77 protein-coding genes and 1 pseudogene are annotated in these 82,045 nt (G+C 40.6%); 44 read left to right on the top strand and 34 right to left on the bottom strand.

From position 1 onward, the window contains the following. Positions 1-136: 136 nt before the first annotated feature. Complete coding sequence (locus G3O08_RS21870) at positions 137-340, top strand: DUF559 domain-containing protein (RefSeq protein WP_163285498.1); 204 nt, start codon at positions 137-139, stop codon at positions 338-340. A 646-nt stretch (positions 341-986) separates the two neighbouring features. On the opposite strand, the gene rlmH is transcribed toward G3O08_RS21870, so the two are convergent. Further along, positions 987-1,460: a 23S rRNA (pseudouridine(1915)-N(3))-methyltransferase RlmH gene (rlmH, locus tag G3O08_RS11375; protein ID WP_163285495.1), complete on the bottom strand. Its 474-nt coding sequence runs from the start codon at positions 1,458-1,460 to the stop codon at positions 987-989. A gap of 99 nt (positions 1,461-1,559) precedes the next feature. Between rlmH and G3O08_RS11370 the strand changes: the two genes are divergently transcribed. Further along, on the top strand, positions 1,560-1,949 hold the full coding sequence (locus G3O08_RS11370; RefSeq protein ID WP_163285494.1) for a DUF4783 domain-containing protein: 390 nt from the start codon (positions 1,560-1,562) through the stop codon (positions 1,947-1,949). Positions 1,950-2,205: 256 nt separating this feature from the next. On the opposite strand, the gene G3O08_RS11365 is transcribed toward G3O08_RS11370, so the two are convergent. The 5 genes from G3O08_RS11365 to G3O08_RS11345 form a co-directional block, all read right to left on the bottom strand. Then, positions 2,206-3,357, bottom strand: a complete 1,152-nt coding sequence (locus G3O08_RS11365) for a glycosyltransferase (protein WP_163285493.1) — start codon at positions 3,355-3,357, stop codon at positions 2,206-2,208. A 149-nt stretch (positions 3,358-3,506) separates the two neighbouring features. Then, positions 3,507-3,641 (bottom strand): type II toxin-antitoxin system HicA family toxin, encoded by a 135-nt coding sequence (locus G3O08_RS11360; protein WP_163285492.1) that lies wholly within the window; start codon positions 3,639-3,641, stop codon positions 3,507-3,509. An 85-nt stretch (positions 3,642-3,726) separates the two neighbouring features. Next, the gene (locus G3O08_RS11355; protein ID WP_163285491.1) at positions 3,727-3,963 is read right to left on the bottom strand and encodes a type II toxin-antitoxin system HicB family antitoxin; all 237 of its coding nucleotides are present in this window, start codon (positions 3,961-3,963) and stop codon (positions 3,727-3,729) included. Positions 3,964-4,120: 157 nt separating this feature from the next. Then, positions 4,121-5,263: a glucosaminidase domain-containing protein gene (locus tag G3O08_RS11350; RefSeq protein WP_163285490.1), complete on the bottom strand. Its 1,143-nt coding sequence runs from the start codon at positions 5,261-5,263 to the stop codon at positions 4,121-4,123. Continuing rightward, positions 5,188-6,129, bottom strand: a complete 942-nt coding sequence (locus G3O08_RS11345) for a 1-aminocyclopropane-1-carboxylate deaminase/D-cysteine desulfhydrase (RefSeq protein ID WP_204336853.1) — start codon at positions 6,127-6,129, stop codon at positions 5,188-5,190. The genes G3O08_RS11350 and G3O08_RS11345 overlap by 76 nt, the downstream gene beginning before the upstream one ends. Before the next feature lie 98 nt (positions 6,130-6,227). Here G3O08_RS11345 and G3O08_RS11340 point away from each other — a divergent pair, with 98 nt between their 5' ends. Further along, complete coding sequence (locus G3O08_RS11340; RefSeq protein ID WP_163285488.1) at positions 6,228-6,830, top strand: ribonuclease HII; 603 nt, start codon at positions 6,228-6,230, stop codon at positions 6,828-6,830. Between the two features lie 93 nt (positions 6,831-6,923). Further along, the gene (locus G3O08_RS11335) at positions 6,924-9,683 is read left to right on the top strand and encodes a DUF3352 domain-containing protein (RefSeq protein ID WP_163285487.1); all 2,760 of its coding nucleotides are present in this window, start codon (positions 6,924-6,926) and stop codon (positions 9,681-9,683) included. Between the two features lie 87 nt (positions 9,684-9,770). Here the strand turns inward: G3O08_RS11335 and efp are convergent, their stop codons facing one another. The 6 genes from efp to G3O08_RS11305 are packed head-to-tail and all read right to left on the bottom strand — an operon-like array spanning position 9,771 to position 15,526. Further along, positions 9,771-10,337: an elongation factor P gene (gene efp, locus G3O08_RS11330; protein WP_163285486.1), complete on the bottom strand. Its 567-nt coding sequence runs from the start codon at positions 10,335-10,337 to the stop codon at positions 9,771-9,773. Between the two features lie 30 nt (positions 10,338-10,367). Further along, positions 10,368-10,997: an ABC transporter ATP-binding protein gene (locus G3O08_RS11325; RefSeq protein WP_204336852.1), complete on the bottom strand. Its 630-nt coding sequence runs from the start codon at positions 10,995-10,997 to the stop codon at positions 10,368-10,370. Continuing rightward, on the bottom strand, positions 10,990-11,772 hold the full coding sequence (gene lpxA, locus G3O08_RS11320) for an acyl-ACP--UDP-N-acetylglucosamine O-acyltransferase (protein ID WP_163285485.1): 783 nt from the start codon (positions 11,770-11,772) through the stop codon (positions 10,990-10,992). The genes G3O08_RS11325 and lpxA overlap by 8 nt, the downstream gene beginning before the upstream one ends. After that, positions 11,772-13,175: a bifunctional UDP-3-O-[3-hydroxymyristoyl] N-acetylglucosamine deacetylase/3-hydroxyacyl-ACP dehydratase gene (locus G3O08_RS11315; RefSeq protein ID WP_163285484.1), complete on the bottom strand. Its 1,404-nt coding sequence runs from the start codon at positions 13,173-13,175 to the stop codon at positions 11,772-11,774. Before G3O08_RS11315 ends, lpxA begins: the two co-directional genes overlap by 1 nt. Further along, a complete protein-coding gene (gene lpxD / locus G3O08_RS11310; protein WP_163285483.1) occupies positions 13,172-14,221 on the bottom strand; it encodes a UDP-3-O-(3-hydroxymyristoyl)glucosamine N-acyltransferase in 1,050 nt (349 codons plus the stop codon). The genes G3O08_RS11315 and lpxD overlap by 4 nt, the downstream gene beginning before the upstream one ends. Positions 14,222-14,263: 42 nt before the next feature. Continuing rightward, the gene (locus tag G3O08_RS11305) at positions 14,264-15,526 is read right to left on the bottom strand and encodes an HD domain-containing protein (RefSeq protein ID WP_163285482.1); all 1,263 of its coding nucleotides are present in this window, start codon (positions 15,524-15,526) and stop codon (positions 14,264-14,266) included. Positions 15,527-15,623: 97 nt separating this feature from the next. Between G3O08_RS11305 and porX the strand changes: the two genes are divergently transcribed. The 6 genes from porX (at position 15,624) to G3O08_RS11275 (ending at position 22,107) form a co-directional block, all read left to right on the top strand. Next, positions 15,624-17,171, top strand: coding sequence for a T9SS response regulator signal transducer PorX (gene porX / locus G3O08_RS11300; protein ID WP_163285481.1), 1,548 nt, complete (start codon positions 15,624-15,626; stop codon positions 17,169-17,171). 6 nt (positions 17,172-17,177) lie between these two features. Beyond that, positions 17,178-17,597, top strand: a complete 420-nt coding sequence (tsaE, locus tag G3O08_RS11295; RefSeq protein WP_163285480.1) for a tRNA (adenosine(37)-N6)-threonylcarbamoyltransferase complex ATPase subunit type 1 TsaE — start codon at positions 17,178-17,180, stop codon at positions 17,595-17,597. A 43-nt stretch (positions 17,598-17,640) separates the two neighbouring features. After that, positions 17,641-18,861: an alanine dehydrogenase gene (locus G3O08_RS11290; protein WP_163285479.1), complete on the top strand. Its 1,221-nt coding sequence runs from the start codon at positions 17,641-17,643 to the stop codon at positions 18,859-18,861. Next, on the top strand, positions 18,862-19,260 hold the full coding sequence (locus G3O08_RS11285; protein ID WP_163285478.1) for a hypothetical protein: 399 nt from the start codon (positions 18,862-18,864) through the stop codon (positions 19,258-19,260). It begins immediately after the preceding gene. Positions 19,261-19,378: 118 nt separating this feature from the next. Then, the gene (locus G3O08_RS11280; protein ID WP_204336851.1) at positions 19,379-20,758 is read left to right on the top strand and encodes a M16 family metallopeptidase; all 1,380 of its coding nucleotides are present in this window, start codon (positions 19,379-19,381) and stop codon (positions 20,756-20,758) included. A 20-nt stretch (positions 20,759-20,778) separates the two neighbouring features. Then, positions 20,779-22,107 (top strand): M16 family metallopeptidase, encoded by a 1,329-nt coding sequence (locus G3O08_RS11275; RefSeq protein WP_163285477.1) that lies wholly within the window; start codon positions 20,779-20,781, stop codon positions 22,105-22,107. A 60-nt stretch (positions 22,108-22,167) separates the two neighbouring features. Here G3O08_RS11275 and G3O08_RS11270 read toward each other — a convergent pair whose 3' ends face one another. Continuing rightward, positions 22,168-22,482 (bottom strand): DUF962 domain-containing protein, encoded by a 315-nt coding sequence (locus G3O08_RS11270; protein ID WP_163285476.1) that lies wholly within the window; start codon positions 22,480-22,482, stop codon positions 22,168-22,170. 192 nt (positions 22,483-22,674) lie between these two features. Between G3O08_RS11270 and G3O08_RS11265 the strand changes: the two genes are divergently transcribed. From G3O08_RS11265 to G3O08_RS11250, 4 genes and pseudogenes are all read left to right on the top strand, one after another. Further along, positions 22,675-23,946, top strand: coding sequence for an NAD(P)/FAD-dependent oxidoreductase (locus G3O08_RS11265; protein WP_163285475.1), 1,272 nt, complete (start codon positions 22,675-22,677; stop codon positions 23,944-23,946). Positions 23,947-24,069: 123 nt separating this feature from the next. Then, entirely contained in the window at positions 24,070-24,657 is a 588-nt protein-coding gene (locus G3O08_RS11260; RefSeq protein ID WP_163285474.1) for an RNA polymerase sigma factor, read from the top strand. Then, positions 24,650-25,753 (top strand): T9SS type B sorting domain-containing protein, encoded by a 1,104-nt coding sequence (locus G3O08_RS21725; RefSeq protein ID WP_163285473.1) that lies wholly within the window; start codon positions 24,650-24,652, stop codon positions 25,751-25,753. Before G3O08_RS11260 ends, G3O08_RS21725 begins: the two co-directional genes overlap by 8 nt. 42 nt (positions 25,754-25,795) lie before the next feature. Continuing rightward, positions 25,796-26,587, top strand: a pseudogene (locus tag G3O08_RS11250) (RHS repeat-associated core domain-containing protein); the annotation flags it as partial. Between the two features lie 200 nt (positions 26,588-26,787). Here the strand turns inward: G3O08_RS11250 and G3O08_RS11245 are convergent. The 8 genes from G3O08_RS11245 to G3O08_RS11210 form a co-directional block, all read right to left on the bottom strand. Continuing rightward, positions 26,788-27,222: a hypothetical protein gene (locus tag G3O08_RS11245; protein WP_163285471.1), complete on the bottom strand. Its 435-nt coding sequence runs from the start codon at positions 27,220-27,222 to the stop codon at positions 26,788-26,790. Continuing rightward, complete coding sequence (locus tag G3O08_RS11240) at positions 27,219-27,557, bottom strand: helix-turn-helix domain-containing protein (protein ID WP_163285470.1); 339 nt, start codon at positions 27,555-27,557, stop codon at positions 27,219-27,221. The genes G3O08_RS11245 and G3O08_RS11240 overlap by 4 nt, the downstream gene beginning before the upstream one ends. A 178-nt stretch (positions 27,558-27,735) precedes the next feature. Then, the gene (locus G3O08_RS11235) at positions 27,736-28,788 is read right to left on the bottom strand and encodes a DUF3810 family protein (RefSeq protein WP_163285469.1); all 1,053 of its coding nucleotides are present in this window, start codon (positions 28,786-28,788) and stop codon (positions 27,736-27,738) included. Positions 28,789-28,793: 5 nt separating this feature from the next. Beyond that, a complete protein-coding gene (locus G3O08_RS11230) occupies positions 28,794-30,941 on the bottom strand; it encodes a prolyl oligopeptidase family serine peptidase (protein WP_163285468.1) in 2,148 nt (715 codons plus the stop codon). An 11-nt stretch (positions 30,942-30,952) separates the two neighbouring features. Then, the gene (locus G3O08_RS11225) at positions 30,953-31,333 is read right to left on the bottom strand and encodes a hypothetical protein (protein ID WP_163285467.1); all 381 of its coding nucleotides are present in this window, start codon (positions 31,331-31,333) and stop codon (positions 30,953-30,955) included. A gap of 153 nt (positions 31,334-31,486) precedes the next feature. Further along, a complete protein-coding gene (locus G3O08_RS11220) occupies positions 31,487-31,822 on the bottom strand; it encodes a tetratricopeptide repeat protein (protein WP_163285466.1) in 336 nt (111 codons plus the stop codon). 121 nt (positions 31,823-31,943) lie between these two features. Then, positions 31,944-32,885: a tRNA (adenosine(37)-N6)-dimethylallyltransferase MiaA gene (gene miaA, locus G3O08_RS11215; RefSeq protein ID WP_163285465.1), complete on the bottom strand. Its 942-nt coding sequence runs from the start codon at positions 32,883-32,885 to the stop codon at positions 31,944-31,946. Positions 32,886-32,903: 18 nt separating this feature from the next. Next, positions 32,904-33,437: an IS1096 element passenger TnpR family protein gene (locus tag G3O08_RS11210; protein ID WP_163285464.1), complete on the bottom strand. Its 534-nt coding sequence runs from the start codon at positions 33,435-33,437 to the stop codon at positions 32,904-32,906. Between the two features lie 139 nt (positions 33,438-33,576). Between G3O08_RS11210 and G3O08_RS11205 the strand changes: the two genes are divergently transcribed. The 4 genes from G3O08_RS11205 to G3O08_RS11190 are packed head-to-tail and all read left to right on the top strand — an operon-like array spanning position 33,577 to position 38,596. Continuing rightward, entirely contained in the window at positions 33,577-35,943 is a 2,367-nt protein-coding gene (locus G3O08_RS11205) for a polysaccharide biosynthesis tyrosine autokinase (RefSeq protein WP_163285463.1), read from the top strand. Further along, the gene (locus G3O08_RS11200) at positions 35,943-36,809 is read left to right on the top strand and encodes an ABC transporter permease (RefSeq protein ID WP_163285462.1); all 867 of its coding nucleotides are present in this window, start codon (positions 35,943-35,945) and stop codon (positions 36,807-36,809) included. Before G3O08_RS11205 ends, G3O08_RS11200 begins: the two co-directional genes overlap by 1 nt. Next, the gene (locus tag G3O08_RS11195) at positions 36,809-38,011 is read left to right on the top strand and encodes an ABC transporter ATP-binding protein (RefSeq protein ID WP_163285461.1); all 1,203 of its coding nucleotides are present in this window, start codon (positions 36,809-36,811) and stop codon (positions 38,009-38,011) included. Before G3O08_RS11200 ends, G3O08_RS11195 begins: the two co-directional genes overlap by 1 nt. Before the next feature lie 12 nt (positions 38,012-38,023). Beyond that, on the top strand, positions 38,024-38,596 hold the full coding sequence (locus G3O08_RS11190; RefSeq protein WP_163285460.1) for an acyltransferase: 573 nt from the start codon (positions 38,024-38,026) through the stop codon (positions 38,594-38,596). Between the two features lie 40 nt (positions 38,597-38,636). Here G3O08_RS11190 and G3O08_RS11185 read toward each other — a convergent pair whose 3' ends face one another. The 3 genes from G3O08_RS11185 to G3O08_RS11175 are packed head-to-tail and all read right to left on the bottom strand — an operon-like array spanning position 38,637 to position 41,273. Further along, complete coding sequence (locus G3O08_RS11185) at positions 38,637-39,551, bottom strand: glycosyltransferase (protein ID WP_163285459.1); 915 nt, start codon at positions 39,549-39,551, stop codon at positions 38,637-38,639. Continuing rightward, entirely contained in the window at positions 39,526-40,602 is a 1,077-nt protein-coding gene (locus tag G3O08_RS11180; protein WP_163285458.1) for a DegT/DnrJ/EryC1/StrS family aminotransferase, read from the bottom strand. The genes G3O08_RS11185 and G3O08_RS11180 overlap by 26 nt, the downstream gene beginning before the upstream one ends. Beyond that, positions 40,599-41,273 carry a sulfotransferase gene (locus tag G3O08_RS11175; protein ID WP_163285457.1) on the bottom strand — a complete coding sequence of 225 codons (675 nt, stop codon included), beginning with the start codon at positions 41,271-41,273 and terminating at the stop codon, positions 40,599-40,601. Before G3O08_RS11175 ends, G3O08_RS11180 begins: the two co-directional genes overlap by 4 nt. A gap of 16 nt (positions 41,274-41,289) precedes the next feature. Here G3O08_RS11175 and G3O08_RS11170 point away from each other — a divergent pair, with 16 nt between their 5' ends. From G3O08_RS11170 to G3O08_RS11075, 20 genes are all read left to right on the top strand, one after another. After that, on the top strand, positions 41,290-42,249 hold the full coding sequence (locus G3O08_RS11170) for a glycosyltransferase family 2 protein (protein ID WP_163285456.1): 960 nt from the start codon (positions 41,290-41,292) through the stop codon (positions 42,247-42,249). Positions 42,250-42,281: 32 nt separating this feature from the next. Continuing rightward, positions 42,282-43,340, top strand: coding sequence for a glycosyltransferase family 2 protein (locus tag G3O08_RS11165; RefSeq protein ID WP_163285455.1), 1,059 nt, complete (start codon positions 42,282-42,284; stop codon positions 43,338-43,340). Positions 43,341-43,515: 175 nt separating this feature from the next. Further along, complete coding sequence (locus G3O08_RS11160; RefSeq protein WP_163285454.1) at positions 43,516-44,508, top strand: glycosyltransferase; 993 nt, start codon at positions 43,516-43,518, stop codon at positions 44,506-44,508. Continuing rightward, positions 44,501-45,508 carry a glycosyltransferase family protein gene (locus tag G3O08_RS11155; RefSeq protein ID WP_163285453.1) on the top strand — a complete coding sequence of 336 codons (1,008 nt, stop codon included), beginning with the start codon at positions 44,501-44,503 and terminating at the stop codon, positions 45,506-45,508. The genes G3O08_RS11160 and G3O08_RS11155 overlap by 8 nt, the downstream gene beginning before the upstream one ends. A 109-nt stretch (positions 45,509-45,617) precedes the next feature. After that, entirely contained in the window at positions 45,618-46,511 is an 894-nt protein-coding gene (locus tag G3O08_RS11150; RefSeq protein ID WP_163285452.1) for a PfkB family carbohydrate kinase, read from the top strand. Continuing rightward, entirely contained in the window at positions 46,492-47,007 is a 516-nt protein-coding gene (locus tag G3O08_RS11145) for an SIS domain-containing protein (protein WP_163285451.1), read from the top strand. The genes G3O08_RS11150 and G3O08_RS11145 overlap by 20 nt, the downstream gene beginning before the upstream one ends. Continuing rightward, positions 47,004-47,921: an NAD-dependent epimerase/dehydratase family protein gene (locus G3O08_RS11140; protein ID WP_163285450.1), complete on the top strand. Its 918-nt coding sequence runs from the start codon at positions 47,004-47,006 to the stop codon at positions 47,919-47,921. The genes G3O08_RS11145 and G3O08_RS11140 overlap by 4 nt, the downstream gene beginning before the upstream one ends. Further along, positions 47,918-48,334: an adenylyltransferase/cytidyltransferase family protein gene (locus G3O08_RS11135; protein ID WP_163285449.1), complete on the top strand. Its 417-nt coding sequence runs from the start codon at positions 47,918-47,920 to the stop codon at positions 48,332-48,334. The genes G3O08_RS11140 and G3O08_RS11135 overlap by 4 nt, the downstream gene beginning before the upstream one ends. 1 nt (position 48,335) lies before the next feature. Beyond that, entirely contained in the window at positions 48,336-49,577 is a 1,242-nt protein-coding gene (locus G3O08_RS11130; RefSeq protein ID WP_163285448.1) for a glycosyltransferase family protein, read from the top strand. Further along, positions 49,567-50,679: a non-hydrolyzing UDP-N-acetylglucosamine 2-epimerase gene (gene wecB, locus G3O08_RS11125; protein ID WP_163285447.1), complete on the top strand. Its 1,113-nt coding sequence runs from the start codon at positions 49,567-49,569 to the stop codon at positions 50,677-50,679. The genes G3O08_RS11130 and wecB overlap by 11 nt, the downstream gene beginning before the upstream one ends. After that, positions 50,679-51,857, top strand: coding sequence for a glycosyltransferase family 4 protein (locus G3O08_RS11120; protein WP_163285446.1), 1,179 nt, complete (start codon positions 50,679-50,681; stop codon positions 51,855-51,857). Before wecB ends, G3O08_RS11120 begins: the two co-directional genes overlap by 1 nt. After that, a complete protein-coding gene (locus G3O08_RS11115; protein WP_163285445.1) occupies positions 51,848-53,035 on the top strand; it encodes a glycosyltransferase family 4 protein in 1,188 nt (395 codons plus the stop codon). Before G3O08_RS11120 ends, G3O08_RS11115 begins: the two co-directional genes overlap by 10 nt. 6 nt (positions 53,036-53,041) lie before the next feature. Further along, on the top strand, positions 53,042-54,379 hold the full coding sequence (locus tag G3O08_RS21500; protein WP_163285444.1) for an O-antigen ligase family protein: 1,338 nt from the start codon (positions 53,042-53,044) through the stop codon (positions 54,377-54,379). After that, entirely contained in the window at positions 54,357-55,265 is a 909-nt protein-coding gene (locus G3O08_RS11105) for an SGNH/GDSL hydrolase family protein (RefSeq protein ID WP_163285443.1), read from the top strand. The genes G3O08_RS21500 and G3O08_RS11105 overlap by 23 nt, the downstream gene beginning before the upstream one ends. Before the next feature lies 1 nt (position 55,266). Then, the gene (locus G3O08_RS11100) at positions 55,267-56,316 is read left to right on the top strand and encodes a glycosyltransferase family 4 protein (protein WP_163285442.1); all 1,050 of its coding nucleotides are present in this window, start codon (positions 55,267-55,269) and stop codon (positions 56,314-56,316) included. Further along, complete coding sequence (locus G3O08_RS11095; RefSeq protein ID WP_163285441.1) at positions 56,309-57,247, top strand: NAD-dependent epimerase/dehydratase family protein; 939 nt, start codon at positions 56,309-56,311, stop codon at positions 57,245-57,247. Before G3O08_RS11100 ends, G3O08_RS11095 begins: the two co-directional genes overlap by 8 nt. Continuing rightward, positions 57,247-59,121 carry an asparagine synthase (glutamine-hydrolyzing) gene (gene asnB / locus G3O08_RS11090; RefSeq protein WP_163285440.1) on the top strand — a complete coding sequence of 625 codons (1,875 nt, stop codon included), beginning with the start codon at positions 57,247-57,249 and terminating at the stop codon, positions 59,119-59,121. The genes G3O08_RS11095 and asnB overlap by 1 nt, the downstream gene beginning before the upstream one ends. Further along, the gene (locus G3O08_RS11085) at positions 59,108-60,253 is read left to right on the top strand and encodes a glycosyltransferase (RefSeq protein ID WP_163285439.1); all 1,146 of its coding nucleotides are present in this window, start codon (positions 59,108-59,110) and stop codon (positions 60,251-60,253) included. Before asnB ends, G3O08_RS11085 begins: the two co-directional genes overlap by 14 nt. Further along, entirely contained in the window at positions 60,250-60,798 is a 549-nt protein-coding gene (locus G3O08_RS11080; protein WP_163285438.1) for a WcaF family extracellular polysaccharide biosynthesis acetyltransferase, read from the top strand. The genes G3O08_RS11085 and G3O08_RS11080 overlap by 4 nt, the downstream gene beginning before the upstream one ends. Then, entirely contained in the window at positions 60,795-61,544 is a 750-nt protein-coding gene (locus G3O08_RS11075; protein ID WP_163285437.1) for a glycosyltransferase family 2 protein, read from the top strand. Before G3O08_RS11080 ends, G3O08_RS11075 begins: the two co-directional genes overlap by 4 nt. Here the strand turns inward: G3O08_RS11075 and G3O08_RS11070 are convergent. After that, the gene (locus tag G3O08_RS11070) at positions 61,541-62,515 is read right to left on the bottom strand and encodes a DUF6089 family protein (RefSeq protein WP_163285436.1); all 975 of its coding nucleotides are present in this window, start codon (positions 62,513-62,515) and stop codon (positions 61,541-61,543) included. The two genes, G3O08_RS11075 and G3O08_RS11070, sit on opposite strands and share 4 nt — an antisense overlap. A 127-nt stretch (positions 62,516-62,642) precedes the next feature. On the opposite strand from G3O08_RS11070, the gene G3O08_RS11065 reads away from it, so the two are divergent. The 3 genes from G3O08_RS11065 to G3O08_RS11055 are packed head-to-tail and all read left to right on the top strand — an operon-like array spanning position 62,643 to position 66,125. Further along, positions 62,643-63,590: an NAD(P)H-dependent flavin oxidoreductase gene (locus tag G3O08_RS11065; RefSeq protein WP_163285435.1), complete on the top strand. Its 948-nt coding sequence runs from the start codon at positions 62,643-62,645 to the stop codon at positions 63,588-63,590. A gap of 7 nt (positions 63,591-63,597) precedes the next feature. Further along, entirely contained in the window at positions 63,598-64,842 is a 1,245-nt protein-coding gene (locus G3O08_RS11060) for a M16 family metallopeptidase (RefSeq protein WP_163285434.1), read from the top strand. Further along, positions 64,839-66,125 carry a M16 family metallopeptidase gene (locus G3O08_RS11055; RefSeq protein ID WP_163285433.1) on the top strand — a complete coding sequence of 429 codons (1,287 nt, stop codon included), beginning with the start codon at positions 64,839-64,841 and terminating at the stop codon, positions 66,123-66,125. The genes G3O08_RS11060 and G3O08_RS11055 overlap by 4 nt, the downstream gene beginning before the upstream one ends. Before the next feature lie 131 nt (positions 66,126-66,256). On the opposite strand, the gene G3O08_RS11050 is transcribed toward G3O08_RS11055, so the two are convergent. From G3O08_RS11050 to G3O08_RS11010, 9 genes are all read right to left on the bottom strand, one after another. Next, a complete protein-coding gene (locus G3O08_RS11050; RefSeq protein ID WP_163285432.1) occupies positions 66,257-70,039 on the bottom strand; it encodes a choice-of-anchor L domain-containing protein in 3,783 nt (1,260 codons plus the stop codon). A gap of 8 nt (positions 70,040-70,047) precedes the next feature. After that, positions 70,048-70,422, bottom strand: a complete 375-nt coding sequence (locus G3O08_RS11045) for a hypothetical protein (RefSeq protein WP_163285431.1) — start codon at positions 70,420-70,422, stop codon at positions 70,048-70,050. Between the two features lie 845 nt (positions 70,423-71,267). Next, complete coding sequence (locus G3O08_RS11040; RefSeq protein ID WP_239541162.1) at positions 71,268-72,191, bottom strand: YihY/virulence factor BrkB family protein; 924 nt, start codon at positions 72,189-72,191, stop codon at positions 71,268-71,270. A gap of 142 nt (positions 72,192-72,333) precedes the next feature. Then, positions 72,334-73,167, bottom strand: a complete 834-nt coding sequence (gene nadC / locus G3O08_RS11035; RefSeq protein ID WP_163285429.1) for a carboxylating nicotinate-nucleotide diphosphorylase — start codon at positions 73,165-73,167, stop codon at positions 72,334-72,336. A gap of 564 nt (positions 73,168-73,731) precedes the next feature. After that, entirely contained in the window at positions 73,732-74,850 is a 1,119-nt protein-coding gene (gene dnaJ / locus G3O08_RS11030; RefSeq protein WP_163285428.1) for a molecular chaperone DnaJ, read from the bottom strand. A gap of 39 nt (positions 74,851-74,889) precedes the next feature. Continuing rightward, positions 74,890-75,480, bottom strand: a complete 591-nt coding sequence (locus G3O08_RS11025) for a nucleotide exchange factor GrpE (protein ID WP_163285427.1) — start codon at positions 75,478-75,480, stop codon at positions 74,890-74,892. A 142-nt stretch (positions 75,481-75,622) separates the two neighbouring features. Beyond that, complete coding sequence (locus G3O08_RS11020) at positions 75,623-76,192, bottom strand: TlpA family protein disulfide reductase (RefSeq protein WP_163285426.1); 570 nt, start codon at positions 76,190-76,192, stop codon at positions 75,623-75,625. Between the two features lie 43 nt (positions 76,193-76,235). Beyond that, the gene (gene murA, locus G3O08_RS11015; protein WP_163285425.1) at positions 76,236-77,543 is read right to left on the bottom strand and encodes a UDP-N-acetylglucosamine 1-carboxyvinyltransferase; all 1,308 of its coding nucleotides are present in this window, start codon (positions 77,541-77,543) and stop codon (positions 76,236-76,238) included. A gap of 3 nt (positions 77,544-77,546) precedes the next feature. Then, a complete protein-coding gene (locus tag G3O08_RS11010; protein ID WP_163285424.1) occupies positions 77,547-78,215 on the bottom strand; it encodes a DUF4290 domain-containing protein in 669 nt (222 codons plus the stop codon). An 885-nt stretch (positions 78,216-79,100) separates the two neighbouring features. Here G3O08_RS11010 and G3O08_RS11005 point away from each other — a divergent pair. From G3O08_RS11005 to G3O08_RS10995, 3 genes are all read left to right on the top strand, one after another. Further along, positions 79,101-79,853, top strand: coding sequence for a hypothetical protein (locus G3O08_RS11005; protein ID WP_163285423.1), 753 nt, complete (start codon positions 79,101-79,103; stop codon positions 79,851-79,853). Between the two features lie 562 nt (positions 79,854-80,415). Next, positions 80,416-81,702 carry a hypothetical protein gene (locus G3O08_RS11000; protein WP_163285422.1) on the top strand — a complete coding sequence of 429 codons (1,287 nt, stop codon included), beginning with the start codon at positions 80,416-80,418 and terminating at the stop codon, positions 81,700-81,702. 2 nt (positions 81,703-81,704) lie between these two features. Further along, positions 81,705-81,935 (top strand): hypothetical protein, encoded by a 231-nt coding sequence (locus G3O08_RS10995; protein WP_163285421.1) that lies wholly within the window; start codon positions 81,705-81,707, stop codon positions 81,933-81,935. Positions 81,936-82,045: the final 110 nt, after the last annotated feature.

Genomic DNA, 82,045 nt, shown 5'->3' with positions numbered 1-82,045 from the left:
TTGTTTTTGTTAAGTGTTTATTTTTCAACGATCTAAATATACAAAAACACTGTATTTTACCTTTCTATTTTTAGAACTATTTTTCGTTAGTTATTGACAGTCAAGTTGTTAATAATCGAACTCAGGTTATTAACAAATATGTGTTGGATTTTATTGCCATGAAAAACGATTATCTATTGATTTAGATGGAAAATATCATGGCGAACAAAATCAAAAAGATAAAGACAAAGAAAGAACAGCGTATTTAAATGGAGTTGGAATTCATGAAATTAGATTTTCCAACCATCAAGTAGTGAACGATTTCAAGGAAGTTGTATTGATAATTAAAGCTGAATTATAGTCACTCGAATTACGTATTAAGTGTGAATTATGAAATGATAATGCGGTGCATTGAGCGGAGTCGAAACGTGTGTGCGGTGGATGCTCACCTTTCGACATTTGGGAGTCCGTATGGAAGGGGCCTAATCTCTATACACATCTTGAATGAAAATTATTCAATCGAAATTTTCTCTTTACAAATAACTAACAACTTAGCGCAGCGGTCTCACAGCCGTAGGATGTAATCAACTCCCTCGCGCGCCCTTGCCCTAAAGGGTACTGCCGCACATATCTATCAAGGGATTGATTTTATACAATAAATGCAACGCAACTAAATCCTGACTTTAATAAATTAACGTCTTTCGAAGAACGGTAAGATGTGCGGTAGGCTCGCCCCTTTAGGGGTTTGGGGGTGAGCGTGGGCATTGGTAGACAATATGTTACATTATTTTAGAGATAGATGTTTTCGGAAAAATTCTAACAATCTAACTTTACGAATATATAGAATAAGACGAAAAAAGTAAGGTTGGAAAAAGATGCGCTGTATTGAGCTATGTCGAAATGTGTAAAGAGATTAGTTTAGCGGCTGGGGGTCTGCGCAGGCATTGATAATCAGGTTATAGTGTCTTGAAAAAGGCATTTTTAAACAAAATAAATACCAATACCTACTACCTATTATGATAAGGTTCATTTTTCAAAATTGTCATCCCTCTATATACCTGTTCGAGCAAAAGCGTCCGAATCATTTGATGTGAAAAAGTCATTTTTGAAAGTGAGATTTTAGCTGGAACTTCAGCATACACTTCAGTGCTGAAGCCAAAGGCACCACCAATGATAAAAACCAAACGTTTGGCACCGGTTCCCATTTCCTTTTGCAGATACTCAGCAAAATCTTCGCTGGTGTATTGCTTACCTTTTTCATCGAGAAGTACTGATCGGTCTCCCGGCAATAATTGTGAAAGGATCGCATCACCTTCGGCCTTTTTGCGTGCATCTGGCGAAAGCTTTTTCCATAGTTTTTGCTCGGGAATGATTGTGAGTTCCACAGGTAAATAATGCTTCAAACGATCGGTGTAAATATCAATAGATTCCTGAACATGAGAAACATCGGTACGTCCTACACAGCAAATGACAATTTTCATGGCTGAAAGATACAATCACAAAGTAAAATTGATGTCGTAATTTTCCTATATTTGATTTCGCTGGCTTGATATTTGCAAGCTATTCGCAAAAATTAAGAAATGAAGAAATTTTTTATCCTTGTTGTTTTTTCGCTTGTAACTCTTTTTTCTTACAGTCAAGTTTCTGAAAAACAAGGAATCACAAAGGCTATTCAAGAAGGAAATGCCAAGGCATTGGGTGGGTATTTTACCAAAACGGTAGATCTCACTGTTAAGGATGTGGAGGATGTTTACAGCAAGGAACAGGCCGAAGTGATTTTAACCCGCTTTTTTGATGAAAATAAAACCAAAACTTACACTGTAAAACACGAAGGCAAGTCTAAGCTTGATGATTACTACTACATCGGCGATTTGGTGACTTCCACAGGTACATACCGGCTTACCTTTTTCTTGAAAAAAGATGGAGAAGTCTTTCGAGTTAAGCAATTGCGCATCGAAAACGGAGAGTAGGAACGCTTCCGCACACGCTCGCGTCCCGCGAGGGTGGCTAACTCGGGCGTCTCGCCCGGATAAACGAATCCTTGTTTTAAAAAATTAAAGTTTGTAGACACCACAAACATTTTATAATGCCCGGCAAGATGCCGGAGTATGCGTCCCTCGCGAGACACGAGCGACTGCGCGTAGCACAAAGGCCAAGCTCAAATACAAAAAAATTGTATCAAGTAACTAAACCAAAAACCAATCACCAAGAACTAAAAACTAAAAACTAAACCCTCTTCCCAGTAAGCCGTTCAAAAATCTCAAATTGCTTCTCTATAAAAACCTTTCGATCAAACCGTTCCCGGCCTTCTAAAGCATTCTTAGAAAGGATCTCAATTTTCGGTTTATCGTCCTGAAGCTGCCGCATGGCTATTGCCAAAGCTTCAATACTCGTTTCGTCTATTACCACACCATCAATATTGTGGCGCACTACATCGCGGCAGCCACGGCTATTTACCGTAAGCACAGGCACACCCATGGCAAGCGATTCCATTAAGTTTACTGGAAGCCCTTCGCGTTCAGAGGGGAAAACATTTAAGTGAGATAGTTCGAGGTAGTCCTGTACATTTTCGCGCCACCCCACGCGTATAATCGACTTATCGGTTTTAAGTGCTTTTTCAAATTTTGGTTTGAGAGAAGTGGGGTGTATCCTATCTTTTTCGCCCACAAGAAGCAATTTAGATTTGGGATGTGTTTTTTTCGTTTCGAGAAAAGCTCGCACTACTTTATCAAATCCCTTAAAATTGGTTTGCCGGCCGATAAAAATATAGACGAAATCATCATCTTTGATTCCCAACTCTTTACGAATGGCTTCTACCTGACCGAGATTTACGTTTGAACGATCAAACCGTTCCAAATCACAGCCAATTCCAAATGATTCGAGCACTTTTACATTTGCACCTTTAGCACTTTTGGCAAGGTATTCCCGATCATCTTCGGTAAGCACATACACCTCATCAACGCGTGATGAACTATATTTTTCGGCTTGAGAAATGATGGCTTTTCGCCACCCACTAATCAGTGGTGACCCCAATCCGTGAATCGTTCCTGTAGAAACCGGCCATTTATCGTCTTTGCCGAGCATAGCCGTAAAAAGAGCCGCCGAAAAATGTATGTTCACAATATCGGGTTTGATTTCGTGAACCAGGCTTTGTACCTTTTTCGCGGCAGCGTAGTGCCTTAAAGGATCGAGCGCTCGTGGGAAATCTATATCATGCACTTCGCATTTTATCTCGCGCCTATATTCACTTATGCGGGCAATATGCTTGCGTGACGTGGCCAGGTGAACTTCGTGATTTCGTTTTGTAAGCGCGTCTATCAACCCTTCAAGAAAGGTGAAATAATTTGTGATTGACGGAATTACAAATAAAAGCTTCATGCCAGCTTGGATGCCAGTTTTGGTATAGAATTGACAAATATAAAATTAAATGGGTATTTAGCTTTTATAAGTGAGTGGCATTTGGTCAGCGAATTTTCTGCTTTATAAAAGACAGAGAATTAATTTTCACTTTATTTCAAAAAGAAAAGCTATTTGATAAGATTCTCAAACTCTGAAATATCCACTTTTAAGTCTTCGCGCATTATTTTTCGGAGAAGTCCTTTAGGTAAATCTTCATTTTTGTGAACGGGAATAGTTGTTATTCGCCCGTCAGAATGTTTCATTCTATAATGCGAACAAATTTTTCAAACCCGTTTTTAACTAAAGCTTTTACAAGGTCTGTTCCCGATATTAAGGGTAGTCCTGACATTATGACGCCAGAATTTGCACTTCTCTAAAGCCAACAAAATTATTTAGATTTTCAGGTCTCTCTTCCGCAAGGCACATTTCAATTACATCTTTAATATTGTCCATAGCTTCATTAACAGTTTTCGCATAACTGTGACAGCCTTTGAATACAGGGCAACTTACGATATAGACACCATCCTCATCGGTTTCTATTAAAACCGGAAGATGAAGTGTTTTCGATGTTTTCTTTGTGTCCATTATAAAATGATTTTTAGTCTAGTTTCAAACTACTTACGAAGATAAGCTTTTGTTCTGAATCTTAAATGGACAGTTTAAAATACTCTAAAACGTGGGATTAATGAAAGTGTGATCTTCAAAACTATTTAAATCAGATGTCTAAATCTGTATTCTGAAATCATCTTCTAAGTTTAAGCACCTCACCAGGCTTTACCTTATGACCTTTTGGCAAGTCAGAGAATTTTAAAATCTTCTTCTCTTTTACACCATAATGCTGCGAAATGGTATGAAGCGTTTCGCCTGTGGCCACTGTATGACTACTGTGTTGTTTGGATTTATTTCTCTTCGGCTGAATGTAGATTCGAGTGCCTTCGTCAATTTTTGAGCGTTTATCCAAATCGTTGTACCGCGAAATTTGCCATTTTCCCATATCCATTTCTTCAGCCAGCTGGGCTGGGGTTGTTGCAGATTCGGTTACGATATATTTAATCTTGTTATCGCTTACAAAAATGTTTTTCCCACGATCTATCGTGATTACAATGGCATCGCCTTCTTTGGTGGTTTTGCTCGCCGGCTTATTGGGTTTGCTGGGGTTGTAATTTTTGCTCAACCCTTGCTTGTCGTATTGGGTAAGGTTGTTCTCTTCGATAATGCGTATCAGCAAGTCGGGGTATTTTGGATTTGTAGCGTAACCTGCTTTTTTAAGACCCTTGGCCCAGGCTTCATAATCGGTTACTTTATAATCATATAAGAAAGCGTAACGGCTTCTTTTTAGAAACAGGCTGTGATCTTCAAAACTCTGGTGGGCAGTGTCGTATTTTCTAAAACATTCGTGTCGCTTGTCATCATCGTGATAAACTTTCTTCCCCGTCCAATCATGGCATTTAATCCCGAAGTGATTATTTCCTTTGCGTGCAAGTTCGCTATTTCCATCTCCACTCTCTAAAATGGCCTGAGCTAAAGTGATGCTTGCGGGGATTCCATGTTCGCGCATTTGCAAGATGGCTTCATCTTTCCAAAGGCTAATATACTCTGATCTGGATACCCGCTTTGGATCACCATTTCCCAGTGCGCTCTGAAACAGACCTGTTAGGGCAAAAAGTATAATTAATGTGGTTCTTAACATGTTATCAACAGCCTTAAAATCAGGGTGAATTGCTTCAACCCCCAAATTTATCAGTACATTCAGAGCAATAGAGGGTTTAAACGTATGTTTATTCACATTATTCTGTGAATTCAACAATTCTAATAAATAGAATGTCCCAGTTTCTCTTCCATTGCGGGTATTCCCTGTAGTCCACCACTGTGAATTAAAACCCATTTTTCGGGTTTTAGTCCGTTTAATTTTCCGGCGAGCTCGCTCATGGCAAAGGCTGTTTTTGCGGTGTAAACCGGATCGAGTTTTATACTGGTTTCTGAGGTGAAGGCACGCATGAATTCAATGAGTTCAGGTGTGATTTTTGCATATCCGCCAAAATGGTATGGCAAGAGCACGTGAATTTTCTCGCGTATAAAACGTTCTGTTTCTGCATCCTTATATACTTGCCTGATATTCTCTTCTAATTCTTTTAGCAAAAAGCCGCCTCCTTTTAATGCCGAGACGCCGTAAATTTCTGATTTGCCGCCATTGGCAATAGCCATACCGCTAAGTGTCGTTGCCGTACCGCAAGACACAAAAATGCGATCGACTTCCAGATCAATTTCTTTAATAATATCCATACAACCTTGCACCCCATAGTAATTTGCCCCTCCCTGAGGTACGAGATAAAATGAACCGTACAATTCTTTTAAACGATCTTTTGATTCCCAGTCTTGTAAGGTTTTGAAGTCGGTTCTGCTCACAAATTCCAGCTGCATCCCTTTTTCAGCGGCAAATTTCAAAGTGTGGTTATCTGGGTCGGCATCCTCGCCGCGGATTATTCCAATTGATTTTAATCCGTACAGTGCTGCCGCCGATGCTGTTGCCGCGATATGATTGCTGTGAGCCCCGCCAAACGTTAAGAGGGTATCGTGACCCTTGTGCTTGGCTTGTTCAATATTCAATTTTAATTTTCGCCATTTATTACCCGAAATTTCATCGTGAATCAAATCGTCGCGTTTAATGTAAAGCGTAATATTTCGCTTATTCAAACGTGAGTATTTAACTTCCTGTAAAGGTGACGGCGTATTAAAGTGGCTTTCTAACATGGCGCGAAGTTATAAACCTTCAGAAAAATGAAGGTGATATTATTCGAATACGTTCCTGTAATAGGGTTGTGGTTTTCCACAATTACTACCTTCGCAGCATGGCGAGGCTAAAATCGTATTTTAAACGTGGACTTTGCGAAGCGGGGTGCGACGAAGCGGGGAGGGGATGCCTCGCCGGGCCAGTAGTTGCTGCTGCCGTAATTTTGCCGAAAGGCTGGAACCACCCCTTGCTAAACGATTCAAAGCTAATTACCGAAAATAACAGGGATATTTTGCGTCAAGCTATTGAAAAGGATTTTGAACATTGGGCAGTGGGTTTTGTGAGTCAAACGGAAATAGACGAGATCAATATTCTGAATGCTGCTTTTCTGGCCATGCACCGCGCGCTCGATCAACTTGCCATAAAACCGGAGTTAATTCTCGTTGATGGAAATAGATTTAACCCTTACGGGGAAATAAAGCACGAATGTATTGTAAAAGGCGATAGTAAAATGCGCTCAATTGCCGCTGCTTCAGTGCTTGCCAAAACTTACCGCGATGCGTATATGGTAAATCTCCACACTGATTTTCCACATTACAACTGGTTGAAAAACAAGGGTTATCCTACTAAGGCTCACCGTGCGGCTATTATGGAACATGGCTCATGCAACCACCATAGAATGAGTTTTACTCTAATTAAAAAAGAAGCGCTACTTCAATAATTGCTGTACACACCCGTTTGTGTATACCGAGAGCGAATTTCTTCACAAAGCGCTACTACCATTTCTATCTTTGATCTCTAAAACTATTTTCGCTTGAAAAAAATCCTATCGGTACTTATTTTTCTAATCGTTGTGGCGGCTGCTATTTATGGGTTTTACCGAACCTTTGATCGCAGCGTGGCTGCACCATCCATCGCGCTGAAAGCAATTCCCCAAAGCGCTGCGCTGATTATTGAGACCGACGAAGCCGGAGAGCTTTGGCGCGACCTTTCCCAAACCAATATAATGTGGGAAGAGCTGAAAGAAACTGATTTTTATTTTAAACTCGATGCAGCTGCTCACGCCATTGACAGCTTGCTTACGCGTCAAAAAGATTTTAGAAAGTATATTTCGGATAAACCCATGGCCGTTTCAGTGCACGTTTCGGGAGCGAGAGATTATAATTATCTTTTGAGTATTCAGCTTGAATCGGAGACTGAAGGTGATGAAATTATTAAAGGTTTAAAAGCGCTTTTTAGAGCAAAAGATGAAATCTCTAAAAGAACATACGATGGGGTAGAAATCTATTCCATAATACCCGGAATATTTGAGTCATCGATTTCTTTTTTTGTAAAAGATGACTTGCTGGTAATGAGTATGGCGCCCATCCTGGTAGAAGAAGGCGTGCGCGCGCTCCAGCAAGATGCTTCTGTGCTTACCAACACCGGTTTTTTGAATGTGCGTAAAACACGAGGACGCGATTCGCGAGGCGAGGTTTATATTAATTACAAGCAGCTCAAAACCATTATTGGTCAATACGCGTCGGATGAAAATAAGAACAAGGCATTTTTTACTCAACCTTATGCAGACTGGTCGGCGCTCGACCTAAATCTTAAGACTAACGCTGTTTCGCTCAATGGTTTTGTAATGTCAAAAGATAGTTCTGATGCCTGGTTGGGAGCCTTTCGGAGCGGTGATGCTCCACGAATGAATGTACTGAAGTTCATGCCCTCTAATACAGCGTATTTTGCCTTTTTCGGTTTTGGAAACTTCCAGAAATTCCGTGAGAGACAATTAGATATTTACGCACGCTCAAACCGGAAATACAGTATTGAAAGCAAGCGTAAAGAATACAGCGATCTCTGCGATTGCGATATGAATAAGTTGGCATTGAGTTGGATAGGTAGTCAGGCTGCATCGTTTATTGTAGAACCTGCCTCTGAAAATTATACGCAAAACCATTTTGCAGTTTTTGAAACCGATAATCCGGACAAGGCATGGGAGTCGCTGCTCGAAATAGAGAAACAACGCTCTGAAATTCTCGACAAAGCGGCCGAGGTAGAAACTTTTGGAGATTTTGAAATTCACAAACTTGAAATAGGAACATTTTATGGAAAAGTTCTAAGCGAAGGGTTTGACGGACTGGAGGATCCTTATTTTGTGAAAATGGACAATGCTATTCTTATGGCATCATCGCTCAATGCTTTGCGCAATTTAGTGCAAAAGCTCTCTGAATCTGAAAATGGAGAGAATACCCTCGCCGCCGATAAAGGGTTTATGGATTTAGGCGATCAGATTTCGGGAAATTCTCATTTTGTGATTTACAGCTCTCTATCCCGGTCGCCGCTTATTTATCAGAATATTCTGGGTGAGAAGTACGCCAAAGATTTAGCGGGTCATACTGATCTGCTGCGCAAGTTTCAGGCCTTCGTTTATCAGGTAAGTTATTACAAGAAAGACCTTTACTACAACAATGTTTACTTTAAGTACAATCCCGAATATAAGAAAGAGACCAATTCGCTTTGGGAAAAACAGCTTAAGGCAAATGTTCGTTCAAAGCCATATTTGCTGAAAAACCACTATACCAATGCCCTCGAAATTTTTGTTCAGGATGAGAATAACCGAATTTACCTGATTGGAAATACCGGCAAGCTGCTTTGGGAAATGGAAGTGGACGGCCCGATTTTAAGCGATGTAAATCAGGTGGATGTTTATCGAAATGAAAAACTGCAGATTCTTTTCAGCACCGAAAAGACGATTTATTTATTGGATAGAAATGGAAACAATGTAGAGTCTTATCCCATAAAACTTCCATCGCCAGCCACCAATGGCATAACCATTGCAGATTACGACAATAGCCGCGATTACCGCTTTTTTATCGCTGTAGAGGGAGGGAAAATACTCTCGTATGATGTGAATGGTAAGCAGATAGAAGGGTGGGATTTTAAAGATACTGAAGGGAATATCGTTTCAGAAGTCAAGCATATTCGCATCAAATCAAAAGATTATATTTTTGCTTTCAACGACAAGGGTAAAATTCATTTGCTCAACCGACAGGGCGAAAGCCGCCACAACGTGGAGCAAAAAATGACAAAGCCGGCGAGTGGCCAATATCAATTCGATTTGAAATCAAAAATAGACGATTCCGGAGTGTATTATGTTGACAGTGATGGACATGCTTACAGACAGGGGTTTAATGATCGCTTTACGAAAGTGAAACTCACTGATCAGGTAATTCTTGATTATGATTTTGTGGACTTGAATAAAGATGGAAGCCTTGAATCCGTTATTTTAACTGCAAATGCAGTGGAAGGCTTTTCGTTAAAGGGCGATATTATTTTTAATAACAGCCTTGAAAAATCAGATAATTATAGCCTTCAGAGCTTTCTCTTTCCTGATAATGTGGTACGCTTTGGAATTACAGATCCCGCCAATGAGAAGGTTACGCTTTACGACAGTAATGGCAAGGTTTACAGCGGTTTTCCCCTGTATGGCTCACAAGAATTTGCCATTGGTGATATGAACCGCGATGGTTATTTTAACCTGATTACTGCCGGTAAGGATGGGTTTGTTTATGCGTATGCGATAGAGTAGAGACAAGGCATGCCTTGTCTCTACTGCGCTGCGCATGCCCTTGTCTCTACTGCGCATGCCTTGTCTCTACTGCGCATGCCCTTGTCTCTACTCCTTAACCCGCTCGCTATAAATCCCCGTTCTGGTATCTACTTTTATTTTATCATCGGTATCGATAAAAAGAGGAACTCTAATTTCTGCTCCGGTATCTATTGTTGCAGGTTTCATGGTATTTGTGGCGGTGTCGCCCTTCAGTCCCGGTTCAGTATAAGTAACTGTGGCTTCAATAAATGAAGGCAGCTCAACCATCAACGGAATTTCCTCATCGGCGTGATATATAATGGTGCAGATCATTTCTTCTCTCAAAAATTCGGGCTTTTCAACCAGTTTTTTATCTATGAAAATCTGCTCATACGTCTCTGTGTGCATGAAGTGATAGCCAATTCCCTCTTCATATAAATACTGGTACGGACGATGCTCAATGCGCACTATATCAATGTTGTGGCCCGCAGAGAAAGTGTTTTCGAGAACTTTTCCGGTTTCAATATTTCTCATTTTGGTTCGCACGAAAGCAGGGCCTTTGCCCGGTTTTACGTGTTGAAAATCAATTATTGTGCAGAGCATTCCATTGAATTTAATGCAGAGCCCGTTTCTGATGTCAGATGTATTAGCCATTATTGAATATTTATTGTCAAATTTAAAAAATTACCTGTGTTTGAAATCCTCAATGTTTATTTTTTGATCGCAAAAAAAGTATTCATCTGTTTGCTTGTTCGAAGCTACAATTAATAATCGATCTTTTCTTAGCTCCTGTACTACATTGCGGTACCAGTCAATTCCAAATCGATCAAGATTTGAAATAGGCTCGTCTAAAAAAACTCCTTTGGTATCGCTGTAAAGCGCTAAACCAAGCCGGAGACGTTGTTTCATACCCGATGAAAAATACTTTACCGGTTTGTTTCGCGAGGCCTCAAGATGCACGTATTCAGCAAAATGCGCTAAATCCATTTGCGGAAGCAGCGGCTTTAATGAGAAATGAAATTTAGCCATTTCGTCCAGCGTCAACTCTTCGTATAATTCAAGGTAAGGGCTGCAAAAACTAAAATGTTTGTAAACTTGATTTTGATCAATTTTCTTTCCATCAATGCGAAATAAAAGCTCACCCTCGCTTTGGGGAGCGTATCCCAGCAGCACCCGGAGGGCAGTGCTTTTTCCGGAGCCATTGCCGCCTAAAACTACGTAGGCAGATTCCGGGTTGAGCGTGGCCGACCAATTGCGAAAAATCCAGTCGCGGTTAAACCGTTTCCCAACATTTTTTAATTCAATTTCAATCATTAACGGGGCCGCGAATAATGCCTTTTTCAGACAACTTAATGAAATTTACAATTTCATCTTTTTCAGGACAATCGGGAATTTCTGATTCTACTGCCTGAAGTCCGACTGATACATTTTTGTTTGAAATATAAATCATCCGATACGTATTTTCAATCAGCGCTATGGTCTCGGTGCTCATTCCTCTTCGACGCAAGCCTATGGCGTTAACTCCGGCATAACTAAGCGGTTCGCGAGCAGCTTTTACATAAGGCGGCACATTTTTGCGCACCAGTGAGCCACCAGCTACAAAAGCATGCTTGCCGATAGATAGAAATTGCTGCACAGCAACTACTCCCTCCAATATGGCATAATCATGTATTGTAACGTGGCCAGCAATAGATGCGGCATTGGCCAAGATGCAGTGATTACCTACTATTACATCGTGTCCTAAATGAGTGTAAGCCATTAAAAGACAATTGCTTCCTACTCTGGTGGTGTGTCTGTCTATGGTGCCACGGTTAATGGTTACGCATTCGCGGATGGTGGTATTGTCACCAATTTCGGCAGTGGTAATTTCGCCCGCAAATTTCAAATCTTGCGGAATAGCAGAAATAACGGCACCCGGAAAAATCTGACAGTTCTTACCGATCCGTGCACCATCCATAATGGTAACGTTAGAATGAATAACCGTGCCTTCACCAATTTCCACATCTCCGTGAATGGTGGTAAACGGCCCGATAGTTACGTTTTTACCAATCTTTGCGTCGGGATGAATACTTACTAATTTGCCCACCATTAAGCTTTGTCCTTAACAATTTGAGCCATCAAGTCGCCTTCAGAAACTACTTGGCCATTAACATATCCTCTTCCTCTCATTTGCACAAGTCCTCGGCGAATGGGTGAAATGAGCTCCATTGTAAACACTACGGTATCGCCTGGAACAACTTTGCGTTTGAATTTTACGGCATCCATTTTCAAAAAATAAGTGCTCCACAATTCAGGGTCTTCCACATTGTGCAGCGCGAGTACGCCACCTACTTGAGCCATTGCTTCTACTTGCAAAACGCCTGGCATTACAGGGTTTCCCGGAAAGTGACCCTGAAAAAATGGCTCGTTAAACGTTACATTTTTCACACCAACAACTGAGTTTTCAGAAAGCTCAATAATTTTATCTACCATCAAAAATGGATATCTATGTGGTAAAATATTCATTATTTGATTTACATCGTAAACCGGCTCTTTGGTGAGATCAAATTTGGGAGCCGCCTTTTTCTCATCTTTAATAAGCTGCTTTATAATCTTGCCAAAAGCAGTATTGCCCGCATGACCCGGACGTGCCGCGAGTATATGCCCGCGAAAAAATTTGCCTACAAGAGCTAAATCACCAACAATATCGAGAAGTTTGTGACGCGCAGGCTCGTTTTCAAATTTCAGCTTTACGGTGTTTAGTACACCTATTCCTTCTACCTTTAAATTGCTGTAATCTTTGCCTAAAAGCTTGGCTATTTTCTGATACTCTTCCTGGCTGCGTTCTTTTTCTACAAGTACGATTGCATTGTCAAGATCGCCTCCTTTTATCAAATTATTTTTAGCCAGCTCTTCAATTTCTCGAAGAAAAACGAAAGTACGGCAGCCCGAAATCTCTTTCTTAAACTCGCTGATATCGTACATTGAGGCATGTTGCGTGCCCAGTACAGGCGAGTTGTAATCTACCATTACTGTAACACGAAATTCTTGACCAGGTGTAGGAACAGCAAGCATTTCTACATAGCCTTTGTCGTCTTCATAGTAAAGATTTTCCTTTAGCGTAAAATATTCTCGATCAGCATCTTGCTCTGTGTATCCCACATTTTCAATGGCATCTACAAAGGGTTTTGCGCTCCCGTCCATTATCGGAACTTCAGGCCCGTTTAATTTGATCAGCGCATTATCGATCTCGCAACCGTAAATAGCAGCGAGTACATGCTCCGTTGTAAAAACCTTCGCTCCATTTTCGGCTATTGTGGTACCGCGCTGGGTAGAAACCACATTATCAACGTCGGCTTTAATAGTAGGTTGCCCATCCATATCAACGCGTTGAAAAACGTATCCATGGTTTTCAGGAGCGGGATGAATGCTTATTTTAACCTTTTCTCCTGAATGAAGGCCTATACCGCTCAATTCAATAGGGGCAGCAAGGGTACGCTGTTTTATGCTCATAATTCTGTAGTTCGTTTTAAAGCGGCCAGCTCTTCCTGAAGCGTATTGATCTGCTTCATTATTTCTGGTAACTTTCTAAATCCGACATAAGCTTTTTTGTATTCTCCGATAGAAAATGCAGGAGATCCCTGAAGTATAGCTCTGTCTTTAATCGATGCGCCTATTCCGCTTTGCGCAGCAATCATGGTGCCATCGGCTATGGTAATGTGTCCTATGATTCCAACTTGGCCGCCAATCATGCAGTTTTTACCAATTTTGGTAGAGCCGGCAATGCCTGTTTGAGCAGCAATTACGGTGTTTTCGCCGATCTCTACGTTGTGAGCAATTTGAATAAGGTTATCAATTTTGGCTCCCTTGCGGATAATGGTGCTTCCAAGTGTTGCGCGGTCAATAGTGGTATTTGCGCCAATCTCTACGTGGTCTTCAATAATTACATTGCCTATCTGAGCCACCTTTTGGTAATTGTTTTCGCTATTCGGCGTAAAGCCAAAACCATCTCCGCCAATAATTACGCCGGCATGAATCACACAGTCATTCCCAATTACACAATCAGAAAGAATGCGTACACCGGGATGAATAATGGTGTTTTTGCCAACAGTAACATTCGAACCTAAATACGCCTGTGGATAAATTTTAGCATTAGCGGCTATTTTTACTCCACTGTCTATTACCGCATTTGCACCTACATACACATCTTCACCTATGGTTGCAGTTTTGTCTACAAATGCAGTTTCGGCAACGCCTTTTTTATCGTGCTTTATCTGATTATACAGGTCGAGCAGTTTTGAAAAGCTTGCATAGGGGTCGCTAACCTTAATTAAAGTGCAGGTATCGGGAATTGGTTTTTCGGGTTCAAAATCTTTTCCCACGATTACAAGCGTGGCGCCGGTAGTGTAAATATGACTGGCATACTTTGGGTTTGCAAGAAATGAAAGCGTTCCTTCCGAGCCTTCTTCAATCTTGCTCAAGCCGGATACTTCCGCTTCGGGATCACCAACAATTTCTCCTTCAAGAAGTTGTGCTATTTGGGACGCTGAAAATTTCATCGCCCAAATATATAAATTAATATGTATGGCTTTATCAAGGCTTTAAGCATTCTTTTTAACCTCTTTGGGAAAGTACAAAACATACTTTTTCACCGCTTCGGTTTGAGCGAGCAATGTACGATTGTCTGATGCTTCTGCAAGGTCAATTAAATTGCCGGTTTTAGTCAGAATATTTATACCATCTATAGCGCTGTCGTAAGCGTGATTTTCTAAAACATCTAAGTGAAAATAATATTTCACCTCTTCTGTATTGAGGTGTAGCAAATCCATCGTTTTCTGCTTTAATTTATTTATCTCACTTTCATCAAATGGGCTTTTGCTGAGAATGACGCTGGGCAGCCTTCTGTCTGTCAATTTAGTGCAGAGATCACTCAAAATTTTGTCTTCATGATTTGTCCACACTTTTATGGCTCCCATTATGTCGATATCGTCAAGCTTTACAAATGTGTCAATAACTTCGGGATCGTTTACAAAGTCTTCGCGTCCATAATCGTGATAAAGAAAATAGCATAAGGGCGGCGATCCAAAAAGCTTATCGCCACGTCGGGCACAAAATTTCGCCCGTGTCAGAATATTAATTAGCAGCCTTTCGGCAGAAACCACCGTTTTATGCAGATATACTTGCCAGTACATTAGCCGGCGAGCGACAATAAATTTTTCGATAGAATAAATGCCTTTTTCCTCTACCACCAGATTATTATCATATACATTCAGCATCTTTATAATTCGCTGATTGCTTACAACACCTTCAGATACACCGGTGTAAAAGCTGTCGCGCGACAAATAATCCAGTCTGTCCATGTCGAGCTGGCTGCTTACCAATTGGTGCAAAAAGGGTTTTGGATATTCTCCCTTAAAAATTTTAATTCCGGTAGTAAGGGCACCCTTAAACTCTTTGTTGAGTCGTTCCATTAGCAGCGCAGAAATAACCTCGTGGCTCACATTTTTTACAACAGTAAACTCAAGGCTATGCGAAAACGGCCCGTGACCAATGTCGTGTAAGAGAATGGCTACCAGTGCGCCCCGAGCTTCTTCTTCACTGATTTCAATGCCTTTTTCGCGCAGATTGGTAATAGCGGTTTGCATAAGATGGGTGGCACCCAAGGCATGGTGAAACCGGGTATGATTGGCGCCCGGATACACCAGATGCGACATGCCTACCTGCTTTATTCGCCGTAAGCGCTGAAAATAAGGGTGTTCTACCAAATCGTAAATCAATTCGTTGGGCATTGTTATAAACCCATAAACCGGATCGTTTAAAATTTTGCGTTTGTTAAATGGTTCAAATAAGTTTATTTCACCCATGATTTATGCTGACATTGCACACTAAAGCGGCGCGAATTTTGTTATAAGTGTCAAAAGTACGCCATTATTGGTGTTCTAACAAAAACCTGTAAATTATATGCCATCAAAAATACTCTGGGCCGACGATGAAATCGAACTCCTGAAACCACACGTTCTCTTTTTGCAAGAGAAAGGATTTGTTGTAAAAACGGTTAATAACGGCCACGATGCTGTTGAACTTGCCGAAGAGGAGACTTTCGATATTATCTTTCTGGATGAAAATATGCCCGGTCTATCGGGTCTTGAAACCCTGAGTAGGATTAAGGAAATAAAACCCAATGTGCCTGTGGTAATGATTACCAAAAGCGAGGAAGAGTCTATTATGGAAGACGCCATTGGTTCTAAAATCTCTGATTACCTTATAAAGCCGGTTAACCCGAATCAGATTTTACTTTCTATCAAGAAAAACCTGGAGAACAAGAAGCTCATCAATGAAAAAACGACTTCAAATTACCAGTCTGCTTTTCGCCAAATAGGCATGACGCTGAATGACAGGCTCGATGTGGAAGACTGGAAAGATCTTTATAGAAAGCTGGTTTTTTGGGAGCTTGAGCTCGAAAGTGGCAGTGATGGTGTAATGGAAGAAGTGCTCACGATGCAGAAAACCGAGGCGAACAGCTATTTTTCGAAATACCTGAGCGAAAATTATGTAGGCTGGCTTCATGAAAATAGCGATGAAGCTCCGCTTATGTCGCACAATATTTTTAAGCATAAAATTGCTCCTGAAATTAAGAAAGATCCACTTTTTTTAATCGTGATTGACAATTTGCGTTACGATCAATGGAAATTTATTGAGCCGGTATTGAATCAGTATTTTCATGTAAATGAAGAAGATATTTATTTCAGTATTCTTCCTACGGCTACACAATACGCGCGTAATTCACTTTTTGCCGGCCTTATGCCGAGCGAAATTCAAAAGCTTTACCCCAAACTTTGGATTAATGATGAAGATGAGGGCGGTAAAAATATGCACGAAGAGGAATTGCTTCAAAATCAGTTGAAGCGCCTTGGCAAGGATATAAAAATGAGCTACAATAAAATTACGAAGCTCGATGCCGGTAGAAAGCTTGCCGACAATGTTTCGAATTTAATGACCAATGAGCTTAACGTAATCGTATACAACTTTGTGGATATGCTCTCGCATGCGCGAACAGATATGGAAATGATTCGCGAGCTGGCTGATGATGATTCGGCATATAGATCGCTCACTTTGAGTTGGTTTGAGCATTCGCCACTACGCGATATTTTGCAAACTATCGCAGAGAAAAAAGGAAGGGTAATTATTACAACAGATCACGGAACAGTTCAAGTAAATGAACCCATAAAAGTAATTGGCGACAGAAATACGAGTACGAATTTGCGATACAAGCAAGGTAGAAATCTAAACTACGACAGCAAAGATGTGTTTGCGATTACAAAACCGGAAGATGGATTTTTGCCAAAAACCAATATGACCAGCTCGTATATATTTGCCAAAGAAAGACAGTACTTTGTCTATCCAAATAATTACAACCACTTTATGAGGTATTACAAGGACACCTTTCAGCACGGCGGAATTTCGCTGCAAGAGGTCTTAATTCCTATAGTGAAACTTACTGCAAAATAGAACGAAGTGGAATACAGCGCAGAATCTACGGGCGATTTACCAAAAATTGCCCGCGACATATTGAGAAAGGCCGGAGATTTCCGGCTTTTTGCCTTTTATGGAAATATGGGGGTGGGCAAAACCACTTTAATCCTCCAGTTTATTGAAATTCTGGGCGTTAAAGAGCCGGGAAGCAGTCCTACTTTTTCGATTGTGAACGAATACCGCGACGCCGAAAATAAACCCGTTTACCATTTCGATTTTTACCGAATTGAGTCGATTGATGAAGTTTACGATATTGGTTATGAAGAATATTTTTACAGCGATGCCTGGTGCTTTATGGAATGGCCAGAAAAAATTGAGGCCCTTTTGCCTGATGAAACGGTAAAGATTTTCATAAATGAAGAAGAAAATGTGCGTAAAATAAAAGTAGAATTACCTTCGTGAGCGCAAAATGTGTACTTTCAAGCGCTGAAAAAATAATTCCTCAATGGTAAGTTCCAAAGAAGCACTAAAGGCCCTGGCAAGACAGGCATCACTGCAACCCCAAGAGCAGCTAATGGCTGTAGGCGAACATTCAAAACACTTGCAAATTGGAATTCCGCGTGAAACCTCGTACCAGGAAAAGCGGGTAGGGCTTACGCCCGATGCTGTGGCTGTACTTGTAAGCAATGGTCACGAGGTGGTTGTGGAATCGGAAGCGGGAAAGAGTTCATATTTTGAAGATAAACAGTACAGCGAAGCCGGAGCAAAAATAGCCTACGATAGAAAAGAAGCTTTTCAATGCGATTTAGTTCTGAAAGTAGCTCCTCCAAGTCATGAAGAAATAAGCATGATGGGCCACAAGCAAACCTTGTTTTCGGCATTGCAGCTAAGTGTACAGCCGAGAGACACGCTTCGCAAGCTAATGGAAAAGAAAGTTTCTGCCATTGCCTGGGATTATATTCAAGACGAAGAGCAGATTTTTCCTGTTGTGCGCGCTATGGGCGAAATTGCGGGAAATACAGCCGTGGTGGTCGCTGCCGAACATTTAAGCATTGCCGGTAAAGGCCAGGGGTTGATGTTTGGCGGAATATCTGGAGTGGCACCTACCGAGGTAGTGATAATTGGCGCTGGAACGGTTGCAGAATACGCTTGCCGGGCAGCACTGGGTTTTGGAGCGTCAGTAAAAGTATTTGATTTCTCTATTTATCGCCTTCGCCGAATTCAAAATGATTTGGGACAGCGGCTTTTTACCTCTGTAATACAGCCCGAAGATTTGAAAAAAGCATTGCGTCAGGCAGATGTAGTTATTGGCGCTCTTCGCGGAAGCGATGGACGTACACCCACCGTAGTAACCGAAGAGATGGTTTCTGGAATGAAAGCAGGATCTGTCATTGTAGACATTAGCATAGATAAGGGCGGATGTTTTGAAACTTCGGAGGTTACAAATCACCAAAATCCCACTTTCGTTAAACACGGAGTTACACATTATTGTGTTCCCAATATTGCATCGCGCGTAAGCCGTACCGCATCTATTGCCCTGAGCAATATCTTTTTGCCGCTTATTCTCAATATTGGTCAAAATGGTGGTTGCTCAAACCTGATTAAGCGCGATATGGGTTTTCGACATGGTGTCTATATTTACAACGGAACCCTTACAAATGAGACTCTTGGTGAAGTTTTTAGACTTCCTTACAAGGATATTGACTTACTTTTTGCAGCTTTTTAAATGAAATTCGGACGACGGCTTAGGCTATATATTTTTGGTGTTTTGATGGGGAGCGTGCTCGTGCTTTTCTTTTTTAATGACCGCCTTCACATTCTTACAGATTGGCTTCCGGGAAACCGAGTGCTTACAGTCTTACAAAATTCAGAGCCGCTTATTACAGACAAGGCATTATGCCAGCTCGCTTGTTTTGATCTTGATACAGCTGATGTGCGCTTGGCTAAACAAAAAGGAGATGTGCGTTTTAAATTGAGTGAAACTCATGATGAGCCAAAAAAATACGTGGTTGATTCAAACCTGGATCCCGGCAAAGTGCGCATGACTTTTAGTATAGCTGATTCACTCGCTACACTTATAAATGTGGCCTTGCCCGAAAAGGCAGTTATCTGCGAATGTGATTAGGAAAATGTTTGCGAAAGCGGGATAGCTGGCGGCATTATGTGATGAGTGGTAGTGCGGTATTAAGTCTAAAATTCGTACTTTGCGTTTTCAATTAATCGCTTATAAACCTAATATGGAAATGAAAATAAATAAAATGAAAAGCATTTTGCTTGCTGCGCTATTTATATCGGGTGGCTTTGCAAATGCTCAAAAATCCCTTCCCGAAAATTTTTATTTCAGCACACTCGATAATGGAATGGAGTTGCTGGTAATAGAAGATCAAAGTGTACCGCTCGCTACAATAGAATTAGCTGTGCACAACGGTGCTTACACCGAAACACCTGAATACGACGGACTTTCTCACCTCTACGAACACATGTTTTTTAAAGCGAATAAGGATATTCCTTCGCAAGAGAAGTTTATGGAACGCGTAAATGAGCTTGGAATTTCGTTTAACGGAACGACCAGCTTCGAGCGCGTTAACTACTTTATTACGCTTAGCAGCACAAAGCTTTCTGAAGGATTAGAATTTATGAATTCTGCTATTCGGTACCCGCTTTTCCTTGAAGAGGAAATGAAAAAGGAAAATCCGGTTGTAGATGGCGAGTTTCAGCGAAGTGAATCAAACCCGGTATTTTTTCTTTTAAATGATATGAGTCGCCATCTCTGGAAAGAGAACTACAGCCGAAAAAACACTATTGGCGATCACGACATTATTCTTACCGCTACGCCTGAAAAGATGCGTACAATTCAGGAGAGATATTACTATCCTAACAACACCATTCTTGTGGTAGCCGGAGCTGTAGATCACGAAGAGGTTGAAAAGAAGGTTAAAGCACTTTACGGTGACTGGAAAAAAAGTGATTTTGATATTTTTGAAGAAAATCCGATTCCGGAAATGACGCCGCTTGAAAAATCAGAATCTTTTATTACGCTTAACGAAAACGCAAGGGTACCAATTATGATGATTGGACAGTTTGGGCCAAGCGTTTCAAAAGATCCTGCTTCAACTTATGCGGCCGATGTATTTCACACGATTTTGAATCTTGAATCAAGCAATTTTCAAAAAAACCTTGTTCAATCTGGTATGGCTTATCAAGCCGGGTCATCTTATCAAACGCTTGATCACACCGGGCCTATCCAAACCTTTTTTGTTCCTAATCCGCAAAAAATGAAAGAAGCCATTGCAGCTTTAGAAGCGGAAGTCGCCAAATGGAACGATGATGATTATTTTACTGATGAGCAAATTGAGGCGGCTAAAAATCAGCTTGCTATACAAGATATTTACTCGCGGGAGAGTACCTCAGATTTTGTTCACTCACTTACGTTTTGGTGGGCTTCCGCCGATTTAGATTACTATGTAAATTATATCGACAACCTCAAGAAAGTGACCAGGGCAGATATGAAGAAATATGTGGAAACCTATATTCAAGATCAGCCCAATGTAACCGGAATTCTGCTTTCGCCAGAAATGCAGAAAATGATGGCCATTGAGTCTATTGAACCACTAAAAATGTAATTTTTTAAAACCTTACTAAAATGATGAAATTTAAAACAGGATTCTTAACGCTTATTATGCTTATCGGCGTGATAAGCGCAAATGCGGAGTCCGAACCAAAAACAACCGAATTTGAAGTAAACGGCTTGAAAGTGATTTTGCGCGAATCGGTGAAAGGGACTGTAAGCGCACGCTTATTCGTAAAAGGCGGTACTTCGGGTTATGATAAAAGTAAAGAGGGTGTTGAATCACTTGCGCTTTCACTGGTTATGCAATCAGGGCCGACAGATATGACCAATGATGCTTTTAATTTAGCAGCAGAAGCTGTTGGAGCGCAGATGTCTGCAAATTCGGGTTACGATTACGGAACTATGTCGCTCAATTGCGTTAAAATTTACTGGGATGAATCTTGGAAACTTTTTTCAGATGCGATTGTGAATCCGGCTTGGAGACCAGAGGAATTTACTATTCTTCAAAACCAAATGGTTACTGCGAGCAAGCAGTCAAAAACCAATGCTGATGCTCACTTGAGAAACATTGCTTTTGAAAATGCATGGAGTGGAACCAATTATGCAAATATTCCGGATGGAACTCCCGGAAGTTTGGAAGCACTTACTATCGAAGACTTAAAAAAGCATTATAATAAGGTTGTTGTAAAAGACAATGTGTTTTTGGTAGTTGTGGGTGATATCAGCGTAGAAGACCTGAAAAAGAAAATTACTGAATCTCTGGCAAATTTGCCAAAGGGCAAACCGGCAGCTGTTGCACAGAACGATTCTCAAGTTAAGGAAGGCCTGTCTGTAGAAAACAGAGAGCTCGAAACCAATTATATTCTTGGAATTTTTGATGCGCCAAAGCGTGGTACAGAAGAAGCTGTTGAAAATGATCTCGCAATGAGCATTCTTGGCGATCGCTTTTTTGAAGAATTGCGCACTAAGCGCAGCTTGAGTTACGCGCCCGCGGCATCGCGAACAGGAAATATGGCTCACCCGATGAACATAGTTTATATTTCTACTACCGATCCAGAGCAGAGCTTGCAGGTAATGGTAGATGAGATTAACAAGGTGAAAAAGGACGGTTTTACCGAAAAGGAACTCGCCGGTAAAAAGCAATCTTATCTTACACGTTATTATATGGGTCAGGAAACAAATAGCTCAATCGCTATGGGGCTTGGCGTGAATGAAATGAACGGCGGCTGGGAGAAAATGGACACCTACACCAAAGAGATTCTGGAGACCGATGTGTCTGATCTAAATGCCATTATGCAGAAATATGGCGATCAAATTTACTGGACTTACCTCGGTAAAGAAGCCTTAGTAAAACCCGAATTCTTTTTGCAGCCGGTAAAGATGGAAAAATTGAAAAAGTGATAGAAGCACTTTAAATTTTTTTAATGGAATTGATAAGGCCACGTGTAATAGCGTGGTTTTTTATTTACCGGTAAATTTTTCTTTACCCGAAAGCATTTCAAAATATAATTTAAAATCGCTTTTCAACGACCACCAAGGGTACTTGAAAGTTGCAGGTTTGTTTTTCTCAATAAAAAAGTGTCCTACCCAGGCGAAGAAATAACCGCTGATGGCAGCGTAAAGAATAAACCATGGATTGAGAAAAACTGCAGCGAGAATGAGCCAACAAAAAACCAACGTGGTTCCAAAAAAATGCATTATTCGTGTGCCCTTTTTTCTATGCTCGCGCAAATAGTAAGGATAAAAAGCCTCGAACGATTTGTATTCTTCTTCCATAAAATTGCCTTGCAGGGTTTATTCTTGTAAAGCTATTATTTAATGATTGATTTGCAAGAGATGAATAATAACCGCTTTACCTTTTCAATAGACAGTCTTTTTCCTGATTTAATCACTTAATTTAACTTCATATACCACAGTTTTCCAGCCTACTCTCTTTCAAAATGTTAATTTTGTCGGAGAATTTCATCTATGAATATTTCAGATACCAGTTTGCCAAGAGTAGTAGTTGTGGGAGGAGGCTTTGCCGGACTCAAATTTTGCAAAAACCTGCGCCATGATAAGTTTCAGATTGTACTCATAGACCGGCATAACTATCACACGTTTCAGCCATTACTCTATCAAGTGGCTACGGCGGGGCTTGAGCCTGATAGCATTGCATACCCACTTCGAAAAATATTTAATAAAATTCCAAATTTCTACTTCCGCATGACGGAGGTGCTTGAGGTATTTCCTGAAAAGAAATGTCTACGTACCACAATTGGCGAGTTGGAGTACGACCATCTGGTACTCGCCACGGGCACAGTCACCAATTTTTTCGGAAACGAAGAGATTGAAAAGCGCGCCATGGGAATGAAATTCGTTCCTGAAGCACTTAACATCCGCTCCCTTATCTTGCAAAATTTTGAAGCTGCACTTTTAACCGATGATTTAAAAGAGCGCGAGAGCTTAATGAATGTGGTAATTGTAGGCGGTGGCCCTACCGGTGTTGAGCTGGCGGGTGCGATAGCTGAATTGAAAAAACATGTTCTCCCCACAGACTATCCCGATCTGGATTTCAGACGTATGAGCATCCACCTGGTGGAAGGTACAGAGCGTGTTTTGCCTCCATTTTCGGAAGAAGCTTCTAAAAAAGCGCTGCAATATTTGGAGACGCTCGGCGTAAACGTTTGGCTCAATACCATGGTAAAAGATTACGATGGTAAAACGATTGTCACTTCCGGCAAGCCCATGCTTACGCAAACACTCATTTGGGCTGCTGGTGTGAAATGCCAGCCGCTTGATGGGATTCCGGCAGCTAACCTTGTGAAGGGAAATCGCATAAAAGTAAATCACTTTAACCAGGTGGAAGCTTATGAAGGGCTTTACGTATTGGGCGATCTGGCTTATATGGAGACTAAAGATTTCCCGAAAGGGCACCCACAAGTTGCTCAACCCGCCATTCAGCAAGGAAAACTTCTTGCCAAAAATTTGAGCAGTCTGGTTCGTGGTAAAGCTATGAAGCCATTTAAGTATAAGGATCAGGGATCGCTCGCTACCATAGGCCGATCAAGAGCAGTGGCAGATTTGCCACATTATAAAACACAAGGTACCCTGGCCTGGTTTATTTGGACTTTTGTACATCTGATAGCACTTGTGGGTTTCAGAAACCGGGTAGTGGTGTTCTTTAACTGGATGATCAATTTCTTTAGTTATAATCGAGATATCAGGTTGATAATCAGGCCATATAAACGAAAGGAATAAAGTACACACGAAATCTTATTTCATTTTTTATAACGGAATATCTAATTCTGATTTACAAGCGTAAATTTAGAATTTCGAAACCGGCCGAATTGCAGACAACTTCTTTAGCTTTGTGGAGTCATAATGAAAAAAGGAACAAAAAGCGAAGTGGAAGACATGCAGTTGGCAGAAGCTTGCCTTACCGGCAATGAAAAGGCACAAGCACAACTGTTTGATCAGTACTCTGGCCAGATGATGGCACTTTGTCTGCGTTATGGCAGAGATTATGAAGAAGCCCGGGACATGTTTCAGGATGGATTTATAAAAGTGTTTCAAAAACTGGACATGTATAATGGCAAAGGGCCATTGGGAGCCTGGATCAGACGAACAATTGCCAATAATGCACTTGACCAAATTCGCAAAAATAAGCGTGAAAAAGTTCACGAAGAGTCATATCAGGTAGAATTTAAATATGAGCACGAGACGGAGTTTGAGCTTTTTAATGACGATGAGAATGAATTAACTAATGAAAAACTCACGGCTTTAATTGAAACAATGCCTACCGGATATAGAACAGTTTTTAATATGTATGTGGTTGAAGATTACAGTCATAAAGAGATTGCAGAGCAGCTCGGAATTACTGAAAGCACCTCTAAAACCCAGTATAGAAAGGCGAAAGCCTATATGAGAAATTTGATAGAAGAAGAATTAAATAAATCAGTAAGTGATTAAAGATAAATTTGAAATAGAAATAGGAAAACGACTACGTACCACTCAGGCAGAAGTGCCTGTAGGATCGTGGGATGCTATTCGGGCGGGGATTAAATCGCCAGCCGGATTGCCTGTTCAAAATGCAGCCCCGTTTTCAAATGCGGGTTTTGTGGTTGGAATTATTGTCGGGGCGGCTATGTTCATTTCTCTGGCGCTTTATAGCGGTCATGAGAATGTGCGGCGCTATTCAGTTGAACAAGGGGTCGAATTATTAAAACCAGAGACAGTTACAGAGCGCAAATCGCCGGTAACAGTTGTTCAAAAAGAAAACGAGACACCTGCAAGTGCAAGTGTTGAAGTGGTAGAAAAATCTGAATTGGTAAATGATTCACCACAAGCAGCGACAGAGAAATCTGAAGTTCAAAACAATTCAAATTCTGAAGTTGCGACTCGCGAAGTGTTAACATTTGAACCTATAAGTGCCAATACCGATGCTGAAATAGATTCGCGAAATTCAGAAAAGCAGAGCGCGCGTAAGTTAGCTTCCAGAAGTTCTGCAAAAGAAGGCAAAGCTGCAACTCAAAGCCCCAATGTGCCGGCACCAAAAGCCCAGATAATGGCTGATAGAATTTCGGGATATGCGCCGCTTACGGTACATTTTGATAACAAAGGTCAGGGAGAAAGGTACTATTGGGAATTTGGATACATGACCGAATCTTTTGATAAAGCTCCCGAAGTGATTTTTGACGAACCGGGAATTTATACAGTTTACCTTTCGGTAGAAAATGAGGAAGGTGAAATTGCAGAAGATTATGTCCAAATAACTGTAAAAGAAGGTTCTAAATTTTACATTCAGAATACCTTTACGCCAAATGGTGATGGTAAAAACGATACATATAAAATAAGTGGAGCGTTAAACATATCCGAGTTTTACATGGTCATTACTGATCAGAATGATAAAAAGGTTTTTGAATCGCGTGACATAAATCGCGAGTGGAATTTTGATCAGGCCGTGCATGGACAGGTTGGAGCGATGTACTTTGTAACTTATCGCGCGGTTGGAATAGACGGGAAAGTGTATTCCGGAAATCGCACAGCGTTGAATATACGTTATTGATAGAAAGTTACGATTAGGTAAGTAAGAAATTACTATCCATTCGGTGCGATCATGCCAGGAAGGTCTTACAACGCTGACAGCTACCGTTACGGATTTCAGAATCAAGAAATGGACAACGAAATTAAAGGCGTTGGAAATTCTGTGAATTATAAGTATCGTATGCATGATCCGCGAATTGGAAGATTCATGAGTATTGACCCTTTATTCAAGGACTATCCACATAATTCACCTTACGCATTTTCAGAAAATAGAGTTATTGACGGAGTCGAATTGGAAGGTTTGGAGTGGGAACGCTTCATAAATTATCTTGAAAATGATGGTACAACTCTAATTATCAAACAGACAGCAGAAGATTTTATGGAAGATGCTCAAATAGTTGGCTCAGCCACAATGGGAGTTGTTAAGTCATTCGCAGAAGGTATGGTAGACCCAGTAGTTTTCACAGCAACTTCGATTAGCGCGGGCGCTGGCAATACGTATTTAGGTTTGAGTAAGAGAATAGATAGAGTCGGATTCATTCCGGCACTTGATCAAGGTGGTATTGATGTTTTATCTGAAGAAGAACAATTTCATCCTTACGGCTTTTCATTTGATGAAGGTTTAGAGAAAAAACAGCCATCATTCTCAGATAAGGTACCTTTTGATGATGGGAAAAGAATCATGAAAGCTACTGTAACCGTAATAACACCTTGGGTTCCCAGTTCAGGAGTTTTGGAATGGGGAGCTAAAACTGTGATTTCATCTGGAGTTAAGGAAGCTATTGACTTGATCCCTGACGATGACTCAGCACAGCCTCAAACGAATAGCAATGATCAACTACCTGAAAATAAATAGCTTACTTAAATGAAGGGCGATTTCTACCTACTTTATCAAGCAAGTGCTTTTATCATAGCGGGATCATATTTATTGGTTAAACGAAATTCCTTTTCAGATCCGGTTGTAAATTTATGGGGTGGAATGGCCTTATTTGCGCTCGGAGTATTGCTAATATTAATATTTTTTATACAGGCCAAACGAAGAAAGAAAAAATAACCTTAATCTGATTGTGATTCCGAACTCTCCAAAGAATCCAATAAATGTTTGATTTTTTTGTAAGCTACTATTGATTTAGATTCTTGAATGTCATTCAACCATTTATCTGCCTCTGAATTGGTTATTTTGTTTTCTAATCCGAGTTTATTTATTTTTTTCAGTTCCTTTGAAACTTCTTTTTCCAATTTTAGAGAAACAACTTCAAATTGCTTTTTAATCTCACTTAAACTATCTGGTTGGTTTTCAATTCTTTTAATTATATAATGAAAAAATACTTCAGAAGAATCCAATGTGGTAAGAATATTTTGTCTTGATTGATAAACTTCTGCTTCTGTAGTATTAATGACATCTTTCTTTTCTTCAGCAGTATAGTTACATGATGTCATTATAAGAATTATTGCCATCAAAATATATATCTTAGTATAGTTGGCCTTCATGACGCATACGCTTTTTTAGCTCTATAATCTCGGATATATGTATCAATGAGATCAATCAGGACATTCTTCTTGCTTTCATCCATTTCCATAACCGCCTGCATCCGTGCAAGTGTAATTTTATCAAAAGCGGCATTTATGCCATCGCCTACGAGCGCATCGAGCGTAACGCCAAGCGTATCGGCAATCTTTTTAGCTGCTTCAATAGACGGGCTGGCCTCGTCGCGCTCGTACTTTCCAATAATGGAATGATGCGCTTCAATGAGCTTTGCGAGTTCATTTTGAGAAATACCTTTTGTATCCCAGCACTCTCTAACTTTTTTCCCGAACGACGCCATTTTCCTCAGGTTCGTTGCATCTGAGATGCTGCGGAATTACGCTTTTCGGCAAAGCCATGTCGGGTTTAGACTTTCGAGTATGGAAAAATTTAAGAACTTGATCGAATCATTCCGTAGCATTGCAAATGCGGCGGAGCGAAATGCGACCAAGCGGAATAATTAATATCCATCCCTTTTTCTAAAGGGTTTCCAGCCATCTGAAATAGAGTTGTAAGAAACCATCGTAATCGTCTGTCCCTTTTTCAATTCCCTGTATCTTGAGATAGGTATCGTTTAGGGCGTCACTAAGATTTGGAAAATAGCCTTTGTATTTATAGTAGCTTTCTAAAATAGCCTGGCGATCGTCCCATAGTTGAGGGGGAATTTGTGCAGCGAGTATTTCTATCGATTCTGGTGGGTAAGTCTTATTGATTTCGCTGGCCATTTGCCGCCACAACGAATACGCTGCCGCATATTTGCCAAGCGCATCACCACTTTTATAACAAGCCAGAAATGCTACAAAATTAGCCTCTGCTTCGCTTGTAACTCCGTATCCATGGGCTATTTCATGAGCGGTAGTGAAAATTCGCGGAAGCGAAGGCAGGGCATTGTCTAAATTTGCCTCGCCTGTAAACGGATTGTAAATACCGGCAATGTTGATTCTACGAAGCGTGCCCGATGGTTTTATATGTTGTACCCGAATAGTTGATTTTATGGGGTAACCCGATTCGTGAAGCACGTTCTTTACCCATTCGTTAATCGCAGAATCTGTGGGCAGATTTTTGATTTCCACAATATTTTGAACTGTTCCAATCTCTGGCACGGCTCTGCGGTATATCATAGCCGAATCCATAGTGCTGAGGTAGTGCTCACTAATGTCAATCAGTTTTGCTGTTTCGGGAAGTTCTATTCGCTTTGCAAATCCTTTATCGACATAATTATAACCCCAAAGAAGTAAAAAAACGGCTGCAATGCCAGAGATAAGATTGAGTAATTGCTTAAGGAACAATCTAAAATTCTTCTTTCGCGGAAAGCGCCAGATAAACCAGGCTATAAGCAGAATAAGCAAAGCGTAGTATCCCGGAAGAATCCACAGAAAGGAAAGTGCCGACTGTGTTTTCCGAATTACCGGAAAGAGACCATTAAAATAAACAGTTTCAAATATTCCTTCTGAAAATGAAAAAATGAAGCGAATAGCCAGAGCGATCAATAAAAGCAGAACGCCAATATTCTTTCGAGCTATTCGCTTCACATTCTTTAATCTTTAATCGGAGCGACGTTTATCAACGAATCAACCCCCATTTCGTACAGTGTAAAAGCCCACACATCTGCCTGCTCGTCAATGTATTTGCTCATTGGTTTTCCGGCACCGTGACCGGCATCGGTTTCAATGCGAATCAAGACCGGTTCATCGCCTGCATGGGCGGCTTGCAACCTGGAGGCAAACTTAAATGAGTGAGCCGGGACTACGCGGTCGTCATGATCGCCAGTTGTAACCATGGTAGCTGGATAACTGGTGCCATCTTTTAAATTGTGAAGCGGAGAATAAGCGTGTAGATATTCAAACTGGGTTTTGCTGCTGTCGGCAGATCCAAATTCGGGCACCCAGCCTTTTCCAACCGTAAACTTTTGATATCTAAGCATATCCATAACTCCAACCGCTGGTAGTGCAACTGCAAACAAATCGGGTCGTTGGGTCATGGCTGCACCTACCAGAAGTCCGCCGTTTGAACCACCTTTTATCGCTAATTTTTTAGAAGAAGTATATTTTTCTGCAATCAGATATTCTGCAGCTCCAATAAAATCATCAAATACATTTTGTTTTTTCTCTTTCATTCCCTGCTGATGCCATTCTTCTCCAAACTCGCCACCACCGCGAAGATTTACAAGTGCATAAACACCGCCATTTTCTAAAAAGACAATGTTTGAAGTATTGAAACTCGGGGTAAGGCTAATGTTGAATCCGCCGTAACCATAAAGCAGGGTAGGGTTGTTTTCATTCAGTTCCAGACCTTTTTTGTAAACCAAAAACATTGGGATTTTTGTTCCGTCTTTGCTGTCAAACCATACTTGTTTGCTTTCGAAATCGGATGGATTGAATTTTAAATCGGGTTGATTAAAAACTGTTGACTCTCCGCTTTCAACATCAAACTCAAAAATGGTAGTAGGATAAGTAAATGAAGTAAAGCTGTAAAATAGTGTTTTGTCATCGCGCTCGCCGCTAAATCCTCCGGCGCTTCCCGGTGCCGGAAATTCAATGTCGCGCACTTTTGTGCCATCGTATTTATACTGCGAAACTTGTGATTGGGCGTTTTTCAAATATTCGGCAAATAAGAAGCCACCGCCTGTACTCACGTTCACAAGTGTTTCTTCGGTTTCGGGAATTAAATCTTTCCATGCCGATTGGTCAAAATTTCCCGGTTTGAAAGTTACCAGGCGGTAGTTTGGTGCGCCAATATCTGTTGTAGCATAAAACTGCCCGTTGTAGAAATCTATAATATTGGTTTTGTTGTCAAAGCCACTACACACTTTAGTCAGTGGTCCATCGTTTTTCAGGTCTTTCACAAAGGTCTCAAAGCCATCTGTTCCGGCCGCGGCGTACATTATCAAATAGTCTTTATCTTCGGTAATGTTACAATAATGATACAAATTAGGCTTTGCTTCATTTTGATAAAAAAGCTTGTCTTCGCTTTGATCGGCTCCTAAATTGTGGTAGTAAATGCTATGGTTTTTATTGTCGGCAGAAAGTTCAGTTCCCGGCGCAGGTTCAGGGTAACGGCTGTAGTAAAAGCCATCTTTGTACCACGATGCCCCCGAGAATTTTACCCATTCCAGCTTGTCATCCATCGTTTTATTCGTTTCTATTTCTCTGATGTAGATATCAGACCAGTCAGAGCCGGCATTTGATTGGCTGTAAGCCATATACTTGTCATCTTTTGAAGCGCCAAGAAGTCCTATTGATACCGTGCCGTCTTTTGAAAGTGTATTAGGATCTATAAATATCCGGGGCTCACCATCTCTTCCTTTTTGATAATAAATAACTGCCTGGTTTTGAAGTCCGTCGTTTTTGTAAAAGAAAAAATACTCTCCTACTCTAAATGGAGACGAAATTCGCGGATAATCAAAAAGTTCAGTCAATCTATTTCTGATTTCTTCGCGGTAAGGAATTTTTGATAAATAGTCATTGGTAACTATATTTTGAGCTATAACCCAATTTTCAGTTTCTGCCGCAGTATCGTTTTCCAACCATCTGTATGGATCGCTCACCTCGGTTCCAAAGTAATTGTCAGTAACAGAATCTTTACGTGTTTCAGGATATGCTATTTTTTCGGTTTTTTCCATTTTTGATTCAGAAGTACAGGCCATGGCCAAAAGGCAGGCAGCAATAAGTAAATTGTTTTTCATAATGTAATAGGTTAAGATGGCTTTTTGCTATTTTGAAAACGCCAAAGATAGGTGATCAGCCCTACAAAAGGCGCGATTGCTAAAACTGAAACAAAAATGGTAAGAAAAGTTAATTTCCACCCGGGCGATGCTGTTAAAATTTGGATTGCCGAAAGCCCAAGAATTACGATTAAACCGATGGAGGCTAAAATCACCCATATTCGGCCTTTGGGTTTCTGATTCTTTAATGAGAAAAGGCCAATTGTAAAGAAAACAGAAACAAAGACTAAGACAGATCCTGCAATAAAAAAGTATTTTCCGGATATATCAGCTACATAACCAGACATAAAGATGCCAAGAATAATAAATGCTATGGCAATAAGTGACGTGGCGATAGCCGAAACGCCTATCAAAAAAGAGATTTTTGCAGAGATGGAGTGGGTATGGCTAATATTTTGGGAACCTTTGATTACAGTATGAAATATTTACAAAAGTAGATAACACTATAAATACCGTCATCCAAAACCGAAACTCAAATAATTACGTCTCGGGTGTTAACCTTTATTTTAAAAGGCTGATCCATCGCCGGCATCTAAAATCATCAGTGCTTCAGATAGCTCGCCAGTGGCTTTCACATCATTGGTTTTTTTGGCTAATTGGCGTCCGGCTTTGTAGACTTCAATCGCTTCATCTGTTTTTCCAACTTCTTCGAGCAATTTACCTAATTGATAGTAGGTGGCGAGATAATCAGGGTCCTGAGCAACTATTTTCTTAAAAATACGAATTGCATTTTTAGGCTTTTTAGCCTTTTTATGCTCCAGAGCTGCCGCATAGTTCAGAAAGGTGTCGTCAGGATTCTTTTCGAGCATTTCTGTAATCATTTCCATTCGGTTGATACTCATGGGTTACATTCTTAGGGGTTAATAAATCGCAGAGATCGTTCACGTATTAAAACCAAATTTACGGCTATTCATCGGCATCTCATAGCCGCTTTCCACAATAAGGTGTGAAGTTTTCAACGGTTTAATCCACCGTTTTATTTTTCTGCCTTCTCGTTTTGAGCTCTGATTTTATTAAATCGATAATTTTGTCTTGGTCGGCGGGTGTAAACCAGTTTATATCGTCAACTTTTCTCAGCCAGGTCATTTGACGCTTGGCGTAATGGCGGGTATTTCTTTTGATAAGTTCTACAGCACGCTTTAAATTATACTCGCCGTCAAAGTAGGCAAACAGCTCTTTGTAGCCTACAGTTTGCAAGGCCTGATTGTCTTTAAATGCTATTACATTCTTGGCTTCGGCTTCCAATCCGGCTTTCATCATTGCGTCCACACGTTTATCAATTGTCTTATAAAGTATGGGGCGGGGCTTTTCAAGACCAATAATCAAGGGCGAAAAATTCCTTCGTTTAGCACTGTCGCGCAAAAGATCTTTCATCTTAACCTTGCTAAGTTCTAATATTTCAATAGCCCTGATCAGCCTTACATGATTATGCTGGTCTATTTGGCTTAAATAAACCGGATCAACAGCTTTTAATCGGTTTTGTAGTGCTTCCAAGCCTTCACGCTCGTAAAAGTCTTCAATTTCGGTGCGCAGATTCGGGTTAGAAGGAAGGCTGTCTAAACCTTCCAATACGGCTTTGACATACAAACCAGATCCGCCTACCATAATCGGTATTTTTCCAGTTTCGAGAATCTGGTCAATCACTCTCACCGCATCATTTTCAAACTTTCCGGCAGTATAATCTTCAGAAATGCTGAGCATATCTATTAGATGGTGTGGTACTAAGGCCAATTCTTCCTTTGAAGGTTTTGCAGTTCCAATGGTTAACTCACGGTAAAATTGCCTGGAGTCGGCAGAAATTATTTCACAGTTGAATTTTTTGGCAATAGCCAGCGCCAGAGCTGTTTTTCCCACGGCAGTGGCGCCCAAAATAACAATGAGTAAAGGTTTTGTGGTGTCAGTCATATTCTAAGCGGGGATTTATTAATACTCAAAAGAATCGTCGTAATGCTCAAAACCACCATCGTCTTCGTCAAATCCGTAGTCTGAATCAATTATAGTATCGCCTTCTTCAAAGTCGGCCTCCATAGGCCCGGCTACTTTTGAGTTTTCGGCAGGTGCATTTCCTACCCAAAGCACAATCTCGGGATAGGTCACCTCATTTCTCCTTTCTACTTCGTTAATAAACTCAACGTAAAAAATCCACATGCGCATAAAGTCGTAGAGATACAGCATTTTATCGCCCGTGTCATGCATGAGTTCGTGAATTGGCGTATCAGACATTGCGCGAACCGGCTCCTGATCAGGGTCGTTCATCATATCTATTAGCGCAATCTCCTCTCCCTTGTCCCAATGTTCATTGCTTTTGTAAAAAGAAGCCATTTCCATTCCCGAAAACTTAAAAGCTTCTATTATGGTATTGTGCAAATCCAGAAAAGTAGATTTTTCTTCAATTTCGATATCGCGAAAAATATCCTGTGAACTATCTAATAAAACACGTATGTGGAAAATTCTCATTCTTGTATTAAAATGCAAAGCTACATAATAAGATTAGAAGTGAATTCTTCGTAAAAGGTTCAATCTGAAATTATCCATATTTAAAAGAGTGCAATTCGTAACGCCTAAATTTTACCTTTGTAAATCTTCAAATTTGAGAATGGCAGAAAAGAAAAGCAGCATTGTAGATGTTGATGATCTAATGATCGTTTGGAAATTTCTATCGAAGAATTGGCTTATCATTCTTCTTTTTCCAATCATTGCAGGGGTCGCAGCCTATTTGTACGTGCACCGAATGGCCGATGAATACGGGGCGAAAACCGAGATTCTTCTCGGCAGTGGTACCGGCTACGAATATCAATCGCAAATATACCGCAACCTTACGGGATACAGCGGGGGAGTAAATCAGATTACAAACCAAATTCGGGTTTTGCAATCGCACGACCTTATTTCCAAAACTCTTGATAAGCTCAATTTCCAAATTTCATATTATATAGTAGGGAGGGTCAAAACCACCGAAATAAAGCAAGTTGATGCTTTTAGCGTGGATGTGACGGTTATGGAATCGCTCGGAGAGCTGTTTGGGGTGCCGTTTGATGTAAAAATTCTCGATAAGAAATCATTCGTTCTATCGTTTGAACATGCAGGTCAAACCATACAGCGAACACATCCTTTTAATACGGCTATTGTTGAAAACGAATATTTGCTAAGACTAGACAGAAATACATTCTTGAGCGATGAAACTTTTACAAAACTGAAAGACAATAATTACCGATTTGTTGTTAACAGCAAAAATTATTTAATCAGCTCGTATAAGGCCGCACTTGAAATTGTGAATGAAGAGGGGACGAGTATTCTTGCTATCTCCGTAAAAGACAATTTGGCATCTAAAGCAAAAATGTTTTTAGATACACTTTCACATACGTATATCGATTATACCATTCAGTCGCAAGTGCATCTAAACGAAAATACGCTTAGCTATATTGATCGTCAGCTTATAGGAATAACTCATATTCTCGACTCGATAGAAACGAATCTCGAAGTTTATAAAAAAGAAAAGGATATTCTCGATTTATCGCGTGAGCAAACTGAATTTTTTCAAAAACTTCTCTCTTATGAAGGCGAAAAGCGACAGCAGAATTTAAAGCTCGAGACCCTCGAATCTCTTGAAGAATACTTGGTTACCAAAACAGATGAGCGATTATTGCCGCCTGCTCTTTATATTACCGATGATGAATTTCTAAAGTCATCGCTCACTGAGCTCTATAATATGGAAGTGCAGCGCACACAAGCTGCCTACGATGCAAAAGATGTGAGCCCCGGCTCTGAGCGCATCGCTAAAACCATTCAGCAGCTTCGCTCAAATATTATGGTTTACATCAAAAATTTGAGAAAAGCCATTGACGATAGAGTCAAAGACCTGAATAAGGAAATTTCGTATTACGAAAATCTCTTGCGAAAGCTTCCACAGTCGGAACGCGAGATTTTGAACATAGAGCGAAATCTGAGTGTAAACGAGAAAATGTATGTCTATTTGCTTGAGAAAAAAGCAAATACAATTATTGCACGTGCAGCAATTGTTCCAGAAGTTGGAATAATAGAAGTCGCCAGAAGCATTGGCGTTATCGGTCCGCAGAAAATGAAAATTGTCTATTATTTTCTGGCAGTCGGATTGTTGTTATCGCTGATTGTGGCATTTGTTAGGTCGCTCTTTTTTGACCGTATTCAAAATACACGCGAACTCAAACAAATTACAAATCTTCCCATTTTGGGCAGCGTTCCCAAATCAAACGAGGGCGGAGACGAAAGGTTGGTTGTGGCCAAGCATTCCAGATCTAATATTGCTGAATCTTTTAGGAGTATTCGTACCAATTTGCAATACTTCAGCGATCAGGAGGGCAGCCAAACAATTTTACTCACATCGCTGCATCCGGGAGAAGGAAAAACCTTTTGCAGCATCAATACTGCAGCGATTATTGCCAGCGCGGATAAAAAGGTGTTATTGCTCGATTTTGACATGCACAAGCCAAAAGTGCATCAATCGCTTGAACTGAATAACGACATTGGCCTCTCTTCTTTTATTGTTGGCAAAAGTACCCTCGAAGAGGTCATTCAGAAATCAGAACTGGCAAGTATTGATGTAATTACGGCCGGCCCTGTTCCACCAAATGCTTCTGAACTGGTACTGAGCCCTCGCGTTGATGAATTGTTGGCAAAACTCAAAGAAATCTACGATTACATCATTATAGATACGCCGCCTCTTATGCTCATTTCCGACTCTATGGTGCTTATGCGCGCCGTTGATATCGGAATGTTTGTAATGAATACCGAGAAAGCCACACGATCGGGAGTGCGACACCTCGAAGAAATTGTAGAGTCGAATAAGTTGATGCATACTGCCCTAATTCTCAATAATGTTAAGCTTCAAAAGTGGAGATATTATTACGGAAGGTACAGTTATAACTACGGTTATGGTTATGGATACGGGTATGGAAAGGGCTACGGTACATCTAATAAAACGAAGTAATGCGCACGCCGGATTCTTCTGCAAACCAAGATGAATCGTGGGATTTAATAATCGATGCCAAAAAATCATCGAACAGAAACCATTTTAAAGATTTTTTCAATAACCGCGATTTGCTTTCCCTGCTGGTTAAGCGCGACCTGGTTACAATTTATAAGCAAACCATTTTGGGCCCACTTTGGCTACTTATCCAACCTGTTTTAAAAGTAGCCATCTTTTATTTTGTTTTTGGAAAACTAGCCGGTATTTCTACCGATGGTGTTCCTGCTGTATTGTTTTACCTTACGGGATTGACCTTTTGGGAATTTTTTGCAACAATTCTAAAAAAATCAGCAGATGTATTTACCGCAAACCAACATATTTTTGGGAAGGTTTATTTTCCGCGAATGATAGCTGCTTTTGCCGCCGTGGTCTCATCTGCGGTTAAGCTGGCTATACAGTTTTCATTGTTTTTTATCGTCTGGATTTATTACCTTGTGCAGGGAGCAATAAGTCCAAATCTTTTTCTGATAGCTCTTCCTGTTTTCCTGCTGATTATTGCTTTACTCGGCTTAGGAGGTGGACTTATACTGTCTGCGCTTACAGTTAAATACCGCGATCTTCGCTTTGTCATTGACACTGGTCTTCAAGTGATTTTTTACCTTACACCGGTTATCTATCCGCTTAGCATTGCCCAAGGAAGTTTTTTTAATGCCTTGCTGTTCAATCCACTCGCTCCAATAATCGAAGCAGTTCGCTATTCGTTTCTGGGGCAGGGCGTTTTTGATAGTATGTTTTTGGCGTACAGTGCATTATTTGCCATTTTATTGTTTTGGATAGGACTGAAATTATTTGAAAAAACTGAGCGAAACTTTATTGATACAATTTAATGAGCAAGGTTCTTCAAATAGAAAATTTGGGTAAGTCGTATCAAATTGGTGAGTATGGCGGCATTGGTGTGCAAAACCAAAACGAGAATATTGATGCACTTCAAAATGTGAGTTTTGAAGTAAACCGTGGTGAGGTAGTTGGAATAATAGGAAAAAATGGAGCCGGTAAATCTACTTTGCTAAAGTTGCTTTCGCAGATCACCATGCCTACTGCTGGAATTATTCGAGCCAAAGGTAAAATTGCAAGCTTGCTGGAAGTGGGTACCGGAATGCATCCCGATTTAACCGGTCGGGAAAATGTCTTTCTCAATGGAGCAATTTTGGGAATGAGTAAAGCCGAAATAAAATCTAAGTTTGATGAAATAGTGCGTTTCTCGGGATGTGAAGCGTTTATTGATACGCCCATAAAGCGTTATTCTTCGGGAATGAAAGTGCGGCTGGGGTTTTCAGTTGCAGCCTTTTTAGATTCCGAAATTATTATAATAGATGAAGTTTTGGCAGTTGGCGATGCTGAATTTCAATCAAAAGCCATTCAAAAAATTTTAGAAATCACTGCAGATGGTGCTAAGACCATTCTCTTTGTAAGTCACAATATGGCTTCTGTAAAAAGTCTTTGCAACCGCTGTTTATTGCTTGAAAAAGGCAAGCTTATTTATGACGGTGATATAGATAAAGCCATTTCCAGGTACATGGGCTACGACACTCAAATGTCTGATAGAAATAAAGTGTGGATCACGGGATCTGCTCCCGGAAATGCCGATTATAAATTGCGGGCAGCCAGAATTGTTGCTAAAGGAAAAACCTTTGAAGAGCCACTTTCCACTTCAGATTCAATTGCAATAGAAGTAGAAATAGAATCAGTGCAAAAAGCAGAAAGGCTTGACATTACGTTTCAATTGATGAGCGAAGCCGGTGATTTTCTCGCAGCTACATCTACTTTTCAAATTTCGGATTCAGAACTCAAAGCAAATAAAGAAGGAAATATGACATTGTTTTCGTGTTTGATTCCTGCAAATATTTTTAACCAAAGTACTTATCGCATCAATTGTTTGCTATTAGAAAACAGGAAGACCGTGGTGCATCGCTTTGATGATTTATTTAAACTCGGATTTACCGCTGCCGGGCGCAATCCTGAATCGTGGATGGGACAAGCGAAAAGTCATTTTTTGCCACATTTAAACTGGAACATTACAGTAAAATAAAAGAATCTTGAAATGGGATATTTAGATAAGGATCAGCTGAATGCAATGGGATTTAAAAAGTTAGGAACCGACGTGAAAATTTCTGACAAAGCTTCTATTTACAATTCATCCCAAATCTCTATTGGTAGTCATGTACGCATTGACGATTTCGCCATTCTTTCGGCAGGGAATGATGGAATTATTCTTGGTGATTATGTTCATGTTGCTTGTTTTTGTGGGTTGATGGGAGCTGCGGAAATCAAAATGGATGATTTTTCAGGTTTGTCATCTCGTGTCTTTATCTATTCATCTTCAGATGATTATAGCGGTGCTACCCTTACTAACCCCACTGTTCCCGAAAAATATAAGAATGTGGCTTCTGCACCTGTGCATCTTCATAAGCACGTTATAGTAGGTACCTGTGCTACTATTTTGCCAGGCGTTTCGGTAGGAGTGGGTTCTGCAATTGGCGCTTACGCACTCGTAGGAATGGATATTCCAGAAAAAGTAATTGCTACCGGCCAACCATGTCGAGTGGTAAAAGAGCGAAAAGCTGATCTCTTTAAATTGGAAGAAGACCTGCGAAAATCTAACGACGCGGACTAACCACTTGCCGATTCCCACTTACAAATTACTCTTCTAATAATTATTTGCCTCTCGTTCTTGCGCGGTAGTAATTGCGTCTCAAACCAAAGATTACTCGTCTTCCCAAAGGTAAAAGCTTTACGTATTTTGCAAACAACCGTTTATCACCATTTCGATTAGTCCGTGCCAGTGACTCTTCAAATTTCGTAATTGCAGTTTGGTAAAATGAGCGGTAAGAAAGTGGCATTGTGCCAAAAAATTCCATCCGGGTAGCGTAGCGCAGCAAGTTTTTTTCCGTTCTGGTTTTCGAAGCATAAATCCCACTTTCGTGGATGCGGTACATCGAGAGTGTTTCGGGAATGTACGCTCCCCGACCCTTTGTAAGCGCCCACCCGATAATGAAAACATCCGGATTTTCAACCTGAAAAAAAGCTGAAGGAAATTTCGCAGGAAAAATTTCTCTTCGCACCACCATGCTGTGTATAGTGGGGCCGTGGCCATCGATAAAATCATGGAGCCCAAAGGAGTTTTTGAGCGGATTTAGAACCGATGCTTCAATCAGTTTACCGCTTTCTTCTACTTTGCCATAATTGGCATAAACCAATGTGGCCGACGAGTCATTCTTTAAAATTTCGATTTGCTTCGCCAGCTTTTTTGGGTCACACCAATAGTCATCTCCTTCGCAAAATGCGATGTACTCACCGCGACATTTCGCGAAAGCTGACTCAAAATTTCGGGCTGCACCCAGGTTTTTTTCGGTTTCGTGCGAATGTAGCAGGCTAACAATCTGACTTATTTTGTTGATCTTAGCAGAAGTGCTATCTGTTGAAGAATCATCACTCACGATTATTTCAAAATCAAAATCAGATTCCTGATCTAAAATTGAACTGAGGCATTGCTCAATAAATGCCGCATGATTATAAGTGAGTACGATTACCGATACAAGCGGATTAGCCATGGAACTTTTTAATTTCATTTAAAATTTTGTCCTGTTCGAGTTGGCTAAGATCGTGGTATAATGGTAGGCAAATTATCCTTGCAGAAATATCTTCTGCAACAGGACATGAAGATTGATTCAGAAACTTAAGCGTATTCAAAGCAGGGTTGAAATACCTTCTTAGTTCTATTCCTGCTTCATTTGCCAGGGCAATCAGATCTTCAGATTTTTGTTTCGACCTGCAAATTAACGGAAAATAAGAGCCGTTTGTTTCGCCTTCATTTTTTATTTGAATCAATTCGAAATTGCTGTCTATTAGATTTTTAAAATAATACGCAGATTGTTTTTTTCTCTTCTCCAACAGCATTTCTGCATCTTCCAGAATAGCGAGACCCATTGCGGCGTGAAACTCGCTGTTTTTTCCATTTATTCCAATTTCTTCAAAATTATTCAAGCCGTTGTGGCCAAAATTCCGCATCAGGTCAATTTTCGTTTTCTGGGCTGCATTTTGAGATACAACTACTCCGCCATTTACTGTGTGAAAAATCTTTGTGGCGTGCGTGCTTAGCGCCGCCATATCGCCGTAATTTAAGAGAGATTTGCCAATGTATTTACTCCCAAAACAATGTGCTCCGTCATAAAAAACAGGAATGTTAAATTCTTTGCCGATAGACTCTAAATCTTCAATTTCGCAGGCATTTCCGTAAATATGAGTTGCGAGAATGGCACGAGTATCCGAAGTGATTTTCTCGCGTACCTTCTGCGGATCAATGGTCAGTTTTCCGGGCAAGATATCAGCAAAAACAGGTGTGTGTCCTTGCCAGGAAATTGCATTTGCAGTAGCTACATAAGAAAATGGGGAGGTGATGACTTCACCATTTTCAGGTAGCGTTTTTAGCATAAGCTCCAAGGCCATGGTGCCGCTACTTACAAAAGAAACATGTTCTAAATCAAGATGGTCTGATAACTTTTTTTCAAATTCTCGTACCAGCGGGCCATGATTTGTAATCCAGTTGCGCTCCCAGATTCCATTCAGAAGGGCATCGTATTTTTCCCTTTCGGGCAAATATGGTTTTGTAGCCGGAATCATTTTTTCGCTTCAGATGTTTTGTTTAGCCAGGGCATTGTGTTTAAATTCGATTTGATACCTAAAAAATCGTTCAGGTGCTGTACCGCATCACGTTTACCGATATCAATGATAAGCAAATTCTGCTTTCCTTTAAAAAGCTGATTTACGTTGTGGATGTGATCTTCGTAAGCTTTGATTAAAGTGACTTTTTGATATGGTTCCTTTTCGGGAGAATCATAGAGCGCCCGATTGGCATCCCATGCAAAGCCTTTGTAGCGGTATAGCGCCCGGTTTAAATCTGCTTTAGTCGGTAAGTTTCCTGCTTTGCCAAACTTGATTTTATGAAATTCAGTAATTGATTTATACCAGACTTCAGCGCTTTCGCGAATGGTAAGAATGTACTTGGCATCCGGGAATTTTTTAAGTAAAACTTCCGCTGTTTTAGGCGCACTAAACGGTAAATCTTGAAAAAATTCTGCCGAGTTGCAAAATGAAACTATCTCGTCCCATCGCTTATCGGTGTAAGCATTAATAAGCAATTCTCCTTCAGCCTGATCTCCGCATTTAAAACCATTTTCTCGCATAAATTGCTCCAGAGAAGTAGTTCCTGTTTTATTAAGACCAATGCAAAAAACTTTCTGATTAAAAGCTTTATTTTGGGGAGTTGTCAATGCGTTTATCTTTGTTGCCAAATTCTGCTCAAATATCTTGAAAGTTTCTGTAATAATCCCAGTTTATAACGCTTCTGCATTTATTGCTGCGGCTTTGCAATCTGTATTAATCCAGAAGGAAGTGGTGGAATGTATTGTCGTTGACGACGGTTGTACCGACAAATCGCTCCATATTATCGAAGAATTTGCCTCACAGGACAAGCGTATTATTGTGTTGCACCATCCCAAACGTGCAAATCTCGGTCCCGGGCCGGCGCGAAATCTTGGGTTGAAAACAGCGACTCAAGAGTATGTCGCCTTTTTAGATGCAGATGATTACTGGAAAGAGAATCGATTTGCGGAAACGCAGAGGCTATTCTCAAAACATGCAGATGCCGATGGTGTGTATGAGGCGAGGGCAACGGAAGACTGGAATGGAGAAATAGACAATTCCGGTCTGACCATGATCCGAACTAATCCTATACCGGATAAAGTTTTTTTTAGCTATAGTCCTTTTGGGAATGACGGATTTTTTGCCTTGATAGGTTTAACGGTAAAGCGAAAAGTCATTGATGAAATAGGGTATTTCTCAAACACGCTTTGGCTTACGCAAGATACAGAGTGGATGACGAAGCTCTCCTTAAAATGCAAGTTATTCGGCGGAATTATACATCAACCCGTAGCGATAAGACGGTTTCACCGCGACAATAGCAGTAGAGATATTGAACGTCTCAAAAGGTCGAGGGTAAATTTATGTATTGCCTTGTTGCACTGGGCTGTGAGAGAAAATAGGGGTGAGGATGTGAAAGAGATACTCACCAAAGTTTTACTTAAATACCATTATGAACTCAATAACTTGAGCGATAAAGATATGCTTACAAAAAAGCGTTCGGATATTTCTCTTTTAATAAAACTTTGGCGAATAGACCCTGCACTACTAAAAGATCCCAGAGTAAAGTACTTCAGAAACTTGATTTTCCACTTAACTGTTAAACAGAGTTTTGATTTTTATGAATAGCTTTGCAACCTCATAAAAAATGCTATCTGGATTTGAATCCAAAACTTACTGTTATTACTCCCAATTATAATAAAGGCGATGCCGTAATTCAATGCGTACAGTCGGTTTTGAATCAGTCATTTGAGGATTGGGAATTTATTTTTATAGATGATGGATCTACAGACGGCAGTTTTGAAAAAGCAATTGAATCGGCTGATGGCGACGAGCGGTGTTTGTTTCTAAAAAATACAACAGGAATAAAAGGTGGCAATGCATCACGTAATCTGGGAATTGAACAGTCAAAATCAGAGCTGATCATTTTTCTCGACAGTGATGATTTGATGATGGAAAACTGTTTGATGGATCGTAACCGCGATTTTGAAGCCAATCCGGATTTAGATTTTATCGTTTATCCAATGGGTATTTTTAATGATACAATTGGTGATTCTGATTTTATTTCAAATATCCCTACATCAACACCAGATTTACATCGTTTTCTTGATCGCGATGTGGTTTGGCTTATTTCAGGCCCCATCTGGAGGAAGTCAACCCTAGAGTCATTGGGGTGTTTTGATTTGAGCTTGCATAGCCAGCAAGATTATGATTTGCATGTAAGAGCTTTAATAGTAGGCTTTAAGTATCGATATATACACAAGAGCCCTGATATTTTTTATCGGCAAAACACTGAAAGTTTGCCGCGAAAATCTTCCCAATCGGTAGACCATTTTCGCCAGCGATTTCAAATGATACTGCGACACGCTGATCTATTAGCCGGTGCCGAAAAACTTGGTAAAAAAGAACGTTTGTTGCTCGCCAGATATATTTTAGACATTGCACAAATGATGCGCTGGCATACTAAAACACTTGGTAAAAATGCTTTGAAGGAAGCCTTGGAAATGTGGAAGCAGACCTATGACCTGGGTTTGGTTGATAAAAACAAATACGGTGTCGGTTATAGCTATTTGCGGTTTAAGCATAATATGATGTACAATCGTCTGGGTTTTCTTCAACGATATTTAGAAAAGAGCTTTCGTAAAAATTTGGGAGATTATATTTTTTCTCCTGTTAACTTCTCCTGCAGGGTTAAGCTTAGCGATTATGCAAGAAACTAGGCCGCACATTCTTTTTATATCCTCCTGGTTTCCCACCAGTGAATCCTCTGCAGGCACTTTCGTAGAATTACAAATGCTTGCCCTTCAATCAAGGGGATATAAATGTGCAATTTTGCTTTCGAGCGAAGTAACCTTTGGCAACTTTGCAGCCAGACTTTTCAATAAATCCAAGTTCTTGAAATTCAGAAAAAGACTGGATATCAACCATATAGATAACTTTACCATTCATAAGTTACCGCTTAGAATGTACTCTTTTCCTGAAAAACAGCGAAAGATTAATTTATTGCGCAATGCTCAGAAGGCTATTGAAAATTACATTAAAAAGCATGCTAAGCCCGATCTTATTTTTCACCATGGGGTTTTTGATTATTGCTATTTAACCAATTACATTCGCAGCGTTTTTGAACTGCCTGTGTGGTATATGGAACATTCTTCTTTCCTTTCGAAAAACGCCTTTCCTTGTGCAAATTCTTTTGATTCTATGGCAACTCAAAAAGAGTTTGTAAGGAATGCAGATCGCAGATTTGCAGTTACAGATGCCTATGTGGACAAAATGGCACACCTTTTTGAACTCCCTTTTGAATATTGTCCAAATGTAATTACTGACGATTTTTTTATTGATCCTTCAGCCATTCAGAAACCTGAAAATACTTTTCAATTCATAAATGTAGCGCTACTCAATAAAAACAAGAATCAAAAGCTTATTCTGGATGCTTTCGCCAAAAAATTTAAAGGCCAGACTAAGTTTAAACTCCTAATAGCCGGTGATGGTGCACTATTTGAATCCTTAAAAAAGCAAGCAAAAGATTTAGGTATTTCAAATCAATGTCAAATTCTCGGATTTCAATCACGAAAACGAATACTCGAACTTTTAGATGAATCGCACTGCTTTGTCTTAAGTTCACATGCCGAAACTTTTGGCGTAGTAATCATAGAAGCAATGGCTCGCGGCCTCCCCGCAATTTCTTCGCGAATAGACGGCCCGACAGAAATCATCAATAACCAGAACGGAACCTTTTTTGTTCCGGATAACGCCGACGATCTAGCCGAAAAAATGCTTAATATGGTTGAGAACTACAATACGTTCAATCCCGAATTAATAATTGATTCTGTAAAAGAGCGGTTCGGCCCCGATGCAGTAAAAAATGCCCTTTTCCCAAATGCCTAAAGAAATTGTATCGCTTAGCCCGAGAGAAGAATTTCTGATTTCGACAGATGGCGCATCTACTGTAGCCTATGGTATGCAAGGATTAAACTGGAAGGGGAAACTCCATTACCGATTAATAATATGGCAGTCTTACAGAAAGATTAAGAGCTTTTATAAAAATGCTTTACAGCAAAAGGAATGCTATTACGGCCCGTTTAAAGGTGAGTTTGGTCATTTTTTACTCCATAACTTACCGTTTTTAGTTCATTTGCATAAAAAAGGCGTTAAGATTCACTATTGTGGAATGGAGCTTCATAAGCCATTTCTTATTGATGAAAATGGTGATTCCATAATTTATAAATGGTATCCTTTACCCGATTTTTTTGCAGAATCAGCACCCAATGCCAACGCCACCATTCTTCCTGAACGATTCAGGGGAATTGTTGAAGGTTTTAAAGCCGTGGCAAGAGCAGAAGGGAAGCCCATTCTGGACATCTCGCAAAACAATATGTATTGGTATGTTTTTCGAAATTGGCAACTCGAAGGGAAGCAGAGTATTTATGATCTTTCAAAAGTGTATGGAAAATCTAAAGAGAATATATGCGTAATTTTTCCTCGAAAAAAAGGAGGCAAAGTTACTCCTAACAATGGTGAGTCATGGGATTACGAAGAAATTGCACGCCGTGTATCTCCCTATTTTGATAAGGTTTTGCTGGTGGGCCATCCATCTTTTAGCGCAGTTGTAAATTCAGGAGGAAATATTGAACTCAAGGTATCTTCAGATAATGCCGATACGCTGAAATATTGTGCGAATGCCAGATTAATCATTACACAGCATTCCGGTGCAGTTCATCTGGGTGCCTACGTTAAAACACCCGTTTTAATCATTTTCAAAGGGTCGCCCCCAGTTAAAGGATTAATGGATACGGTGCGCTTTCGCAAAAATCTAACCTCACAATCATTAAACTATGCTTTAAATATGCAGGAAATTGAGAACTTTGCTGCTTCGGGAAATTTATAACCAGTAGAGCATAAATTTTTAATTTATTTATCCCGAAGTTATTTATTTCGCGGAAAGCAATAAAATATAATCTCCAGATAATGAGGTTTGTAATTCAGTGATACAAGGAATGACCAATATTAAAAGTGAAATAGAAAGTTTTATTCATCAAGTTAAAGACATGAAAGTCTGTGTAATTGGCGAAACAATTATAGATGAATTTATTGAAGTTGAATACGAAGGTCAGAGCATGAAATCGTTTTGTCCGGTATTTCGGTACACGAATGCGGACGGAGGAAAAGAGCAGCAGCTTGGCGGTGCCGCGGCAATTGCTAAGCACCTTGAAGATTTTGTCGAAAAGGTCGATCTTGTTACCAATAAGAAGGGTGAGATTGTAAAAACGAGGCTGATAGACAAAGACGACAAAAAGAAACACGTTGAGATTAATAAATTTGACAGCAGGAATTTTGGAGAGGTTGAGATAGATTCTGCAGGCTATGATGTGGTTATCGTTGCCGATTTTGGCCATGGTTTTTGCGATAAACTAAAAGTTAACGGAAAGTTTCATTTTATGACACAGACCAATAGCAACAATTTTGGTTATAACCGAATGAGTAAGTGGAAAGATTGGGAAAAGAAGAGTGCCTGCATGGATTTGCGCGAAGCGAGTCTGCAAGTAAATTCAAAAACCGATTTTAGTGAGCGCACGGCTATTGCTAATTTGTATAATTATGAGCTCCAGGCCGATAAGCTTTTCTTAACTTTGGGAGCAAGAGGGTCAGTCTATTTCGATGGAAAAAATTATGTACATCAGCGGGTTTTTAAAGGGCCTGTAATGGATACCATCGGTGCCGGCGATACTTTTTATGCTTTTGCAGCCCTTGGAGCAGAATTAAACTATAAGGAAATTGACAATGTAATGCTTGTTCCTTCACTGGCCGCCAGCTTGTCGTGTACCTGGCTGTGCAATCAGGAGGAAGTAACTAAAGAAAAATTGAAAGCGCATGCAGATAGATTTGTATAATAAGGCTTTCGCCGAATATTTTGCCTCTGAAAGTATCCGAAATGGAATTTCAGAAGCCGTCCATATGATAAAACCTGCAAAACGAGTGATTTTTATCGGGAATGGAGGCAGCAATGCGATATGTAGCCATATGATGGAAGATTATATGAAAATAGCTTCCAAGCAAACCCTTAGTTTTACCGATGCTGCCTTAATTACTTGTTTTGCAAATGATTATGGATACGAGAGTGCCATGGCTGAGTGGGTTAACTTCTCTTTCCAACCGGGCGATATTCTTGTCGCAATTAGCTCATCAGGCGAATCGGCAAGTATTCTCAACGCAGTAAATAAACACCGCAATAATGGTGGAAAGGTTGTGACCCTAAGTGGTTTTGAATCAGAAAACTCGCTCTCAAAACTTGGCGACATCAATTTTAACACACCCGGCAGAAATTACGGTATAGTAGAATGTTTTCATCAAGTAATTCTTCACGCAATACTCGACGAACTGGTATGAAAATTAAAAACGTATTAATAACCGGTGTAGCGGGATTTATTGGAAGCAACCTGCTCGATTTTCTGCTTGAAACAACAGATTGGCAAATCACAGGAATTGACGATTTAAGTACCGGAAACAAAAAGAATATTGAGCTCCAGCTCGGCCACAATCAATTTGAATTTGTGGAAGACACGCTTTTTAATTTAAAATCACTCAAAAAATACGAGTGTGTTTTTCACTTGGCGGCGCTTCCGCGAATACAGCCGAGCTTTGAGTTGATTAACGAGCATATTCATGCCAATCTCATGAGCAGCATGCACCTCATTGAGATTATGATTGCCGAAAATCATTTTCCGAGAATTGTAAATAGCTCGTCGAGCGCCATATACGGCACACCAAAAATAATTCCAACACCCGAAAATGAGCGTATTGAATGTCTTAGCCCTTATGCATTCCAAAAATACGAAGTAGAAAAATATTTTGAGATGCTCGCTACGCGCTATCCGCTTGATTTTGTGCATTTGCGGTATTTTAATCCTTATGGCCCGCGTAGCTTTAATCCTGATAATAAGTTTAATGCTTATAGCAGCGTTATCGGAATTTTTCTGGATCGGGCAAAAAACAACCAGCCGCTATTAATCACTGGAGACGGATCTCAAAAGCGCGATTTTATTCATGTAAGAGATTTGGCGAGAGCGAATTATATGGCTGCAATTCATGCAGAAAAGTTGAATACCGCATTTAATATTGGTCACTCAAATACCATGTCGGTGCTTGATCTGGCAAAACTTATTTCTGACAAATGCGAGTTTATTCCCAAAAGGGATGGCGAAGCAGAAATTACCTTTGCCGATGTTACAAAAGCGAAAAGCATATTAGGCTGGACTCCAAAGCACGATCTTGAGACTTTTATAAAAGAAAGTATAAAATGATACGTGGATTTGCTTGTGGCGTCTTTGACTTTTATCATCCCGGGCATGTGCTTATGCTACAAGAGTGCGCTGCAAATTGCGACCATTTGACCGTAGCGATTAACACGGCTGATAATTTCGATGAGAAAATTAATCCCGGAAAACGGAAACCGGTTTTTTCAGCTGAAGAACGAAAAATGATTATCTCGTCAATTAAATATGTTGATGAAGTGAAATTTTACACCAGTGAAGACGAGCTTACTGATTTGATGAAAAAGGGAAGTTTCGATATTCGCTTTCTCGGCGACGATTACCGCGGTAAGCCAATAACAGCTGGAGAAGCTATCCCAAAAATTCACTATCTCGACAGAAGCCACGGGTATAGTACCACCGCGATATTAACCAAAGTGGCGGAAAGACTTAAAAACATCTGATTTGCAAAGACCCGGCGATATACAAAAGCGTGTTTTGATTGTATCGCACACCTTTCCGCCGGCCGATGGAATTGGTGGTAGGCGGTGGGCCAAGTTTGCTAAGTATTTAAAGCGAAAAGGTGTAGAAATTGAAGTGATTTCTGCGAAGCTTCCCGAATCATCGTCACAATTGTGGTTGGATGATGCAAAGGAGATCAAGCAATACCATTATCGCAACAAGTATCCGGCTATTTTATCTAAAACTCCAAGTAATATTTTTCAGAAGCTAAGCTACCGCTGGTCGCTAACTAAAGCAATGCTTAAAGCAGATGGAACTCCATACGATAGAGCTCTTTACGATGAAAAGGCTTTTCTGGAAATTCTGGAAGAGAGGCTAACTGCGTTTAATCCGCACGCACTTATTGTTTCGAGTCCACCGGTTAATTTGGTTTTTTATGCCGCTAAAATTAGAAGCAAATATCCGGAGATTCAGTTTATCGCAGATTTTCGGGATCCCTGGCTGGATGGTGATTTTTATGGCTATGGAAATTTGCGAACAAAGGCACTTGAGGCAGAAAAAGCAAAAGAAAATTTCATAGTTGGCGAATATGATAAAATTGTGTCACCGTGGCAATTGGTGGTGGACGGTTTTAAGAATAGGTATCCAGCGAAAAAATCAAAATTTCGATTGCTTCCGCATGGCTGGGATCAGGACGATATTCAGATTGATAAGAAGTTAAAGCCTGAACTTGACTTAATATATGGTGGAAATCTTTACAAAGGATTTGAGCCACTTTTGGCATTCCTTTTCAGATTTTCAGCCGATAAAAGGTTGAGAATAGAAGTTTACAGCAAGTCGGAAGTTCCGAAGAGGCTTTTAAATAGCAGGGGAGACATGAAAGTTCGAAATGCAATACCCGTTAAAGATTTTTTCAATCGAATTCAGCAAACTAAAAATTTAATACTGCTTATTCCCGAAGGATTGAAAGATGGTTTTCCAACCAAAATTCTGGAATTTGCCGCTACAGGTAAACCTATAATTGCAGTGGGATATGCCGGAACGCTTAGTGAGCAGATTATTCAAAAAGGTCTTGGTACATTCGTAGCATTAGATAAATTAGAAACAGAATTTGAACCTGCGCTAAAACGTCTTTCTAAATTTAAACCAGACCTTACCTGGATTGAAAACCACCGCTTAGACAAGATTACGAATGAACTGGTAGGAATTTTAGAAGAAAAAGGAAGTATAGAGATTGGAGAATAAAAAAGAAATATGGATCGTAGTTGGCACGCGCCCAAACTTTATAAAAGTTACCCAGTTTAAGCGTGTGGCAAAAAATTATGATCACCTTACCATAAAAATAGTTCATACCGGCCAGCACTACGATGAGAAAATGGCAAATGTGTTCTTCGATCAGTTTCAATTGCGCCCCGATGTTTTTTTAGACATTCAACCCAACCATCCCGCAAAACAAATTGCAGATATCCTTACGGCTCTTACCGACTTGTTTCTAAATTCTAATCCGGCTTTGGTAATCGTTGTTGGAGATGTAAATTCAACCTTGGCCGCAGCCATAGCAGCCAATAAATGTGATATTCCGATTGCTCACCTTGAAAGTGGTCTGCGTAGCTTCGACCGTAATATGCCCGAGGAGCACAATCGCTTAGTGGCAGATAATCTGGCTGACCTACATTTTGTTACCGAAGATTCTGGTCTTCAACATCTTAGGAATGAGCAAAAACCGGAAGCGGGTATCGCATTTGTGGGAAATACCATGATAGACACGCTTGTAGCTTTCAAGGATGACATTTCGGAATCGATAATTCTAAAGGATCTGAATCTTGCAACTGGCAAATTTGCTCTAGTGACCCTCCACCGTCCATCGAATGTGGATACTTCGGAAGGAGTGCACAAGCTGATCAGCGTTTTAAAAGCTGCTGCTTCGTATATGCAGCTCGTATTCCCCATCCATCCGCGTACGCGAAATAAAATAACTGAAATGGGCTTGAATGCTGAACTTGATCAAATTGAAAATTTAATTTTAACTGAGCCACTTGGCTATCTTGATTTTCAAAAGCTCGTAGCTGATTGTGCGTTTGTGCTAACCGATAGTGGCGGTATTCAGGAGGAAACCACCTTTTTGCAAAAGCCCTGCCTTACGCTAAGACCAAATACCGAAAGGCCTTCTACAATAGAAGTGGGCACCAATGTTTTGCTTCCTTTTGATGTAAATGCAATAACTCCTTTTATTGACGATATTGTGGCCGGAAGATTTAAGAAAGGATCGGTGCCTGCCTATTGGGACGGAAAAGCAACAGAGCGAATTATGGCGAGAATTGATTCTTTTTTTAACAACGGTTTTTAATGAAGATACTCTATTATTCGCCTCATCCACAGCTTAGTATGTATGCCCCAACGGGGTATGGTACCCATATTAGAGAGATGATTGCCGCATGGCGTAGAATGGATATTGAAGTTCGAACATTTATTGCGGGCGATTTGGATCAGGGCGAATACCAATCTGCCGAAAATACCGGGAAAGGTAAATTTGGTACTGCTAAAAAATTGATCCCGGGCTTTGTATGGCAATCGCTACGCGATTTTTCACTTATGCGGTTTGATAGAGAACAGCAGAAAATTCTTGAATCACAAATTGAAATTTTCAAGCCCGATATAATTTACGAACGTGTAGCCTACCTTCAAAATTCAGGAATAAGAACGGCCCAGAGATATGGCATTAAGCATATTGCTGAAATCAATGCTCCCTACCCTGAGGAGCGTATTTCTTTTTCAGGCGATTCCTTTTTTCTAGCGAAAGCACGAAAAATGGAGCGTGAAATTCTGATACATTCTAACGGTATTTCGGTTGTGAGTTCTGCCTTGAAAAAGTATCTCTCAAAAATTCTTCCCGAAGCTGAATCAAAGATTCTGGTTGTTCCCAATTCAGTTAATCCCGCCTCGGCAGAATTATCCTTAGAAAAAAATGAAAAATTGCGGGTTGATTATAATATTGATAATGAAATTGTTGTGGGATTTGTGGGCTCCATGTTTCCGTATCACGGAGTAGATGTTTTGATTAAGGCATTTGCCAAAATACCCGAAGAAAAGAATGTTCGTCTGTTAATTGTGGGCGATGGAGCTATTTTGCCCGACTTGAAGGCTTTGGCAAAGTCGCTCAATGTGTTTCAAAAAGTTATTTTTACAGGAAGTTTACCCCATCGTGAGGTGTATGCCAACATAGAATTAATGGATATTTGCTGTATGCCAAAAAGCAATTGGTACGGTTCGCCGGTTAAAATATTTGAATACGGACTTTTGCAAAAGCCCGTTATTGCCCCCAACGAGGTGCCCATGCACGACGTAATGGGTGCTGACGATGGTGAACTTGTGGAACCCAATGTAAATGACTTTTATGCAGCAATGATGAAACTCATCTCTGACGAAACGCGTCGCAAACTGATTGCTGCTAACTGGCATCAAAAAGTCATGCAGAATTATACCTGGGATGCTGCGGCGAAAAAAACACTTACTCTATGCATATAGCTCTGCTTACAGATGGTATAAGTCCTTTCGTTACTGGTGGAATGCAGCGTCATTCCTATCATTTAGCAAAAAAGCTTTTAGCTCGGGGGGTGAAAATCACCCTTGTTCACGCGGTTGATCATTCAGATGAAATACCATCTGAAGGAACTGTAAAAGAAGTGCTTAATGCGCCTGAGGGAATGCTGAGTGTTGTGGGTTTGCATTTCCCGAAAGGGATGCGAATGCCAGGACATTACCTGCGTGAATCCTATCAGTATTCTTGCGCTATCTTTGAAGCGCTAAAAGATGAATGGGTAAAATTTGATTTCATTTATGCGAAAGGTTTTTCAGCATGGTGCCTTTTGGAGAGAAAGAAAAAAGGATTTCATTCAGCTCCTGTAGGAGTGAAATTTCACGGTTATGAAATGTTTCAAAAATCGGCTAATCTCAAAGGCCGGCTTGAACAGTATATGCTTCGCCCACCTGTGGTTTTTAATAACAGAAATGCCAATGTGGTATTTTCATACGGAGGACAGATTACTGAAATAATTCGAAAGATTGGCGTTGCCGAAAATCAAATTATCGAAATTGGTTCAGGTGTAGATGACAATTGGATAGTGAACGAGCCAAAGCCGGAAAGCTACGTTAGGAAATTTATTTTTGTTGGTCGCGATGAACGTAGAAAAGGGGTAAAAGAATTAATGGCAGTCTCTGATGTATTTGCGGAAACGAAAACCGAAATGCATTGGGTTGGTCCCGTTTACCAGTCGAAGGCGACAGCGAACAACTTCCATTATTTTCATGGAGAAATACGCGACTCGGAAGAGCTGAAAAGTATTATTGATAAATGCCAGGTGCTTATTGCACCAAGCCATTCGGAAGGAATGCCAAATGTAATTCTGGAGGCGATGGCGCGTGGACTGGCAGTTATTTCTACGAAAGTAGGTGCTATTCCCGACATGATTTCAGATATTAACGGAAGGCTAATTCCTCCAGCTAACGAAAAGCTATTGCAAAAAGCGATACGTCAACTGGCCGAAATGCCTGAAGATGAACTAATGAAGCTCAGAATGGAAAGCATCAAATTGGTTAATCAAAAGTTCAGTTGGGATAGTGTGGCCGATAAAACGCTCGAAGCGATTAGAAGAGTTACTTATTCAATAAATCAACTTGAAAAGGAAAATCAGAAAACGAGCTAAGAAACTGTGGTTGAATTCATTTCAAGAAATAAGGTTGTTTTACTTCTTTTCGGTCTCTGGTATATCGTTGGATCCTTTAGTGTGCCCGCTTTTTTTGCCGTTGGTGGGTTAAGTATATTGCTTCTTTGGCGCAAAGGCATGTATTTTGAAATTCTTCTCGGCTTCTTTTATATCCTTATTTTAAGCGACAATCTGGGCTCGGCTACTGATTTTGCTAAAGTTTTTAAGAATGCATACATCGTTATTCTCGCAGTTATAGCCATTCTCGATCGCAGAAAATTTCCACCGGTCAATCCACTTCTAATGTATTTTCTTCCATTTATCGGTGTTGCCTTGATTTCGCTTGCATTTTCACCTTATATTTTTACAGGTTTCCAAAAAACCCTATCATATGTTTTATTGCTTTACACTGTACCCCAATTATTTTTAAAATCCATTTCAGATCGTGGTCCTGCAATCGTTAAAGACTTCATCTTTTTCGGAATCTTTTTAATCGTTTTTGGATACCTCGTGCAATTTGTAGATTACAATTTCGCTTTTTCCCACCATGGCAGGTTTAGAGCTGTTTTCGGTAATCCGAATGGTCTTGGAATATTCACGATTTTGATTTTTGGACTCGCCTATGTGAGCCGCGAATATTTTAAAGAGCTTTTCTCAAAAGCTGATTTGCGCTGGATTTTTATTACCATCCTTTTAGCCATGGTGCTTTCTGGATCGCGTACTGCCGTGATCGCAGTGGCCATGTTTTTTATTATGACCCGGTTTTACCGGTTATCACCATTTTTGGGTTTTATTTTCTTCCTCTCCGTATTATTTGCCACAGAGCTTGTTACCCAAAATTTGGTTGCAATAGTTGAAGCTATCGGTTTGTCAGATTTTTTCAGAATTGAAACGCTTGCAGGTGGCTCGGGAAGATATATAGCATGGAACTTTGCCTGGGATGCCATTCAAGATAATTTCTGGCTGGGCAGAGGTTTTGCTTTTGACGAATGGCTGATGAACAAAAATCAAGAGTTTCTAAGCGATCTTGGTCATCAGGGTGGAGTCCATAACACCTACCTTATAATTTGGCTTAATGCCGGGGTTATTGGCCTTACCTTATTTCTTCGCGCTCTCATTTTACTCTTTATTAAAGCATCAAAAAATCTTAGCGTCGCTTTCCCGATTTTGTGGATGGTAATGTTTAGCATTATGCTCGAACCTTGGTTGGCAGCTTCGCTAAATCCATATACTATTATGCTCGTTATGATTATTACTATGATGACCGATCCACTGTTTCAACTTTATATTCGTGGCGAACTAACTTCACTTCAAACTCCCGATGAGCAAGCGATTCTGGCGTAATATTGTCATTGTTGTCCTTAGCCTTCTGGCAATAGAGATAGCGCTGCGACTATTGTTGGGCTTTGGAGAAATTCCCCGTTACAATGTATCGCTAAATTATGAATATGCCTTAAAACCCAATCAGGAAATGACCCGCTTTGGGAATTATATTTACATAAATAGCGAAGGCATGCGCAGTGATGAATTGCGTCCCAACGCGGTAAAAATTCTCAAATTTGGTGATTCTGTGCTCAATGGTGGTGTTGGCACAGATCAATCTGAACTGACGAGCACATTACTCGAAAAAGATTTGAACAGCGACGGAAGCGATTATCAGGTCTTAAATATTTCGGCAGGAAGCTGGGGGCCCGACAATGCATTTGCATGGATGCAAGAGCATGGCGATTACGATGCAGAAGCAATCGTGCTGCTCTTTAGCAGCCATGACTGGCAAGATCAAATGACTTTTGAGAATGTGGTGGGAAATACACCTTACTATCCCGAAAAAAATCCTTCACTCGCTATTAGTGATGCACTATATTGGGCTTACACCCGAATGTTTGATACCGTAAATTGGGATAAACTGGGTGTTGTAAAAGGCGGAAAGCCAAATAAATACGAGCACGATAAAGGATGGGGCGATTTTGTAAATTACGCATCAACCCATCATATTCCATTATTGGTTTATCATCATGCTGATAAAAATGAGTTTGAAAACCAAACCTTTTCAGAAATGGGAATGCAGCTCGAAGATTTCCTAAAACAGAATAATATAGCTGTAATTTCGGGGCTTGATTCGGGTTTTGAGCTTGATGACTACCGTGATGAAATTCATCCAAAACCATCCGGATTGGTAAAAATCGAAAATGCCATTTTACCCGAAATACGTAAACTATTGAAGAATTAGAATGAAAAAGAGCATTGTATTTCTCTATACCGAGCTTGCTGATTATATCAAGGTTTGCCTTGATAGATTGGCTGATGATGGTGTTGAGGTAAATGTATTTCATTATCCCGTAAATGCTGAAGCTCCTTTTGAGTTTGATTTTAAAAAATCGGAATGTCATTTTTACCTGCGTTCTGATTTTTCAAACCGAGCCTTGCAACAAAAAATAGAAAGTATATCACCGGGCGCCATTGTGTGCAGCGGTTGGATAGATAGAGGGTATGTGGCAATATGTCATTCGTTGCACAATACAACAAAAACAATAATTGCCCTGGATAATCAGCTTGAAAAGGGATTGAAAGCCAGACTCGCACTTCTGCGAGCAAAGCTTTTTTTCAAGTCTGCATTTCGCTTTGCATGGGTGCCCGGCAATCCGCAACGCGAATACGCCCGGAAGCTGGGTTTTAAAAAAAACGAGATTCAAACCGGATTTTATACTGTCGATGTAAAAAAATGGAGCGAAATAAAATGGGAGTATCCCGAAACCCAATTTCCGCATCGATTTGTATTTGTAGGTAGATATGTTGACTTTAAAGGCGTAATAGAACTATGGAATGCTTTTAAGCGGATAAATGCCGGCGACTGGCAACTCTATTGCGCGGGACATGGAGCGCTTTACGAATCGCGCATGCAGCATGAAGGAATACAGCACCTTGGGTTTGTTCAACCTGCCGATTTGTATAAATTTGTGGCCAAAGGAGGGGTATTTGTTTTGCCGAGCCATAATGAGCCTTGGGGAGTGGTAGTTCACGAATTTGCTGCAGCTGGCTATCCGCTAATTTGCTCTAAGACTGTAGGGGCCGCAACCGCTTTTTTGCAACCTGGAGTGAACGGAATCCTGGTGAATCCAAAAAACGAAATGCAACTTGCAGAAGCTATGCAAAGTATAGTAGATATGCCGGATAGAGATTTAATTGAGATGGGAAGACAAAGTAAAAAGCTGGCGGCTAAAATGAATATAGAATTGTGGGTTAATACCGCATTAAACTATTTAGAAAACGAGGATGAGTAGAATATTGGTAACCGGCGGAGCCGGATTTATAGCGAGCGAACTCGCAGAAAAACTCTCTCATAAAAAAGAGGACGAGATTGTAGTGGTAGACAATTTGCAAACCGGAATGCGTATAAAAGTTCCTGAAGGGATGTATCAAAACATAAAATTTATAAAATGCGATGTAAATATATTTAAGGATATCTCCGCGGTCTTTTTTGCATATAAGTTTGATTATGTGTTTCACTACGCAGCTACAGTAGGCGTGCGACGTACACTCGAGAATCCGGTAAAAGTGCTGGATGATATAAACGGAATTCGAAATATTCTCGATTTGAGTAAAAACACCGGTGTGAGCCGCGTTTTCTTTTCAAGCAGTTCTGAAGTATATGGCGAGCCTGTAGAAATTCCACAAAATGAAGATACGACTCCACTCAACTCGAAATTACCGTATGCCATTGTGAAAAATATTGGCGAAGCATTTCTACGTTCTTATCAGGTAGAATACGACCTGAATTATACCATTTTCCGATTTTTTAATACCTATGGTGTAAAGCAGAGCCCCGATTTTGTGATCTCAAAATTCATTCGGTCTGCCCTCCAAGGCCACGACCTCACCGTATTTGGCGAAGGCGACCAAACGCGCACATTTTGCTTCGTTGACGACAATACAGATGCCGTCCTTGGAGCTTTTTATGGAAATGAATGTGTGAACGACGTAATGAACGTAGGATCAAATGTGGAAATGAATATTTTAGAGCTGGCAAAAACCATCATTGAAATCACTGGTTCAAAATCTAAAATTACCCATCTTCCACCATTAAAAGAAGGTGATATGACCCGCAGAATGCCCGATAATTCTAAGATGATGTCTATCTTAGGCCGTGATTTACTTCCGCTTCACGCCGGAATTTCAAAAATACTCGAAAACACCTCTTATATACTTAGCTAATGTGCGGAATCAATGGTATTTACGGAAGTCTTTCACAAAGTGACGGACAACGTAAAATTGCCAAAATGAATAATGCATTGGCTCACCGAGGGCCTGATGCAAAAGGAGCTATTCAAAAATCAATGATTTTGCTGGGCCACAGAAGGCTGAGTATTATTGATCTGTCGAGCGCTGCAAATCAGCCAATGGAAGATCCAACCGGTCGCTATACGCTGATTTTTAATGGCGAGATTTACAATTTCCGAAAGCTCAAAGAATCAATTTCAGATTATGAGTTCAAGACGAATTGCGATACCGAAGTTTTACTCGCCGGATTAATAAAATGGGGCACTTCTTTTTTAAGCCGGTGCAATGGTATGTTTGCCTTTGCTTTCTGGGATGCTCAAAAAGAAGAACTTATTCTCGCACGAGATAGAATGGGAATAAAACCCTTGTATTACGCGAGAACAAACGAGCACCTTATTTTCTCAAGCGAAATTCGCAGCTTGCTTAAAAGCGAAATGGTGCAGGGTGAATTAAACCTGGATGTGCTGGGCGAGTACCTTCGCTACCAAACTGTTAATGGAACAAACACAATTTTAAAAGGTATTTTTATGCTTCCAGCTGGAGGCGTTATGAAGATGGCCGATAATGAAATAAAGCTATCATCTTTTTGGAATCCGGTAGAGCATGTAGATCACAGCATGACCGGACTATCGTATGCCGAAACTACCGCAGTAATCAGGCAAAAATTAGACGAATCTGTTCAGCGCAGGCTTATCGCTGATGTGCCTATGGGTGCATTTCTTTCTGGTGGGATAGATTCCAGCGCCATTGTAGCGCTTGCGTCAAGGCAAAAGCAAAAGTTGCGAACGTTTACAATTTCTTTTGATAACTCCGAGTTTAGCGAAGCAAAGTACGCTCAGATTATAGCAGATAAATACGATACAGCTCATACAGAAATCAATCTCGCTCCCGAAGCTTTACTCCAAAATCTACCGTCAGCGATCACTGCGATGGATCATCCATCGGGCGATGGAATAAATACATTCTTGGTTTCAAAAGCCGCTAAAGAAGCGGGAATCACCGCTGTTTTGTCAGGGCTTGGTGGCGACGAACTTTTTGCCGGATATCCCATTTTCAAACAGTTTTATCAGCTTCGCGATAAAGGGTGGATTATGAGTTTTCCAAGATTTTCGCGCGCCCTTGCGGGAAATGTGCTTAAAATGGCAAGACCCGGGGTGGCCAGTTCTAAAATCAAGCAGATTATTACAGAGCATTATCTCGATCTTGAAAATGTGTACCAATACAGCCGCGAAGTCTCATCCAGAGAGATTAACGCTACATTGAGCCCTTATGGAAAAAGAGGAGAAAACAGTGTTTTTAGCCTTGTAAAACAAGGAGTGGGATATCAAACTCCCGGATATTCACTACCAATTTTAAGCCGGGTTACCTATGCTGAAATAGTAACATACTTGCAGGCTGTTTTGCTTCGAGATTCAGATCAAATGAGTATGGCGCATGCACTCGAAATTCGGGTTCCGTTTTTAGATCACGAATTGGTGAGCGCCGTAATGGCCGTTCCCGACAAGTATAAATTCCCCACTTCTCCCAAAAAATTGCTGGTAGATGCTATGGGCGACCTCCTGCCATCAGAGATTGTAAATAGACCCAAAATGGGATTCACCTTTCCATGGGATTCATGGATGCGCAATGAGCTAAAAGATTTTTGCGGAGATCACCTTTCTGCGCTAGGCGCAAATGATGCTTTTAATGCCAAGGCAATATCAAAAAGATGGGACGATTTTCTAAAAGGAAAGCCGCAAGTTACTTGGTCGAGATTGTGGTATCTTTGCGTTCTTCAAGCGTGGATGTCAGAAAATGAAATCAACTAAAGCAAAAGTTCTCATTTTTACCGATTGGTATTTGCCTGGTTATAAAGCAGGTGGTCCAATAAGGTCGTGTGCAAATTTGGTGCATTTGCTGGGCGATGAGATTGATTTTAAAGTCGTTTGTTTAGATCACGATTATTTAGAAACCGAGCCCTACGCCAATGTTCTTCCAAATAAATGGATTAACGTGGGAAAAGCAGATGTGTGGTACATTTCTTCAGATAGATTACTACAATCTACGATGAAAGAAATTATGCTTGATCTTTCTGATTATCAAGTTTATATCAATGGGGTTTTCAGCAAATACTTCTCTGTTACCCCACTTATAAAAGCGAATAAACTCGGTAGAAAAATAACCGTTGCCCCACGCGGAATGCTTGCCGAAGGAGCTTTGAGTATAAAGCCCCAAAAAAAGAAAGCATTCTTGAATCTCGCCAAGTTTTTGGGATTGTATAGACGAGTGCGGTTTCATGCTACCAATGCCGACGAAGCGAACCAAATCAAAAAAGAAATTGCGCGTAAAGCTGATATTCAGGTTATACCAAATTTACCTTCTATTCCGGGCAAGGAGGCGCAACGAATAGAGAAACATGAAAACAGCTTAAAGATTATTTCGGTAGCCCGCATTGCCCGCGAGAAGAATACCGCTTTTGCGCTGGAGTGTTTTCGCAATATCGATTCAAAATTTCACGTCGAGATAAATTTTGTGGGAACGGTCTACGATTCAGAATACTTCTCGGAATGCAAAATAATTGCAGATACCTTGCCGGCAAATGTAGCCGTCACCTTTTCGGGGGCAATGCCTTCCGATAGTATTGCCGGTTTATTCGCGGAAGCACACCTCTTTTTTCTCCCCACGCTGGGCGAAAACTACGGCCATGCCATTATTGAATCGCTGCTGAATGGATTGCCTGTTTTAATCTCTGATAAAACGCCGTGGAAAAATTTGCAAAATGATGGCCTGGGTGTAGAAATGCCGCTTTCTGAACCAAGTGGTTTTGTCAATTATATTTCTCAAATTGCGGCCATGAGCCAAGCTGATTACGATCTTAAGTTTTCGAATTTAAGCGAGAAAGCTGCAAGCAGAGTTCATCTCAAAGAAAATATCGAAGCCTATAAATTGCTTTTTCAATGAATAAAGTAGATTTCGCACTTTATGATAATAGCCATTATAAACCGGGCTCGGCTGTAAAAAGAGGGCTTTGGTATATTGTGAGCCTTGTCTTTTTTCAATCATATTTATTCCCGGTTTCAGCCTTAAAGCGCTTGCTTCTGCGAATGTTTGGGGCGAAGATAGCTTCAGGAGTTGTCATAAAACCTTGTGTTTTGATAAAGTATCCCTGGTTTTTGAAAATCGATAAAAACACCTGGATAGGAGAGAAGGCATGGATTGACAATTTGGCCATGGTAACTATTGGCGCCAATGTCTCTATTTCCCAAGGTGCCATGCTCCTTACCGGAAATCACAATTATAAAAAACCGGCATTCAACTTGGAAGTGTATCCTATTATTATTGAAGATGGCGTGTGGATAGGTGCCAAATCAGTTGTTTGTCCGGGAGTTACCTGCAAATCACATTCGGTATTGAGCGTAGGTTCTGTTGCAACAAAGAATCTTGAGCCTTATCAGATTTATGCAGGTAATCCCGCCACAGCTTTGCGTGAAAGAATCATAGAATGAAAGTTAGTGTTATCACCATTTCGTACAATGCTGCATCTACAATCGAAGAAACCATTCAGTCGGTGGTCAATCAGAAGTATACAAACATTGAGTATATTTTAATCGATGGCGCTTCAAAAGATGATACGGTTAATATTATTGAAAAGCACAAAGCTGATATCCATAAAGTAATTTCAAAACCAGATAATGGAGTTTACGATGCAATGAATAAAGGTGTTGCGCTGGCTACCGGCGATTTGATTGCCATTTTAAATGCCGATGATGCTTACGCGAATCCCGATGTAATAGGAAATGTGGTAGAAGCGATACAAAATTCAGGAGCTGATACCTGCTATGGAAATTTGGAATATGTAGATCGTTTAAACACCTCGAAAGTTAAGCGGTTATGGATTTCGGGCGCCTACCGGAAAGAAGCTTTTCTGAACGGATGGATGCCGCCACACCCGGCATTTTTTGCAAAAAGAAAACTCTATAGCGATTTTGGTGCGTTTAATACGCTTTTAAAAACCAGTGCCGACTATGAACTGATTTTGCGATTTTTATATCGCTACAATGCCTCCGCAGTGTATCTAAATCAGGTATTAGTAAAAATGAAAACCGGAGGCCAAAGCAATGCGTCGACAAAAAACAGGCTAAAGGCAAATGCCGAAGACCGTCTCGCATGGAAGTTAAATGGATTGAAGCCCGGAAAACTTACGCTGATAAAAAAGCCTTTGCGCAAGCTAAGCCAGTTTTGGAAACGTTAGAATTTCGCTCTGCTCTTTCTGCGGGTACGTTTCTTTTTCTTAATCCAACTATATCGCTTCTTGTAGAAACTGCTTCGTCCTTTTATTACGTAGCTATAGCTAAATTGTGTAAAAAGATAACCATCGTTATTAGTTACATCTCCCCGTTTTTCGCCCGGCGCAAAACTGCCTGCGTTTGGCACATCCATATCGTACTCTTCTGCATAAGCCGCCGCATTTGCTAGTGATTCAGCATCTGTGCGATTCGCTAATTCCCGCGCAATCTCCAATTGGCCTTGAGCGAGTTTATCGTCAGCAACGTAGTTTGTACTCACATCATCCAAGTAATCGGTAAATGTAGTTCTATATCCGATTTCCCAACCAAATCGGTGAATTTTTTTGTGCGTAAAGTATAGTCCAATACCAGCTGGCAGAGTAAATTGCCATAGCTTATATTCTACGCCTTCTGTTTGAAGTGGCTGAAGGTCAATTAGTTCTCCGTCGTATTCAGAAAGTGGACCCTGATATCTAATTTTTGGATTGTGCTTCATTACACCTGCACCCACAAAACCATATATCCGAAAGTCTGGATTGTAATAGCCACGACCGCCTACATCATTGTCGTAAAACAAGGTAAGCTCCATTCTACCGGTTAGCTCTATAATATTATTTCTAAAACTAAGGTTTCGCGCTACCCGAGCCGGATTTTGAGAATTGTAATCATTGGCTTTAATCTGGCCGTAATTTATACCAACATTCGCCGAAAGCTGAGGAGAAAATTTATACCTTCCAAATGCGCCAACCACGTATTGTGTGCGATTAAGCTTCATATCAAACACAAAGTCTCTGCGTGTTTCTTCCTGTCCTCCTATTTCGCCAAGGTAGTTTGAAGCACCCAGACTAACCCCATAGTCCCAGCGGTACTGGGCTGTAAGCGTAGAGCTCAATCCCAAAAAAATCGCAATAAAAATGTATCCTTGCTTTTTTAGCATAGAGGCAAATATAGAAAGTTAAATGAAAACATAATAGAGATTAAAAGGTTAGTACGTTAATTTACACGACTTAGGTTTCGAAGATCTTTTTCGTTAATTCGCAGTTTGCAATAATTAATTCAGATTTATGAATTCCATAACTGCCCTTCTTGATATTAAATATCCTGTTATTCAGGCCGGTATGGTTTGGTGTAGTGGGTGGAAGTTGGCCAGTGCCTGTTCTGAAAACGGAATTCTTGGAGTGATTGGGTCTGGATCAATGTATTCCGAAGTGTTGGATATCCACATTAAAAAATATTTGGCAGCATGCAATAAACCATTTGCTGTAAACTTACCATTGTTGTACCCCGATATTGGTGAGCATTTAGAGACTATTTTTAAGCATAAAGTTCCTGTGGTTATCACCTCGGCGGGTTCTCCGGCCAAATACACCGAAGTTTTAAAATCCAGAGGAATTAAAGTTATTCAAGCGGTTAGCAGTGCTAAATTTGCCGCCAAGGCTCAAAACGCTGGTGTTGATGCAGTAATTTGTGAGGGATTTGAAGCAGGCGGACACAACGGACGAGAGGAAACCACTTCTTTTTGTCTTATACCAGAGGTGCGACGCGCAGTAAGTATACCCGTTATTGCGGCCGGAGGGATTGCCACGGGCAGAGGTATTCTCGCCGCTATTGTTTTGGGTGCCGATGGTGTGCAGATAGGAACCCGGTTTGCTACTGCTGTAGAAAGCTCGGCGCATAAAATTTATAAAGAGCGCGTAGTTGCTGCAAAAGAGGGAGATACTGTGCTTACGCTTAAGGAGCTCGCGCCTGTGAGGCTTATTAAAAATGCTTTTTACGATAAGGTGATTGATGGCTATAAGAACGGATTTTCACCTGCCGAATTAAGCGATTTACTTGGGAAGGGACGTGCTAAAAAAGGAATTTTTGAAGGCGATTTAGAAGAAGGAGAACTTGAGATAGGTCAGGTGGCCTCGCTCATTGACAAGATTGAGTCAAGTGAAGAAATCATAAACGATTTAGTAAAAGAATACAACCAGGCAGTGAACCAAACAAGTAATTTGCGCTGGACATAAAAGAACTATGATCAATTTCAAAAAATACACACTTGATAACGGGCTGCGACTAATTGTGCATCGCGATACGAGCACTCCCATTGTGGCTGTGAATACTTTGTATGACGTGGGTGCACGCGATGAAGACCCAAACAGATCGGGGTTTGCTCACCTTTTTGAGCATTTGATGTTTGGCGGAAGTATTAATATTCCAAACTTTGACAACCCGCTACAGCGGGTGGGTGGAAATAACAATGCTTTTACAAACAATGATTTCACCAACTATTACATCACCATTCCAAAAGAGAATATTGAAACAGCTTTCTGGCTGGAGTCAGACCGCATGCTAAGTCTTGCTTTTACCCCTGCGAGCCTTGATGTGCAGCGCAAAGTGGTGATTGAAGAATTTAAGCAGCGCTATCTCAATCAGCCTTACGGCGATGCATGGTTGCACTTGCGCCCAATGGCGTATAAAAAACATCCTTACCAATGGGCTACCATTGGCAAATCAATAAAGCATATTGAGGATGCTACGCTAAGCGATGTAAAAGCATTTTTTAAAAGTCATTATCATCCCGGAAATGCAGTGCTTGTAGTGGCAGGAAATGTAGAGCCAGAGAAAATATTCGAGTTGACTAAAAAATGGTACGGCGACATTCCGGCTATTGAAAAAACAGAAAGAAACCTACCGCAGGAGAGCGGTTTAACCGGATATGAATGTGAAACACTTATCAGGCCGGTGCCACAAGACGCCCTCTATATGGCATGGTCAATGCCCGACAGGTTTTCGCCCGATTATTATGCCGCCGACTTGATTACTGATATTCTTTCGCAGGGTAAATCGGCTCGCTTTTATCAGAATATTGTACGTCAAGGTGGCGTGTTTACTTCGCTCTCATGCTATATTTTGGGAAGCCTCGACAAAGGATTGCTCATGGTAAGCGGTATGGTAGATGCCGATGCAGATTTTGATACGACTCGCAATGCAGTGCTTTCAGAAATTGAAAAACTATTACTAAACGGGCCTTCTGAAAAGGAACTTCAAAAAGTGAAAAACAAACTGGAAACCAGCCATCTTATTCAAGAATCTAATGTGCTAAGCAAGGCAATGAGTCTGGCTTATTTTGAACTCTTGGGCGATGCCGATAAAGTAAATCATGAAATGGATAAATACCGGAAAGTAACCCGTGAAGATATTATACGCGTAGGAAAAGAGATTTTTCAAACCGAAGGATTAAAAGAATTGCGGTACCAAAAAGCTGAAAAAATATGATTTTAGATAGAAAAACTGCTCCCGAGCGGCTTGCATCGGCATCGATTCCTATACTGAATCATCAACCCATAAAATTGACTGATAATCTGGAGTGTTATCGCGTAGAGGGTGGTACAGAAGATATTGTTAAAATAGATATCGTTTTTAAAGCCGGAACCCGGTATGAGCAAAAACCACTGACATCTACTATTTGCCTCAATACGCTTAAAGAAGGTACAGAGAATTATTCTGCCAAGGAGATTGCTGACACAACAGATTTTTATGGTGCTCAGATAGCCACTAACCTAACCAAAGATCGCGCTGAGGTAACTCTGCTTTGTCAGACAAAACACTTGAATAAGCTAATCGATATTTTTACAGATATTTTTCTGCTACCCGTATTTCCCGAAGAAGAGATAGAGCAATATAAAAAGCGATCGAGCAGCACACTAGCGGTGAACTTAGACAAAGTGGAATTTCAAAGTCGCTTGCTTTTTAGCCAATTAATGTTTCAGGGTACACCCTATAGGGATATTTATGATCTAAAAGATTATGCGAATATTAGAGCAGCTGATCTGCAAGAGTTCTTTGCCAATTTTTACAATTTTGCTGATTCGTTTTGTGTAATAAGTGGTAAGAATACCCAGCTCGCTGCCGAAACACTTGGTCGTGCTATTTCAAAGAAAAGTATGCGTCGGGGAAAAGAAATTTTGTCAGGCGAGGCTGTAAATTGGTCTTATGTGCCGGGTGAAAAATGGAATAAAAAGGATGAAGCGGTGCAAACCGCAATTCGCATGGGCGTACCCGCGCTTTCGCGAAATCATCCCCATTATACAGCTCTTTACATTGCTAATACAGCTCTAGGCGGCTATTTTGGATCAAGGCTAATGCAAAATATTCGAGAAGAAAAAGGCTATACTTACGGGATTGGTTCTGCTATAAACGCTCTTGAAGAATTGTCATATTTAAGCATTTCCACGCAAGTGGGAGCAGAGTTTTCAAAGCTTACGGTTAACGAAATTAAAAAAGAAGTGCACGGCATAGCTACGCAGCCGATTAAGGCAGATGAGTTTGAATTGATTCAGCATTATATAGCCGGAAATCTTTTAAAGCGTTTTGATGGCCCTTTTGCAACTGCCGACAGACTAAAGTCTCTAATTTCATACAATTTACCTGCAGATTGGTACACCGTATTTTCTAAAGCACTCTTTGAATTAAATCCAATTGATATTTGCGAAATCTCACGCGTTTATCTTCATACCGATCTTTTTTCCCTCGCAGTGGTAGGTGAATGGCCTGAATAAAGCAACTCACACTTTTGAAAAAACGAACCCCGACAGAATAAACTGCCGGGGTTCAATTTTTGATTAGGTTATTAATTATGTGTCAATCAGCGCAAGTTGAGTAATTGTCAATTGCTCTGATAAATAAGTCACTATCGTGCAATCATAAATTTACTTATTACTACTTCATTTTGGGTAGTGAGTTTGTAAACATAGATTCCATTTGGCAATGAGCTTCCATTAAAGTAAATTCTGTATTCCTGACCTTGATCTGCAACTGTGTTAAACAGGGTAGCAATGTTTTTGCCGTTCATGTCGAATACTTCAAGTGTAGTAGGGCCAGTAATAGCAGTTTCAAAGACTACCTGCGACTCTCCGATTGTTGGGTTTGGAAATGAATTCAACAAACTTTCAACTTGAGTTTGAATCGCTGCAGGAGATGGGGAAACAGGCACAACTCCGTCCATACATCCGCTCGCCATATCGCCATCGAATAATGGGAATGGGTTGCCAAGATTGTCAACAGAGTTAAGCACCGCGCCCGGAACACCGGCAGCGTCATAGGTATGGAAGTTCAGCGAGTTAGCTCCTTCTGCCATAATAGATCCGCCGTTTTGAAGCAGGGCAGCACCATTGATAGCACTGGCTACATCGTATAAGAATACGGCAGTACCCGAGGTAATGTCATAAACTTTTGACGGACCATTGTCGTCGCGTTTTACAAGAAGCAGCTCGCCTATTGGGGTACTTATTAAATCGCCACCATTTACAGGCATGTTGTTTGCAAACAGAATTTTAGTACCCAATACTGGGTCAATAGTATAGACTTCGTCTGAACTCGAATTTCCAACATAGAGCTTCCCGTCGGCCTCATGCCAAACAAGGGCATAAGTGCTGTTCAATCCAGACAGGGCAGCTGTGTGAGTTAATACTCCTGCCGGACTAAACGTTTTAATGTTCGCGCCATTGTTGTTCACAACATATATATTACCATTCGTTTCGCTTACGGCAATATGTCCCCGATTTCCGGCATTAAACAAGTAGGTCAAAACAAAATCACCTCCATTAACTGCGCCACCATAAACATTTCCTTGGGGAATACCCGGATGATTGTCTGCGATGTAGTAATAGTCAAACTCTTGGCATTCACCCACATCCGTTGGGTTGTCAGCACATCCTGCCGCCATGTCGCCATTTAGTAGCAAAAATGGTGCACCACCAAGCATTGCCGGATAGGTTGTTATCTGGTTTCCATTCGCGGCATCAACTTCAATGAAATCATATGATCCATTATTTGAAGTAATCAGTCCGGCAATATTATTGGCCTCTACCAGTCCGGTAACATTGTTTAAGATGTTTCCAAGCAACACCGGAACACCCGCAACGAACTTATACAGTGTATTTCCAGATCTGGAAGCGAGGTACAACTCACTATTTTTGATGGCGAGATCGCCCCCAGAAACCGGAGCATTGGCATAGAATATGTTAGCACCAGTTATGAGATTTACCTGGAAAACTTTGTTTTGATTTCCGGAACCTACGTAAAGGTAACCATCCACCTTGTTGTAAACTGTTGCGGTGAGCTCGGTCAATCCGGCTACTAGCGGTAAATCGCCAAGGAATACATCAAACGTAGGATCGTAAAAGCGAACGAATGAACCATCTTTATTTACCAAATAAATGATATCGTTCATTGCATTGTAGGCAATGTGGGCTTCAAAAGGCACATTGGTTAAGAAAGTCAGATTGGCATCGCCACCGCTAAATGTAACCCTGTATAAATCTGAACCAGCAACTCCAGGTCCGTGATGAACATAAAAGGTTGAAAATAGCGTACAAATACCTTCATCCGGTGGTGAAGGTAAACACCCGGAAGTCATATCTCCGTAATTTGCAACATGCGGAATTCCATTTAAGCGAATATCGTAATCGCCTAAAAGATTTCCGGCAACATCGTGCAGGAGGAATTGATCCAGTCCGAGATAAGATGAGATTAAGTCATCTGAAGCGGTAAGAGCCAATCCGGTAACCTTGTGCGTGTTGTTTAGTGTAGCCAAAAATTGGTCGACAACAGGGTGTGGGTTGTTTAAATACAGAGCCTGATTAGCAGCGAGATATAGATTTCCGTTTGAGTCAAATTCCAAATCACCACCATAAATCGGTGAATAAGTGTCGTAAGAAGAAACTACAAACGTGAGAAGATTTACACTGTATATCTGATCTTGTGACTCGCTTCCAATAACCAGTTTGCCATTTGGAGCAATTGTAGCTGTTACTACTCCCGGAATATTCATAGAGAGTGGCTGCCAAGGGCTCATAACCGGAGGAGGTCCTGAAATATCAACGACACTTAAAGCACCATCAGTTTTTCTCACTAAATACAATAAGCTGCTCGTTTCATCAAGCGCTATATGCACTTCTTCATTGCTGACTACAATTAAGTTGAGGTCAGCAAAGCCGCCATTTAGCGTTACTTCATAGATATCTGTTACGCCATTATTTGCAATATCAGCAAAATAATATCTCCAGTTAGTGCAACCGGGACCCGGTTGAATAGGTACACAGCCGCATCCAGGACCTACTATGCCCATAACTTTTTGTGTAAGACCTTTGGCTGGTTCTAATTCGCAAGGGTCGCCGATATTAAGGCCTAATTCCGGACAGTCATATTCAATAAGCGTTCCCATACACGAGCAGTCTTCTGAAATCATGTCGTTTTCAGTATCTGGATGTCCGTCATCACAAGGATCACCAAAATTTGCTCCGATCTCAGGGCAGTCAAATTCTCCTTCACATTCGTCGATATCCACTGTTAGCGGCCCATCCATTTCAAAACATCCATCAGCTGAAATATTTTCGATGTTTCCGCCTTCACCGGTTCCAATCAAATTTCCGGAATAGCTAATGCCGTAGATATTATAGATACCTGGAGTCCATCCTTCAGTGCTAATACTGTTTGAAGCATGGATAGAGAGAATTAACCCGTCTGAGTCTGTAACAATATACTCGTAGGTATCATTAATACCGTCTCCCGTATTTGATAGATTAATTGCCGATGGAAGATCATCGATACAATATTCAATCGTTGTATCGTCGCTATTGGCAAAAGCAATCTCACCTGCATCACAAATTACTGAAACGAAGCTTTCTCCTTCCAGAAATACACCTGAATCAAGAGCGCTGTCGCCTGCGTCAGCGATTGCCAGCTTAATGGTGTACTCTACGCCCGGTACTACTGCAATTACTGCAGCCAGCGGTATGGTATAGCCATCATATTCAATGTTTAGTCCATCAGCATTATCCACATAAAATGCGCTATTGGCGAGCTGTGTTTCTGTACAGTTGGTACTACTACCAGAACTTCCGACAGTTCCATTGTTTACATTGTTTATGGAAACCGGTAGAGGGGGTGTAGTACCTGGGAGCAAGGCTATATTTTGATTTGTGTATGCTCCGCCATTTACAATAAATGCAAAAGCATCGTTGAAGCTTGAGCATACATATTCATTGTATTCCTCTGAAGCAAAAACATAAGTAAACTCGAGTGAGTTCCCACTGGGAATAAATGTGATTTCCAATATTGCTGCATCATTTGTGGTAAATGGGGCAGTTATAAGATTTAAATCCGCATCTCCGGGAGTTCCATTTCCGGTACCGGATCCAGAAGACGTGTTGGGTCCTACAGCAAGTTGAGCAGAGCCGGACGTAAGCAAAATTCCTTCTCCAATTCCGAAATCACCCCCGGAAAAAGTTCCGCTGGAATTAGCACTGCCAGTAAATGTAGCACTTACTATTGTTACTCCACTTTCGGAGCCTATCAATGTATTCGCAAGAATGGTAGCATCAGTTTCGTCAACAACCGCAATCTGACTAAAAGCCAGAGCTGATGTGAGAACTGCGACCACTACAATCATATATTTTTTGAGGTTTTTCATGGCGCTTATTATTTAGTGAGTTGTTGAGAAGGATCTGATATTTTGCTTTTAATTTTGTTTTCCACAAAATATGCGTTCCAATCAGCCTTAGTCCAGTCAGGTCTTGTTTTGACCTGAAGATACACCATAATAACATTGTTCTGCAATACAGGTCGATACGATACGTATTCAGAATTTTTAGCAGCAAAATACGTGATTGCATCTTGTTCAGAAGTAAAATTGAAATTACTCGCATCGAGCATATACACGCTTTGAAGCGGCTCCTGGGTGTTTACGACTACAGCACCATCTTCGGTCAGTGTAGCATTGCCGGGTTGGGCTTTCGAATAGGCGGTAGATGCCAAAATAGCAAATACGACCAGAATAAATCTAAGTGTTTTCATTATGAGTTTGGTTTTGATGATTAAATAATAGTGATTAAACGATTTTTGGAAAGGTTATGAGGGGGTTGAAAGAGTGATCAGTCAAGAGCGTATAGCATAGGCTGAAGGTTTAGTTTGGTTATAGCTGTATTTTGTTATATAAAGATATAGGTTTAATCGGAAGAAAAAAAGGTTTTGGCGAAAAAATGTATTGTGTAACTATATTTAGTGATTTAGAAAGATAGCTCATAATCCCGGTATTGATTTTGAGCACAACGAAAAATTTTATTGTTTGTGCTATCTTAATAACCTGAGTTAGATTGTTATTCGGAGATTCAGATTTCCATAAAAGACTATATACAAGTTTCGTTTTCAGAGACATAGCGGGCTATGGCGAGAACAGGAAATGCAGTATATCGGTTTTTATGGGAAAGATTTTTAGCATACCACCTCAACTTAGTGAAACGATCTCACGCAGCGAAGCAAGTAAAACAGCGATTTTCTGCCTAAAAATGACTCATAATAGCCCGCTATTTTTATGCTTGTTTGTCAAAGGCTATAAAGGGAACGCTACGCTTAGTTATTTCATCATTCTTAGTTGAAACTCACAACTGAGCGAAGCGACATCACGACCAACGGGAGCCTGAAGGGTGAGAGAAACGAATAATTTTCAGGCGTTCTGAATCCTGAAGAATAGTCGATCTCAGGTTAATATGTTTTGGCTTGGCAAATTTTGAATCGAAAGGTGAGTTTTCCCGAGAAAATAAAATGGATGAACCAGTATAGTTTTATGCCTCACCGATAAGGTGTAGCTGAAATTAGACTTAAATTTTATTGACAAAGTCTATTCCCGGAAGGGTAGAAATTTATTTGAGTACATCGTCCGGCTCAATTTCACCTACATTCTGGTTTTTAGCCTTTGCTATTCCGGCATTGATTTCGAATCCGATAAGAAGTACGATTGAATTAAAATAAAGCCATAGCATGACTACAAGAACGGTTCCTACCGATCCGTAAAGCTTATTGTAAGTGGCAAAACTATTCACATACCACCCAAAAAGTGAGGAAACAATAATGAAACCAAGGGTTGCAAAAGAGGCGCCGGCGTTAATAGCGCGCCACTTGCCTGAATGACCCGCTCGGTAGAGAAGTGAAATGGCAATTTCGAAAAGGATGATTACGAAAATCCATTTTGCAAATTCAATAAGAAATACAAATAAATCGCCTCCGATTATATTGAGTTCCTGAAGGTAGGAGAGTACCGGTCCGCTAAATGTAATAAGTGCAACACCAATGATCATTGCAAAACTAAAAACGAGCATAAGGCCAAAGGAGCGTGCGTACTGGATGACAATGCTATGCGGTTTTTCGATGTTGTAACTATAACTAAAACCGTCCAGAATAGCCTGAATAGCATTAGAGGCATAGAATAGTGCCAGAATAAATGAGATGCTTATAAGTGTTTGTTGTTTTTTGGTGATCAGGTCATTAAGCGTCTGCTCTACAAGGCTATAAGCATTTCCAGGCATTGTTTTACTTATATACAACAGGAGGTTTTCCTGAAAATTTTCTACTGGAATAAAGGGAATAATAGATAGTAAAACGATTAATACCGGAGGTAGCGAAAGCAAAATGCGAAAGGATACAGCGGCGGCTCTATTAGTAATTCGCCCTTTTTGAATTCCCGCCCAAGAAAACTTAATTACCTGATAAAAAGTTAAGCCGCTAAAGCCTGGAAGCACGAGTTTTTTTGAAACTGTTGTAGCTTTAGCAATCGGCTTTGATCGCATAAACTTCACTGTCCAACGTTTTAAAATACTCGTCATAAATTTCTACCAATCACGGGCTAAGGTAAAGCTTTGAATCAATGAATGGAATGGCACCCCGGCTATTCTATTAAAGTTGAATACTTAATAAACCCGGAAAATTCGTTCAATAAGCCTTTAAGCTAATGTCGAGAACCCGTGCGCTGTGGGTAAGAGCACCCATGCTTATGAAATCAACACCGCATTCGGCGTAGTTTCGGGCAGTTTCAATGGTGATATTTCCGCTGGCTTCAGTTTCATATTTGTCTCCTATTTTTTTTACCGCTTTCAGCAAATCGGGGTAAGAAAAATTATCGAGCATTATTCTGTCAACCTTTCCTACGGCCAAAATTCGATCGACCTCTTCCAGGTTACGCGCTTCAACTTCGAGCTTTATGTTGAGGTTATTTTGTTTTCTAAACTCATCGCAGAGATTTATCGCATTTTCAATCGAGCCGGCGTAATCAATATGATTATCTTTAATCATCATCATATCGTATAAGCCAAATCGATGGTTTTCTCCACCGCCGGCTTTTACAGCCAATTTTTCGAGAAAACGAATGCCCGGAGTGGTTTTTCTGGTGTCGAGCACTTTGGTTTTAAGACCTTCCAGTTTCTTTACTACTTTATTTGTTAAAGTCGCGATGCCACTCATACGCTGGATGGAATTCAAAGCAAGTCGTTCTGCTTTTAAAATTCCGCGGGCTGAGCCGCTAACGGTCATTACCACATCTCCCACTTTTACAGCACTACCATCAGCTATAAGTGTTTTTACTTGCAAGCTGGGGTCAATGTGTAGAAAAATGCTTTCGGCGATTCCTGTACCCGCCAAAATACCATGTTCTTTTATTAACATTCTTGCTCTTCCTACAGCATCTGCGGGAATACATGCCTCAGAGGTGAAGTCACCGTCACCGATATCTTCGATTATCGCATTGCGAATAAATTCGTCTGTTGTCATCTTGGCTTATAAAATTGTACTCTCTAAAAAGTGTCAATTAAAATCACAGATCAAAAGTACGGTAAAAGTACAGAAGGTAGATTGTTTTCTTGGGAAATTGGTAGTAGAGGGCTCTCGCACACGCTCGTGATGCGCGAGCGACTGCGGACAACGAGATTGTTTTCTTATGAAATTGGTAGTCGCTTTCGCACATTCTCGCATCTCGCGAGGGTGGCCTCCTTTGGCGTCTCGCCAGGCTAAACTTGACCAGGCTGAATTTTGTGCCCAAAACTCAAATGTCGATATTCTAGTTAAACATATATAGGAACCTGGTGAGACGCCAGAAAAAGAGTCCCCACGCTTTAAGGCGTGGCGACTGCGGAGAACTCAAATTTCGATATTTACTTCAACTTATTGATAGCAACCTGGCGAGACGCCAGATAAAATGTCCCCACGCTTTAAGGCGTGGCGACTGCGGAGAACGCTTTTTAGAGAAGTATAAACCTCATATGCTCATCTCGCGTACAAAGCGAGTGCGTACATCCATCTTGCGGCTTATGACTTATAGCTTGAAGCCATTCCAAGCTATTCAAAAAGATCTTTCACTTTCTGAAAAAAGTTTTTCTCATCATGATCAACCTGTGGCTTAAAATTATCGCTTTCGCGAAGTTTTTCAAGGGCTTTTTTCTCGTCTTTTGAGAGCTCTTTTGGAGTCCAGATGTTGATGTTCACAAGCATATCTCCTTTCCCATGGCGCTGAACGTGTGGAAGTCCTTTTCCGCGTAAGCGCACCATTTTGCCACTTTGAGTTCCAGGCTGGATGGTAATTTTTGCTTTCCCTTCTACAAGGTCAACTTCTGCAGAGCCACCGAGGGCGGCATCAACAAAGCTTACATAAAGGTCGGTGTGAAGATTTTGACCGTTTCGTTTTATTGTGGGGTGCTCTACCTCTTCTATTACTACGTGCAAATCGCCGGGTACTCCACCCATTGGTGCTGCGTTTCCGCGGCCGCTGATGTTTAGCTGCATACCTTCTTCCACGCCTGCCGGAATATCGATATTCATCACTTCTTCCTTGCGCACTAGTCCGTTTTCATCGCTGCCTGCCGGTTTTTTGTCAAGCATTTGTCCTGAACCGTGACAAGTGGGACAAGTTGACGCCGTTTGCATCTGTCCTAAAATGGTATTGGCAATACGTGTAATCTGTCCGCTACCGTGGCAAGTTGAACAGGTTTTAAAGGTAGCACCATCGGCAGCTACCATTTTGTGAACCTTGATTTTCTTTGTGGTTCCGTTTACAATTTCAGAAAGCTCGAGCTTTACTTTAATACGCAAATTTGTTCCTTTTCTGCTTCGTCTTTGGCCACCGCTAAAACCGCCGCTAAATCCGCCACCACCAAAGGCACTGCCAAATATGTCGCCGAACTGTGAGAAAATGTCATCCATATTCATGCCGCCACCAAAGCCGCCGCCTCCGCTGCGCACTCCTTCATGCCCAAAACGATCGTATCTCTGCCGCTTTTCGGGGCTGCTCAGCACTTCGTAAGCTTCTGCAGCTTCTTTAAACTTATGCTCCGCATCGGCATTGTCCGGATTTTTGTCCGGGTGGAATTTCAATGCCATCTTTCGGTACGATTTTTTAAGTTCTGCCTGCTCTACGGTGCGCGATACACCTAATATTTCGTAATAATCTCTCTTAGCCATTGCTATTCGGTTACTCTGCTATTCTTAAAATAAATTGATTTACTTTCCTACTATTACTTTGGCATGACGTAGAATTGTGTCATTGTAGAAATATCCTTTTTCTGCCACATCTACTACCTTTCCCTTTAAATCTTCTGTTGGTGCAGGAATATTTGTAATGGCGTCGTGGTATTCTGTATCAAAAGGCTGCTCGTGGCTGTCCATTGGTTTCAGCCCTTTGTTTTGAAGTATTCTTAGGAGCTTGTGATGAATCAGCACGAAACCTTCTTTTAAAGTTTCCGGGTCTTCACTATTTTCATTCGAAGCCACGGCGCGATCAAAATCATCTAAAATCGGCAAGAGCTCCTTTGCAATATCGGCACCATCAGTTTTAAAGGCTTCGAGTTTCTCTTTTGCCGTACGGCGACGGAAATTTTCGAATTCACTGTAAAGGCGCAGAAATTTATCATTTACCGTGTCATACTTTTTCTGCAATTCCGTCAGTGCATCGTCGTTTTCAGAGGTGTCGCTCATGCCATCTTCATTCGCTTCCTCATTCTGTATATTTTCATTTTCATGAGATGTTGCTTCCTGCGTATTATCAGCAGTAGCCTTTTCATCCATTTCTTCTGTGTGATCTTTTGAACTCATAATATCTCTTGTAAAGCTATATTTTCATGCCTGTTTGGCAAATAGCACGCCAAGTGCTGCGGTGTGACAAATAGGCAGGACTAAAAAAATCACCTACCGCAAACGCAATAGGTGATTTTAAAAAATTAAAATTGAAAAAAGCTTAAAAACCTTTCACCAATCCATCAATAGTTGAGTGCAAATTAACACCACGTAGGTTTTTGCCAATTATTCTTCCGTCTTTATCAAGCAGGAAGCTTTGTGGAATGCTGTTTACAGCGTAAATCTGTGCCGGTTTTGATTGCCATCCGCCTAAATCGCTTACGTGGTATTGCCACTTTAAATTGTCTTGTGCAATAGCGCTTACCCAGCGGTCTTTAGCCTTATCAAGGCTGACGCTGTAAATTTCAAATCCTTTGGCATCTTTAAAGGTAGCTTTGCTGTATTTTTCATAAGCATTTACCACATTTGGGTTTTCGCGTCGGCAAGGGCCGCACCACGATGCCCAAAAATCTACTAAAACGATATTCCCGCGAAGGGAAGAAAGTTTGATCATTTTACCATCCGGACTTTCAAATTCCAGATCGGGCGCGATGTCGCCTATATTTAAGCCGGTATTTGCAATCTGGTCTGCTTTGATTTCAATGGGGCTTACCGATTCTTCTTTTGGAAGGGTAAAAGCTGCCAAAACCGCAATTGCGGCAACGGGTATAAGTACTTTGAGCAATTTCATATAGTTGTAATTTTAGTTCGTTTTAAGCAAAATCTATTCCAAGTTACGAAATTCGTTTGATATCTGCACCTAATGCCTGTAGGCGGGTGTCTATATTTTGGTATCCGCGGTCAATTTGTTCGATATTGTGAATCGTGCTTTTTCCATCGGCGCTAAGCGCAGCAATCAAAAGCGATACTCCCGCGCGGATATCTGGAGAGGTCATAGAAATACCGCGTAAATTTACTTTGTGGTCAAGGCCGATAACAGTGGCTCTGTGCGGATCGCAAAGAATAATCTGTGCGCCCATATCAATAAGCTTATCGACAAAGAAAAGGCGGCTTTCAAACATCTTTTGGTGTATAAGTACCGCTCCTTTTGCCTGTGAGGCTACAACAAGCACAATACTTAGTAAATCGGGGGTGAATCCAGGCCAGGGATTGTCTGAAATGGTCATAATAGAACCATCTATGTATGATTCTATTTCGTAACTATCTTGTGCGGGAATGTAGAGGTCATCACCTTTTAATTCCATTTTAATTCCAAGTCTTCTAAAGGTATCGGGAATAATGCCGAGCATGGGGTAATTCACATCCTTGATGGTAATTTCGCTGCCCGTCATAGCAGCAAGGCCTATAAAGCTGCCTATCTCAATCATGTCAGGCAATACGCGGTGTTTGCAACCGCCTAAATAATCTACACCTTCAATGGTAAGCAGGTTTGAGCCGGCGCCTTTTATTTTAGCGCCCATACTATTCAGCATTTTACAAAGCTGCTGTATATATGGTTCGCAGGCGGCATTGTAAAGTGTTGTGGTGCCTTTGGCCATGCTGGCCGCCATCAATATATTGGCAGTACCGGTTACAGAAGGCTCATCGAGGTGGAGGTAAGTTCCCTTTAAATGGTTGGCCTCTACTTCGTAAAAATTTTCTTTTGATTTATAATTGAAATTGGCTCCAAGCTTTTGAAAACCAATGAAGTGTGTGTCTAATCTTCGGCGGCCTATTTTATCGCCGCCCGGTTTTGGGATATATCCTTTTCCGAAACGGGCTAATAATGGGCCAACAATCATAATAGATCCACGCAATCCGCTGCCTTTCTTTTTAAAGGTATCGCTGTGCATGTATTCAATGTCCACATTTTCGGCAGTAAAAGCATAATGCTCATCGCCGAGTTTTTCAACTTTTACGCCAAGGTCGCTCAAAAGGTCTATTAGCTTGTTGACATCTATAATATTAGGAACGTTTTCTATTTCTACACGCTCGGGCGTAAGCAGCACGGCGCATAAAATTTGTAGAACTTCGTTTTTAGCTCCCTGTGGAATAATTTCGCCTTTGAGCTTCTTCCCACCTATAATTTCAAATGCACCCATGTATTAATTGCGTTTTTTTCTTGGTCCTTTGCGTCCCTGGTTACTACGCTTGCGGCCGCGGTTTTGTTGTTTGCCTTTATTTGTGTTGGTATTCGTGTTTACACCCATTTGTTGCATCACTTCTTTTGTAGAAGCAAGCGCCTCTTCGGGGTTTTCTACAATGAGTTTTCCGTCAGAGAGTTTTCGCAAATCGTTTGCAATTACTTCATCGCGCACGCTGTTTTGATTCCACACCACATAGGTACGCTTCATTAAGTTGGCAACACTTACGGCGAGCTCCTTTCTTTTTTCCTCATCTTCTTCGGCCATTACCTGATCAATAATTTTCTCAATCGTTTGGCCGTAATGTCCGTATTTTATTTGCCCGGAAGGGTAGGCCACACGTTTTGGTTTTTCCTGAAAAGTTTCGCGATCAGGTTTTGGATATGGCGAATCAACATCCAGTTGAAAATCGGACATAATGTGAAGATGATCCCAGAGTTTGTGCTTAAAGTCTTCTATGTCGCGCAAGTGCGGAAATAAATTTCCCATAATGGAAATCATTGACATGGCACATTTGTTACGCTCTTCGCGGTCTTCAATGTTGACACAAAAATTCACCATATTTTGAATGCTGCGCCCGTATTCTGGTAAGACCAAATCTGGTCTGGCACTGTTGTAAGTTATTTTCATAAAATTATTAGGTAATTCATACTGCTATCGCAAAGCTATTAAAGCTTTTAAAAACAGAAGTGAAAAGTATCGCTTTTTGATTGATTTCAACCGCTTGGTTTTTAATTATCACTATTGGAGGGTGATAAACGAATAATTCGCTTAGAAATTGAAGCAAAAGTAAGGAATTCAGATCAGATGTAATAATGTAGGTGAATATTCCTTGTTTTTTTTTGGATTGAGGATGTGCATTAGCAATAGGGAAGGAAATTACGAATTACGAATTTTGAAATACGAATTACGAATTTTGAATTACGAATTAGGAACTTAGCTTATGGAATATAATGATATTTATAGTTACTAATGACCGCAGTATTACGCACTGAAGTTGGGAGGCGGGTTGTGTTAGTGGAAATGACTCTGTATGGATGACCGAAGGGAATGACTACTATTTAGCCCACAATCGTTATGGAATATTACGTTCACTCTCCTTTTACTTTTAAGGTTTACTATTCAGCTTAGTGATAGGGATTTATTGGCTATAATTTTGGGTTTTGAATGTATGCATTGGTGGGTATTGTTGACCGGATGGGAGATAGTGGAGCGGCTTAGATGTGCCGATAGGTTTTCGACATGAGAATTGCTTTTACTTTATATGGTTGGGTTTAGAAAGGAGTTGATATATAGTTCTATGGGAGTTGCACTACGGTTGGAGAGGAGTTGAATGGAAGCTGCATAGAAGTTATATCGGAAGTATATAGGAATTAGTATGCTTTGGTCATGCTTCTGTCATGCTTTGGTCATGCTTTGATAATGCTCTGGCTATGCTTTTAATTTGCTGTGATGTTGCTTTTGTATTTTCTTTTTTATACCCCTAAGAATTGTTTTATAAAAGCTGTTTCACTTATGGGAATTATTAAAGGAGGGATTGAGTTTACCGGCCCGGTTGGGAATTTGGTTGCCTACAAAAGAAATGGAAAGATCGTTGTTCAGACTAAAGGAGGAGCGACTAAAAAAAAGATTTATACCGATCCGGCGATGGCGGGCACTAAGAATAACTCCTTTGCTTTTCGCAATGCCGTCACCGTAGGTGTGAATTTACGAAAAGGGATTGATTTTAGCAATTGTGCACCTATGAGTATTCATTCGAAATTGCAGGGTTTTCTTTTTGGAAAAGTTGTGCGTAATGATACCGTAAATCCTCCGGGAGAGTGGAGGGTTTTGCGTACCAATCTTCCGGTATTGAATACCTTTAGATTCAATGATTTGATACCTTCGGCGATAGAATACGACATGCTAAATGCGGTGTGGTCAAAAACGGAAACCGGCATTAGAATGAAGTTGGAGATTCCGAATTTTGATTCCTTAAAGAGTAATTTTAATGGATTCAAAATTTGGGGAGGAGTTCGGCTTATTTCGCTTATCGAGCGGAATATTTTTGATTCTTGCGATGTGATAAGCGATTTATATGAAGCGGGAAGTACGGGAGAAGTTGTCTTTGATTTTCCGGAACTCAAAATGACTGATGCGCATGGTGAGCTGCACAATGAGGAGGATGTTGCTGTGGTTTATCACTGGGGGTTTAGTACTTTTATTGATGGATATGTGCTTTATAATAAGGCTATGAATGGGGTTTTTATGCGGGTTGGAGATTTTTAAGGGGTTTTTGAAGTTGCTTCGGAGGAGGGTCAGATTGTGATTTTCAAATTTGAAGGCTGATCATGAAATCTGCATGACATCCTGAAAGATTATATTCAAATGACATTTTTACTATCATTTCAAATTGATTTGAGAAAATTCGACTTACCTGCGATTAAAAAAGGGCTAATTTAAATACTAAAAAGGTCATAAAAACTGTTTTTCAAGGATTCGAATCAAGTTTTTTCAAAAAAAGTTATCAACAATCAAATATCTCTGAATCCCTTTATTGATAAACTAAGTGTCATTTAGACACAGTTTTAAATTCGGGACAAACTTATCCTTATTTTCAATTTTCGTTAATATTTCCGAATTTTTAATTTTATCTTGTGCTCATGATTTCGGTGAGACGCATATCCACTATAGTAATTTTTCTGGTTCTAAGTCAGACAGGTTTTGCACAAGGAAACTTCCGTTTTCCATCCTTGAATGATGCCCGAAACGGTCACCTAAAAGCATTCAAAATACCTAAAGTAAATGACTTAAAAAGTTTACTAAAGGGTATGGGAAACAGCTCGCCATCTTGGATAGAAGAAGTGAGACGGCTTACAGAAAGAGCTTCTTAAAATTTATTGATTTAGAAGATAAGCTTCTATACACTTTATGCGACAGCAATGCCTTTCGCGCAAATGCATTGATGCGCTCTGCGGCTGCCAGCTTTGGAAAGATGGAAAGCGATAGAAATAACAAACCTGAAGTTTCAAAAAACAAAAAGCAGAAAGTTCTTTCAGCAGCTGTTAAACTTAGTGAAGAGAATATTCCTGGTTTAGGTGCACCTAATTCCAACACAGCTGAAGTAAGACATATAGAGAATCAGAAAAAGTACGCCTCACGCTTCTATGCCGACTATATGAAGAAGCGTGTACACCTTTATAAAACCACTTTTAAAGAAGGCTCAAAGCAACAGAAGAAAATGCTGCACAAATTAAAAAAACGCGCCTTACTGTGGCAATCATATAAAGAGCAGGATTCTAAATTGCTAGCAGGATTTGCTGATAAGCATCTCGGAATAATGAAATCGCTTGAAGCTAACCCCGAATTTGCTTCTGTTATGAAGCCGCAAATGGCTGACTACTCCGGCACCCAACTGGACCCTAATATGGATGCTTCCAGTTTTAGCCAGACAAAGCTGCTTGATATGTTGCAGAATAAGATAACAGCCGACGGTTTGCTTTCGCCTGACCAAGTAAATGGGGTTAAGAATGTGAAGGAACTATTTGCAAAACTGCAAGAAGTTAAACAAGAGGTTAGCGATACCACTAGCCAAGCGGATAAGAAAGAAGCCAAGGAAAAGCCGGTAAAAATAGATGGTAAATTGTCTAAGCGATTTTGGGACAGGCTTTATGGCGGAGGTGATTTTGACTGGGAAAATAGTACTGGCTACTACCCGGATGGGCTTGGAGTTACGCTTAATGGTGGGTACCACATTTCAGATAACTCCGGATTAACTATCGAATTGGAAACAGTTTTTAACGCTTCAAAAATGGGATGGGCAAATGACAAGCGCTTTGAATCTACCCTTGTTTCAAATTACACGCTTGGTGCCAATATTGACTACAGAATCTGGAAAATATTCTTTGCCGGGGTAGGCTCCGAGTTTATAATAAACAATTTAGAAGCACCGGCAGAAGAACTTATTGACAGGCTTGAAAATTCGAAATACACTTTTGGAGTACCGTTAATATTTAGAGTGCTTTTACCAATAAGCGGCGCAAACAGTACGAATATCGAATTTCGGTATGATTTAAATTCAAAAAATAATATTAAACCCCAATTCGACTTTAAGGTTGGATTTTTAATTGGACGATGATTATGAAAAAAGCAATATTATTAATACCGCTCTTGATTCAGTTTTCTATTCTTTTCGGTCAAGCTGATGATCCAGTTTTCTCATTTGAACAAAATAATGCAATGAATAAGGCTTCAATGCAAAACTCAAATGTTAATCTCGCGAATGGTGCAATGCAGATTTCAATCCCGTTATTTAATCTTGATCTTCTCGAAACTCAAATCCCAATAACTTTAATAGGGTTATCCATTTAAGTCGCGAAAAATATAATTCATCTCTCATACTTTGCAGCTTGATGTCACCCTTTCAGGGCTTTAGACTGTCACTTTATCTAATACACAGGGTTTCACGTCGCTTCGCTTTG

The sequence above is a fragment of the Cryomorpha ignava genome (assembly GCF_010686655.1).
Taxonomy (GTDB): Bacteria; Bacteroidota; Bacteroidia; order Flavobacteriales_D; family Cryomorphaceae; genus Cryomorpha; species Cryomorpha ignava.
The sequence above is the reverse complement of the archived record's forward strand: the minus strand, read 5'-3'. Positions and strand labels throughout refer to the sequence as shown.

Bases quoted from the DNA above. Each gene is read 5' to 3' on its own strand.
- rlmH (WP_163285495.1), bottom strand. From the start codon at position 1,460: ATGAAAATTGTCATTTGCTGTGTAGGACGTACCGATGTTTCTCATGTT.
- G3O08_RS11370 (WP_163285494.1), top strand. From the start codon at position 1,560: ATGAAGAAATTTTTTATCCTTGTTGTTTTTTCGCTTGTAACTCTTTTT.
- G3O08_RS11365 (WP_163285493.1), bottom strand. From the start codon at position 3,357: ATGAAGCTTTTATTTGTAATTCCGTCAATCACAAATTATTTCACCTTT.
- G3O08_RS11360 (WP_163285492.1), bottom strand. From the start codon at position 3,641: ATGAAACATTCTGACGGGCGAATAACAACTATTCCCGTTCACAAAAAT.
- G3O08_RS11355 (WP_163285491.1), bottom strand. From the start codon at position 3,963: ATGGACACAAAGAAAACATCGAAAACACTTCATCTTCCGGTTTTAATA.
- G3O08_RS11350 (WP_163285490.1), bottom strand. From the start codon at position 5,263: ATGGGTTTTAATTCACAGTGGTGGACTACAGGGAATACCCGCAATGGA.
- G3O08_RS11345 (WP_204336853.1), bottom strand. From the start codon at position 6,129: ATGTTAGAAAGCCACTTTAATACGCCGTCACCTTTACAGGAAGTTAAA.
- G3O08_RS11340 (WP_163285488.1), top strand. From the start codon at position 6,228: ATGGCGAGGCTAAAATCGTATTTTAAACGTGGACTTTGCGAAGCGGGG.
- efp (WP_163285486.1), bottom strand. From the start codon at position 10,337: ATGGCTAATACATCTGACATCAGAAACGGGCTCTGCATTAAATTCAAT.
- G3O08_RS11325 (WP_204336852.1), bottom strand. From the start codon at position 10,997: ATGATTGAAATTGAATTAAAAAATGTTGGGAAACGGTTTAACCGCGAC.
- lpxA (WP_163285485.1), bottom strand. From the start codon at position 11,772: ATGGTGGGCAAATTAGTAAGTATTCATCCCGACGCAAAGATTGGTAAA.
- G3O08_RS11315 (WP_163285484.1), bottom strand. From the start codon at position 13,175: ATGAGCATAAAACAGCGTACCCTTGCTGCCCCTATTGAATTGAGCGGT.
- lpxD (WP_163285483.1), bottom strand. From the start codon at position 14,221: ATGAAATTTTCAGCGTCCCAAATAGCACAACTTCTTGAAGGAGAAATT.
- G3O08_RS11305 (WP_163285482.1), bottom strand. From the start codon at position 15,526: ATGGGTGAAATAAACTTATTTGAACCATTTAACAAACGCAAAATTTTA.
- porX (WP_163285481.1), top strand. From the start codon at position 15,624: ATGCCATCAAAAATACTCTGGGCCGACGATGAAATCGAACTCCTGAAA.
- G3O08_RS11290 (WP_163285479.1), top strand. From the start codon at position 17,641: ATGGTAAGTTCCAAAGAAGCACTAAAGGCCCTGGCAAGACAGGCATCA.
- G3O08_RS11285 (WP_163285478.1), top strand. From the start codon at position 18,862: ATGAAATTCGGACGACGGCTTAGGCTATATATTTTTGGTGTTTTGATG.
- G3O08_RS11280 (WP_204336851.1), top strand. From the start codon at position 19,379: ATGAAAATAAATAAAATGAAAAGCATTTTGCTTGCTGCGCTATTTATA.
- G3O08_RS11275 (WP_163285477.1), top strand. From the start codon at position 20,779: ATGATGAAATTTAAAACAGGATTCTTAACGCTTATTATGCTTATCGGC.
- G3O08_RS11270 (WP_163285476.1), bottom strand. From the start codon at position 22,482: ATGGAAGAAGAATACAAATCGTTCGAGGCTTTTTATCCTTACTATTTG.
- G3O08_RS11265 (WP_163285475.1), top strand. From the start codon at position 22,675: ATGAATATTTCAGATACCAGTTTGCCAAGAGTAGTAGTTGTGGGAGGA.
- G3O08_RS11260 (WP_163285474.1), top strand. From the start codon at position 24,070: ATGAAAAAAGGAACAAAAAGCGAAGTGGAAGACATGCAGTTGGCAGAA.
- G3O08_RS11245 (WP_163285471.1), bottom strand. From the start codon at position 27,222: ATGAAGGCCAACTATACTAAGATATATATTTTGATGGCAATAATTCTT.
- G3O08_RS11240 (WP_163285470.1), bottom strand. From the start codon at position 27,557: ATGGCGTCGTTCGGGAAAAAAGTTAGAGAGTGCTGGGATACAAAAGGT.
- G3O08_RS11230 (WP_163285468.1), bottom strand. From the start codon at position 30,941: ATGAAAAACAATTTACTTATTGCTGCCTGCCTTTTGGCCATGGCCTGT.
- G3O08_RS11220 (WP_163285466.1), bottom strand. From the start codon at position 31,822: ATGAGTATCAACCGAATGGAAATGATTACAGAAATGCTCGAAAAGAAT.
- miaA (WP_163285465.1), bottom strand. From the start codon at position 32,885: ATGACTGACACCACAAAACCTTTACTCATTGTTATTTTGGGCGCCACT.
- G3O08_RS11210 (WP_163285464.1), bottom strand. From the start codon at position 33,437: ATGAGAATTTTCCACATACGTGTTTTATTAGATAGTTCACAGGATATT.
- G3O08_RS11205 (WP_163285463.1), top strand. From the start codon at position 33,577: ATGGCAGAAAAGAAAAGCAGCATTGTAGATGTTGATGATCTAATGATC.
- G3O08_RS11200 (WP_163285462.1), top strand. From the start codon at position 35,943: ATGCGCACGCCGGATTCTTCTGCAAACCAAGATGAATCGTGGGATTTA.
- G3O08_RS11195 (WP_163285461.1), top strand. From the start codon at position 36,809: ATGAGCAAGGTTCTTCAAATAGAAAATTTGGGTAAGTCGTATCAAATT.
- G3O08_RS11190 (WP_163285460.1), top strand. From the start codon at position 38,024: ATGGGATATTTAGATAAGGATCAGCTGAATGCAATGGGATTTAAAAAG.
- G3O08_RS11185 (WP_163285459.1), bottom strand. From the start codon at position 39,551: ATGAAATTAAAAAGTTCCATGGCTAATCCGCTTGTATCGGTAATCGTA.
- G3O08_RS11180 (WP_163285458.1), bottom strand. From the start codon at position 40,602: ATGATTCCGGCTACAAAACCATATTTGCCCGAAAGGGAAAAATACGAT.
- G3O08_RS11155 (WP_163285453.1), top strand. From the start codon at position 44,501: ATGCCTAAAGAAATTGTATCGCTTAGCCCGAGAGAAGAATTTCTGATT.
- G3O08_RS11150 (WP_163285452.1), top strand. From the start codon at position 45,618: ATGACCAATATTAAAAGTGAAATAGAAAGTTTTATTCATCAAGTTAAA.
- G3O08_RS11145 (WP_163285451.1), top strand. From the start codon at position 46,492: ATGCAGATAGATTTGTATAATAAGGCTTTCGCCGAATATTTTGCCTCT.
- G3O08_RS11140 (WP_163285450.1), top strand. From the start codon at position 47,004: ATGAAAATTAAAAACGTATTAATAACCGGTGTAGCGGGATTTATTGGA.
- G3O08_RS11135 (WP_163285449.1), top strand. From the start codon at position 47,918: ATGATACGTGGATTTGCTTGTGGCGTCTTTGACTTTTATCATCCCGGG.
- G3O08_RS11120 (WP_163285446.1), top strand. From the start codon at position 50,679: ATGAAGATACTCTATTATTCGCCTCATCCACAGCTTAGTATGTATGCC.
- G3O08_RS11115 (WP_163285445.1), top strand. From the start codon at position 51,848: ATGCATATAGCTCTGCTTACAGATGGTATAAGTCCTTTCGTTACTGGT.
- G3O08_RS11105 (WP_163285443.1), top strand. From the start codon at position 54,357: ATGAGCAAGCGATTCTGGCGTAATATTGTCATTGTTGTCCTTAGCCTT.
- G3O08_RS11100 (WP_163285442.1), top strand. From the start codon at position 55,267: ATGAAAAAGAGCATTGTATTTCTCTATACCGAGCTTGCTGATTATATC.
- G3O08_RS11095 (WP_163285441.1), top strand. From the start codon at position 56,309: ATGAGTAGAATATTGGTAACCGGCGGAGCCGGATTTATAGCGAGCGAA.
- asnB (WP_163285440.1), top strand. From the start codon at position 57,247: ATGTGCGGAATCAATGGTATTTACGGAAGTCTTTCACAAAGTGACGGA.
- G3O08_RS11085 (WP_163285439.1), top strand. From the start codon at position 59,108: ATGAAATCAACTAAAGCAAAAGTTCTCATTTTTACCGATTGGTATTTG.
- G3O08_RS11080 (WP_163285438.1), top strand. From the start codon at position 60,250: ATGAATAAAGTAGATTTCGCACTTTATGATAATAGCCATTATAAACCG.
- G3O08_RS11075 (WP_163285437.1), top strand. From the start codon at position 60,795: ATGAAAGTTAGTGTTATCACCATTTCGTACAATGCTGCATCTACAATC.
- G3O08_RS11070 (WP_163285436.1), bottom strand. From the start codon at position 62,515: ATGCTAAAAAAGCAAGGATACATTTTTATTGCGATTTTTTTGGGATTG.
- G3O08_RS11065 (WP_163285435.1), top strand. From the start codon at position 62,643: ATGAATTCCATAACTGCCCTTCTTGATATTAAATATCCTGTTATTCAG.
- G3O08_RS11060 (WP_163285434.1), top strand. From the start codon at position 63,598: ATGATCAATTTCAAAAAATACACACTTGATAACGGGCTGCGACTAATT.
- G3O08_RS11055 (WP_163285433.1), top strand. From the start codon at position 64,839: ATGATTTTAGATAGAAAAACTGCTCCCGAGCGGCTTGCATCGGCATCG.
- G3O08_RS11050 (WP_163285432.1), bottom strand. From the start codon at position 70,039: ATGAAAAACCTCAAAAAATATATGATTGTAGTGGTCGCAGTTCTCACA.
- G3O08_RS11045 (WP_163285431.1), bottom strand. From the start codon at position 70,422: ATGAAAACACTTAGATTTATTCTGGTCGTATTTGCTATTTTGGCATCT.
- G3O08_RS11040 (WP_239541162.1), bottom strand. From the start codon at position 72,191: ATGCGATCAAAGCCGATTGCTAAAGCTACAACAGTTTCAAAAAAACTC.
- nadC (WP_163285429.1), bottom strand. From the start codon at position 73,167: ATGACAACAGACGAATTTATTCGCAATGCGATAATCGAAGATATCGGT.
- dnaJ (WP_163285428.1), bottom strand. From the start codon at position 74,850: ATGGCTAAGAGAGATTATTACGAAATATTAGGTGTATCGCGCACCGTA.
- G3O08_RS11025 (WP_163285427.1), bottom strand. From the start codon at position 75,480: ATGAGTTCAAAAGATCACACAGAAGAAATGGATGAAAAGGCTACTGCT.
- G3O08_RS11020 (WP_163285426.1), bottom strand. From the start codon at position 76,192: ATGAAATTGCTCAAAGTACTTATACCCGTTGCCGCAATTGCGGTTTTG.
- murA (WP_163285425.1), bottom strand. From the start codon at position 77,543: ATGGGTGCATTTGAAATTATAGGTGGGAAGAAGCTCAAAGGCGAAATT.
- G3O08_RS11010 (WP_163285424.1), bottom strand. From the start codon at position 78,215: ATGAAAATAACTTACAACAGTGCCAGACCAGATTTGGTCTTACCAGAA.
- G3O08_RS11005 (WP_163285423.1), top strand. From the start codon at position 79,101: ATGGGAATTATTAAAGGAGGGATTGAGTTTACCGGCCCGGTTGGGAAT.
- G3O08_RS10995 (WP_163285421.1), top strand. From the start codon at position 81,705: ATGAAAAAAGCAATATTATTAATACCGCTCTTGATTCAGTTTTCTATT.